Here is a 110362-nt window from a genome sequence, read left to right as displayed (position 1 = left end):
TTGCCGCCCAGCTTGATGTCGGTGCCGCGGCCCGCCATGTTCGTGGCGATGGTGATCGCGCCCAGCTTGCCCGCGTCGGCGACGATCTGTGCCTCCTGCTCGTGCTGGCGCGCGTTCAGGACGTTGTGCTTCAGCCCCGCCTGCGTCAGCATCTGGCTCAGCATCTCGGATTTCTCGATCGAGGTGGTGCCGACGAGGACCGGCTGGCCCTTTTCATGGGCTTTCTTGATCTCTTCGACGATGGCTGCGTATTTCTCGGCGCCGGTGCGATAGACGGCGTCGTCCTCGTCGATCCTTGCAATCGGCAGGTTGGTCGGCACCTCGACCACGCCCAGACCGTAGATCTGGCTGAATTCCTCGGCCTCGGTGGCCGCCGTCCCGGTCATGCCCGACAGCTTCTCGTACAGGCGGAAATAGTTCTGGAAGGTCACGCTGGCCAGCGTCACGTTCTCGGGCTGGATGTCGCAGCCTTCCTTGGCCTCGATCGCCTGGTGCAGACCGTCCGACAGGCGGCGGCCGGCCATCATCCGGCCGGTGAACTCGTCGATCAGAACGACCTCGCCGTCGCGGACGATGTAATCCTTGTCCTTGGTGAACAGCTTGTGCGCCCGGATCGCCTGGTTGACGTGATGCACAACGGTGGTGCTTTCCGGGTCATAGAGGCTCTGGCCCTCCTCAAGCAGGTCATGTGCCTGAAGCATCTGCTCTAGGTACTCGTTGCCCTCGTCGGTAAAGGTGACGTTCCGGGTCTTTTCATCGACGGTATAGTGATCCTCGGCCAGCTCCGGGATCAGCTTGTCGATGGACAGGTACAGCTCGGACCGGTCGTCGGATGGCCCCGAGATGATCAGCGGCGTGCGCGCCTCGTCGATCAGGATCGAGTCGACCTCGTCGACGACAGCAAAGTAGTGGTCGCGCTGGAACATCTGGTCCAGCTCGGACTTCATGTTGTCGCGCAGATAGTCGAAGCCCAGCTCGTTGTTTGTCGCGTAGGTGATGTCGCAGGCATAGGCCTGTTTCTTCTCCTCGTCCGGCTGGCGCGGGTAGACGACGCCGGTCGTCAGACCCAGCGCGCCGTAGACGTTGCTCATCCACTCGGCGTCCCGCTTGGCGAGATAGTCGTTGACGGTGACGATATGCACGCCCTTGCCGGTCAGGGCGTTCAGGTAGGCGGGGAAGGTTGCGACCAATGTCTTGCCCTCGCCGGTCTTCATCTCGGCGATGTTGCCCTGATGCAGAAAGATCCCGCCCATCAGCTGCACGTCGAAGGCGCGCAGGCCCAGGGCGCGCTTGGCGGCTTCGCGGCAGTTGGCAAAGGCCTCCGGCAGCAGCGAGTCCAGGCTTTCGCCCTTTTCGATGCGCTCCTTGAACTCTTCGCTCTTGGCGATCAGACCGGCATCGTCGAGTTTCTCGAACTCCGGTTCCAGCGCGTTGATCTTTTCCACCAGCGGACGTGTGGCCTTGATCTTACGGTCATTCGGCGTGCCGAACACCTTGCGCGCGATTTTTCCCAGCATGGTCTGATGTACCTGTTTCCAGCGTCAAGTGCGGCATCTGCTTGCCCGCCTCGCACATGAGCCATATGACGGAACGAAAAGACCGGCCTCGCAGAGCCTTTCGGGCATGTAAGGGGACGGCTGTAGAGTGTCAACGCCGCCCAGGGACGCGGCACCGAATCAAGAGGAAGAACCGATGTCGAAAACCCTCATGAAACTCTCGGCTGCGGCGGTCGCCCTGACCCTTGCCTTGCCGGCCCTCGCGCAGGACGCCGAGGCCGACAAGCCGGCCGAGATCACCATCGACACCGTCGTCGCCACCGTCAACGGCAAGGACATCACCTTTGGCCACATGCTGATGGCGCGCGTCGGGCTGCCCGAGCAGTTCCAGCAGGCGCCGACCGACCAGCTCTGGGAAGGGCTGCTGGAACGGCTGATCCAGTACGAGACCATGGCCCAGTCCGACAAGAGCGAGGAAACCCACCGGGTCAAGCTGGCGCTGGACAACGAAGAGCGCGAGCTGCTGGCCGCCGAGGCGATGCGGGCCGTGGCCGAAGGTTCGGTGACCGAAGAGGCCGTCGAGGCCGCCTACAAGGCCGATTACGTCGATGCCGACCTGGGGGTCGAATACAATGCCTCGCACATCCTGGTCGAGACCGAGGAAAAGGCCAAGGAACTGATCCAGGAACTGGCCGACGGCGCCGATTTCGCGGAACTGGCGCGCGCCAACTCCACCGGTCCGACTGGTCCCAACGGCGGCTCGCTGGGCTGGTTCGGCAAGGGCCGGATGCTCAAGGCCTTCGAAGACGCGGTCGCCGCGATGGAGCCGGGCGCCGTCTCCGACCCGGTGCAGACGCGCTATGGCTGGCATGTCATCACCCTGAACGAGACCCGGACGATGGATGCCCCGCCGCTGGAACAGGTTCGCCCCGCGATCGAGCAGAAGCTCAAGCAGGACGCGGTCCAGGCCTATATCGAGGAACAGACCGAGGCCGGTGAGGTGACGCGGCTCGATTTCACGGACATCGACACGTCGATCCTGAACAACTTCGACCTGCTGGGGGACTGACCCGATGCCTCCCCGGTCTCCGCTTGCTCCCGCAGACTTTCCCGCGCTCCCGGTCATCGGGGGCGCAAGGTTCGCTATCGCCGAGGCCGGGGTGCGCTACACGGGGCGCCCGGACGTGATGCTGGCACTGCTCGATCCGGGCAGCGTCGTGGCCGGGGTGTTCACCCGCTCGGCCACGCGGTCGGCCAACGTGCTGGACTGCCAGGCCAAGATCGGCGCCGACAGCGCCGAAGGCGCGGCCATCATCGTCAACTCGGGCAATTCCAACGCCTTTACCGGCAAGGCCGGTGAAGGCTCCGTCTCGGCCATCTGCGAGGCAGTGGCGGCGCAAACCGGCCTGCCGGCATCGCGTGTCTTCACCTCCTCGACCGGGGTGATCGGCGAACGCCTGCCGCATGACCGCATCACCGCCAAGCTGGACGAACTGCACGGCGCCCTCTCGCCCGCGGGGCTGGCAGATGCCGCCCGTGCCATCATGACCACCGACACCTTTCCCAAGGCGGCGACGGCGGAAATCGACGTCGATGGCAAACCGGTGCGAATCGCCGGGATCGCCAAGGGCTCGGGCATGATCGCGCCCGACATGGCGACCATGCTGGTGTACATCTTCACCGACGCGCGCATCGGCCGCGCCGATTTGCAGGGACTGGTGTCGGAACTCAACGCCAAGACCTTCAACAACATCACCGTGGACAGCGACACCTCGACCTCGGACACGCTGCTGATGGCGGCGACCGGTGCGTCCGGCGTCGACGTGACCTGGAACGCCGACTTCACCCAGGCGCTGTACAACGTGATGCTGGACCTGGCGCACCAGGTCGTGCGCGACGGCGAGGGGGCGACGAAATTCGTCACCGTGCATGTCTCCGGCGCGGCCTCGGATGCCGATGCCCGGACCCATGCGCTGGCGATCGCCAACTCGCCGCTGGTCAAGACCGCCCTTGCCGGAGAGGACCCGAACTGGGGCCGCATCGTCATGGCCGTTGGCAAGAGCGGCGCCGCGGCCGACCGGGACAAGCTGTCGATCCGCTTTGGCGACACCCTTGTCGCCAGCGAGGGCTGGGTCGCCGAAAGCTACCGCGAGGAGGATGGCGCCACCTATTTCAAGGGGCAGGAAATCGACATCAACGTCGATATCGGACTTGGCGCCGGACAGGCCACCGTCTGGACTTGCGACCTGACCCACGGCTACATCCAGATCAACGCGGACTACCGGTCCTGACCATTCCGTTGCGGCCCCTGTTTCTTCTCTCCATAAATACTCCGGGGAGCGCGAGGGGCTGGCCCCTCGCTCCCTCCCTCGCCAGCCAGAGCAGGTTTCCATGAAGATCATTCTCGTTTCCGCCGTCGCCCTGATCGACGCCGACGGCCGCGTCCTCCTTGCCCAGCGGCCCGAGGGCAAGAGCATGGCCGGCCTCTGGGAATTCCCGGGCGGCAAGGTCGAAACGGGGGAAACGCCCGAGGCCGCACTGATTCGCGAGTTGCACGAGGAACTGGGGATCGAGACCTGGTCCAGCTGTCTCGCACCCCTGACCTTTGCCTCGCATGGCTACGATGATTTCCACCTGCTGATGCCGCTGTTTGCCTGCCGCAAGTGGGGCGGGATTCCGCAGTCGAAAGAGGGGCAGGCGCTGAAATGGGTGCGCAAGCAAGAGTTGCGCGACTACCCCATGCCGCCGGCCGATATTCCCTTGATCCCGATTCTGAGGGATTGGCTTTAGGCAAGCCTCGTTGACCTTTTCCCCATCTCTTTGTGGCGGGCAATTGCCGGTTGCCTGCGATTTCCGCGCCGGTGCCTGTTTTTCGGGCTAAGTATCGCGAAACATAGACAAAGGGACTATGGCATTGTTGCCGCGACCGTTGTAATTTGCCCACAACTCAAACAACCGGAGGTGCGTCATGCTCAAGACAATCGTTATCGGAAGTTGTGTTTCGGTTCAGGGCCTCGTGGAAAAGACATTCCCCGATGGCCGCATATCGGTGCGCGTCGGCAACAACCTGTTCGTCGGCAAACCTGCCTGAAAGGTCCTCCGGGTGCCTTCACCCGGGTCGTAGTCAGTTCGCGGGGGCAGAGGGCGACTCGGCCCCTTTTTTCATGCGCATCGCTTCGATCTCACAGGCCATGTCCTCCGAGAGATCGGACAGCGCTGCCGCCTCCAGGCCGCGCTGCGCCTCGATCCGCAGGGCCGTCAGGTTGGCCTGATAGCGGCGGGCCAGCCGCGCTGTATCCGCATCCTCCGGCAGTTCTCCGGCCGCTTTCGCGGCGTCGAAGATCGCCCGGAACTCGCCTGTCATCTTGTCGAGGTAGTGACGTGACTGCACGGCCAGCGCGGCCTCGCCCTCTGTTGCGTCCAGCATCGTGCGGACCACCATGCAGGCGCGCCGCTTGGGATCGTCCGCCTCTGCCTTGGCAAACGAGCGAAGGAACTCTGCCAAAGCGGTCAGAGGCGATGCATGGGCCGTCTGCAGGTCCGCAAGGGTCTGCCTGTTGCGCTGGTAGTAGCGATCAAGCGCCAGCAGGAACAGGGCCTCCTTGCTCTTGAACGCGGCGTAGATGCTGCCGGGCTTCATCTGCAGGGCAGCCTCCAGGTCCTTCAGGGACGTGGCGTGATAGCCCTTTTTCCAGAACAGGGTCAGCGCCGCATCAAGGGCGGTATCGCGATCATATGGCCGTGCTCGTGTCATGGGCGACACATATAGGCGGTCCTGCTCCCTTTGTCCTGCGTTTGTCATGCTCGCTCACGTTTGAGTGAACACTCAAAACCAGCATTGAGTGATCGCTCAAGACAACTATGTTCCCTGCACAGACGGCACATCAAGCCAACCCAAAGGAGACAAAGATGACCGAATTCACCCTGCACGACGAAACCTCCGCACCCGAAGAGTCCAAGCCCCTGCTGGAAAACTCCAAGGCTGCCTTCGGCCGTCTGCCCGGCCTGCATCGGGTGATGGCGGAATCGCCGGCCTTGCTGGAGGGCTACCAGACCCTGCACCGGCTGTTTCAGAACAGCAGCTTTGACAAGGATGAACTGACCGTCGTCTGGCAGGCGATCAACGTCGAGAACGAATGCCACTACTGCGTCCCCGCCCACACTGGCATCGCCAAGCAGATGGGCGTCGACGACGAGATCACCAACGCCCTGCGCGACGAAACGCCCTTGCCCACGGCCAAACTGGAAGCGCTGCGGACCTTCACCCTGAAACTGGTGCGCCAGAACGGTTTCGTGGCGGACGAGGACGTGCAAGCCTTCCTTGATGCCGGCTACACCCACCAGAACATCCTGGATGTGATCCTGGGCTACAGCCAGAAGATCATGTCGAACTACACCAACCACCTCGCCCGGACGCCGGTCGACAAGGTGTTCGAAAAGTTCGCCTGGTCCAAGACCGACAAGGCGGCCTGAAACGGGCCAAGCCTCACAAGGCGACCAACGAAAAAGGCCGGCGAATTTCGCCGGCCTTTCCATGTGGTGCTATCAGCGGGATCAGTCCAGCGACCGTTCGATCTCCTGGCGTTCGAAGATCTCGATCACGTCGCCCGGACGGATGTCGTCGTAGTTCTCGAAGGCCATGCCGCATTCCTGGCCGGACTGCACCTCGGCAACCTCGTCCTTGAAACGCTTGAGCGTTTTCAGCGTACCTTCGTGGATCACCACGTCGTCGCGCAGCAGGCGCACGCCGGCGGAGCGGCGGGCAATGCCCTCGGTGACGAGACAGCCAGCCACCTTGCCGACGTTCGACACCTTGAAGACTTCCTTGATCTCGGCATACCCGATGAAGTTCTCGCGGATCTCGTTCGACAGCAGGCCCGAGGCCGCCGCCTTCACGTCGTCCACGAGGTCGTAGATCACCGAGTAATAGCGGATCTCGACGCCCTTCTGGTTGGCCGCGTTGCGGGCGGGCGCATTGGCCCGCACGTTGAAGCCGATCACCGGACAGCCGGAGGCCTCTGCAAGGCCCACGTCGGTTTCGGTGATGGCCCCCACGCCATAGTGGATGACCCGTACGCGGACCTCGTCGTTGCCGACCTTCTCCAGCGCCTGAACGATGGCCTCGGAAGAGCCCTGCACGTCCGCCTTGACGATGACCGGCAGCTCGCTGACGTTCTCGTCTTCCTTGGCCTTCTGCAGCAGCTGGTCCAGCGTGGTGGCGGCACCTGCCGCGGCACGCTTTTCCTTGGCCAGGTTGGCACGGTACTCGGCGATTTCACGCGCCTGCGCCTCGGTCTCGGTGACGTTCAGAACGTCGCCGGCCTCGGGTGTGCCGTTCAGGCCCAGCACCTCGACAGGCACCGAGGGACCGGCTTCCTTGACGCGGTCGCCCTTGTCGTTGATCAGTGCGCGGACCTTGCCGTACTGCTCGCCGACGACAAAGACATCGCCCTGGCGCAGGGTGCCGCGCTGAACCAGCACGGTCGCCACGGGGCCACGGCCCACGTCCAGCTGCGCCTCGATCACGGCACCTTCGGCGGCCCGGTTCGGGTTCGCCTTCAGTTCCAGGATCTCGGCCTGCAGCGCGATGGCTTCCAGCAGTTCATCCAGGCCCTGGCCGGTATGGGCCGAGACCTCGACGTCCTGCACGTCACCGGACAGCTCCTCGACGATCACCTCGTGCTGCAACAGATCGGTGCGCACCTTGGTGGGGTTGGCCGACGGCTTGTCGATCTTGTTGATCGCCACGATCATCGGCACCTGCGCCGCCTTGGCGTGGTTGATGGCCTCGACGGTCTGCGGCATCACCGCGTCATCCGCGGCAACCACCAGCACGACGATATCGGTCACCTGTGCCCCGCGCGAGCGCATCGAGGTAAAGGCCGCGTGGCCCGGCGTATCGAGGAAGCTCAGCACAGCACCGCTGTCGGTCGTCACCTGGTAGGCGCCGATGTGCTGCGTGATGCCGCCCGCTTCGCCGGCCGTCACCTTGGCATCCCGGATCGCGTCCAGAAGCGAGGTCTTGCCGTGGTCGACGTGACCCATGATCGTGATGACCGGGGGACGCGGGTGCAGGTCTTCGGGCTTGTCCTCGACCTCCTTGATGACGTCCTCGACGTCGGCGTCCGACACACGCTGCACGCGGTGGCCGAATTCCTCGATGATCAATTCCGCGGTATCGGCGTCGATCGACTGGTTCTGGGTCGCCATGATGCCGTTGTTCATCAGCGACTTGACCACATCGCCCACGCGTTCGGCCATGCGGTTGGCCAGTTCGGCCACCGTGATCGCCTCGGGCAGCTTGACGTCGCGCGTCACCTTTTCGCGTGCCTGCTGGCCGCCCATCGCCTTCTGGCGTGCGCGTTCCTGTTTCCGCTTCATCGCGGCCAGGGATTTCTGCCGGCCACCTTCGCCGCCCGACAGGGCCTGGTTCAGGGTCAGCTTGCCCGAACGGCGTCCGCCGTCGCCACGGCCACGTCCACCACGACCGCTCTTCTGGTCGTCGCGGTCGGGGGTCCGGCGCGGGGCCTCGTCCTTCTTGGGCTTGGCGCGGGCCTGTTCGTCGGCCTTGGGCGCAGGCTGGGCGGCGGCAGCGGCTGCGGCCTTGGCCGCGTCCTCCGCCTCGCGCTTCTTGCGCTCTTCTTCCTCGGCCTTGCGCTTCAGCGCTTCTTCGGCTTCGCGCTGTTCGCGCTCTTTCTGTTCCTTTTCGGCGCGGAGGCGCTCGCGCTCTTCGGCGCGGGCCTTTTCCTCGGCCTCGCGCTTGGCGGCTTCCTCGGCCTCGCGTGCCTTGGCGGCTTGCAGCGCCTTCAGGCGGCGCTCCATCTCTGCGTCCGAGATGCCGGCCGGGCGCTTGCCACCCGAACCGCCGACCTGGCCGCCCTTGCCGCCACCCGCGCCGCTACCGGCGCCGGGCTTCGGGACGACGACCCGCTTACGCTTGGTCTCCACCACGACGTTCTTTGTGCGTCCGTGGCTGAAGCTCTGCTTCACACTGCCCGAACGGGCCCCGCCGCCACGCACGCCCAATGTCTTTTTGCCGTCGTTATCGCTCATAAAGCTTCTTCATCCTTTCCGGTGGCCCCTGCCACCGCGATCCGCGTCTGACGTGACGCGTACACCCTTCAAGCGCTGGGCTTCCTCTACAATACGCGGCACGAGTCCGCCAGAGCCAAGCGCGGCATGTATCACAGTTTGTCGGCCAAAGGCCATGCCCAGTTCATCTGCCGTCAGCCAGCCGATGTAATCGCCGCCATACGGCGTCGACAGTTTCGACTTGCCCCGACCCGAGCCGTCCTCCGCCTGGATCAGCACCGAGGCCTCTTCCATCTGCAACCAGGACTTGACCTTCTCGTAGCCCGAGATGGCCTGTCCCGACTTCCGCGCCAGCGAGATCAGGTCGATGACCCGCTTCGCCAGCATCTGTTCGATCAGATCGGACAGCCCGTCGGGGAGTTTCACGGGCTGTTTCATTGCCCGTGAGAAAAGCCCCTTTGCGGCTGCCTTGTCGATCGCCGCCCGGTTGGCCGATATATATACGCCTCGTCCGGGCAATTTACCAGCCAGATCCGGAACCATCCGTCCGTCCGGGCCCAGAACGAACCGGATCAGCCCGTCGCGGGGCTGCACATCGCCGGTGGCGATGCACTTCCGCTCTGGTCCGTCGTCGTGCGTCTTGGCCCGTCCGCCTCTCGTCATGCCGGTATCAGGCCTCCTGCTCTTCGGTCTCGCCGGTGTCGTCGGACAGGTCTGCGTCACCTTCCTCGGCCTCGGCCTCGGCCTCCAGCTCGGTGGGATCGACCCAGCCCAGCAGGACGCGCGCGGTCATGACCATGTTCTGCGCCTCTTCGAGATCGACCTCGAATTTCTCCAGCAGGCCGTCGTCCTTGACGCGCTGGCCGTCCACGGTGGTCCAGCCGCCGGCCAGTTCCCAGTCGGCGCAGGTGGCAAAGTCTTCCAGCGTCTTGATGCCGTCCTCGGCCAGCGCCTCGACCATCTGGGGCGTCAGGCCCTCGAAGTTCACAAGGCTGTCGTCGACGCCCAGTTCGCGGGCGTGTTCCAGCGCCTTGCGCGCCTGTTCTTCCAGAACGTCGCGGGCACGGGCCTGCAACTCGTTGGCGGTGTCCTCGTCCACGCCGTCGATCACCAGCAGCTCGTCGATCTCGACATAGGCCACTTCCTCGAGGTTGGTGAAGCCTTCGGAGACCAGGAGCTGGGCAAAGAACTCGTCCAGGTCCAGCGTGTCCATGAACAGCTTGGTGCGTTCCTCGAACTCGGCCTGGCGGCGCTTCGATTCTTCCTCTTCGGTCATGATGTCGATGTCGAGCGCGGTCAGCTGCGAAGCGAGGCGCACGTTCTGACCGCGACGACCGATCGCCAGCGACAGCTGCTCGTCCGGCACGACCACCTCGATGCGCTCGGCCTCTTCGTCCAGGACCACCTTGCTGACCTCGGCGGGCTGCAGGGCGTTCACCAGGAAGGTCGGCACATCCTCGTTCCACGGAATGATGTCGATCTTTTCGCCCTGAAGCTCGTTCACCACGGCCTGCACGCGGCTGCCGCGCATACCCACGCAGGCGCCGACCGGGTCGATGCCGCTGTCATAGGAAATCACGGCGATCTTGGCGCGCGAACCGGGGTCGCGGGCGACGGCCTTGATCTCGATGATGCCGTCGTAGATTTCCGGCACTTCCATCTTGAACAGCTCGGCCATGAACTGCGGGTCGGTCCGCGACAGGAAGATCTGCGGGCCGCGGGTCTCGCGCCGCACGTCCTTGATGTAGCAGCGGATGCGGTCGCCCGGGCGATACGATTCGCGGCCGATCTTCTCGTTGCGGCGCAGGATCGCCTCGCCACGGCCCACGTCGACGATGACGTTGCCGTATTCCTCGCGCTTGACGACGCCGTTGATGATGGTGCCGGCGCGGTCCTTGAATTCGTCGTACTGGCGGTCGCGCTCGGCCTCGCGGACCTTTTGCAGGATCACCTGCTTGGCCGACTGCGCCGCGATCCGGCCCAGTTCCACCGGCGGCACCTCTTCCGAGTAGACGTCACCCACCTGCGGGTCGGCCATGTACTGCTTGGCCTGCTCGACGGTCATCTCTGCCTGGTAGTTTTCCAGTTCCTCGTCCTCGACCACGGTGCGGACGCGGGTAAAGGTCGCCTTGCCGGTGCGCCGGTCGATCGACACGCGGATGTCCATCTCGGCGCCGTAGCGGGACTTGGCCGCCCGGGCGAGGCTTTCTTCCATCGCTTCGACGACCAGACCGGGGTCGATCATCTTCTCGCGCGCCACCGCCTCGGCGGTCTGCAGGAGTTCCAGCTGGTTTGCAGAGGTGATTGCCATTGTTATTGCTCCTCGTCCCGAGACTGTTCGGTCTCGATCTCGTCAAACTTGGTCTCGTCCAGTGTCGTGCCTGCGCCCTGGGCATCCGCCTTCTTGCGGGCCTTCAGCATGAGGCGGATCAGTTCGTCGGTCATCACCAGCTTGGCGTCGGTCAGCCAGTCGAATTCCAGCCCGATGGTGCCCTCGTCGAGGTTGATCAGGACCTCGCCGTCCTCGACCCCGGCCAGCACGCCGCGAAACCGCTTGCGGCCCTCGATCATCTCCGAGGTCTCAAGCCGGGCTTCGTAGCCCTCGTAGGTCTCGAAATCCTTCAGCCGGGTCAGGGGGCGGTCGATGCCGGGGCTGGACACTTCCAGCGTATAGGCGTCGATGATCGGGTCCTCGACGTCCAGCACGGCGCTGACGGCGGTCGAGATCTCGCCGCATTCATCCACCTCGATTCCGCCCTGGGGGCGTTCGGCCATGATCTGCAGCGTCGGCACCTGTCCACCCATCAGTCGGATGCGGACCAGTTCGAAACCCATGTCCTCGATCACGGGCTGCACGATTTCCGCAAGACGCTTGTCCATGCCGGTCTTTGCGATCAGGTCGGTCATTGGTCACTTGCCTTTCGGGCACAAAAAAACGGGCCAGCGGCCCGTTTGCGAAAGAACGATGGGCGCCGGGGCTGAACCTCGGCGCGCCGCTGTTGAAGCGCATATAGGCGAGCGCCGGACCGGACGCAAGCAGATTCGCGAGGGGAGGGCGCCGGGGCGGATGTCCTCCGCCGCGAAGGCGCCCGGCGGTCAGGGTTAACAAAACCCTGCGCCTTTGTACAAAATGCAGGAATCGCCGTACGTTTTGTACAAAACGTACACAGGCGCGGGCTCAGGTCATGACGTCCGGGGCCGTTCGCCCGGTGCGTTCCGGCAGGCCGGTCAGCGCGTTCACCGCCGCCGCCAGGTCGCGCAGCGCCGCCTGAGTCTCGACGTTCAGATCACCCCCGGCGGGCTCGTAGCGTTCCAGGTAGACGCGGATCGTCGCGCCCTCGGTGCCGGTGCCCGACAGGCGGATCACCGCCCGGCTGTCGTCCTCGAAAAAGATCCGCAAGCCTTGGTTTTTGCTGACAGATCCGTCCACCGGATCGGTGTAGGAGAACTGGTCCGCGCGGGCGATCACCTTGGGCGGATTGCCCACCTCGGTGCCGGGAAGATCGTCCAGCCGGGCGTTCATGTCGCCCATCAGCCCCTCGGCGGCGGCGGCATCCACCGCCTCGTAGTCGTGCCGCGAATAGTAGTCGCGCCCATAGCTGCGCCAGTGGTCCTGGAGGATCTCCGACACGGGAATCTTGCGTGCGGCCAATATGTTAAGCCACAACAGTACCGCCCAAAGCCCGTCCTTTTCGCGGACGTGATCGCTCCCGGTGCCGGCGCTTTCCTCGCCGCAAAGCGTGGCGCGACCCGCGTCCAGCAGGTTGCCGAAGAACTTCCAGCCGGTCGGCGTCTCAAAGCTTTCGATGCCCAGTTTTTCCGCCACACGGTCGGCGGCACGGCTCGTCGGCATCGACCGCGCGACACCTGCCAGCCCGCTGGCGTATCCAGGCGCAAGATGGGCATTTGCGGCCAGCACGGCCAGGCTGTCCGAGGGCGTGACATAGACGCCCTTGCCCAGGATCATGTTGCGATCGCCGTCCCCGTCCGAAGCGGCGGCAAAGTCCGGCCCGTCGTCGCGCATCACCATGTCGACCAGCGGCTTGGCCCAGATCGGGTTCGGGTCCGGATGCCCCTTGCCGAAATCGACCGAAGGCAGGCCGTTCAGCACCGTCCCCTTGGGCGCGCCCAGCATTCCTTCAATGATCGCAGTGGCATAGGGGCCGGTCACCGCGTGCATCGCGTCGAATTTCAGGGTAAAGCCCCCGGCGATCAGCGCCCGGATGGCGTCGAAATCGAACAGCTCCTGCATCAGCGAGGCGTAATCGGCCACCGGGTCCAGGATCTCGACCGTCATCTTGCCCAGCCCGGTTTCGCCCAGGATTCCCAGGTCCACGTCCGGCGTTTCCAGAGTGGTGTATTCGGAAATGCCCTGCGTCTGCTCGTGGATCGCGGCGGTCACGCTCTCCGGCGCGGGACCACCGTTGGAGATGTTGTATTTCAGGCCGAAATCCGCCTCGATGCCGCCCGGGTTATGGCTCGCCGACAGGACAAGCCCGCCATCGGCACCGCGTTTGCGGATCAGGTTCGAGGCAGCCGGCGTCGATAGAAGGCCTTCGCGTCCGACGATGCAGCGCGCGGCACCCTGTGCGGCGGCCATGCGAAGGATGATCTGGATCGCCTCGGCGTTGTAGTAACGCCCGTCCCCGCCGACAACGAATGTCCTATCCTCAACCCCGCCGATGGCGTTGAAGATCGACTGCACGAAGGCCTCGACATAGCCGTCCTGCATGAAGACGCGCGTCTTCTTGCGCAGGCCGGACGTGCCGGGTTTCTGGCCGTCAAAGGGCGTCAGCGGGCGGGTGATGGGCGTCATGGAAATGGTCCTTTCTAATCGGTCCCTCTGCGGTCCTTGGGCATGAAAGCGCGAATGCGGCTCTCGGGCAATGCTTCCTTGAGGCCATCGACCGCCACGGGCAGGCGGCGGCGCCAGTTCGGATGCTCGGCGATGGTGCCGGGCAGGTTCTGCGCCTCGAGGCAACCCAGCAGGTCGTCCAGTTGCAATGCCACCAGCGCGGATGGCGCGGTGCAAAGCCGGGCCTGCACCGCTTCGGTGATCCTGTCGATACGGGCCGCTGGCGGCAGGCCGCACAAGTCGCGCAGGCCCGCACGCTGCCGGGCGCGTTCATCGTGTCGCGCCCGGGTCTGGCTGCTGTTCAGCCAGCCCATGCGTTGCCACCAGTCGATGTCCTGTCCGTACCAGAAGCCGCGCAGCGTCGGCGTGTCGTGGGTGCCGAAACAAGCCAGCGAAAAGGCGCGCAGGTCCTTGGGATCGCACAGTGTTCCGTCTTGCGCCGTCTCGTATTGCCAGACGGCATAACTCAGCAGCCCGGCGCGGTTCAGGGTCTCGCGGAAGCCGTCGGGCACGAGGCCAAGGTCCTCGCCAACCACAAGGCAGCGGGTTCGCGCCGCCTCGATGGCGATCACGGCAAGCAGGCTTTCGAATGGCTGCGAGACATAGCCGCCCGGGCTGCCGTCGTCGGGAATCCAGAAGCTGCGCAACAGGCCCAGCGCGTGATCCACCCGCAGGATGCCCGCCTTGGCCATCAGCTTGCGCAGCATGGCGCGCAGCGGGCGATACTGCGCGGCGCGCAGACGGGCCGGCGCATGGGCGGCCAGGTTCCAGGACTGGCCCTCGGGGTTCAGGTGGTCGGGCGGAGCACCGATGGTGACGCCTTGGGCGATGGTGTCGCGATGCATCCAGACTTCGGCGCCGCCGGGCCGCGCGCCCACGGCCAGGTCAAGGTACAGCCCGAAGTCCATCCCGGCCTCGCGCGCGGTGGCCTGCGCGGCGTCGATCTGTGTCTCGGCCCGCCATTGCAGCCACTGGTGGAATTCCACGCCCTCGGCGGCGGCACGCGCGGCCTCGGGGCCGGGGCGGCGCAGGGCGTCGGGCCAGCTGCGGAAATCCTCGCCGTAAAGGGCGCTCAGTGCTTCGAACTGGGCAAAGGTATCCAACCGGGCACCGCCCTCGGCCCGGAAGCTCTGAAAGGCGCGGCGCTCGGGTTCCGGGGCGGCCTCGAATCGCTGGTATTCGCTGTGCAGCGCGCCGCGCTGGCGTCGGCGGTAGGTGACATAGTCGATCAGCTCATCCCGTGGTGTCGGCCCCAGTCCGGCGCGCGGCGCGATGTGATCGGTGCTGAAAAATCCCCGGTGCGTCGGGGAATAGGGGCTGGTCATCTCCTCGGCGGTCCAGCCCAAGGCGTGGATCGGGTTCAGCCCGAAGAATTGCGCCCCCGCCTGCGCCAGCGCCCGCAGGGCGGCGGGCAGGTCGCCATAGCTGCCCAACCCGCCGTTGTGCGCGGAACGCAGGCCATAAAGCGCGCCGCAAACGCCCCATCCCTTGGCCCGCCCGGTGAGATCCTGAACGGTTGGCGCATGGGCGGGGGCCGCCAGCACCAGCGATTCGGAATGTCGGTCCGGCGCGGCAACATGCAGAGTGAAATACCCCATGCCCAGCGGCGCCATGTCGATGCTGTCGCCGGCCCTCCCCGCCTGCACCTCGGCGCCACTTTCGTCCAGCAGCATCCAGTCGCAGGGCGACGGGACGGGCAGGGACAGCGGCTTGCCCGCGCGGGCCAGGATCTCGGTCGGCACGGGATTCTCGTCCTGCCGGGCGCGCAGATGGTCCAGCGCTTCGGTCACCGCGGCGGGCGTATCGGCCGCGACACCCATGCCCCCGAGAAGCGCGCGCAATGTCTCCGGGGCGGCGGCGTGTTCATGACCTTGCAGATCGTGAAAGCCGAGATGAACGCCATAGGCCTTCGCCAGGTCGCGCAGGTCCTCATCGGCTCCGGTCATGTCGTCTTCTCCGGATGGCGGACAAAGCCCGCGACGCTGAATGCGGCGACGCTGACGGTCGCCTCGGTGATGTCCTGCGGGGTCTGGCGGGACGTCGAACTGTCGATCTCGCGCCGCCAGATACCGGCGGTCCGGGGCAGTTCCAGCACTTGATCGCTGCCCTCGCGGTTGAAGGCCAGCAGGACTTGCTCGGTGTCGGCGCAGCCTGATGGACTTTCGGCACAGCCGCGCAGCAGCAGGCAGAGCGAGGTCAGCCCCGGATCGCGCCAGTTGAGCGCGCTGCCGTCAAAGGCCCGCCACTCCACGTCCGGTTTTCCGTCCTTGCGCTGGACACCGTGCAGGAACCTTCCCTGCCGCAACACGCCGTGCGCCTTGCGGAAAGCGATCAGTGCGGCGGTGAAATTGACCAGGTCCTCGTCCATTGCCGCCCAGTCCAGCCAGCTGGTCTCGTTGTCCTGGCAATAGGCGTTGTTGTTGCCGCCTTGCGAGTTGCCGCCTTCATCACCTGCCAGGATCATCGGCGTGCCCTGAGACAACATCACCGTGGCCAGCATGTTGCGCACGCGCTGTCGGCGGGCCGAGAGAATCGCCTTGTCCTCCGTCTCGCCTTCTTCGCCCAGGTTGTCCGAGTGGTTGGCGTGGTGGCCGTCGCGGTTTCCCTCGCCGTTGGCCTCGTTGTGGCGCTTTGAGTAGGCGGTGACATCGGCCAGGGTGAACCCGTCGTGGGCGGCGGCGAAATTGACAGAGGCCCAGGTGCGTCGCCCACGCGTATCGAACAGGTCGGCCGTGCCAAGAAGGGTCGAACCAAGGTCCTGCGCCGCGTGTCCGTCACCGCGCCAGAAACGCCGGACGGTGTCGCGAAAACGGTCGTTCCACTCGGCGAATTCCGGTGGGAACTCGCCCAGCCGATAGCCGCCATGCCCCAGGTCCCACGGTTCGGCGATCAGCTTGACCTCTGCCAGCAGCGGGTCCTGCCTGAGCGCGTCCATGAATCCGCCATTGCGGTCGAAGCCCTGTCGTTCGCGCCCCAGCGTGGTGGCAAGGTCAAAGCGGAACCCGTCCACGCCCATGCAATCGACCCAGAAACGCAGGGAATCCAGGATCAGGCGCAGGACAAAGGGATGATCCGTGTTCAGCGTGTTCCCGGTGCCGGTGTCGTTCACGTAGAACCGCGGCTGGCCCTCGACCAGCCGGTAGTAAGAGGCATTGTCGAGCCCGCGAAACGAGAAGGTCGGCCCAAGCTGATCGCCCTCGGCCGAGTGGTTGTAGACCACGTCCAGGATCACCTCGATCCCGGCCGCGTGGAACTTGTCGACCATCCGGCGAAATCCCGCCACGCCAGCAGGGCCAAGATAGCGCGGTTCGGGGACAAAGAACCCGGCGGTATTGTAGCCCCAGTAATTGATCAACCCGCGCCCGGTCAGCGCGTTTTCCGACCGGATCGCCTGCACCGGCAACAGTTCGACCGTAGTGATGCCCAGCCGGGTCAGGTGGTCCAGCATCGGGTCCGATGCCAGCCCCTCGACCGTGCCGCGCAAGGCCTCGGGCACTTTCGGGTGGCGCATCGTACTCCCGCGGACATGGGTTTCGTAGATGACCGTGTTGCTCCATCCGCGCCGCAGTCGCTTGCTGCCGGTGGGATAGTCCGCCGGGTCCCAGACCACGGATTTCGGCGTATGGGGGGCGCTGTCGGACGAGTTAAACGACAGATCGGCATCTGCCGAACCGGTGCTGTAGCCGAAGGTGGCAGGATGCGTGCTGAACGCACCGTGCAGGGCGCGGGTATAGGGATCGACCAGCAGCTTGTTTGCATTGAATCGATGGCCGCGTTCGGGGGCAAAGGGGCCGTGGACGCGATAGCCATAGAGCGTCCCGGGCTTCAGCCCGGCCACATACCCGTGCCAGACCGGGCCGCGCCGTTCAGGCAGCGACAGCCGCTGCACCTCGGTTTTGCCATCTGGCGAGAACAGGCACAGGTCGACCCGCTGGGCATGATCCGAGAAGAGCGCGAAGTTGGTGCCTTCACCGTCAAAGACGGCGCCCAGCCGGTTTGGCCGGCCGGCGCCGATCCCGTATGTGCCGCCCTTAGTCTTGGTCATGCGCAGAGGGTCTCGTACATCCGGACATAGTCGCGGGCCGAGCTTTCCCAGCCCACGGGTTGACGCATGGCCGCCGCCTGCATTTGTTTCCAGAGGTTCCGGTCGGAATAGGCGGCGATGGCGCGGGCTATCGCATCCTCGATCCCGGCGACGGAGACATCGTCAAAGACAAAGCCCGTGGCCACGCCCGCCGCCAGCGCCGCGTGGTTGGCGTCGATCACCGTGTCGGCCAGCCCGCCGGTCCGCGCCACCACCGGCAAGGTGCCGTAGCGCAACCCGTACAGCTGGGTCAGGCCGCAGGGTTCGAACCGCGAGGGGATCAGGATCGCGTCAGAGCCGCCCTGCATCAGGTGCGACAGCGCCTCGTCATAGCCGATCTCGACCCCCACCTTTCCGGGAAACTGCGCGGCGGCGTCACGAAAGGCCCGCTCCAGCTCCGGATCGCCCGAGCCGAGCAACGCCAGCTGCCCGCCGCCCGCGACCAGCGCGGGCAGGGCGCCGGCCAGCGCGTCCAGCCCCTTTTGCAGGGTCAGGCGGCTGATGACGCAAAAAAGCGGGCCGTCATGATCAGGGTCCAGCCCAAGCCGCTCTGCCAGTGCGGCGCGGTTCTTGGCCTTGGCCCCCAGCCGTTTCAGCCCGTAGGTCGCGGGCAGGGCAGGATCGCTCTTGGGGTTCCAGGCCTCCAGGTCGATGCCGTTCAGGATGCCGGTCAGATCAGAAGCCCGACCCGCCAGAACCCCGTTCAGGCCCATGCCGAACTGCGGTGTCAGGATCTCGCGCGCATAGGTCGGGCTGACGGTCGTGATGTGATCGGCATAGACCAGCCCGGCCTTGAGAAAGCTGACATCGCCGTAGTATTCCAGCCCGCCGGGGTGGAACCAGTCGCTGCGCAACTGCAGATCGCCCATGACATGCGGGCCAAACCGGCCCTGGAAGGCGATGTTGTGGATGGTGATGACCGACTTGGGCGGCTTGCGTCCATCCTGTTTCAGATAGACCGGTGCCAGCGCGGCCTGCCAGTCATGCGCGTGCAGCACGTCCGGCACCCAGCCGTCCAGCCCGTCGAAACTGATCCGGGCCGCCGCCTGTGCCAACGCGCCGAATCGACGGTGATTGTCGGGCCAGTCCTTGCCATCGGCGCCGGTGTAGGGTGCGCCGGGCCGGTCGAAGAGCTGCGGCGCGTCCAGTAGAAGCAAGGTCAGGCCCTGGGCCTGAACCTCGACCAGCCGCCCGGTGCCTCCGGGCAGATCGCCAAAGCTGGCCACCTCCTTGCCCTTGGCCAGCAAGGGGAACAGCGCCGGGTAGGCGGGTAGGACCGTCTTGACCTCGACCCCCAGCGGCGCCAACGCGCCCGGCAGGGCACCCGCCACGTCCGCGAGCCCCCCGGTCTTGACGAAGGGCGCACATTCCGAGGTGACCATCAGCACCTTCATGGGTTTACTCCAGGTCTTCGATCATCTTGCGCGTGATCAGGCAGATACCCTGTTCCGTCCTGCGAAAGCGCTTGGCGTCCAGTTCGGGGTCCTCACCCACGACCAGCCCCGGCGGGATCTGCACCCCGCGGTCGATGATCGCGTTCTTGACATGCGCCCGTCGTCCGACCTCTGAGTAGGGCAGGGCGACGACGCCTTCGAGCTGTGAATAGGAATGCGTCTTGACCCCGGTGAACATCAGGCAGCGATACAGTGACGAGCCAGAGATGATGCAGCCGCCCGACACCATCGACGATACGGCCTGACCACGCCGGCCTTCCTCGTTGTGGATGAACTTGGCCGGGGCCGTCAGTTCGGAATAGGTCCAGATCGGCCAGTCGGTGGCGTAGAGGTCCAGCTCGGGCTCGAAATCGGTGAGGTCGATATTGGCCTGCCAGTAGGCATCCAGCGTGCCGACGTCGCGCCAGTAGGGCTTTGTCTCCAGACCGGCCATCACGCAGGACCGGCCGAAGGGATGGGCCACCGCGTCGCCCGAGGCGACCAGCCCGGGAATGATGTCCTTGCCGAAATCATGGCTGGAATTCGGGTCCTTGGCATCCGCCTCCAGCAGGTCGCAGAGGAAATCGGTCTCGAAGACGTAGATCCCCATCGAGGCCAGGGAACGGGTCGGATCGTCCGGCATGGTCGGCGGATCGGCGGGCTTTTCGACGAAGTCCAGGATCTTGTCGTTCTCGTCCACCGCCATGACGCCAAAGCCCTTGGCCTCTTCGCGCGGCACCTCGATACAGCCGACCGTCACCTTGGCGCCGGACACCACATGCTGTTCGATCATGTGGGAATAGTCCTGCTTGTAGATGTGGTCCCCGGCGAGGATCAGGATGTACTTGGGCTCGTACCCCTTGATGATCGAGATGTTCTGGGTGACCGCGTCGGCGGTGCCCTTGTACCAGTTTTCCTCGTCCAGCTGCTGTGACGCCGGGAGAATATCCAGCCCCTCGTTGCGTTCGGCCCGGAAAAAGGACCAGCCGCGTTGCAGGTGGCGGATCAGGCTGTGTGCCTTGTACTGGGTGGCAACGCCGATGCGGCGGATGCCAGAGTTGACCGCGTTCGACAGGGCAAAGTCGATGATCCGGGTCTTGCCGCCGAAATAGACCGCGGGTTTGGCACGGATGTCGGTCATTTCTTTCAGGCGCGACCCGCGTCCGCCTGCCAGGACATAGGCCATCGTTTGCTGGGCCAGTCTGAACCTGTCGTATTCCATGTGATCCTCCCCCGTTGATTGGCGCCCGGTCACTCCCCCCCGGACAGTTGAAAGAACACCGTCGCCAGCGGCGGTACGGTGATCTCGATCGAATAGGCGCAGCCGTGTGCGGATTCCGCCGTGGCGGTTACGCCGCCCGGGTTGCCCTGGCCGCTGCCGCCATATAGCGGCGCGTCGGTGTTCAGGCGTTCGTCCCAGTGGCCCGCATGCGGCACGCCGATCCGGTAATCATGCCGCGTCACCGGCGTGAAATTCGACACCATCAGCACCGGCGCCTCGCCCTCGTCGCCCATGCGTATCCATGTGAAGATGGATTCCGCCGCGTTGCCACCATCGATCCAGCGGAAGCCCTCTGCCTTGCTGTCCAGTTGGTACAGCGCGGGTGTGCCCCGGTAGAGCGTGTTGAGATCGCGGACCAGCCGCTGCATCCCCTTGTGTGGCTCCTGCTCCAGCAGGTGCCAGTCGAGGCTGCGGTTGTGGTTCCATTCCTCCCACTGCGCGATCTCGCCTCCCATGAACATCAGCTTCTTGCCGGGGTGTCCGTACATGAAGCCGAAATAGGCGCGCAGGTTCGCGAATTTCTGCCAGTCGTCGCCCGGCATCCGCGACAGCAGCGACCCCTTGCCGTGCACGACCTCGTCATGGCTGAGCGGCAGCACGAAGTTTTCGGAAAAGGCGTAGTGAAGCCCGAAGGTCATCTTGTCGTGGTGGTATTTGCGGTTGATCGGGTCCTCGCCCATGTAGCGCAGGGTGTCGTTCATCCACCCCATGTTCCACTTGAAGCCAAAGCCCAGTCCGCCGGTATCGGTGGGCGCGCTGACGCCCGGAAAGGCGGTGGATTCCTCTGCCACGGTCATGATGTCCGGGTGGGCCGCGTAGACCTGTTCGTTCATGTGCCGCAGAAAGGCGATGGCCTCGAGGTTCTCGCGCCCGCCGTGCTGATTGGGAATCCATTCCCCGTCCTTGCGGGAATAGTCGCGATACAGCATCGAGGCCACCGCATCGACGCGCAGCCCGTCGATGTGGAACTCCTCCAGCCAGAAACGCGCGTTGGCGATCAGGAAATTCGCCACCTCGGTGCGGCCATAGTTGTAGACCAGCGTGTTCCAGTCCGGGTGATAGCCTTCCTTCGGGTCGGAATGTTCATACAGGGCTGAGCCGTCGAACCGTGCGAGCCCGTGGCTGTCGGTGGGGAAATGGCCCGGCACCCAGTCGATGATCACGCCCAGGCCGGCGCCATGCGCGGCCTCGACAAGTGCCCGGAAATCCTCGGGCGTGCCAAAACGCGAGGTCGGGGCATAGAGGCCCACGGGCTGATAGCCCCAGGAGCCACCGAAGGGGTATTCGGAAATCGGTGTCAGCTCGATATGGGTAAAGCCCATCTCGGCGGCGTAGCGCACCAGTTCCTCGGCATGTTCGCGGTAGGACAGCGGGCGGTCGCCGTCTTCCGGCACGCGGCGCCAGCTTTCCAGATGGACCTCGTAGATCGCGATCGGCTGATCGATGCGGTGTTTCTGCCAGCGCGTCGCCATCCAGCCGTTGTCCATCCACCAGTGCTGGCCCAGATCGCGGACGACAGAGGCGGTGTTGGGCGGCAATTCGGCGCCGAATCCCACCGGGTCGGCCTTGAGCGGCAGGAGCATCCCGTTGGCGTCCAGCAGCTCGAACTTGTAGAGTGCGCCCTCACTCACGCCGGGCACGAAGATTTCCCAGATGCCGGTTGGCCCACGGCGGCGCATGACGTGGCGGCGGCCGTCCCATTCGTTGAAGTTGCCAACCACCGACACACGCGCAGCGTTGGGCGCCCAGACGGCGAAATGTACGCCCCATGTCCCGGCGTAAGAGGTCAGATGTGCCCCCAGCGCGCGCCAGAGCTGCCCATGTGTGCCTTCGCCCAGCAGGTACTCGTCGACCTCGCCCAGCACGGTGCCGAAGGCATAGGCGTCTTCCTCTTCCCAGCTCTCGTTGCCGCGCGACAGGCGCAGGCGATAGTCATAACGCCCGGCAATTCCCGGCAGGATGCCATCGTACAGCCCCGGCGCGCCCTCGACCGGGTCCAGCACCGCCAGCAACATGCCACTGTCACGCGCCAGAACCTCGACCCGGTCGACATTCGGGTAGAAGACCCGCACGCATTGGCTGCCGTCCGGCAGGGTGTGTTGGCCAAGCACAGAGAACGGGTCGCCGTGGCGTCCCTCGACGATGTCTCGTGCCGTGCGTTGGTCGAGAGGGGCTGTCATGCGCTTTGCTCCAGTTGGCCGTCAATGGCGCTATGCACGTTCCAGATGTCACGCGCGTAACCCCGGATCGTTCTGTCGGAGGAAAACCAGCCGACGCTGGCGGTGTTGCTCAGGGCCATTGCCGCCCAGGTCGACTGGTGCTTGAAGGCCTCGTCGGCGCGGCGCTGGGTGTCAAAGTAGCTGTCGAAATCGCAGGATACGAGGAAATGGTCGTGATCCCAAAGATTTCCGACAATTCCGTGATAGCGCCCCGGTTCCTGCGGAGAGAACCGCCCCTCGGCAATCTGGGCCAGCACCTTTTGCATCCGCGGGCTTTGTTCGATGGCGGCGCGGGCATAGCCGTGGTGATTGCGGCGTTCGATCACCTCTTCGGCGGTCAGGCCGAAGAGAAAGAAGTTTTCCGCCCCGACATGTTCACGGATTTCCACGTTGGCGCCATCCAGCGTGCCGATCGTCAGCGCGCCGTTCAGGGCGAATTTCATGTTGCCCGTGCCGCTGGCCTCCTTGCCGGCGGTCGAGATCTGTTCGCTGAGATCCGCCGCCGGGATCAGCAGTTCGGCCATCGTGACATTGTAGTTGGGCGGATAGACGATCTTCAGCAGGTCTTTCGTCACCGGATCGTTGTTCAGCACCGCCGCCACGTCGTTGATCAGGCGGATGATCTCCTTGGCGACGTGATAGCCCGGCGCGGCCTTGCCGCCGAAAATCTTGACCCGCGGTGTCCAGTCGCCGCCGGGGTTCGCGTGCATCTCGTTCCAGAGCGCGATGGTTTCCAAGATGTTCATCAACTGGCGCTTGTATTCATGGATGCGCTTGATCTGGACGTCGAACATCGCGTTCGGGTCGATGGCGATGCCGCAATGGTCCTGGACCCAGTGGGACAGACGCTCCTTGTTGATCCGCTTGGCCGCCATGAAGGCGCGCAGGAAGTCCGGGTCGCCCGTGCGGCTCCGCAGCCCGCCCAGCTGTTCCAGGTCCGCAGCCCAGCCCTCGCCGATTTCCCGGGTGATGAGGTCGCTCAGCGCCGGGTTGCAGCCGTGCAGCCAGCGGCGCGGCGTGATGCCGTTGGTCTGGTTCACGATGCGGGTGGGGTGGATGCGGTGCAGGTCGGCAAAGACAGTGGATTTCACCAGGTCGGTGTGCAACGCCGAGACGCCGTTGACCTTGTGCGCCATGATGAAGGCCAGCTCGCCCATGTTGACGTTGCCGTGGTCCAGGATGCGCGGGCTGCCCGGATATTGCGCCTGTTGGTCGGCTTCGATGGCGCGGATGATTTCCAGGTGGCGGGGCAGCACGCGACCCAACAGCCATTCGGGCCAGCGTTCCAGCGCTTCGGGCAAGAGCGTGTGGTTGGTGTAGCCCAGGCAGCGGCGGGCAATGTCGATGGCTTCTGGCATCTCCAATCCATGCTCGTCAGCCAGGATGCGCACCAGTTCCGGTCCGGCGATGGCCGGATGTGTATCGTTGAGCTGGATCGCCGCGGCCTCTGGCAGCTGGCGGATGTCGTCGTGATCGATGAAAAAGCGGCGCAGCAGGTCCTGGATCGACGCGGCGGTAAAGAAATATTCTTGCTTCAGGCGCAGTTCCTTGCCGCTTTCGGTCGTGTCGTCCGGATACAGAACCCGGCAGATCGTGCGGGCCAGCGCCTCGGACCGGCTGGCGGCAAGGTAGTCGCCCCGGTTGAAGCTGGCGAGGTCGAATTCCTTTTGCGGCCGCGCCGACCAAAGGCGCAGCGTGTTGCCCCAGCGCCCCTGCCAGCCGACAACGGGTGTGTCGAAGGCGGTGGCGATCACGGTTTCATGCGGATGCCACTGGGCCTTGCCTTCATGGTGATGGACATGGCCGCCGAAGCAGACCTTGTAGTTCACCTCGGGGCGTTCGAATTCCCAGGCGTGGCGCTGTTGCAGCCATGTCTCCGGCTTTTCGATCTGCTGACCCTCGACGAAATCCTGTTCGAACAGCCCGTGTTCGTAACGGATGCCAAAGCCCATCGCGGGGATTCCAAGCGTGGCGAGGCTGTCCATGAAGCAGGCCGCCAACCGGCCAAGGCCGCCATTCCCCAGCGCCGCGTCCGGTTCGTCCTTGACCAGCTGATCATAGTCCTGGCCCAGTTCGGTCACTGCGGCGCGGGCTTCGTCGACAAGGCCAAGATTCGCAGCCACGTCTTCGATCAGGCGGCCGATCAGGAATTCCATCGACAGGTAATAGACGCGCTTGGCGTGGCGGTCGTAACTGGCCTTGGTGCTCTGGAACCAGGACTCCATCATCCGGTCCCGCAGGGTCAGAGACAGCGCCATGCGCCAGTCGTAGATCGCGGCATGCTCGGCGTCCTTGCCTAGCGAGCAACGCAGATGTGCGAGGATGTCGTCTTTCATTGGATCGGTCCTGTCCTTCGGGCGGCGGTATGCGCGCCACTGATCCGTGTCACGCCTGTTATCGCTAACGACAGTTTCCAGGCATTGGCCAGACCTGACTTGGAGCAGCGTGAACCCGCGAGCGCCCTGTTGCAAGCAGGTCCCTAAAAAAGGCCGTCCCCTGCCTGTTTCGGGGGCGGCCATGCGGATTCTATGCCGCGGCCTTGGGCACTAGTTGCTGTTCCTCGACGGGGGGCGGTTCCATCGCGCCGGTCATGATGGCCACGGCATCCGACATCGAGATCTTGGCCGGATCGACCACGGCGTGCCGTTTGCCCAGCCGGTGAATGTGGACGCGATCGGCCACCTCGAAGACATGCGGCATGTTGTGGCTGATCAGGATGATCGGGATGCCCTTGGCGCGTACGTCCTGGATCAGCTCCAGCACCCGGCGGCTTTCCTTGACCCCCAGCGCGGCGGTTGGTTCGTCCATGATGATGAACTTGCGGGCAAAGGCCGCGGCGCGGGCCACGGCGACGCCCTGGCGCTGACCGCCGGACAGGGTCTCGACCGCCTGGTTGATCGACTGGACAGTCATCAGGCCCAGCTCGGTCAGCTTGTCGCGGGCGAATTTCTCCATCGCCCTCTTGTCGAGCTGGCGAAAGACGCTGCCCATGATGCCGGGTTTTCGCAGTTCGCGCCCGGCGAACATGTTGTCCGCGATGGACAGGGCTGGGGACAGGGCCAACTGCTGGTAGACGATCTCGATCCCCATTTCCCGCGCCTGCAGGGGCGAGGTGAAATGCACTGGCTTGCCTTCGATCCTGATCTCGCCTTCGTCGGCCTGCACGGCGCCGCAGATCGCCTTGACGATCGAGGACTTGCCGGCCCCGTTGTCGCCGATCACCGCCAGCACTTCGCCAGGGAAAAGATCGAAATCGGAGTGGTTGATCGCGGTGACGTGGCCATAGCGCTTCACGATCCCGCGGCCTTGAACGATGGGTTGCACAGTCATTATCCCGACACCTTCCGGATCCATTGGTCGACAGAGACGGCCGCGATGATGAGCACGCCGATGAGCAGGTAGGTCCACTGCGCGTCCGCGCCGAGCAGCCGCAGGCCAAGGGTGAACACCCCGACGATCAGTGCCCCGAAGAGCGAGCCCAGGACCGAGCCGCGACCGCCGAAGAGCGAAATGCCCCCGATCACCACGGCGGTGATGCTTTCGATGTTGGCCAACTGGCCGGAGGTGGGAGAGACGGAACCGATGCGCCCGATCAGGGCCCAGCCGGCAAAGGCGCAGATCAGGCCGGAAAGCGCGTAGACCGAGACGAGAACCTTGTTCGCTTCCATCCCCGACAGTTCTGCGGCTTCCTTGTCATCGCCCACCGCGTAGACATGCCGGCCCCAGGCGGTCTGCGTCAGGGCATAGGTCAGCACGGCAAAGAGGATCAGCATGAAGATCGCGCCGAATGTCAGGCGTGCGCTGCCGATCTGGATCACGTTGCCGAAGAATTGCAGGATCGGGGCGTGCTCCGAGATTTCCTGCGAGCGGATGGTTTCGTTCGCCGAATAGAGGAAGTTGGCGGCCAGAACGATCTGCCACATGCCCAACGTCACGATGAAGGGAGGCAGTTTCATCCGCGTGACCAACAGGCCGTTGATGGCGCCGATGCCGGTGCCGACCGCCAGGCCGCAGATCACCGCGAGGCCCGGAGGAATACCATAGCGAAAGGTGAACTGTCCCATGACGACGGAACTCATGACCATGATGGCGCCGACGCTGAGGTCGATGCCGGCGGTCAGGATCACCAGGGATTGCGCCGCAGCGACGATGCCGACGATCTGCACCTGTTGCAGGATCAGCGTCAGAGCGAAGGGCGAAAAGAACTTGGAGCCCAGCAGCAGCCCGAAGACGATGATAGACAGGACCAGGACGATCAGTGGAACCAGGGCCGGATTCGTATGCAAACGGTGCTGGAGGTTGTAGACGAAACCTTCCCGCTTTTCGAATTCGGCCACGCTCTGCGTGGCTTCGGACAACGACGACTCGTAGTCCTGCCCCTTCGAGGCAGACTCTGACATGGGGGTCCTCCCGTCTATGTAGGTGCGTTCTGATGCGCGTTTTGAACCAGCCTAATCGATCGGATGGCTTCGCGTCTATCGGCAAGGGGGCGGGCGCCGCCCCCTTGTTCTTGTTTCAGGCGGTGGGGATCAGCCCCAGCAGAGGTCCATGCCTTCCTTGACGGAGATCGAGTCGACGCCCTCGACGGGTTCGTCGGTCACCAGTGCGACGCCGGTGTCGAAGAAGTCCTTGCCCTCGGTCGGCTCGGGCTTCACGCCCTCGTCGGCCCAAGTCTTGATCGCCTCGATGCCCAGGCTGGCCATCATCAGCGGGTACTGCTGCGAGGTGGCGCCGATCACGCCGTCCGCGACGTTCTGCACGCCGGGGCACCCGCCGTCGACCGAAACGATCAGCACGTCATTTTCGCGCCCGATGGCCTTGAGGGCCTCGTAGGCGCCGGCGGCTGCGGGCTCGTTGATGGTGTAGACCACGTTGATGAAGGGATCCTGTGCCAGCAGGTTCTCCATTGCGCGGCGGCCGCCTTCCTCGTTGCCCTGGGTCACGTCGTTGCCGACGATGCGGGGATCGTCTTCGTCGCCCCACTTGTTCGGATCGCCGAGGTCGATGCCAAAACCCTGCAGGAAGCCCTGGTCACGCAGGACGCCCACGGTCGGCTGCGACACGGCGAGATCCAGCATGGCGATCTTGGCGTCGGCGGCGTCGTCGCCCAGCTTGGCGGCAGCCCATTTGCCGATCAGTTCACCGGCCAGAAAGTTGTCGGTGGCAAAGGTCGCGTCGGCGGCGTCGATCGGGCTCAGCGGGGTGTCCAGCGCGATCACCAGGATGCCTGCGTCGCGCGCCTGCTGTACGGCGGGGACGATGGACGAGGTGTCCGAGGCGGTCAGCAGGATGCCTTTGGCGCCATCGGCGATGCAGGTCTCGATCGCCTGAACCTGGGTTTCATGATCGCCGTCGATCTTGCCGGCAAAGGATTTCAGCTCGATGCCCAGTTCTTCGGCCTTGGCGGTCGCGCCTTCTTTCATCTTGACGAAGAAAGGGTTGGTGTCGGTCTTGGTGATCAGGCAGGCGCTGATCGAATGGCTGGCGGCGCTTGCCCCGCTGGCCAGAGTGGCGGCGGTCAGGGCAATGGCCGAGCCAGTCAGAAGCTTTTTCATGATATCCTCCCAGAGTGTCTTTCGACGTATCGCGGGGCCCTCGCGTAGTTAACTTGGCCCGAGGGCAGGTTTGCCGGCCCCATGCTTTCTAGAAAGCCGATTCGGACCGAGGCTGTCAACATTAATAAATCCGATTTATTTATTGTTGACAGGGGGCCGCTCAGCGTGGAGTCTTTCAAGCAGCCGACACTGGCCGCAAAAAGAGAACGGACCCGATGAAACTGGACCGCAGCAAGGGGGAGGAGATGGCCGCAGCGCTGCCTGCGGACGGTGTTCGCGGCTCCAATCAAAGCGGAGTGCGCGCCCACAACGAGCGCCTTGTCCTGTCGCTTGTCCGCCAGTTCGGTCCGTTGGCCAAGGCAGAGATTGCCCGGCGAACGGGGCTTTCCGCGCAGACCGTCTCGGTCATCATGCGCGCCCTGGAAAAGGAGGGCCTGCTCGAAAAGGGAGAGCCCGTGCGCGGCAAGGTCGGCCAGCCCTCGGTGCCGATGGGACTGGCGCAGGGCGGCGCCTACTTCCTTGGGCTGAAGGTAGGTCGTCGGTCGCTGGACCTCATCCTGACGGATTTTCATGGCCACGTCGAAGGCCGGGTGCACCTGTCACACCGATATCCGACGCCTGAGAGCGTCGTGACTTTTGCCAACACAGCCATTGCGCAACTGTTGGATCAGTTGCCCCCGGAGAACCGCAAGAAGGTTTCGGGACTGGGAATCGCGACGCCGTTCCGACTTTGGGACTGGGCTCGTCCTCTGGGATTGACCAGCTCCGAGATGGAGGCCTGGCGCGACCGAGACATCGCCGCCGAGATTGCCAACACTTGGGATTTCCCGGTTTATCTGCGCAATGACGGCTCAGCGGCCTGCGGTGCCGAACTGGTCTTTGGAGACCAGAACAAGCCGCGCGACTTTCTGTATTTCTTTGTCGGCTTTTTCGTCGGCGGCGGGATTGTGATCGACAACAACGTCTTTACCGGGCGCAGCGGCAACGCGGCAGCACTGGCCTCGATCCCGATCGGCATCAAGGGGGCAAAGGTGCGACAGCTGGTCGATGTCGCCTCGATCCATACGCTGGAACAGATGGTGGTCGAAGAGGGCGGCGACAGTCGACTGATCTGGGACAACCCGACCGAGTGGAACCTGCCCGGCGACGTTCTGTCTACCTGGGTGGAAAAGGCCGCCGAAGGGCTGGCCTATGCGACGCTTTCGGCGTCTTGTCTGATCGACTTCGAATGTGTGGTGATTGACGGTTGGCTGCCCGATACCGTCCGCACTGCCCTTGTCGAGCATACCTTCCAGCGGCTGAACGAGATTCGCGTTGCGGGGATAGAGATGCCCGACCTGCGAGAAGGCAGCATAGGCCGAGATGCGCGTGCGCTGGGCGCTGCCAGCCTGCCCTTGTCGGACAAGTTCCTTGTCGACCGGAACGCCTTTCTCAAGGGGTAAGCCCGAGGGATTGGTGGTTTATTCCTCGCTGCCGATCGGTCGACGTGGCGCGCTTGCACTTTGAGTGAAGCGGCGAGACCCGCGTGCCTGAATTGAGAAGCCTTGCCAACTTGCCAAGAAACGGCATGTCCGAACAAGCGATCTTTCTTCCCCGGGCAGGGGGGTACGGTAACTCGTTGTGTCTTGAGAGTTGGTGCCCAGGAGAGGACTCGAACCTCCACGACCGAAGTCACTGGTACCTGAAACCAGCGCGTCTACCAATTCCGCCACCTGGGCATCAGGAGCGTGAGGCAGGCGTTTAAAGGTGGTGCGAGGGGGTGTCAACGGCCATTTTCAAGAAATCTTCGCGCGGCAATGCGGCGCCTTGCGGGCGACGCGTCGCGCCGGTATTCCTGCCGGGCAAGCTGGCTACAGGAGGGCGTGCCCCATGTCCAAACTCGTCACCATCTATGGCGGCTCGGGATTCGTCGGACGCTATATCGCCCGTCGCATGGCCAAAGAGGGCTGGCGCGTCCGTGTCGCCTGTCGCCGCCCGAACGAGGCGATCTTTGTCCGCCCCTATGGCGTCGTCGGCCAGGTCGAGCCGGTGTTCTGCAATATCCGCGATGACGACAGTGTCCGCAGCGTGATGCAGGGCGCCGACGCCGTGGTGAATTGCGTCGGCACTTTCGACAAGGGCGGAAAGAACAACTTTGACGCCGTCCAGCACGAGGGCGCGGAGCGCATCGCACGCATCGCCGCCGAGGAAGGCGTGACGCACATGGTGCATGTCTCTGCCATCGGCGCCGATCCCAACGGCAACAGTCTTTATGCCAAGAGCAAGGGCAAGGGCGAAGAAGGTGTCCTCGGGCACATGCCGCAGTCCGTGATCCTGCGCCCTTCGGTGATCTTCGGCCCCGAAGATGCCTTCTTCAACCGCTTTGCCTCGATGACGCGCATGGGGCCGGTGTTGCCGATCGTTGGCGGCGGAACCAGGTTCCAACCGGTCTATGTGGACGACGTGGCCCAGGCCGCGGTCAAGGGCGTGCTGGGACAGGCAAAGCCGGGCATCTACGAGCTTGGCGGCCCGGATGTCATGACCTTCCGCGAGTTGATGCAGGTCATGCTGGACGTGATCCGTCGCCGTCGCTTCGTGGCGAACATTCCCTTTTTTGCCGCCGGGGTCATCGGGTCTGTTTCGGATTTCGTGCAAAGCGTCTCGCTGGGTTTGATTCCCGCGCAGATCACAGCCGATCAGGTTCGTAGCCTGCGCCACGACAACGTCACGACCGAAGGCTCCAGGGGATTCGCCGACCTGGGGATTTCGCCGATGTCGGTACAGGCGGTGCTGCCGGACTATCTCTGGCGTTTCCGCCCTTCGGGCCAGTACGAAGCAATCAAGGAATCGGCCCAGAACCTGCGGTCCCAATGACAGGGAGCCGGGGCTGAAACCCGTCAGCCCCTCGCCGTCAATGGTGAAGGTCTGGCTTTTGCGCATATGGCCCCAGCGTGAGGGCGGCATGAACCGCAGGTCGTCCTGCTCAAAGGTACTCGGACAAAGCTGCGGTTCGTTTCGGGGGTGCCAACGCGCTGCCGTCTTTCGTTTGAAGCAGCGCGCCGTGATCTAGCGGAAGCGCGCTGCGTTTTCGGCTGCGGCCGCCTCGGTATCACCTTTGCCAAAGGCTGAGGGACGCGGCTGAGGGAGTTGGAGCGCCTCCTGCACCCGCGGCATGGCGTCCAGCCTGTCAAACCAGGCTTGCAGGTGCGGCAGTCCCTCGACGCTCACCGTTGCCCAGAAATGGCTGCGGGCCCATGGATAGGTGGCGATGTCGGCGATCGACAAGGTGCTACCCACAAGCCAGTCGCGCCCTGCCAGCCGCGTGTCGAGCACTTCGAGAAGGCGCCGGCTCTCCTTGACGTAGCGGTCGATGGCATAGGGCACCTCGTCGCCGTTCGGCTTGGCGATGCGCTGAAAGAACATGGCCTGACCCATCATCGGGCCGATCCCGCCCATCTGGAACATCAGCCATTGCAACGTCTCGGAGCGTTCCTTGGGATCATGGCTTAGAAAACGGTCGTATTTCTCGGCGAGGTACCAGAGGATCGCGCCGCTCTCGAACACCGCGAAGTCGTCGGCCCCCCGGTCAACGATGGTCGGGATACGCCCGTTCGGGTTCAGCCGCAGGTAGTCGGGGGCCTTCTGTTCTTTCTTGCCAAAGTCGATCGGCACCAGTTCGTAGTCGATTTCCGCCTCGTGCAGAAAGATCAGCGGCTTCCAGCCGTTCATGGTGTTGGCGGTGTATAGAACGATGTCAGGCCGCTTCATTTGCCAGCCCTCCGAATGTCTTGGCAAGGTGGAGTTCGAAGCGCGAGAGATCGCCTTCCACGTCGGGGTTCTTCATCACGTCGAAGGCCCCAAAGCTCGGCAGTGGGGTCATGCCAAAGAACTTGGCGTTCAGATGGACGGGCCGCAGGAGGTCGTCGAGGGACATCCCTTCGAAAAAGGGTTCGTCGGGATCATCAAAGGCTTCGGCCGGCGCATTCAGCGTCGCCGAGATAATGTAGCGCGTGCCGGCCAGCTTGCCTCCCATGCCGTAGTTTGCCTTGGGCGCACTGGCAGAACGGCCATCGCCGTCGCTGAGCCGTCCGCCCATCCCGACGGTATAGACTTCGTCCATGTACTTCTTGAACGACCAGGGCACGCCCATCCAGTTCACCGGGAACTGGAGGAGGACAACATCCGCCCACAGATGATTTTCGACCTCCGCTTCGACGTCGTAGCCCTGCGCGACAGTGGTCAGCCGGACCTCGTGCCCTTGCGCTTCCAGGGTCGTCTTGGCGAGGTTGGCGAGAGTCTCGTTGAGTGCGCCCGGGGCAAAGGCGTAGGGCTGGGCGCCGTTCAGAATATGTATCTTGGTCACTTCGGATGTCCTTCTCTGGCTGCGCCCGCTTGACACGAGCAGGCTCGGCGACGAAATGCGTCTTCAAGGATGCAAAAGCAACTAGTATACTTTTTGTAACCTGATTGGGCGAACAGACTGTGGAGGCGACCTTGGACGCAAAGATCGAAGTGGATGCAAAGGGCCGCCGCAGCGCGAGCGAGGCCTGCCTGGAACCCTGCGCGATCGAACGGGGCATGCGGATCATCGGGGGCAAATGGACCGGGTCCATCCTGTGGCATGTCAAGGATGGCCCCGTAAGGTTCAACGATCTGGCGAGAATGATCGGCGGTGCGTCAAAAAAGATGATCACCGAACGCCTGCGTCAGCTCGAAGATCAAGGCCTGGTCAGGCGCGAGGTGCGGGACACGGCCCCGATCACGGTCGTCTACGAGATCACGGATTTCGGACGGACCGCGCTCGGCTTCTTGGATGAACTGCGCAAATGGGCCGAGGAGCTTCCGCCGTCTGGAATTGAGGGCAAATGACCATGGTCCGATAGACAGGGGCGCGCCCTTCAGGCCGTACGCCGCGTTCCAATGTCGCAAGAAGGACTCAACGCAGCGGATTTGCTGCTAATGACAGTCACGGGCGCCGCTGAAGCTCTGCCAGAAGCGGGCCGTTGTAGCATCCCGGGGGTGGAGTTCCGCTCAGCGAGGTCTGGCGCGACAGCCATTCCTCGCAGGCGTCCACCAAGGCACATCCCCGACAGGCGGTGACCATGGAGGCGTAGGCGCCCGGCGCCAGACTGCCGTCATTCAGAGCATCGGTGAGGTTCACGCCCATGACGCGCGCGACGCTGCGTGTCATGAAAAAGTGCCGGGCTGGATCACCAAGCGTCAGTTCCATTTTTCTTCTCCGAGGACGTGATGCCTTCCATCGCTTCTTGCAGCGCGGCAAGGCGTTTGCGGTTCAGACAATTGCCGGGAAAGCTGCGGGTGTCGTCCACCGGCTTGTTCAGCCACTGGTCGCAGCGCTGGGACCAGCCGCAGCCCCGGCAGCACGTGACGATGCCTGCCCAGTCCTCTTGGGAAAGCAGCCCGGCGTCCGTCGCGCCGACCAGATCGACGCCGGTGGCCTTGGCCATCCGCTGGACCAGCCAGTAATGTTCGGTTTCGTCCCCCAAGACCGTGGGGCGGGTCGGGGCGGGGCGTGTTCCGTCCATCTCTCAGCCCGCTTCGAGGGTTTGGAACAGGTCCGAGTTGCGGCAGAACCCGGGCGCTTCGGTCCCGTCCTGCTCGCGTTTGGCCAACCAGTGCGCGCAGGTCTCGGGCGACGCGCAGGACGTGCAGCGCAATACCGCGTCTTCCAGTTCAGAGACCGTCAGCTTGCCGCGCATGATCCGTTCTTCAAGGTCTATGCCGCGGGCCTGTGCCATGTCGTCGACCAGCGCCGCATGGCGTTTCAGTGTCGCTCGGCTCTGCATTGATCCGTCCCCTCTGTCCTCTGTTGTCGAGGGGCAGAATGGCAGAGTAGGCGCGCCGTCACCTTGACTCAGGTCAACGCTGGGTTGACCAGGGATCAGGCCTCACTGCTGGCGAAGGGCCTTCTCCGTCTCGGCCACGATCTTGAGGCGGGCGGCATTGGGCGGGTGGCTTCCCAGGAACCTGTTGCCGGGGTCGGGGATGCGCGCGAAAAACTCTGCGCCGCGCAGCGGGTCAAATCCGGAGCGATAGGTGATGATCGTGCCCAGCTGGTCCGCTTCCAGTTCGAACTCCTTGGAGTAGGTGCGTGCGCCCACAGCCGCGCCCAGCTGTTCGGCATCGCGCACGGCATCGGCCTCGGCCCCGCTGATGGCGGCGATTCCCGCAAAGACCACGGCTCCGATCGTGGCGCTTTGCCGGGTCTTGGCCAGATGGTCCAGGATATGATGCGCGGCCTCGTGCCCCATGACAAAGGCCAGTTCGTCCGCATTCCGCACCGAATTGATCATACCGATGTTAAAGGCGAGGATCGGTCGGCCATAACGGTCGACGGTCTGGAAGGCATTGGGCGGCAAATCGGCCCGGTCGTCGATCACGATCTGGAAATCGCAGTTCAGCCCCCGGGTCCGCTGGCGGCATTCGCGTTCCGCCACAGGTTCGACCGTCTGCACCACCTGCACGAATTGCCGGGCAGCACGGTTGGCGCGCTGCTGGGCTTCGGAGCCGCCAAGGGTGCTGGGCGCCGGGGCCGGCAGGGGCGCGGCGCAGGCGGACAGCAGCGCTAAGGCGATGAGCGGCAACAGTCGGGTCATGGAAGGTCCGGAAAAGATTTGTGCAGAGTTACCCTAAGCTGCCGCGACCTTCTGTTCCAGCCGGTCGCGATCAATTGGCAGTGTTGCGCCGGTGACCTACCTTTCACGGCATGACCGACAAGCCGACCGTGATCTACAACGACAGTTGCCCAATCTGCTCGCGCGAGGTGGCAGGTTATCGCCGCATGGCGGAACGTGACGGCGTCGAACTTGGGTTTGCCGGGTTATCGGAGGGCGCACATGCAGACCACGGGCTGACCCGCGACCAGGCAGCCCGCCGGTTCCACGTGGTCAAGGACGGCACCCTTTACAGCGGCCTGCCCGCCTTTGCCGTCCTCTGGGCAGAGATGCCGCGCCTGCGCTGGCTGGCCCGGCTGGTGCGCCTGCCGGGTCTGAGCCACATTCTGGGCGCCGCCTACGATCATCTCGTGGCCCCGGCGCTATATGCCCTGCACCGGCGACGCCAGCGTCGCGCCGAATCGGTTTCCGGCAAGGGGCGCGCGGGCTAACCTGACAGCATGTACAGCGTAGAACATGATTTCGACGCCACCGTCGTGACCCTGGTGGACGAAGGTGGCCCGCCCCTGCAAGAGGATGTCGTCATCTCTGGCTTTGAGGATTGCATCACGGTCGAGCAATACGACCCCCGCACCGACAGGATGCAGCGGATCACCCTGTCGATCTCGCAGATGCAGGACCTCGTGGCGGCGGTCAACACGCCCGAAGGCGTCTATCGGCGCAAGGATTGAAACCCGGCTCAGTCGGTAATCCGGAACAGCTTGTCCCGCGCGGTCTCTCCGCGAACCAGTTCCAGCCGAGATTTCGGTACACCCAGCGCCTTTGCCAGCAACTTGGTGACCGCGGCATTGGCCTTGCCGCCCTCTGGCACCGTCGTGACCGTGACACGCAGGCTGTCGCCGTCTCGGATGACGACGTTGCGGGATGCCTTGGGCGTGACGCGCACGGCCAGCGTGGCGCCGGCCACGGCAAGGTCCGAAAGATCGGGCTGTTTCATGCCCTCCGCATAAAGGCTGTGCCGTGATGTGCAACATTCCCGGTTGAAACCCGGGGCCGGTGGCCTGACATATCGGCGGACGAAGACAGGAGACGCCATGCCCACCCCGAATCCCGCCGCGATGGAATTTCTGCTGAGTCGCCGGTCGCGTCCGGCCAAGACGCTGAAGGCACCGGGCCCCGACGATGCCGCCCTGATGCCGCTGTTGACCGCCGCGGCCCGCACCCCGGATCACGGCAAACTCGAACCCTGGCGTTTCATCGTGCTGCGGGATGCCGCGATGCAGCGCATGGCCGAAGCCGTGGCCGATTGCGGCGAACGACTGGGCAAGAGCGACGAGGACATTGCCAAGGCGCGCGACGCCTGGGAGCGCAGCCCGCTCTGCGTCGCCGTGGTCGAGGTACAAAAGGAAAGCCCCAAGATCCCTGCGCTGGAACAGACCTACTCGGCGGGGGCGACCTGTCTCGCGCTGCTGAACGCGGCGCTGGCCTCTGGCTGGGGCGCGAACTGGCTGTCGGGCTGGGCCAGCCATGACCGCGGCTTTGTCGAAGGCGCGCTGGGCCTTGCCCCGAACGAAAAGATCGCGGGGTTCATCCATATCGGCACCGAAAGCGCCGCGCCGCCCGAACGTCCGCGCCCCGACATGGACCAGATCGTCAGCTGGGTGTCGGAATGATCTTTGACGCCGTCAGCCGCGCCATCGCGCAACTGCCCGATCCGCGATTTCGCGGTGTGCTGTTGCGTGGAATCGGGATCACGCTGGCGATCCTCATCGCTGTCAGCATGACCGTGATCTGGGGTTTGGGCTGGCTGATCGGCGATTCGATCACTCTGCCGTGGATCGGCACAATCGAATGGCTCGACACCGCGGCAAGCTGGGCTGCTGTCCCGGTCATGCTGGTGCTGTCGGCATTCCTGATGGTGCCCATTGCCTCGGCCATCACGTCGATGTTTCTCGAAGAGGTGGCTCAGGCCGTCGAAGACAAGCACTATACGGGCCTGGGCCCCGCCACCCCGCCCAGCTTTGTCGATAGCTTGATCGACTCGCTGGGGTTCCTTGGCACGATGATCCTGGCCAACCTGTTTGCGCTGGTACTGTACTTGCTGTTTGCGCCACTCGCGCCGGTGATCTTCTGGGGATTGAACGGATTCCTGCTGGGACGGGAATATTTCACGCTGGCCGCCATGCGCCGGGTCGGTCGCCAAGAGGCCCGCAAATTGCGCCGTCGCCACCTTGCCACGATCTGGGCCGCAGGTGTGCTGATGGCAATCCCTCTGACGATTCCGCTCGTCAACCTGCTGATCCCGGTTCTGGGTGCAGCCACCTTCACGCATATCTTTCATCGGGTCGGGCGCGGGTAGCCGAAACCCGCGCTCAAACCGGTCTCAGCGCGATCTTCCCATTCGGCTCGGCCAGCACCTGCCAGCCGGCGGCCCACATCTGGTAAAGTGCCGCGCAGGCGGCGGCGCGTTCGGCGGGGATCAATGGGCCGGTGACCCAGTCGCACAGCTCATAGTAATTGCCGGCGGTGGCATACAGCGGCTCTTTCAGGAACAGCTGCGCCGCCAGCAGGGGCACGTCATCCTCGGCCAATGGCGCCAATAGATTGCCTGCGAACAGGTCCTCGATCCCCGAACACGCCGTCAATTCGAAGGGCGCGTCGACGCCAATCACATGCGGATCTTCCCAGACCAGCGGCGCTACCAGAACAACCTGTTGAACCGCCTCTTTGACACGCCCAATCCGGCTTTTGGCCTCATCCAGAGTCATCGCCGCTGTGGGCGTGGTCAGGTATTGCTCCAGACGCCATGCCATTTCTGCGCCGTGTGGCATGAGGTGGAGGCAATCCGCCCGGGTTGGCGGAGCAGCCCGAGACAACCCGAAAACCAACCGCCGATCCTCGCTGATATGGTTCGGTGGCGAAGACGGACGCACGAACTCTTCGCGATCCGCCAGCACGGGATCCGCGTCGAACAGGTCATGCCACGCCAGTTGCCAGTCGCGGTGCATTTCCCGGATGCGCGCGTTTTGAGCGGCGCGCATCCTCTCCGCCTCCGCAGGCTGTGGCCGCTGCGATTTCCGGCCAAACAGTCCGCGCCACATCATTCGACGTGGGATGTCCCGTCCATCCGGTCAAACATCCAGCCGTCGATGTCGCGTACCGTGATGACCTCGAAGACGATGATCGAGGCGATCACCGCCCAAAGCGCGAAGGCGATGCCGGTGGTGATCCAGGCCTTGCGCTTGAGGTTGTGCACCTCCGGGCTGCCGGCATGGGTGCCGGGCACCACGTCGCCCAGATCGCCCTGGGTCTTCAGCCGGATCGGGATGACGCAGAGAAAGGTCATGAACCAGATCACGGCAAAGAGGACGAGGGCCGAAGTGATCCCCATCAGACCTGCTCCAGTTCCACGAGGCAGCCGTTGAAGTCCTTTGGGTGCAGGAAGAGCACGGGCTTGCCATGTGCGCCGATCTTCGGCTCTCCCGTGCCCAGAACGCGGGCGCCGGTTTCCTTCAGGTGGTCGCGCGCGGCAAGGATATCCTCGACCTCGTAGCAGACGTGGTGGATCCCGCCCGAGGGGTTCTTGTCCAAAAAGCCCTGGATCGGAGAGTTCTCGCCCAGCGGATACAGCAGCTCGATCTTGGTGTTCGGAAGTTCGATGAAGATCACCGTCACGCCGTGGTCGGGTTCCTCCTGCGGTTCGCCGACCTTGGCCCCCAGCGCGGTGCGGTACTGTGCGGCGGCTGCCTCTAGGTCGGGCACGGCGATGGCAACGTGATTCAGGCGTCCGATCATCTGTCTCTCCATGTCTGGCTTTGACAGAGGTTATGGCGTGACGACACAGACCGGACAAGCCGGTGCGACCCTTAACCGCTTGTTCACCTTGTCGGGGCCAATCTGACAGGCGACTCGATGAGAGGAGCCCCGACATGGACGACTATGATCAACTCTCCCCGCACCTGCGCCCGACCGCGACGCGGCCCCTGCTTGGGCTGACCATCCTCGTGGTGGAGGACAGCCGGTACTCCTGTGATGCGATGCGCCTGCTGTGCCTGCGGTCGGGGGCGCGCATCCGCAGGGCGGACTGTCTGAAATCGGCGCGCCGTCACCTGCAGGTCTACCGGCCCAGCGTGGTGGTCATTGACTTGGGGCTGCCGGACGGGTCGGGTGCCGACCTGATCGCCGAACTCAGCACGACCTGTCCGCGTGTCGATGTCCTGCTGGGCACCAGCGGCGACACCTTCGCCGAAGAAGTGGCGCTGGCCGCCGGGGCCGACGGTTTTCTGGGCAAGCCGATCTCGTCGGTCGCCGCCTTCCAGAACGCCATCCTGTCGGTCCTTCCCACCGAACGGCGGCCAACGGGTCCGCGCCTGGTCAGTGACGATCCCGTGGTGCCTGATCCCTTGTCCTACCGCGATGACATGGCCCATGCGGCGGATGTGCTCTGCGATGCGCGCAATCCGCAGACCTTGGCCTATATCACGCAGTTCCTGGCCGGGGTCGCGCGCAGCGCGGGCGATGGCGTGTTGCAGCAGGCGGCAGAGGACCTGGCCGATGCCCGCGCCGCTGGCCGTCCGGTCAAGCCCGGCCTAGACCGAGTGTCCGCCCTGGTCCAGGACCGCGTGGCCGACCGTATGGCGATCTGACCGTAGCCGCCAGCTACAGCAACAGGCCCGGGTCACTTCCCATGTCGAGCCCGGGAAAGACCGTGGTTTCCAGCGTGCTGCGCCCGATGCCGAATTGTCCGTGCAGCAACCAGGCCAGATGCGTCCGCAGGTCGCGGGTGGGTCTCAGATCACGCCCTTCGTAAAGCGCGCCGTCGTCCAGGCCGGGCCAGTCGGTGACGACGCGGCCCCCGCGCAAGGCACCGCCGGCCAGCACCATCGCGCCGCCAGTGCCGTGGTCCGTGCCCCCTGTTCCGTTCCAGCGCGCGGTACGCCCGAACTCGGTCACAGCAGCCACCGTCGTTTTGCCCCAGGCCTCTGGTCCCAAGGCCGATTGCAGGGCCAGAAGCGAATCCGAGAGTTGTTCAAGCGACCGGGGCAGATGGCGCTCCTGCGATTTGTGCGTGTCCCAGCCGGTCAGAGAGTAACAGGCGATCCGCGCTGCATCCCGCAATTGCGCACCTGCAAATTCGGCCAGCACGCGGCCCGGTCGGTTCCTGTCGCGCGGCGCCATCATGTCGTCGCGCATCGCGGCCATCATGTCACCGGGGCTGCCGGAAAAGGCCAGTTCGTCACCATCTCTGCCCGCCAGCGCAAAGGCGCTCTCGAGCGCCGCGGCCATTGCGGGATCGGACTGCATCACCCGTCGGGTCAGCAGGATGGCCTGTGGCGACAGGCGCAGGTCCGCCTCCGGGGTCCAGCGGCTCACCGGGGCAGGTCCCGACAGGATGCGAAACGGCTCACCGCCGATGGCATAGGCGGTCTCGGCGCTGGCCCCGGGCAGGTGCTGGACAAGTCGGTTCAGCCAGCCGTCATCGGGCAGGGGCGCGTCCGAGGCGGCCACGCCTGCCTCCAGCAGGTCCTGGCCGTCGAAGTGGCTGCGCTTGTCGCGGTAGGGGATCGAGACCGCATGGGCAAAACCCAGGTCTCCCGCCTGCCAGAGCGGGCGCAGGGGGGCGAGGGCGCCATGCAGCGCGAAGCGCCCGTCAAGATCGAAGGCGTCGCCGTTCATGTCCGGGCCCGGCCGGCCCAGGGCGGCGAAATCCGGGTCGCCATAGGGCGCCACCACGTCCAGCCCATCCATGCCGCCGCGCAGGATGATGACCACCAGCCGGGCATCGCCCGGCGTCGCGGCAAAGCTGACCGGCGTGACCAGCGGGCTGGCGGCCAGTGAACAGCCAAGGGCGGCGCTGCGGGCCAGGAAACTGCGTCTGTCCATCGCTCACATCCTTTGAAACGCGGGGGAGGCCAGCACCACGCCGATGCCGTCGGCGCGGGTCTCGGCTGCGCTAGCGGCGAAACGCACCTCGGCCGGGGCGCGTGATCCCAGCGCGGTTTCCACGAAGTCGCGCGGATCTGGCAGGGCCCCCAGCAGGGCCTGCGGAATGGTGAATCCCCACTGCAGGCGGGCGGCCAGCCCCTGCGGCGTCAGCCAGGCGTCGTCCGCCTCTGGTAACCCGTCCGGCCCGGGTGGCGTCTGCCAGACCTGTCCCATCAGGCGCATCGGCTGGAGCAGGGCGATGCCGAACCGCTTGCCCAGGATGTACTGCGGAATATCCAGCGCGCGACAGGCCGAGGCGATGAAATCCAGCGGCTGCTTGGCATTGCCCGGACGCGGGTCCCAGGCGGCGGGGTGACCCAGCATGGCCCGGTAGACCGCCATCAGATCCCCGTCCGTATCCAGCCAGGCGGTTTCCATCGCGCGGAGCAGGTCCGCGTTGGGCGCATCCGCCACGAAGTGCACGGCCAGTTTGCCCGCGACATGGCGTGCCGTCGCCGGATGTCGGGCAAGGTCACGCAGGGCGTCGTGGATGTCCTTCAATCGGGCGGGGTGATCGCCGCCATAGCTCTTGCCCAGCACTGTTTCGGGGCCCGGTTCGGCCAGAGGGCGGCGGAATTCCGTGCCGCCTTCCGTGGTAAAGGCCAGCCCGGTCAACAACTCTGCCAGTTCGCGCACGTCGGTCTGCGTATAGGGGCCGTCGACCCCCAGCGTGTGCAGTTCCAGCACTTCGCGGGCGAGGTTCTCGTTCAGGCCCTTCTTGCCGGGGTATTTCAGCGCCTGCGGCGAGTTCGGCCCGGCCGAGGCGTGCTGGTCGAGGTAGTGCAGCATCATCGGATGCGTCACGGCCGCGATCAACAACTCGTCGAACCGGCCGGCCAGGTGCGGTCGGATGGCCGATTCGACGTAAGGCGACCCCGCTTCGGCCAGAACATTGGTCTTGCCCCGCGTGGTGAAGTGATCGGCCCAGAAGCTCTCCAGCCGCTCACGCAGAGGCGTCTGGCTGTTCACGCGGCGGGTGACATGGGTCACCAACCACTCCGACTGCATCTTGCGGGCATTGCGTTTCAACCGCCGGATCTGGTCGATGGCCAGTTCCTCGGCCTCCGTGCCGCGTGTCAGGTGGCGGATACGGCCCAGTGTGTGGGCGCTGGCGACCATGTCCCGGGAAAAGGCATCGAATGACATGATCGGAAAGATGTGCGCCATCCGATCGGGGGCGGTCAGCCCGGCGAGCAATTCCCGGGCCGAGCCGGGCGCGGCAATCCGGGGGGATCGGCCACAGCCAAAGCGGATATCGGCAAGAACGGGATCGAACATCTTGAGGCCTCAACGCAGTCGAGGCCCCTATACCTTATGCGGGGCGCGCTTGCATCGCCCCGCACGATGTTGTGTCCGGCGCCTCGGCGAAAAGGCGCCTTGTCGCCGGGTCAGTCCTGCGGAATGACGCGCAGGGCAAGCTCCATCAGCTGATCCGACGACGGTTCCGACGGTGCGTTCATCATCAGGTCTTCGGCGCGCTGGTTCATCGGGAACATGATGACCTCGCGGATGTTCGCCGTCTCGGCCAGAAGCATCACCATCCGGTCGATGCCCGCGGCACAGCCGCCGTGCGGCGGGGCGCCGTAGTGGAAGGCGTTGTAGAGCGCGCCAAAGCGGTTCTTGACCTCGTCCTCGCCGTAGCCGGCGATTTCGAAGGCCTTGAGCATGACCTCGGGCTTGTGGTTCCGGATCGCGCCCGAGACCAGCTCGTAGCCGTTGCAGGCCAGGTCGTACTGATAGCCCAGCACCTTGAGCGGATCGCCTTGCAGCGCCTCCATCCCGCCCTGCGGCATCGAGAAGGGGTTGTGTTCGAAATCGACCTCTCCGGTTTCCTCGTCTTTCTCGTAGATCGGGAAATCCACGATCCAGGCAAAGGCAAATCGGTTGGGGTCGATAAGCTTCAGTTCCTCGCCCAGCACGTCGCGCGCCTTGCCCGCGATACGCTGGAAGCTGGCGGGCTTGCCGCCCAGGAAGAAGGCCGCGTCGCCGACGCCAAGGCCCAGTTGTTCGCGGATCGCTTCGGTGCGCTCGGGACCGATGTTCTTGGCCAGCGGGCCGGCGGCTTCCATGCCGTTCCCCTGATCACGCCAGAAGATGTAGCCCATGCCCGGCAAGCCCTCTTTCTGGGCCCAGGCGTTCATGCGGTCACAGAACTTGCGGCTGCCGCCGCCGGGCGCCGGGATGGCGCGGATTTCGGTGCCGTCCTGTTCCAGCAGCTTGGCGAAGATGGCAAAGCCCGATCCGGCGAAATGCTCGGACACGACCTGCATCTCGATCGGGTTACGCAGGTCGGGCTTGTCGGTGCCGTATTTCAGCGCCGCCTCGGCATAGGGGATCTGCGGCCAGGAAGCCGGGTCATCCACGGTCTTGCCTTCGCCGAATTCCTCGAAGACGCCCGCGATCACCGGAGAGATCGTATCGAACACGTCCTGTTGTTCGACAAAGGACATCTCCATGTCCAGCTGGTAGAAATCGGTGGGCGAGCGGTCGGCGCGCGGGTCCTCGTCGCGGAAACAGGGCGCGATCTGGAAATACTTGTCAAAGCCCGAGACCATGATCAGCTGCTTGAACTGCTGGGGGGCCTGCGGCAGCGCGTAGAACTTGCCCGGATGCAGGCGCGACGGCACGAGGAAGTCGCGCGCCCCCTCAGGCGAGGACGCGGTGATGATAGGCGTCTGGTACTCGCGGAACCCCTTGTCCCACATGCGGCGGCGGATGCTGGCCACCACGTCGGACCGCAGCGTCATGGATTTCTGCATCGCCTCGCGGCGCAGGTCGAGATAGCGGTACTTCAGGCGCGTTTCCTCGGGATACTCCTGGTCGCCGAAGACGATCAGCGGCAGTTCCTGCGCCTCGCCCAGCACCTCGATGTCGCGGATGTAGACCTCGATCTCGCCGGTGGGCAGCTTGGGGTTCACCAGGCTTTCGGCGCGGGCCTTTACGGTGCCGTCGATGCGGATGCACCATTCGCTGCGCACCTTCTCGACCTGGGCAAACACCGGGCTGTCGGGATCACACAGGACCTGCGTCATGCCGAAATGGTCGCGCAGGTCGATGAACAGCACGCCGCCGTGGTCGCGGATGCGGTGCACCCAGCCGGCCAGCCGGACGGTATCACCCACCTGGTCCTTGGTCAGATCGGCACAGGTATGGCTGCGATAGGCGTGCATGTCGGGCCCCTTTTATATGCGCAAAAGTCAGGCGCCGATACATCCCGAGGGGCGCGGGAAGTCAAGGGAGACGGCTTTATTTGGTGAGAATCACCTGAGTCTGCTAATCATCAATGCCGGGAGGACGCGCCAAAACGTCGCAAAGGGGTTTTGCCATGTGGGAGTCGCTGTTTCGAAACATGATGCGCCGGATGCTGCGGCGCGGCCAATTGACCGTGACGCTGCCGGACGGGCGGTCGGAAACCTATGGGCCGGGCGGCGGGCCCGAGTCCCATATCATCTTGACCGAACCGGACACTCTGCGCCGGTTGTTGCTGCGCCCCGGGCTGTCGCTGGGGGAATGCTACGCCGAGGGCACGCTGCAGATCGAAGGCGATGACCTGGAGGGCCTGTTGTCGCTGTTCGTTCCGAACGGGAACATTGCGCAAATGCCGCTGTGGTACGAACTGCCGCGCAAGCTGCAGGGGGCGCTGCGGGGTTTCCTGCAACGCAACACGCCTTTCACGGCCCGACGCAACGTCGCGCATCACTACGATCTCTCGGATGACCTGTACCGGATCTTCCTCGATGCGGATATGCAGTATTCCTGTGCCTACTGGCCAAGGGCCGACATGACCCTTGAAGAGGCGCAGGACGCCAAGAAGGCGCATATCGCGAACAAGCTGATGATCGAGCCGGGGATGCGGGTGCTGGACATTGGCAGCGGCTGGGGCGGCATGGCGTTGACGCTGGCGCGCGACTACGGCGCCCAGGTGACCGGGGTGACGTTGTCGGAAAACCAGTTGGCCACGGCGCAGGCGCGGGCGCAGGTCGAGGGGCTGGAGGATCGGGTGCGCTTCCTACTGCTGGACTACCGCAAGCTGGAAGAGCGATTCGACCGGATCGTAAGCGTCGGCATGCTGGAGCACGTCGGCGCCCCGCATTACCGCGAGTATTTCGGCAAGGTGCGCGACCTGATGGCTGAGGACGGCGTCGCGCTGATCCATTCCATCGTCAAGAACGGCCCGCCGCGCCCCAACAATTCCTGGATCGACAAGTACATCTTTCCCGGCAGTTACGCGCCCTCCGCCTCCGAGGTCTATCGCGCGATCGAGGACAACTGGCTGCACCAGTGCGACGACGAGGCCCTGCGCATCCATTATTCCATGACCCTGCGGGCATGGCGGGAACGGCTGGAGGAAAACCGGGACCGGGTTGTCGAGATGTTCGACGAACAGTTCCTGCGCATGTGGCGCTTTTATCTTGTCTCGATGGAGGTCTCGTTCAGGCAGGGCAACCTGCATGTCCAGCAATGGCAACTGGCCAAGTCCATGTCGGCGGTGCCGATCACCCGCGACTACCTGTATCCCGCGACACAGAGCGACTGGATGCGCGCGGCGGAGTAACGGTGGTGCGCTCTCAGAACGGACGCTCGACGTTGCCAGAGTAGAAAAATACCCCGAGCCCAAGCGCGAACAGGATCACCCCGGCAATGGAATGCAGCAGCACCGCCTCGGCGAAACTGCCGCGCCGCTCGTAGGCCCAGGCAAAGGCGAGGCCGCCGAAAAAGGTCATGCCGGCGACGATCCAGCTCCAGTACATGAGGTGGGCAAAGGAAAAGAGCGCGGCGTTCAGCACCAGCGGGGGCCACGTCCCTCCCGGCAGAAGGCCGCCGTAGCGGCGAAAGAACAATGGCCGAAAGACCAGTTCCTGCGGCAAGGCCGACAGGAATGGATACAGCGCCGCGATCATCAGCATCAGCGCGGGATTGATGCGGATCAGCGCAAAGGCTGACTCTGGCGCGGTCAGGCGCAGAACCACGTAGCCCGTGATCGCCGTCACGGCCGCGAACCCCGCCACCAGCCACCAGTCGACTTTCGCGGCGCCGATCCCCAGCGACCGCCACGCGAATCCGGGCGTGACATGCAGCAGGACAACCCCCAGCGCGGTAAAGCCGAACAGCAGCGGGAACATCATGTCGGCGGGAAAGGCCAGCGCGATGACCGCCGGAATCACCACGAAGAAACAGGCGAACTCGACCCGGAGCCAGAGGCGCCGCACCTCTGACCCGTCGTCTTCCGGCAAAATGGCCATGACCGCCGCTCCCTTGTCCCGTACCTCGATGTCAGATAGGCGCCCTGTGTCGCCGTACCACCCCGTTCGAGGCTTGCGCTTGAACCCGCGCTGCGTATAACGCCGACAATTTGCCAACAGTGTCCCCCGGAAACGCGCCTTGCCGGGGCCCAGACGGAGCTGCCCGATGCCCAAGCGTACCGACATTCAGTCCATCATGATCATCGGAGCGGGGCCCATCATCATCGGGCAAGCCTGCGAGTTCGACTATTCCGGTGCCCAGGCCTGCAAGGCTTTGCGCGAAGAGGGCTACCGGGTGATCCTGGTGAACTCGAACCCGGCCACCATCATGACCGACCCGGGTCTGGCCGATGCCACCTACATCGAGCCGATCACGCCGGAAGTCGTGGCCAAGATCATCGAGAAGGAACGCCCCGACGCTTTGCTGCCCACCATGGGCGGGCAGACCGGCCTGAACACATCTTTGGCGCTGGAAGAGATGGGCGTGCTGGAAAAATTCGGGGTCGAGATGATCGGCGCCAAGCGCGAGGCCATCGAGATGGCCGAGGACCGCAAGCTGTTCCGCGAGGCGATGGATCGGATCGGCCTGGAAAACCCCAAAGCCACGATCATCACCGCTCCCAAGAAAGAGAATGGCAAGCGGGACCTCGAGGCCGGCGTCGCCCTTGCCCTGGAAGAACTCGAAGAGATCGGCTTGCCGGCCATCATCCGCCCTGCCTTTACCCTGGGCGGGACCGGCGGCGGCGTGGCCTACAACCGCGAGGACTATATCCACTATTGCCGCTCGGGCATGGATGCCTCGCCCGTGGGGCAGATCCTCGTCGATGAAAGCCTGCTGGGCTGGAAAGAATACGAGATGGAGGTTGTCCGCGACAAGGCGGACAACGCGATCATCGTCTGTTCCATCGAAAACGTCGACCCGATGGGCGTGCACACCGGCGACTCGATCACCGTGGCCCCGGCGCTGACGCTGACCGACAAGGAATACCAGATCATGCGCAACGGCAGCATCGCCGTCCTGCGCGAGATCGGCGTCGAGACCGGCGGATCAAACGTGCAATGGGCCGTGAACCCCGACAACGGCCGCATGGTCGTGATCGAGATGAACCCGCGCGTGTCGCGGTCCTCGGCGCTGGCCTCCAAGGCGACGGGCTTCCCGATCGCCAAGATCGCCGCGAAACTGGCCGTGGGTTATACGCTGGACGAGCTGGACAACGACATCACCAAGGTCACGCCCGCGTCCTTCGAGCCGACCATCGACTACGTCGTTACCAAGATCCCGAAATTCGCCTTCGAGAAGTTCCCCGGTTCCGAACCCTACCTGACCACGGCGATGAAGTCGGTGGGTGAGGCAATGTCCATCGGCCGGACCATCCACGAATCGCTGCAAAAGGCGCTGGCGTCGATGGAATCGGGCCTGACCGGCTTCGACGAGGTCGAGATCCCCGGTGTCAGTGTCGATCCTTGGTCGACCGCCCCGGAAAAGGCCGCCGTCATCAAGGCGATCAGCGAACAGACCCCGGACCGGATGCGCACCATCGCCCAGGCCATGCGCCACGGACTGACGGACGACGAAATCCACGGCACCACCATGTTCGACCCCTGGTTCCTGGCCCGCATCCGCGAGATCGTGGACGCCGAGCAGGAGGTGCGTGCCAACGGGTTGCCGCAGGACGCCGAGGCGATGCGCGCACTCAAGATGATGGGCTTTACCGATGCCCGCCTGGCAAAGCTGACCGGCTTTGCCGAAAAGGACGTGCGTGCACGGCGGCAGGCGCTGGGCGTCACGGCTGTCTTCAAGCGGATCGACACCTGCGCCGCAGAGTTCGAGGCGCAGACCCCCTACATGTATTCCACCTACGAAGAGCCTCTCATGGGCGAGGTGGAATGCGAGGCACGACCCTCTGACCGCAAGAAAGTCGTCATCCTCGGCGGCGGCCCCAACCGGATCGGGCAGGGTATCGAGTTCGACTATTGCTGCTGCCACGCCTGTTTTGCGCTGACCGACGCGGGCTATGAGACCATCATGGTCAACTGCAACCCGGAAACGGTCTCGACCGACTACGACACCTCGGATCGCCTCTACTTCGAGCCGCTGACCTTTGAACACGTCATGGAGATCCTGACGAAGGAGCAGGAAAACGGCACGCTGCATGGCGTCATCGTGCAGTTCGGTGGCCAGACCCCGCTGAAGCTCGCCAATGCGCTGGAGGCCGAGGGCATCCCGATCCTGGGCACCACGCCCGACGCCATCGATCTGGCCGAAGACCGCGAGCGGTTCCAGGCGCTGGTCAACCAGCTGGGCCTGAAACAACCCAAGAACGGCATCGCCTCCACCGATGCACAGGCGCTGGACATCGCCGAAGAGATCGGCTTTCCGCTGGTGATCCGCCCGTCCTACGTTCTGGGCGGGCGTGCGATGGAAATCGTGCGCGACATGGATCACCTGCGCCGCTACATCAAGGAAGCGGTTGTCGTCTCCGGCGACAGCCCCGTGCTGCTGGACAGCTACCTGTCCGGCGCCACGGAACTGGACGTGGACGCGCTGTGCGATGGCGAAAACGTCCATGTGGCCGGCATCATGCAGCACATCGAAGAGGCCGGCGTGCACTCGGGCGACAGCGCCTGTTCGCTGCCCCCCTATTCGCTGGACGCCGACGTGCTGGCCGAGATCGAACGTCAGACCCACGCGCTGGCCAAGGCGCTGAACGTGGTCGGCCTGATGAACGTACAGTTCGCGATCAAGGCCAACGCGGAGGGCGAAAACGAGGTCTACCTGATCGAGGTGAACCCGCGCGCCAGCCGTACGGTGCCCTTCGTCGCCAAGGCGACCGACAGCGCGATCGCCAGCATCGCCGCCCGCATAATGGCCGGTGAGTCGCTGACGGCCTTCCCGAAGCGCGCCGGTTACGAGGCCAGCATCGACTACGATACCGACGTGCCGATGGCCGATCCGATGACGCTGGCCGATCCGAACATGCCCTGGTTCTCGGTCAAGGAGGCGGTTCTGCCCTTCGCCCGCTTCCCCGGTGTGGATACGATCCTTGGCCCGGAAATGCGCTCGACCGGCGAGGTCATGGGTTGGGACCGCAGCTTTGCCCGCGCCTTCCTCAAGGCGCAGATGGGGGCCGGTACCCACCTGCCGACAGAGGGAACGGTGTTCTTCTCGATCAAGGACGAGGACAAGACGCACCAGCTGATCGAGACGGCGCGGATTCTCGTGGATCTCGGCTTTGCCATCGTGGCGACGGCGGGCACCGCGTCCTTCCTGGCCGCGCATGACATCGCCTGTGAGCTGGTGAAAAAGGTCTACGAAGGCCGCCCGAACATCGTCGACCTGATGAAGGACGGCAAGGTTCACCTTGTCATGAACACCACCGAGGGCTCGGCCGCCGTCGAGGACAGCCGCGAGATCCGCTCTGTCGCGCTTTACGACAAGATCCCCTACTTCACGACCGCCGCCGGGGCACATGCCGCTGCCTTGGCCATGAAGGCGCGCGAAGAGGGTGAACTGGTGGTGAAGTCGCTTCAGGGGTAAGGACAAGCTAATACCAAGGCGATGGGCAATTCCTTGGGCGGGCAGGCAACACTGGTGAAGTGATCGACAAGGGAACGATCCGGCTATTGGTCGGGTTTGCCTTTGGCTTTTTCGGCACTCTTGTGCGACGTTCTCGGGTTTGATTGCAGATGCATTCCGTGGACGGGTTCACCGGGTAAAATTCGCGTCCCGGTGCAACCCCATCGCGCTTACCGCAATATCTCATCGCAACGTAGGGTGCGCTGGTAAGGCGCGCCCTACCAACATCGGGCACTAACCGTAGGGGCCACCCCGCGATCCGCGTCTTCCGGTGCGGCCAGGCGAACGATTGCCGCGGGCATACCCCCTCCACATCCCCTTCCGCCCCTGCTAAACCGCTCGCAAACGATCCTCGGAGGGCATTGCCGATGAAACCCGTCATTCTCACGATCCTCGACGGTTGGGGCCTGCGCGAGGAGGAGGCGAACAACGCCCCAAAGCTGGCCAACACCCCCACGATGGACCGGCTGATGGCCACCTGTCCCCATGCGACGCTGATCACCCACGGCCCCGACGTCGGCCTGCCGACCGGGCAGATGGGTAACTCGGAGGTGGGGCATACCAATATCGGAGCGGGCCGCGTGGTGGCCATGGACCTGGGCCAGATCGACCTGGCCATCGAGGATGGCAGTTTCTTTGACAACGAGGCCATCCTGGAGTTTGCCGACAACGTGAAGTCTGCGGGTGGCCGGGCGCATATCATGGGGCTGACCTCGGATGGCGGCGTGCATGCCCATACCGACCACCTGCTCGCAGCGGCCAAGGTGCTGACCGATCAGGGGCTGGATGTCCTCGTCCACGTCATCACCGACGGGCGCGACGTCGCGCCGACCTCGGCACATAACCAAGTGCAAGCCTTTGCCCTTGCCCTGCCGGAAGGCGCGCGCATCGCCACCGTATCAGGGCGCTACTACGCAATGGACCGCGACAATCGCTGGGAGCGGGTGGAAAAGGCCTATCGCGCCGTGGTCGATGCCAAGGCGGACGCCTTGGAAGATCCGTCCGAGGGCATCGCGGTCCGCTACGATCTCGACCAGATGGACGAGTTTATCGAGCCCTTCATTATCGAAGGCTACGAGGGCATGAAGCCCGGCGACGGGCTGTTCTTCGTCAACTTCCGCGGGGACCGCGCGCGCGAGATCCTGTCTGCGATTGGCGACCCGGATTTCGATGGGTTCGAGCGCACGAAACCCGATCTTTCCGCCATGCTGGGCATGGTCGAATATTCCGACCGGCACAACGAGTACATGACCACCGCCTTTCCCAAGCGCAAAATCGTCAACACGCTGGGCGAATGGGTGGCCAAGCAGGGCAAGACCCAGTTCCGTCTGGCGGAAACCGAGAAATACCCGCATGTGACCTTCTTCCTGAACGGTGGCAAGGAAGTGCCGGAACTGCACGAGGATCGGTTCATGCCCAAGTCGCCCAAGGTGGCGACCTACGACCTGCAGCCCGAGATGTCCGCGGGCGAGGTGACGGAGAAATTCCTCGGCGCGATCGACAGCGGTTATGACCTGATCGTGGTGAACTACGCCAACCCCGACATGGTCGGCCATACCGGGGACCTGCAGGCGGCAATGAAGGCCTGCGAGGCGGTCGACGCGGGGCTGGGGCAGGTGGTCGACAGGCTGGAACAGACCGGCGGCGCGTTGCTGGTGATCGCCGACCACGGCAATTGCGAAACGATGGTCGATCCTGAAACCGGCGGGCCGCATACGGCGCATACGACGAATCTGGTGCCGGTGGTCCTTTACGGTGCGCCCGACGTGGAAAAGCTGCGCGATGGGCGATTGGCCGACGTGGCGCCGACCCTGCTGCAGTTGATGGACCTGCCGCAGCCCGAGGAAATGACCGGGGAAAGCCTGATCGCGTGAAACCGCTGGCGCTGATCCTCTGCCTTCTGGCCGGGCCGCTGGCCGCGCAGGACGCGGGGGACAAGGCGCGTGCCGCCGCCGAGGCGCTGGAGGCGGCTTCTGTCTTGCTGGACACCGCCGACGAGGCGCAGGACCGTGTGGCGGCTCTGACCGATACGGTGCGCGCCTACGAGGACGGGCTGACCGCCATGCGCGAGGGGCTGCGCGCCGCGACCATCCGAGAGACGGAACTCAGCCGCAAGCTGGCCTCGCAGGAGGCCGAGGTGGCGCGTCTTCTTGGCGCGCTCATGGCGGTGGGGGACCGTGCCGCGCCGCGCACGCTGGTGCATCCGGGCGGTCCGCTGGACGCGGCCCGGTCGGGGATGCTGGTGGCGGCGCTGACGCCCGGCCTTGCCGAGCAGGCGGCGGAACTGCGCGCCGATCTCGAAGAGGTCACGGCGCTGCGTGCCCTGCAACAGAACGCTGCGGACACCCTGCAGGAGGGGCTGAGCGGCGTGCAGGCCGCGCGCACCGCGCTCAGCCAGGCGATCGCCGACCGCACGGACCTGCCGCGCCGCTTTACCGAGGACCCGATCCGGACCGAACTCCTGATCGCCTCGACCGAGACGTTGCAAGGGTTTGCCTCGGGTCTCGCAAAGATCACCGAGGACGAGACCGGCCCGCCTCTGCCGCCGATTGCGGACCGCAAGGGCAGCCTGCCGTTGCCCGTGCGCGGGGTTGTCCTGCACGGGGCCGGGGATCGTGACGCGGCTGGGGTTTCCCGCCCCGGTGTCGTCATTGCCACCCGTCCCGGCGCGCTGGTGACCACGCCGACCGCCGCCACGATCCGCTATGCCGGGCCGCTGCTGGACTACGGGCTGGTCGTCATCCTCGAGCCACAGGCGGACCTGATGTTCGTGCTTGCCGGAATGGACACGGTGTTCGGCGAAACGGGGCAGGTTCTTGCCGCGGGCGCGCCTGTCGGGCTGATGGGTGGGCCTGCCGGCGATAATATGTCACCTTCGGGTGAGGGGGCTGGCGGAGCCCGTTCGGAAACGCTCTATATAGAGGTCAGAGAGGGCGACGTGCCCGAGGACCCACTGCGGTGGTTCACAACCGACAAGGGATGATTGAGGTATGAGGAAATTCGTGATGGCCGCCGTCGGCGGCACCCTGGCGTCCATCGTGGCGACGACCCAATTGGTGGGTCCGCTGCTGGCGCAGGAGGGCAGCCGTCCGGAAAGCGTCTATGAGCAGCTCGACCTGTTCGGTGACATCTTTGAACGCATCCGCGCGCAATACGTCGAGGAGGTCGACGAAAAGGAACTGATCGAGGCCGCCATCAACGGCATGCTGACCTCGCTCGACCCGCACTCCAGCTACCTTGCCCCCGACGATGCCGCCGACATGCGCGTGCAGACGCGCGGTGAATTCGGCGGCCTCGGGATCGAGGTCACGCAGGAAGACGGCTTCGTCAAGGTGGTCTCTCCCATCGATGGCACCCCGGCGATGGAGGCCGGTATCGAGGCCGGCGACTTCATCACCCATGTCGACGGTGAAAGCGTGCTGGGCCTGACCCTGGACGAGGCGGTGGACATGATGCGCGGGCCGGTCGGCTCCGAGATCGTGATCACCGTGGTCCGGGAGGGCGTCGAGGAACCTTTCGACGTGTCGATCATCCGCGACACCATCAAGCTGACCGCGGTCCGTTCGCGTACCGAGGGTGAGACCGTCGTGCTGCGGATCACCACCTTCAACGATCAGACCTTCCCCAACCTCGCCGACGGCATTGCCAAGCAGGTCGAAGAGGCGGGCGGCATCGACAAGGTCAACGGGTTCGTCGTCGATCTGCGCAACAACCCCGGCGGCTTGCTGAACCAGGCGATCATGGTGGCCGATGCCTTCCTCGACAAGGGAGAGATCGTCTCGACCCGGGGGCGCGACCCGGCGGATGGCGACCGCTACAATGCCCAGCCCGGCGACCTCACCGAGGGCAAGCCGCTGGTCGTGCTGATCAACGGAGGGTCCGCTTCTGCCTCGGAAATCGTGGCGGGGGCGCTGCAGGATCACCGCCGCGCCATCGTCGTTGGCACCAAGAGCTTTGGCAAGGGGTCGGTACAGACCGTCATGCCGCTGCGGGGCAACGGTGCGATGCGCCTGACCACGTCGCGCTACTACACGCCGTCGGGCCGGTCGATCCAGGCGCTGGGTGTTTCGCCCGACATCGTGGTCGCCCAGCCGCGCCGCGATCCGAACGCCGAACCCGACGAGGAACCGGCGGCCAACCCCTTCACCCGGTCCGAGGCGGACCTGCGCGGCCGTCTCGACAACGATTCGTTGACGCCCGAGGAAATCGAGCAGATCGAACTCGACCGGGCCAAGGCCGAGGCCGCTGCCCGCCTGCGCGAAGAGGACTACCAGCTGGCCTATGCCATCGACATCCTCAAGGGGCTGTCGGCACTGGGTCCGAACGACTGAGATTGAACGCCTCGGGGTATCCGGATCCGGCGGCCTTGGGGCTGCCGGATCTTTTCTTTTCCGGCCTTTGGGGTAGGGCACTACACCCGCGTACTGTGCTGGCCACGCGCGGGCTCAAACAGTTCGCGTTCAAGGCAATGATCCGCAGCCCGGAACAGCTGGCTTGGCCGGATCGGTTGCGCGGGCCGCTATTGGATGCCGGATTCATCTTGGCGTTGCCCTTGCCGGCCTCGGACGGGGCCCGGGTCGACCTGCCGTACTTCGACTAAACCGCCTGCACGGACAAGCTGCGATCCAGCGCCGCGGCGCTTGCGTTCAAGGCGGCGGCCTGCCGGCTGAGCGAACCGGAATATGCCCGCAATTTGGCACGTGACTTGCCCCCGCTTCTCAAGCGCGGCTAAATCGCGGCAACGGAGGATCTGCCATGACCAAGCGAAAGACAATGACCCCCGAAGACATCGCCGCCCTTCCCTATCGTCGCAATGTCGGCGTGATGCTGGTCAACGCGCAGGGCCATGCCTTTGTCGGCCAGCGCATCGACAGCGAGGTGCCCGCCTGGCAGATGCCCCAGGGCGGCATCGACAAGGGCGAGGACCCGCGCGAGGCGGCGCTCCGCGAACTGGAAGAGGAAACCGGCGTCACCCGTGATCTTGTGACCGTCGAGGCCGAAACCGAGGGCTGGATCGCCTATGACCTGCCGCATGACATCGTGCCGAAGATCTGGAAGGGCCGCTACAAGGGGCAGGAGCAGAAATGGTTTTTGCTGCGGTTCCACGGCACCGACGACCAGGTGCGGCTGGATGCGGACGACCACCAGGAGTTCTCGGAATGGCGTTGGCTGCCCGCCGATGAGGTCGTGGATCAGATCGTGCCGTTCAAACGCCCGGTCTACGCGCAGGTCGTCGATGCATTCCGGGCCCATCTGTGATGCGCTGGCTCGGCTTGGTCCTGTCGCTGCTGGCGACCTCCCCTGCGATGGCGCTGTCCTGTCGTCCGGTGGACCCGGTGCGGGATTTCAAGGCGGCCGAAGAGTCCGGTGACCGCTGGGGCGTCGCCGTCGGGCGGCTCGATTTCGACGAGGGGCGCCTGCCCAAGGTCGACTGGGCGCGCCAGGACCGGGTGCCGCCAGAAACCGATCTGCGCGCCCAGTTCATCGGTCATTCCTTGGACATGGAGGGTTTTGACACCGTGTTCCAGGCGAATGTGACCCTGCGGGTGTTCTGCTTGGGCCCCTGGTGCGCGCAACCCAAGAGCGGCGCACGCTACCTGGCCTTCATCAGGCACGAAAACGGCAAGCGCGTGCTGCAGGCGGACCCTTGCGGCAGTTGGCTGTACCCGAACCCGCACCGGCGTGACCTGGACCGGGTCCACAGCTGTTTTGCCGGTGGCCCCTGCGAGGACCGCGGGTTCTGATCCCCACGCCCTTGCTTCTTCTCTGTAAAAATACTCCGGGGGGTCTGGGGGGCTGGCCCCCCAGCGGGTCGCCTGGCCCGAGGCCGGGCGAAAACAGAAACCTCACCGCAGCCGCTTCAGTACCGAGAGCGAGGCATAGCCGTCCGGCACCAGCCCCTGGGATTTCTGGTACTGCCGCACGGCCTCGACCGTCAGTGGGCCGATCTTGGCGTCGATGCCCTCGGTGTCGAATCCGGCGGCTGTCAGGCGCTGTTGCAGCTCGATGCGTTCTTCGAAGGTCAGCGCACGGTCGCCCCGGGGCCATTTGCCCTGGATCGCTTTGCCGCCGGCGATGCGATCGGCCAGGTGGCCGACGCCGATGACGTAGGCATCGGCGGTGTTGTAGGTCTCGATCACCTCGAAATTGTCGAAGACGAGAAAGGCCGCGCCGGTATGTCCGGCAGGCAGCAACACGGAGGCGGGGCCGAAATCCTCGACCGGCTTGCCATCGGTGCCCGTGACCCCCAGCTCTGCCCACTCCGAGGGCAGGCGTGTGACCTCGCGCTTGGCCTCGAGATAGTCGAATCCCTGGGGCAGCCTGACCTCGACGCCCCAGGGTACGCCGGTCTTCCAGCCATTTGATTTCAGGTAGTTGGCGGTCGAGGCCAGCGCATCAGAGGGGTCGTCGCCCCAGATATTGCGCCTGCCGTCGCCGTCGTGATCCACCGAGAGCCGCTGGAAAGAGCCGGGCATGAACTGGGTATGCCCCATCGCCCCGGCCCAGGACCCGCGCAGGTTGGCTTGTGTCGTGTGCCCGTCCTGCAGGATCTTCAGTGCGTCGATCAGCTCTCCCTCGAAGAACTCGGCGCGGCGGGCGTCATAGGCCAGGCTGGCCATCGCCTCGATCACCGGGGTGCTGCCGCGAAAGGTGCCATAGGCGGATTCGAGGCCCCAGATCGCCACCACGATCTCTTTCTGAACGCCGTAGTCGGCTTCGATCTTTTCCAGCAATGCGCGGTGCTTTTTCAGCGCCGCCTTGCCGTTGCGGATGCGCGTCGCCGAGGCGGCGCTGTCGAGGTAGTCCCAGATCGTCTTGGTAAACTCGGACTGGTTGCGGTCACGTTCCACCACCTTGCGGTCGAACTTTGCCCCCTTGAAGGCGGCGTCGAAGACCGCCGGCTCGATTCCCTGTTCCAGTGCACGGGGGCGAAACTCGCGGACCCAGGCGCGAAACCCGGCCTGCGTGCCGGTGATCCGGGCGGAATGGGCGGCCAGTGTTTCCAGAGCGGTAGGGCGCAGCATCGGGCGCAGAGACCCGGAAGGCGCCAGCAGGCTGGCGGGCAGCGTGGCGGCGCGGCTGACCACCTCAAGCTCATCCTCCGGCACGCCGTTGACGATCAGCGGGCGGTCTTCCACCTCGGGCGCCTCGCCGCGCCCAACAGGCCTGGGAGAGGCGGGAGTGGAGCGGTCTGTCGTGCGGGCCTCAAGCTCGCCGCGGGCCACGGGGCGCAACGATACATCGACCGCCTCTGCTGCCACCAGTGGGGCCGAGAGGGTCAAGGCGATCAGCCCGGTTGTTGCGCGCCACATCATGGATCGGATCCTGCTGCTCTCTGGTTTTCCATGAGATTAGCGTGCCCGGGCGCGAATGCGAAGCCATCCGCGACAGGGCATGCAAAATCCTGCCGCTCCGGCCTGATACATGTGCCTGCCGGCTGTCACCCTTTCGAGCGGCGTTTCCGGGTCACCTTGCGCTTGGTCTTGGCGTCCTTGGCCTTGGCCTTGGCCTGTTTGCGGCGGGGCGAGGTGCCGGGTTTCTTGCCACGGGGGCGGCCCTTGCCGCGCGAGAAACGTCCGCCTTGGCGGCTTTCGTATTCCTCGTCGTCCAACTCCAGAAGTTCGAAGGCGATGCCGCCGGTGACAGGCGCCGCCTCGACCAGTTTCACCCGTGCGCGCATTCCCAGCCCGATGACCCGGCCCGTGTCGCCCCCCATCAGGGTGCCGGCGTCGCGGTCGAAATGGAAATACTCGTTGCCCAGCGTGCCGATGGGCACCAGCCCGTCGGCGCCGGTCTCGTCAAGTTTCACGAAGATGCCGAACTTGGCGATGCCGGACACGCGGCCAGTGAATTCGGCGCCGAGCCGGTCGGAAAGATAGGCCGCCAGGTAGCGGTCAGTCGTGTCGCGCTCTGCCATCATCGACCGGCGCTCGGTGTCGGAGATGTGCTGCGCTGTGGCATCCAGCCGCTCGATATCCTCCTGGCTGAGTCCGTCGTCGTCCCACTTGTGGGCCGTGATCAGGGCGCGGTGCACGATCAGGTCGGAGTAGCGCCGGATCGGCGAGGTGAAATGCGCGTAGTTCTGCAGCGCAAGGCCGAAGTGCCCGAAGTTCTTGGGGCTGTAATAGGCCTGCGTCATGGACCGCAAGGTGGCGAGGTTGATCAGTTCCGCCTCGCCGGTCTTGGCTGCCTGGTGCAGAAGCTGGTTGAGGTGGCGCGTCTTCAGCACCTGCCCCTTGGCCATGGTCAGGCCGGCGGCCTGTGCCGTGTCGCGGAGAGATTCCAGCTTGTCCTGCGGCGGTTCCTCGTGCACCCGAAACAGCAGCGGCGTGTCCTTGGCGATCAGGGTGTCGGCGGCGGCGACATTGGCCAGCACCATGAATTCCTCGATCAGCTTGTGCGCGTCCAGCCGGTCGGCGAAATCGACGGATGTCACCTTGCCGTCATCGTCCAGCGCGATCTTGCGTTCCGGCAGGTCGAGGTCCAGCGGCTGGCGGCGTTCGCGTGCCGACTTCAGCGCGGCATAGGCGGCGTAGAGCGGTTTCAGGACCGGTTCGAGCAGCGGGCCGCACTTGTCGTTGGGCTCACCGTCGATGGCGGCCTGCACCTCCTGGTAGCTGAGCGAGGCGGGCGAGCGCATCAGCGCGCGGTAGAATTTTTGCCCCAGCTTGTTGCCCTCGGCGTCGATGCGGATGCGCGCCGCGATACAGGCGCGCGGCACGCCTTCGTGCAGTGAACAGAGATCGCCGGACAGCCGGTCGGGCAGCATCGGCACCACCCGGTCGGGAAAATACGAGGAGTTCCCGCGCATCTTGGCCTCGCGGTCGAGCGCAGAGCCGGGGGTGACGTAATGGGCCACGTCGGCGATGGCGACCCAGAGAACGTGCCCGCCCTCGTTCTGCGGGTCCTCGTCCGGTTCGGCAAAGACCGCGTCGTCATGGTCGCGGGCATCGGACGGGTCGATGGTGATCAATGGCAGGTCGCGCAGGTCGGTGCGGCCCTTGAGGCCGGCGGGCTTCATGCTGTCGGCTTCGGCCACGACCTTTTCCGGGAAATCGTCCGGGATGCCGTGCTGGTGGATCGCGATCAGGGATACGGCGCGGGGTGCGGTGGGATCGCCCAGCCGCAGCACGATGCGCGCCTTGGGCAGGCCCATGCGGCCCTTTGGCCCGGCCTGTTCCGCCTCGACCAGCTCGCCGTCCTGGGCGCCGCCGGTGGCATCGGGCAGGACCGACCATTCCTTGTCAGACCCCTTGTCGATGGGCAGGATGCGCCCGCCCTCGGCGCCCTTGCGGAAGATCCCCACCACCTTGCGGGGCGAGGTGCCGATGCGGCGGATCAGGCGGGCCTCGTAGTTGTGATCGGCGTGGTGCACCACCTGCAGACGGGCCAGGATGCGGTCGCCTTCGCCCAGGGCCGGGTCATTGGCGCGGGCGATGATCAGCACCGTGGGTTCGACCCCTTCACCGTGCCATTCCAGCGGGCGGGCAAAGAGATCGCCGTTTTCGTCGGGCGCCTTGACCTGCAGCACGCTGACGGGCGGCAGGCGATCGGGGTCGCGATAGGTCTTGTGGCGTTTCTCAAGGTGCCCTTCGTCCTCCAGCTCGCGCAGGATGCGCTTGAGGTCGATCCGGTCAGCCCCCTTGATGCCAAAGGCCTTGGCAATGTCGCGTTTCGAGGTGAGGGTCGGGTTGGCGGAGATCCAGTCGAGGACATCCGCCTTGGTGGGCAGCTTGCTCATGGGGTTGGCGTATCATGGGCGCGGGGCGGCGTCATGTCGAAAGCGGTGGCACAGGGCCGTCCGTTCACTTGGCCCCTTGCAGGTCCCGGGCGGTGTCGACGTCCCGCAACATGTCCACAAGCGCGACCTTGCGACCGGCGACCGAGGCCCGCGTGTCGGCTAGAGCGTGCTCCGTGGACCAGCGGACGCCTCGGAACAGTCCTTGCGGAAACTGCCCCGCGTTTTTCACCCCAACCAGCCAGTAACCGCCGTCCTCTGCCGGGCCAAAGACCACCTCTGCCCCGCCCAGGGCGCGGAAGGCGCGCCAGATCGCGGCAGGGGTGATGCCGGGAATGTCGGCGCCGATCACGCAGACCGGACCGGGGGGCGCCGTCCGCATGGCCCGTGCCATGCGCGCCCCCAGATCGCCGCGGCCCTGCGGCAGGCGGGCGAGGTCCTCGGGCCAGCAGCGCGAGGCCATGCCATCGCGGTCAGGGGATACCGCCAGAACGATCCGCCAGCGCGGATCGCGCAGGCGGCGCAACAGGCGCGCGCATTGGTGCCGGAACCACCAGGCGGCGGCCACGGTGCCGATGTCGCGCGCCAGCCGGGTCTTGACCCGTCCCGGGCGCGGTTCCTTGACCATGACGATCAGGGTGCGTTGCATCGTAGGTGTCCCGGCAAGTGGCCCCGGGTCGGGTCCGGGGCGATGTTTCGGTCAGGCGAAGTAGTCGCGCAGCATCCGGGTGTAGATCGCCTTGAGCTGATGCACATGCGCGATCTCGACCCGTTCGTCGACTGCGTGCATGGTCTTGCCCACGAGGCCGAATTCCACGACCGGGCAGTGATCCTTGACGAAACGCGCGTCCGAGGTGCCGCCGGTGGTGGACAATTCCGGCGTGATGTTGGTCTCGATCGCGACGGCACGCGAGACAAGCTCGGACAGCGGGCCCGGCGGGGTCAGGAAACTCTCGCCCGAGATCTTGATCTGCACCTCGGTGGTGGTGCCGAATTCGGCGTCCACCTTCGCCGCCTCCTGGCGCAGCCAATCGGACAGGCCGGCGCCGGTATGGGTGTCGTTGAACCGGATGTTCACCGTGCCGCGCGTCTGCGCCGGGATCACGTTGGTCGCCGGGTTGCCGGTGTCGATTGTGACGACGGCCAGGGTGGAGGGGTCGAAATGATCCGTGCCCCGGTCCAGTTCATGCGAGGCCAGCCGGTCCATCAGCCGCGCCATCGCGTGCATCGGGTTCACCGCGCGGTGCGGATAGGCGGAATGGCCCTGTTTGCCGGTGACGGTGAAATGGGCATTCATCGAGCCGCGCCGCCCGATCTTCATCATCTGGCCCATGTGGTCGGGGCAGGTGGGTTCGCCGACGATGCAGACGCTCATCTTTTCGTCGTGCTCGGACATCCAGTCGAGCAGGGCGGTGGTGCCATCGACGGACTCGCCTTCCTCATCGCCGGTGATGGCCAGGATCAGGGCGCCGTCCGGGGGCGTGTCACGCACGAAATCCACGGCGGCGGCGGCAAAGGCGGCGACGCCGGATTTCATGTCGGTGGCACCGCGGCCGTAGAGGAACCCGTCCTCGATCTCGGCGCCGAAAGGGGCGTGGCTCCAGTCGTCGGGGTTGCCGATGGGCACCACGTCGGTATGCCCGTTGAAGCCGAAGCTGCGGGCATGGCCCTTGTCGCCCCAGCGGGCAAAGAGATTGGACACGCCGCCTCGATCGACACGGGTACAGGCAAAGCCCGCCCCTTCCAGAAGGTCCTGCAAGAGGACAAGGGCACCGCCCTCTTCCGGCGTGACAGAGGGGCATTGCACGAGGCGGGCGGTAAGATCGACCGGATCGGTGGTCATCGGCGGCTCCTTGGGTGTGACGTGGCACAGGGCTACCGCGCCCTGCCGCGCTTGGCAAATGGCGTGAGGCAGGGCGGTGTGCTAGGCCTGTTTCACGCAGGCAAGAAAGGGGCGGCATGGGCTGGATTGCAGTGGCGGACGCAGGCGGGCGCTGGCTTCGGCCGGACTGGAAGGACAGCGCGCCAGAGCGCCTTCTGCCCCGCGGCACGCTGATGGTCGAGACACCGGTCACGCGTACCCCGCGGCCCGAGCGGATATTGTCGCTGGAGCGTGAGAGCCCTTGGCCGGGAAGCCTGTCGCTGACGGCACTGCCGGGCGAGGGGCTGGCGCTGGTGGTGACGCAGGGTGCTCAGCTGATTCAGGCGGTGCTGCCGCTGGATCTCGACGGGCGCGAGGACAGCTTGCGGATCACCTATGCCTGGGACAGTCCGGCGCGGCGCGGGCGGTTCGCGGCGGAACGCACCGATGGGACGGTATTGGCGCTGCGCGAGGTCGAGGCGCCCCCGCCGATGCTGGCGGCGGATGCGCAGGGGCTGAATGGCGGGGGGCTGGCGCTCTGTGCGCTCAGCGAGGCGGTCGAACCGCTGGGGCCCGTGCCAACGCTGGCCGCGACGACCCGGGTCGAGACGCCGCAGGGCGCGCGGCCAGTGGACGCATTGGACCGCGCCGACACGGTCCTGACGCGGAGCGGAGAGGCCCTGCCGGTCCTGGCCCGGCTAGAGCGCAGCGTTCCGTCGCGCGGATCGTTCCGCCCGGTGCGCCTGCGATCGCCCTTTTTCGGGCTGCGCGCGGATTTTGTCGTTGCACCGGGGCAAAGCCTGGTCGTCTCGGGGACGGATGTTGCCTATCTTTTTGGCTGCGAGGCGGTGCTGGTGCCCGCCTCGGCCCTCGTGAACGGGCGGACGGCGGTCTTCGAGGACACCGGGCCGGTGGTGACATGGCACCAGCTGCTGTTGCCGGGGCACGAGGCGCTGCTGTCCGAAGGCGCCGGGATCGAGAGCCTCTATGTCGGGCGTCTGCGCCGCCGGCGCGAGGTGCTGCGCGAAACCCTGCTGGCGGAGGTGCCGCCGGGAATGATGCCGGAACATGGCGGCCGGGCGCTGAAGGTGCTGGCGCCCTACGAGGCGATCACGCTGGCCGAGGCCCGCGCCGCCTGAAGATCAGTCGAAGAAGGGAGAGACCTGCGCCACGATGACGGCGTTTTCCGCCAGGGCGCGATCCATCAGCGCCGCTTCGTCGTCGTCGATCTCGTGGCCTTGCGCCTCGCGTTCTTCGCGGGTGCCGTAGCCGGTGACATCCAAGGGTGCCATGTCGGCCTGTTTCAGGATCGCGACGGTTTCGCGCACGGCCTCTGCCTCGTCCACGCCGGAGGCATAGCACATCAGCCCCGCGCCGGTCGCCTTGTCGGGCAGCCCGTCGCCGGACTTGCGGCCGACCTCGACCAGCAGGGTGTAGACCTGTTGCGGTTTCTTGCCCGCCATTTCCGTGCTCCTTCGTGCCGTCACGCGCCGTGGGATGTGCCTTTGCGGGCGGGCTGTCAAGACAGGGCCTGTGGCATTCCGGCCACGGGTGCGTGAGACGTCAGGAAATCCTCACTTGGTCCGAATCGCGGGGCGGCGGTATCAGGGCGCATCCGAAACACCTCGACGGAAAGGAGGGCGCCCATGATGATCGACATGCCAGACGCCCTCGCGGGCCACATCCTTTAAGACCCGAACGCCCCAGCGCGGGGCTGATTTCCCAAGAGCGGCGCGTCATGCGCCGATGGTTTCATGGACAGTTTCCTGACAGATATGCTCACCCGGGCGGTGGGCAGCGATTTCTTTGCCGGTGGCCTGGCGCTGGGCGCCTTCGGGGCCGCGATCGGCATCCTGCGCATGGTCTATGGCATGGCGCGCGCGCAGGCGCGGCGCCGCTGGGCGGTGTCGCTGACCGTCGACAACCGGTCCGAGGCCTACCGGCATCTCTATGTCTGGCTGGACCGCAAGGGCGTGCTGCGGGGCATCCGGCAGGTGCAGGCCACAGGTGTCCGGGCGGGCAGGGCCGAGATCTTTGCTCCCGTCGAAGGGCGGCACTGGTTCCTGCACGGTGGGCGGCTGTGTTCCTTTGAACGTGCGCTGCGGGAACAGACCCGTGTCGGCGGCGATGGCGGCCCGATGGAGGTGCTGACCGTGACCATGCTGTTCGGCCGGTCCGAGGTGCTGCGCGGTTGGATCGACGAAGGCGCCGCGATCTGCGCCGCCGAGGAAGAGCGCGCGCCGATCCTGCATGTCCTGCGGGGCGACTGGTGGGACCATGTCTGCGAGATGCCGCGCCGCGCGCTGGACACGATCCTGGCCGAGGACGACCGGATCGAGCGACTGCGCGACGACATGGCCTGGTTCTACGGCAACGAGCAATGGTACCGGGCGCGGGGTGTGCCCTGGCGGCGGGGCTACCTGCTGTTCGGGCCGCCGGGCACCGGCAAGTCGAGCGTGATCCGCGCCCTGGCCAGCGACCTGGGCAAGGACCTGGCCAGCGTCAGCCTGGCAAGCCCCGGTCTGACGGACGAGGATCTGCGCAGCGGCATGGCTTCGGCCCCCAAGGGCGCCTTCCTGGTGCTGGAGGACATCGACGCCAGCTTTGCCGGGCGTGGACAGGGCGAGGCTCGGTCGGGCATCAGCTTTTCCGGGCTGCTCAATGCCATCGACGGGGTGGCGGCACAGGAAGGGCGGGTGCTGGTCATGACCACCAACCACCCCGAGCGTCTGGACCCGGCGCTGATCCGGCCGGGGCGTGCGGACGTGCACCTTGAACTGGGCCCGGTTCCGGCCTCGGTCGCGGCGGATCTGTTCCGCCGGTTCTTCCCCGGGGAAGACACTCTGGCAGAGCGGTTCGCCGAGGCGCTGGGCACGCGCCGGGTGACACCGGCGGCGCTGCAGGGATGGTTGTTGCGCCATGCGCAGGACCCGGTGGCGGCCTCGACGGCAGAGGGGCTGCTGCCCGGGGCCGAGGCGGTGGCCGCGGAATGAGGTCAGGGGCGCGGTGGAGATGGGACGCGCAAGCCAGCGGCGCCAACGCCATGGGCCGCCGCCCGGAAATGACGTCTCAGCCGCCGACCACGGCCAGGGCGACCGCCCCGCCGTAGATCAGGATCAGAAGCAGGCTTTCCAGCCCGATCTGCGCCGGGCCGTGGCGTTGTCGCAGGATCAATCCGGCCAGTAGGACGGCGGTCATCATCTGACCCGTCACCAGCCAGTAAAGGTCCTGCGTGCCTACCGCGTGATAGAGCGATCCCTCGCGGTAGGCCGTATCGGCGAAGACCAGGAAAAGCGTGTCGAAGGTATTGCCGCCGATGATCCCGCCAAGCGCCAGTTGCAGCGCCCCGCGCCGGGTGGCGGCCAGCGTTGTCACCAGTTCGGGCATCGAGGTGACGACGGCGGTGACCAGCGCGCCCACAAGCGTCGAACCTAGGCCGAAACGCGAAATCAGCGTTCCGCCGACCTGGCTGATGATCCAGCCGCAGAGGCCCATGACCGCCACCAGCGCGGCAAATCCCAGTGCCGGTTTCAGCGCTGACCGTTGCGGTTCGCTGCTGTCCTCGGGCGTGTCGTTGCGGGTTTCCGGCGTCTGGACCGGCTTCCACATGGGCCGTTCGCGCAGCTTGGCCGTCAGGTGCAGCCCGCCGAGGTAGACCATGACCAGCAGGGGCGACGCCGGGTGAATGCCCCAGAACGCGATGTCCGGCCCGGCGATGGCGGCCAGCGGCAGGCAGAGCAGCAGGATCAGCAGAACAGACTGGAACAGGTTGGCGGGTTCGGCAGCGGCATGTTCGAGATTGGCCTTGCGATAGGTCAGGTCCGCCAGCGCAAGAAACAATGTCTGGGCCGCGATCCCGCCCACGGCGTTTGAAAAGGCAAAGGAGGCATCGCCCGAAGCGGCCGCATTGATCGAGACGATGGTGCCCGCCAGCGATGTCGCCGCACCCAAGAGGACCGCGCCGACCAGGGCCTCGCCCATGCGGGTGCGGTCGGCCAGAACGTCGGCCAGATCGGTGGCGCGGATCGCAGTGATCACGAGCACCGCCGCCGAACCGGCAAAGACCGCCAGAAGCGGCAGGAGCGAGAGGCTGGTGATCATGCCGGGCGGGGGAAGCGTGTTCTGGTCATGCGTCTAGAACCCGCCCGGCTGTCTTAGGTTCCGCGATCAGTCGCGGAGCAGTTCGTTGATGCCGGTCTTGGAGCGGGTCCGCTCATCAACGCGCTTCACGATCACGGCGCAGTAGAGGTTGAGGTTGTTCTTGGTGGGCATCGAGCCCGCAACCACCACGGAATAGGGCGGCACCTCACCCATGAAGACCTCGCCCGTCTCGCGGTCGACGATCTTGGTGGACTGGCCGATGAAGACGCCCATGCCGAGGACCGAGCCTTCGCGCACGATCACGCCCTCGACGACCTCGGAGCGGGCGCCGATGAAACAGTTGTCCTCGATGATTGTCGGGCCGGCCTGCATCGGTTCCAGCACGCCGCCGATGCCGACGCCGCCCGACAGGTGGACGTTCTTGCCGATCTGCGCACAGGAGCCGACGGTGGCCCATGTGTCGACCATCGTGCCCTCGTCGACATAGGCGCCGAGGTTCACAAAGGAGGGCATCAGCACCACGCCGGGCGCGATATAGGCGGATTTGCGGACGATGCAGTTGGGCACCGCGCGAAAGCCGCCGTCTTTCCACTCGGTGTCGCCCCAGCCCTTGAACTTGCTGTCGACCTTGTCCCACCAGTGGCCGCCCTGCGGACCGCCGTCCTGCTGTTCCATGTCCTTGAGACGGAAGCCCAGCAGCACGGCCTTCTTGGCCCATTGGTTGACGTGCCAGTCGCCGTTCTCCTGGCGTTCGGCCACGCGCAGCTTGCCGCTGTCGAGCGCGTTCAGCGTGTCCTCGATGGCTTCGCGGGTTTCGCCGCCGGTCGAGGGCGTGATCTCGGCGCGGTTTTCCCAGGCAGCCTCGATGGCCGTTTCAAGTTGTGCGTTGGACATGCGGTCCTCTCCCCACGGAAATATCGTTCCGAAGCCCTATAGCGGCCTTGCCCGGGTGGGACAATCCTAACCGCTGCCGCAAGGGCAGGGAGGGGCGGAGCGCCGTCAGCCCAGCGGGTCGGGGGAGATGTTGCCGCCGCAGACCAGCACCGCCACGCGCTCATCCGGTTCCGGCGCATAGGCCCCGCAGCGCAGGGCGGCAAGCGCGGTGGCGCCGGCCGGTTCCACCAGCAGGCGGTGGGCCTGCCAGAGCGCGCGCTGCGCGTCGAGGATCGCGGCATCGGGAACGGTGATGACCGGCGTGTCGAATTGCTGTGCAAGGTCGAAACAGATGTCGCCGATGCGCCGCGCCCCCAGCGCGTTGGCCGCGACACCGGATACCGCCACGTCCACCGGTTTGCCTGCCGCCCGTGCGGCCTCCAGCGCATTGCAGGGGACGGGTTCGACGGCAACGATCTTGCGGGCGCCTTGTGCCCAGGCCAGCGCGCCCGCGATCAGGCCGCCACCGCCGACGGCGATCAGAACCGTGTCGGCCTCCAGTCCCTGCGCCTCCCATTCGCGCAACAGGGTGCCTTGTCCCGCCACGGTCAGCGGCGCGTCATAGGCGTGGATCTGCATGGCCCCCTGTTCCTCTTCGTAGCGGCGGGCCATGTCCAGCGCGTCGGCGTATTCACCGGGCACCACGGTCAACTCGGCCCCGGTGCGTTCGATCAGGGCGATCTTGGCCGGGCCCGCGATTTCGGGGACGAAGATGCGCGCCCGGTGGCCCAGCCTTTGCGCGGCAAAGGCGACTGCCGCGCCGTGATTGCCCCCCGAGGCCGCGACGACGCCGCCCGGTGGCACATCCGAGGCGCGCAGGGTGTTGAAGGCGCCGCGCGCCTTGAAACTGCCGGTGTGCTGGCATTGTTCCAGTTTCAGGCCAATGTCGCGGTCCCACAGGGCGTCGCTGTGCATGACCGGGGTGCGGACCGTGTAGCCTGCGATCCTGCCGGCGGCGCTTTCGATTTCCGATGTCCAGTCCATGTGCGGTCTCCTCCGGCAGTGGGCGCTGCCGGGCCGCGAGGGCACGCGGCAACTGGCGCTTCGGACCGGCAGGCTATAGTTCTGAGAAGAGGCGAACAAGGAGCCGCGACATGAAAGAAGACCGCCGCAGCCCGCTGCGCGACGCCAACCTCGACCGCAGCACGGCCGAGCACGTTCCGCAGACCCCACAGACGCAATCGCCCAGCTATCGGCTGGCCTTTGCGGACGTGGATTTCATGGGGCAGGAGGAATTGCGCCCGGTGCGTCTGCAACTGGAACTGCTGAAGTTCGAGATGCTGATGGACCAGTACCAGATCGACTCGACCGTGGTGCTGTTCGGTGGCGCACGCATTCCCGCGCCCGCCGACAAGGACAAGGCGCGGACGCAGACACTGGCCGACCTGTCCCGCTTTTACGACGAGGCGCGCGAGTTTGCCCGGCTGATGACGCGCAAGTCCAAGGAGACCGGCAACCGCGAATATGTCGTCTGCACCGGCGGTGGCCCGGGCGTGATGGAGGCAGGCAACCTCGGCGCCCATGAAGAGGGCGGCGTGTCCGTCGGCCTGAACATCGTGCTGCCGCATGAACAGGCGCCAAATGCCTATGTGACGCCGGAACTGGCCTTCAACTTTCACTACTTCGCCATCCGCAAGATGCATTTCCTGATGCGGGCCAAGGCGATTTGCGTCTTTCCCGGCGGCTTCGGCACGCTGGACGAACTGTTCGAGACGCTGACCCTGATCCAGACGGGTCGGATGCAGCGGGTGCCGATGCTGCTGTTCGGGCGCGAGTTCTGGGAGCGGATCATCAACTGGGATGCTCTGGCCGATGCGGGCACGATCAGCCACGAAGACCTGGACCTGTTCCGCTATGTCGAGAATGCGACCGAGGCGATGGAGATCATCGAAACCTGGGGGCCGCTGGACGCGCGGACGGACATTCCGGACCGCTGACGAATGCGGACGGGGCGGGCCTGACGGTCCGCTCCGGACGGGTCAAACCGACTGTGCGGCTTCGTCCAGGTCCGCCTTTTCCACCCAGCGCAGGATGACGGCGCGTGCGGCGTTTTCGTCTTGGGATTCGATCGCCTGGCGCAGATCCTTGAGCACGGTGGCCATTTCGAACTCCGAGAGGAAGCTCTCCTGCGCGCGCAGGATCTTGGTGTGCGGCGTGGTCAGCATGTCGGGCGAGATCAGCAGCTCTTCGTGCAGTTTCTCACCCGGGCGCAGGCCGGTGATCTTGATTTCGATGTCGCCGGCCGGATTGTCGTCGTCACGGACCGAGAAGCCCGCGCCCTCGATCATCTGGCGGGCCAGTTTACGGATCGGGACCGGATCTCCCATGTCCAGAACGAAGACGTCGCCGCCACGTGCAAAGGACCCGGCCAGCAGGACGAGGCGCGCCGCCTCGGAGATCGTCATGAAAAAGCGCGTCACCTGCGGATCGGTCAGGGTCACGGGGCCGCCGCGGGCGATCTGTTCCTCGAAAAGGGGGATGACCGACCCGGATGACCCCAGAACGTTCCCAAAGCGTACCATCGAGAAACGGGTACCTGGGGTGCGCGCGGCCAGATCCTGGATGACAAGTTCGGCCAGGCGCTTGGAGGCGCCCATGACGTTTGTCGGGCGCACCGCCTTGTCGGTCGAGACCAGGATGAACCGGTCGACCCCGGCAGCACGAGAGGCCTCTGCCAGCACCTTGGTGCCCAGGACGTTGTTGCGCAGGCCCGTCATGACGTTGCGTTCGACCAGTGGCAGGTGCTTGTAGGCGGCAGCGTGCAGGACAACGTCGATGTCATGTTCGATCAGGACGTCGCGCATCAGCTGTTCGTCCAGCACAGAGGCCAGAACGGGCACGATGTGCAGCCCGTCGCCGATGTCGCGCAGTTCCTTGTCGATGTTGTAGAGCGCCAGTTCCGAGTGATCGACCAGCACGACGCAGGCCGGTTTGCAGGCGATCAGCTGGCGGCAGAGTTCGGACCCGATGGAGCCGCCGGCACCGGAAACCAGAATGCGGCGGCCGGAATAGACATGGCTGACGCCTGGCAATTCGCTTTCCAGTCGGTTGCGCCCCAGCAGGTCCTGGATCGAGACGGGGCTGACCTGCTTGCGGATCTCGCCCTCGCCGACCATCGCGGCAAACGAGGGCAGGGCGTGCACCTCGCAGCCGATATGGCGCAGTTTATGTGCGATGCGGGCCAGCGCGGGCTGGCTGATCGACGGCATGGCCAGGACGACCCGGTCGATGTCCTTGTCCAGCACCAGTTTCTTGAGGCTGGAAGGGGCATGCACGCGGAGACCCGAGACCATGAGGCTTTGCAGGGTCGGGTTGTCGTCGACGAAGGCAACCGGCAGGATCGCTTCGTCGTGGCGGAGCGCCGCGACCAGTTGCTGGCCGGTCTGCCCTGCGCCGTAGATCAGCACCCGCATCCGGTCCTTGCCGTGACGATAGACATACAGCGTGAACTGGCGCAGGGCGATCCGCCAGGTGGCCGACATGACCAGGAGCAGCAGCCCGAAGATGACAAAGGTGCCCAGGGCCAGACCGCCGTCCATGGCCGCATTCAGGACCAGGCCCAACGCCGCCAGCAGGCCGGCGTAGGTCGCGGTGTGGATCACGCCGCGCATTTCATAGGCGTTGAGGGTGATGCGCGTCAGTCCCAGCCACCAGCCCAGGCCCACCGCCGTGACATTGAGGATCAGCACCAGCGGCAAGAGGTCCGAGACGGTCGTGCTGTCGGGGGTGACGGACGCGGAAAGGATAAGCGCCGCGAACAAGGCAAGCGGGACGACGATCGCGTCCATCAGGATGAAGAGTGCCTGTTTCTGCGCCCGGGACAATGCCGTCACGATCTTGTAGAACATTCAGCTCTGTCCCTCGCTGATGGCCTGTGAAGCTTATACCCGGAGGCGATCCATTTAGACGTGTGTCAATTTGGGTGGGTTCGCCTGTTACGAGTGCTCCGTTTTCTTAACTCATAGGTTACCGAACACCAATCAGGCAAGCTGCTTATTTCTGCAGTTGCGAGTACCGGCGGATTATCTCCTGTCCCGCGTGCCGGATTTTTGGGCGCATTCCGACGGTTCAGGCGGTCCTTTGCGCGGTTCTGAAGCGTTTGTGACGGCGATGGGGGCTTTCGCCCATGCTGCACCTGCGATACATACCGCGCCAGTCCGCCGGCGGGGCATTCCGCCTGTGTCCGGTGGCGCAGATCCAGAGGAGGGCCAGATGGGCTACCGTATTGTCGTCGTAGGCGCCACGGGCAACGTGGGCCGCGAGATGCTCAACATCCTCGCCGAACGGGCGTTCCCCGTCGACGAGATTGCCGTGCTTGCGTCGCGAAAATCGATGGGCACAGAGGTGAGCTTTGGCGACACGACCCTCAAGACCCAGGACCTTGCCACCTTCGATTTCACCGGCTGGGACATGGCGCTGTTTGCCGTGGGGTCGGGCCCGACCAAGGAGTTCGCGCCCAAGGCCGCTGCGGCGGGCTGCGTCGTGATCGACAACTCGTCGCTCTACCGCTACGACCCGGACGTGCCGCTGATCGTGCCAGAGGTGAACGCCGACGCCGTGATGGGCTATACCAAGAAGAACATCATCGCGAACCCGAATTGTTCGACCGCGCAGATGGTCGTGGCGCTCAAGCCGCTGCATGACCGGGCCAAGATCAAGCGTGTCGTCGTCTCGACCTACCAGTCGGTGTCCGGTGCCGGCAAGGAAGGCATGGACGAGCTGTGGGACCAGACCAAGTCGGTCTACAACCCCACCGACGAGGTCGCGCCGAAGAAGTTCCAGAAGCAGATCGCCTTCAACGTCATTCCGCATATCGACGTCTTCATGGAAGACGGGTCGACCAAGGAAGAGTGGAAGATGGTCGCCGAGACCAAGAAGATCGTCGATCCGTCGATCAAGGTCACGGCCACCTGCGTGCGGGTCCCTGTCTTTGTCGGGCACGCGGAGTCGATCAACCTGGAATTCGAGGACTACCTTGATGAGGACGAGGCCCGTGACATCCTGCGCGAGGCGCCCGGCATCATGGTGATCGACAAGCGCGAGGACGGTGGTTACGTCACGCCGGTCGAATGCGTCGGCGACTTTGCCACCTTCATCAGCCGTATCCGCCAGGACTCGACCATCGAAAACGGTCTGAACCTGTGGTGCGTCAGCGACAACCTGCGCAAGGGTGCGGCGCTGAACGCCGTACAGATTGCCGAGGTGCTGGGCCAGAAGGCGCTGAAGAAAGGCTGAGTCTCGAGATACGGGGACATTGAAAACCCGCGCGGTCTGCGCGGGTTTTTTTATGTCAGATGAGTTGGCCCTTGTGGCGCTGCATCGCTTCGGGTGCACGCAAAGGGTTATTGCAGTATCTGCCCTATCCAACCTTGGCGTGCGCAGAGCTGATCTTGTGGCTTGCGTTGCGCGCAAATCCTTGACTCAGGTACGTTTTTGCCCAACCGTTGACATATTTCGACGCCACGATTTTATCACCGCCAAGGAGTGAAAGGATGTTTCGTACTGCCATTCCCCAGGCCAGTTGGCCGATTATTTCCCGCAGACCTGGCCTGCCCAGGCCCCTGGACAGCGAAGCGCTGTCACTCTTGCGATTGTTCCTGACACCGATCTTCGAACGGGCTTCGGGCTGGCAGGGCCTTTCGGAACAGCTTTCGCGCAAGGGCTTTCGACTGGCTTTTCGCCAGGGTCACATGGTCATCCTGAACGACGCGGGCGAGGGGTTGTGCACCGGCTCCGACTTGGGTGTGCCGCTGGCCAAGCTTGCGGCCCGGATGGGACGGCCCTGCGTGCGAGCGCATCGCACCGGAGACACCGGAGAGTTGGACCTGCCCCGCGTCGCGGCGCGGACCGCCCGCACCTGAGGTCTGCGGAAACGAAAAGACCCGGACGCGGTGTGCAGCCGGGTCATGAGCCAGAGTTTCCCGGGATGGGGTCAGACCGGAACGAATTGACCGGACTGGCCGTCCAGGTTCTTCAACTCGCCACTGCCGATATCGACCCATAGGCCGTGCAGGCCCAGCTTGCCTGCCTCGACGGCTTCGCGCACGAAAGGGAAGGTCATCAGGTTGCGCAGCGATACGGAGACGGCTTCGCGTTCGAGGGCGTGGGGCATGTCCGCATCGCCTTTGACGGCCTCGTAGCCAGGCCGCAGGATGTCCATCCAGCGGCCGACGAAGCTGCCGGTTTCTTCCAGCTCGGGGGCGCGCCCCTCGCACATGTCCAGGCAGCCCTGCACGCCGCCACAGTTGGAATGGCCCAAAACGATCAGATGCGCGACCTTCAGCGCCGTGACCGCGTATTCCACCGCCGCCGAGGTGCCGTGGTGCTGGCCGTCGGGTTCGTAAACGGGCACCAGGTTGGCGATATTGCGGTGAATGAAGAACTCACCCTGATCCGCGCCGAAGATCGACGTCACATGGACACGCGAATCGCAGCAGGAAATCACCATCGCCCGCGGCCGCTGGCCCTCATCGGCAAGTCGGCGGTACCACGCGCTGTTTTCCGCATGCGTAGTGGCCTTCCAGCCATGATAACGCTGCAGAAGAAATCCTGGCAGGGGGCGTGCGAATTCCATGAAATCCTCCGGTCGTCGCATTGGTCCAGTTCAACTACGATGAATTCAGCGGAAATTCGAGCGAAAACACATCTCTGGAATAACCTTTTGAGAACCCCGCTGCGGGCATGTTGCCGCCTGCGTGGGGCACTTGAATGGGGTGAGATGTGAAAGAGGTTACCTATCTGGCACCGGCAGAACGGCCCGCCGTTGATCCGGCACAGATCGAAACGCTGTGTACGGATCTTGGCAGACCGGCGGCCGAGGACGTGGTTTGCCGTGCGATGGAGGAATTGGCGCAGCGCATGTGCCATATCCAGACACAGGCCGTGAAAGGGCCGCGCGAGGACATGCACAAGGGGCTGCGCGCCCTGGCGGCGATCGCCGACCAGATCGGCCTGTGCTCGCTGAGCGAGGTGGCCCATGACGTCATGGCCTGTATCGAACTGGGCGACGCGGTGGCCGAGGCGGCGACATTGGCCCGGCTGGCGCGGGTGGGCGAACGTTCGTTGACCGAACTCTGGGATCTCAACGAGTTCACCGTCTGAACGGGACGATCCCGTGGCGTGAAATCCGCTTGCGGCGGACGGCGCAGGCAATAGGCTGGCGGCATCTTTCTACAGGAGCCTGCATGCCCGTGTCCTTTGCCACGCCCGATACCGCCACCCTGCCGCTTTACGTGATCGAAGCCGATGCCTTGCCGGCCTGGCTGGACGGACAGGATGCGCCGACGCGCGCCTGGGTCGAGGCCAGCGGCTTTGCCGGTGGGCTTGGCTCGGCGTTGATGCTGCCGGGGCCGGATGGCGCGCCGGTGGCGGCTCTTGCAGGCTACGGCAATGCGGATGCCCGCGCGCGCCATCGGTTTCCGCTGGCTGCTGCGATCCCGGGGCTGGCGCCAGGCAGCTACCGGATTGCCTCGGGCCTGCCGCCGGAACGCGCGCCGATCGAGGCGCTGGGCTGGCTGTTGGCCGGGTATTCCTACGATCGTTATCGCGAACAGGGCGGGCGTGCCCGAACGCTCGTCGCGCCCGAGGGCGTCGAGGCCCGCCGTATCGAGATCCTGGCGGAGGCCGAGGCGCTGACCCGGGACCTGGTGAACACCCCGGCGTCGGACATGGGCCCCGATGCGCTGGAGGCCGAGGTGCGCGACCTTGCCAGCCGGTTCGGTGCCCAGGTTGCGGTCATCGCGGGCGACGATCTGCTGTCGGAAGAGACATATTTCCCGATGATCCACGCGGTCGGTCGCGCTGCCGGTCAGGCGCCGCGGCTGATCGACATGCGCTGGGGCGCTTCGGGGCCGATGCTGACGCTGGTCGGCAAGGGGGTCTGTTTCGACACGGGCGGGCTTAATCTGAAACCCGGCGGTTCCATGGGGCTGATGAAAAAGGACATGGGCGGAGCGGCCAATACCATCGGGCTGGCGCATGCGATTATGGCGCTGGACCTGCCGGTGCGCCTGCGCCTGTTGGTCCCGGCGGTGGAAAACAGCGTGTCCGGCCACAGCTTCCGCCCCGGCGACATCCTGCCCTCTCGCAAGGGACTGACGGTCGAGATCAACAACACCGACGCCGAGGGGCGCCTGGTGCTGGCGGACGCGCTGGCCTATGGCGACGAGGAAAAGCCCGACCTGATGATTTCGATGGCGACGCTGACCGGGGCGGCGCGCGTAGCCGTGGGGCCGGATCTTGCCCCTTTCTACACCGATGCAGAGGATTTCGCCGGGGCGCTGGCCGGGGCCGCCCCCGGCGCTGCCGACCCGGTCTGGCGGATGCCCTTCCACGCGCCCTACGAGATGATGATCGAACCCGGCATCGCCGATCTTGACAATGCGCCCTCGGGCGGGTTCGCCGGGTCGATCACTGCCGCGCTCTTCTTGCGCCGCTTTACCGGGCATGCCGCACGCTATGCCCATTTCGACATCTACTCCTGGCAGCCCAAGCCCGAGCCGGGTCGCGCCAAGGGCGGGCTGATGCAGGGACCACGAGCAATCCTTGATGCGCTGCCTCAGGTGCTGGGCCTCTGATGGACCGCCGGCTGACACCCTGCAATGGCCGGGTGGCCCATGTCTCGCTGCAGGGGCAAGTCGAGGCCCCGCGTTTTGTCGAGGGTGAAGTGCAAACGGTCACCACGCCCGTCGCCGACCTCTTGGCAGGGATTGGCGGAGCGCGGGACAGGCAGCTTCTGCGCGGCGACCTGTTCCGGGTGCTGGAACTGCACGAGAGTTGGGCCTTCGGCTTTGCCGAGAAGGATGGATATGTCGGCTGGATCGACCCGATGAACCTGGCCGGCGCACCGTCCGTGGCGCCGACCCACCGGGTGATCGCCGCGCGTAGCTATGGCAAGTCCAGCCCAGGCTTGAAGACGATGGGCACGATCACGCCGCTGTCTCTGGGCGCGCGCCTTGCAGTGACCGAAGAGCAGGACGGTTGGGCGCGCGTCGCCTGGTCGCGCGGACCGCTGTCGGAGGACCTCTTTGTGCCGGTCCAGCATCTGGCGCCGGTGGAGAGGTCCGAAACCGATCCCGTCGCGGTGGCCGAACGGCTGGTGGGCTCGCCCTACCTCTGGGGGGGCAACAGCAGCGATGGCATCGACTGCTCGGGCCTCGTCCAGATCGCGCTGCACGCCTGCGGCATCGATTGTCCCGGGGACAGCGACATGCAAGAGGCGCTGGGCCGCGCCCTGCCCTCCGCCACTCCTCCTGAACGCGGCGACCTGATGTTCTGGAAAGGCCATGTGGCCTGGGTCGCGGATCGTGACAGGCTGGTCCACGCCAATGCCTTTCACATGGCCGTCGCCTACGAACCCATCACAGCGGCCATCTCTCGCATCCAGCACCAGGGCGATGGTCCTGTCACCCGTCACGCCCGCTTGACCAACTGACCGCCTCCTGTCTTCTTCTCGGTGAACAATACCCCGTGGAGGGCGAGGGGCTGGCCCGTCGCCGCCGCAACGACTGGAGCCTGCAATGTCCGACCCGTTCTTTCACCCCGTCTCCGGTTTCGACCTGCCGCGTTTTGCCGGTGTTCCCACCTTCATGCGCCTGCCCCACCTGACGCCGGACCATCCAAGGTTTAAGGACGTTCAGATCGGCCTTGTCGGCGTGCCCTGGGACAGCGGCACCACCAACCGCCCCGGTCCGCGTCACGGCCCGCGCCAGTTGCGCGATGCCTCGACCATGATCCGCGCCCAGCACGCGGCGAACGGGATGCGCCCGTTCGAGGTGGCCAATTGCGCCGATCTTGGCGATGTCGGGCCGAACCCGGCGGATATCCCCGACAGCATGGCGCGGATCACGGCTTTTTATGCGCAGCTGCGGCAGGCAGGCATCCGGCCTCTAACGGCGGGCGGCGATCACCTGACCTCGCTGCCGGTCCTGCGCGCGCTGGCCAAGGACGGGCCGCTGGGCATGGTGCATTTCGACAGCCACACGGATCTGTTCCACAGCTATTTCGGTGGCACGATGTACACGCACGGAACGCCCTTCCGCCGCGCGGTCGAAGAGGGGTTGCTGGACCCGAAACGGGTGATCCAGATCGGCATCCGGGGCACGATGTACGACACCGAGGATCGGGATTTCGCCGCCGCCAACGGCATCCGCATCGTCCCGATCGAGGAGTTCTTTGCCCGGGGCGTCGCCGAGGTCATGGAAGAGGCGCGGGCCACCGTGGGTAGCGCGCCGTGTTACGTCAGCTATGATATCGACTTTGTCGATCCGACATTTGCGCCCGGCACCGGCACACCGGAGGTGGGCGGGCCGAACAGCTACCAGGCGCTGCAGGTCTGTCGCGAACTGGAAGGGCTGGACATCGTTGGCGCCGACCTGGTCGAGGTCTCTCCGCCCTTCGATCAGGCCGGCGGAACCGCCTTCCTGGGCGTGTCGATCATGTTCGAACTGCTTTGTGTGATGGCTGCAGGACGCAACTGACCGTCAGGGCAGTTCGGGCGTCATTCCATCGGGCTGTCGTTCCAGATATCCCAGTGAAGATACCATTCGCCGTCGTCGCTCTTTTTCCAGACCACGACGTACTTGCCGCCGATGTCGATCATGCCGCCGTTTCCGTCTGGGGCCTTGGCGGTCCAGACACCGTCTTCCATCGCAATGTCGTCGGTGAGTTCTTCGACCGCGACGCTGGTCAGCCGGAGGTTGGTGACCCCGGCGTCGATGAGACCGGTCCAGAGCGCCTCGGCTCCGGCGCGGGTCTCGACCCGATCCATGTCGTTGGGCAGCAGCAGGGCGTCCTCGGTATAGAGTGCGGCGGCGGCGGTCCCGTCTCCGGCATCAATGGCCGCTTCCAGCGCGTCGGCGCGGGCATCGATTGTGGCCTGTAGCGACATGTGGGATGCTGCGAATGCCTGGAACGGCAGTCCGGCCACGATCAGGGCCAACAAGGAAATAGGTCTCATTTAAGCCTCCCAAAAAAATGTTATGAAACGGACCCGTCTGGCGGGCGGCACTGGCAATAGCCTACCATACCATGAATTTGGGGTTGTGTCCTGCGCTCGGCCCGTGGAGCCGTATCGTGATGCAGGAGAACGCGAAAACCTCGGATAATCACCGCGACGACAAACGCACCCACATTTTATGGTCCTGCGCGCGTCCGATCTCGGCTCTGGAATTGGAATTCAGCCGTATCAGTCGACCGGGCGGATCAGCTTGCGCTCCAGCACGCGCAGCACGGTCTTGAGATCGTGGCCGCGTTTCAGGACCTGGCCCTCCATCCCGTAGACCGCGTATTCACCCTGTTTGTTGCGCAGTTTCGGGCGTTTCTCGATCCGGTAGAGCGGGTGTTCGGCGGTGCGGCGAAAGACCGAGAAGACGGCCACCTCGCGCAGGCTGGAAATCCCGTAGTCGCGCCATTCACCGGCGGCGACCATGCGTCCATAGAGCGATAGGATGACGTTGAGCTCGGCCCGCTGAAAGGCGACCACCTCATGCGCGGACCCCTGGCCGGGGAAGGGCGTCAAGCTGTTCATGCCCTCAGAGTTGCGCCCTTCGTCCAATAAATCAAGGGGGTGGATGGAGGCTCAGAAATTACTTGACCGACTGGTCGGTTTTGGGCAGTGTCGCGCCACCGAGGGAGGAGCGAGATGACACCGCAGCAACGTGCCGAGCGTGCGGCCGAGGCCATGTATGCCAAGGATACCGCGGCGCAGGAAATGAAGATGCAGATCGAGGCGGTGGGTCCCGGTCGGGCCGTGCTCTCGATGGAGGTGCAGCCGGCGCATCTGAACGGCCACCGCATCTGTCACGGCGGGATCATCTTTACCCTGGCCGATACGGCCTTTGCCTATGCCTGCAACAGCTACAACACCCTGACCGTCGCGCAGGAAAACCAGATCACCTTTTTGGCCCCCGGCCAGTTGGGCGAACGGTTGACCGCCACGGCCGCGGAGCAGGCATTGGCGGGCCGATCGGGCGTCTATGACGTGACCGTGACCGGCGGCGACGGCCGCAAGGTGGCCCTGATGCGTGGCCTGTCGCGCACCGTGAAGGGCCAGCATTTCCCCGAAGACGAATTGATCCAGGAAGATCGCGCCTGACGCGCCAGCACTGCCGGAGGAGACCAGATGGAAGACCTCACCCCGTCCAAGGACAGCCTTGACCCGATCGAGATCGCCTCGCGCGATGAGATTGCCGCCCTGCAGTTGCAGCGGATGAAGTGGTCGCTGCGCCATGCCTACGACAACGTGCCGTTCTACAAGCAAAGCTTTGACGCGGCGGGCGTGCATCCGGATGACCTGACCTCGCTGGCGGACCTTGCCAAGTTTCCTTTCACCGTGAAGACCGATCTGCGCGACAACTATCCCTTCGGCATGTTCGCGGTCCCGCGTGAGCAGGTGCGGCGCATCCACGCCTCGTCCGGCACCACGGGCCAGCCGACGGTGGTGGGCTACACGGAAAGTGACCTGGATGCCTGGGGGACGGTGGTCGCGCGCAGCCTGCGGGCGGCAGGGCTGAAACCCGGCGACGTGCTGCACAACGCCTATGGCTATGGTCTGTTCACCGGTGGCCTGGGCATTCACTTGGGCGCCGACAAGCTGGGCCTGTCCACCGTGCCGATTTCCGGCGGCATGACCCAGCGCCAGGTGCGCCTGATCGAGGATTTCCAAGCCACGGGGATCACCGTCACGCCCTCATACGCGCTGTCGATCATCGACGAATACGCAGCGCAGGGCCGCGACCCGCGCAAGTCGCCGCTGAAGGTGGGGATCTTTGGCGCCGAGCCCTGGACCAACGCCATGCGACTGGAGATCGAAGAGGCTTTCGACATGCATGCCGTGGACATCTATGGCCTGTCCGAGGTCATGGGGCCGGGCGTGGCGAATGAATGCGTCGAGACCAAGGACGGACTGCACATCTGGGAGGATCATTTTTACCCAGAGATCATCGACCCGGAGACGGGCGAGGTGCTGCCGGACGGCGAGCTGGGCGAGCTGGTCTTTACCTCGTTGACCAAGGAGGCCTTTCCGGTGATCCGCTACCGGACGCGCGACCTGACGCGCCTGTTGCCCGGCACGGCGCGCTCGATGCGGCGGATGGAAAAGGTGACAGGGCGGTCGGATGACATGATCATCCTGCGCGGCGTCAACGTCTTCCCGACCCAGATCGAGGAACAGCTGATGACGGTCAAGGCGCTGGCGCCGCATTTCCAGCTGGAACTGGACCGGGTCGACCACAAGGACGTCATGAAGGTTGTCGTAGAACCCTGGCCGCATTCCGTCGAAAGCGGGGCCGAGGCGGCGCGCGAACTGGCGGCCAAGGTCAAGCAGGTGGTCGGCGTCACCGTCAAGGTCCAGGTGGCAGAGCCCGGCGGCGTGGCCCGCAGCCAGGGCAAGGCGGTGCGGATCGTCGACAACCGGCCCAAGACCTGAGGGCCGCCGGGCGACGCTTGCCGGGCCTTGCGGCCCGACGTCGCCCCGCCCACCGTCCCTCGAAAGGCGCCTGCGGGTGCCTTTTTTCGTCCTTGGCCAGGGGCGTCGAGTTTCCGATTGGCGACAAGACGGCGGTCTGCGGGTCAGAAATCCGACGCAACAGGTGCAAAAACCGACTTGCCGAGTCCCTGACCCTGCCGTAGACGCGTCCGTGGGACACCCCTCCCCAACGAGGGGCATCTATCTGGAAGGTTAGCACAGTTATGGCACCCCAAGCACCGGCATCGCGGCCGGCTAATCCGCGTTTTTCTTCTGGCCCCTGCGCCAAGATCCCCACATTCACGCTCGACAAGCTGTCCGACGCCGCCCTGGGCCGGTCGCACCGCGCCGCCGTTGGCAAGGACAAGCTGAAAGCGGCCATCGAAGGCACGCGCGAGCTTCTGGGCATCCCGGCAGACTACAAGATCGGCATCGTTCCCGCGTCGGACACCGGCGCGGTTGAAATGGCCATGTGGTCGATGCTGGGCGCGCGCAAGGCGACGATGGTGGCCTGGGAAAGCTTTGGCGCCGGCTGGGTGTCCGACGTGGTCAAGCAGCTCAAGATCGACGCCGACGTGCTGGAAGCCGGTTATGGCGAGATCGTCGACATGGCGGCGATCGACTATGACACCGACGTTGTCTTTACCTGGAACGGCACCACCTCGGGCGTGCGTGTCCCCAGTGGCGATGTGATCCCGGCAGACCGTCAGGGCCTGACCATCTGCGACGCCACCTCGGCGGCCTTTGCGCAGGACCTGCCGTGGGACAAGCTGGATGTGACCACCTTCTCCTGGCAGAAGGTGATGGGCGGCGAGGCCGCGCACGGCATGTTGATCCTGTCGCCCCGCGCCGTCGAACGACTGGAAAGCTATACGCCGGCGTGGCCGCTGCCCAAGATCTTTCGCCTGACCAAGGGTGGCAAGCTGATCGACGGCATCTTTACCGGCGCGACGATCAATACCCCGTCGATGCTGGCGGTCGAGGATTACCTGGTGGCGCTGGACTGGGCGCGTGAAATCGGCGGCCTGTCGGCGCTGATGGCCCGTGCGGATGCCAATGCCAAGGTGATCTGGGATTTCTGCGATGCGCATGACTGGATCGCCAACCTGGCAGAGGATCCCGCGACGCGCTCGAACACCAGCGTCTGCCTGAAGTTCACCGATGACCGCATCAAGGACGGTGCCAGCTTTGCCAAGGCCGTGGCCAAGCGGCTGGAGGCCGAAGGCGTGGCGCTGGACATAGGCGCCTATCGCGATGCCCCGGCGGGCCTGCGCATCTGGTGTGGCGCCACGGTGGAAACCTCGGATATCGAGGCGCTGATGCCCTGGCTGGAACACGCCTTCGAAGCAGAGATCGCGGCGCAAGCGCAAGCCGCTTGACAGGTGCGGCGGGAAACTCCCCGCCCCGCCAAATCTCCAGACCTATCAATTCGCGTAGGGCGGGGGTCACCCCGCCTCTCCCCGCACATCCAAAAGGACCAGACACATGGCTCCCAAAGTTCTCGTCTCCGACAAGCTCTCGGAAACCGCCGTCCAGATCTTTCGTGATCGCGGCATCGATGTCGATTTCCTGCCCGACGTGGGCAAGGACAAGGAAAAGCTGGCCGAGATCATCGGTGACTATGACGGCCTTGCCATCCGGTCGGCCACCAAGGTGACGCCTTCGATCCTGGAACATGCCCACAAGCTCAAAGTGGTGGGCCGCGCCGGGATCGGCACCGATAACGTCGACAAGGAAGCGGCGTCGAAAAAGGGCGTGATCGTGATGAACACGCCCTTTGGCAACATGATCACCACCGCCGAACACGCCATCGCGATGATGTTCGCCTGTGCCCGCCAGATCCCCGAGGCCAGCGCCTCGACCCATGCGGGCAAGTGGGAGAAGTCCAAGTTCATGGGGGTCGAACTGACCGGCAAGACCCTGGGCGTGATCGGCGCGGGCAACATCGGCGGCATCGTCTGCGACCGTGCGCGTGGCCTGAAGATGAAGGTCGTGGCCTACGATCCCTTCCTGTCGGAAGAGAAGGCCGACAAGATGCAGGTGGAAAAGGTCGAAGATATCGACGACCTGTTGAAGCGCGCCGATTTCATCACGCTGCACGTGCCGTTGACCGACCAGACCCGTAATATCCTGTCCAAGGAAAACCTGGCCAAGACCAAGAAGGGCGTGCGGATCATCAACTGTGCCCGTGGCGGGCTGGTCGACGAGGCGGCGCTGGCAGAACTGATCAAGTCGGGCCATGTGGCCGGCGCGGCCTTTGACGTCTTTGCCGAGGAACCGGCCAAGGAAAATCCGCTGTTCAACCTGCCCAACGTCGTCTGCACGCCGCACCTTGGCGCCTCGACCAGCGAAGCGCAGGAAAACGTCGCCCTGCAGGTGGCGGAGCAGATGTCGGACTACCTGCTGACCGGCGCGGTGCAGAACGCGCTGAACATGCCCAGCGTCACCGCCGAAGAAGCCAAGGTCATGGGCCCCTGGATCAAGCTTTCCGATCACCTGGGCAGCTTCATCGGCCAGATGACCGACGAGGCGATCAAGGCGATCAACATTCTCTACGACGGCGAAGCGGCCACCATGAACCTGGAGGCGCTGAACTGTTCGCTGATCGCGGGCATCATGAAATCGGTGAACCCCGAGGTGAACATGGTTTCGGCGCCGATGGTGGCGCGTGAGCGTGGCATCAAGATCTCGACCACCAACCAGGAACAGTCCGGCGCTTTCGAGGGCTACATCAAGGTGACGGTCGTGACCGAAAAGCGCGAACGCTCGATCGCAGGGACGGTGTTCAGCGACGGCAAGCCGCGCTTCATCCAGATCAAGGGCATCAACATCGACGCCGAGGTTGGCCGTCACATGCTCTATACCACCAACAACGATGAACCGGGCATCATCGGTGCGCTGGGTCACACGATGGGCAAGAACGGCGTGAACATCGCGAACTTTACCCTTGGCCGCAAGGATGCGGGCGGAGAGGCCATCGCGCTGCTCTATGTCGATGAGCAGGTACCGGCAGAAGCCCGCGCGCAACTGGCGGAAACCGGCCTTTTCAACCAGATCAAGCCGCTGGAATTCGACGTGGCCTGATCCCGGCCCCAGGCCTGACAGTCCTGACCCTCTCCCGCGCGCCGGGGGAGGGTTTTTCTTTCCTTGGGTCAGCCCTGTGCCCGGTACTCTGCGATCAGTTCTTCGAACTGGTCCATTGGCGGCCATGCCTCGTAGCTGTGCTGCGCCGGGGTCTCGGCCCAGGGCAGCCGGGCGCTGGTCATGGTCTCGATGAATGGGGAAAACCAGCCGGTGTCGTCGAACATCGTCGGGCGGACGTTCACGAAGGCATCGATCCCGGTGATCCGGGTGAACATCCAGCTCATGCAATGCGGACAGGCCATGTGGTCCTGATCGGGGCCGTGGGTGCCGCATTCGACCGGCGTGCCCCGTGTCACTTCCAGCCCGTCCGCTGGGACCATGACGGTCAGGGAAAACGCGCTCGAGGACATCCTCTGGCAGCCCCGGCAATGGCAGGCGGCAGTCATCAGGGGCGGCTTGGTGATCCGGATGTGGACCTGGCCACAACGGCAGGACCCGTCGAGGGGCAGGGGAGGCATCGGCATGGCGTTTCCTTGGCTGTTTCCTGGCGGCACCCTAGGCGCATCCCGCTGATCCGGCCAGAGATCCGGTGCGACTGGTCCGGCCTCGGGGAACATGCTAGGCGGCGGACATGGGTGAGACGATTTATGCCATTGGCGACATTCACGGCCAGCTGGCCATGCTGGACACCGCGCTGGACCGCATCGAGCAGGACGGCGGGCCGGATGCGCGCGTGATCTTCCTAGGCGACTATGTCGACCGCGGGCCGAATTCGCGCGGGGTGATCGAGCGCCTCAGCCGGGGGCTGGCCCAGGGGCGCAACTGGGTTTGCCTTAAGGGCAACCATGACCGGCTGTTCGAATGGTTCATCGCGCCGCCAGCACCGCGCCAGGATCCTTACCTGCTGCTGGGCTACGACTGGTTCCATGAGCGGATCGGCGGGCTGGATACGGCCGATTCCTACGGTGTCGACGTGCCCGAGCGGATCCGGCAAAAGGACCTTGCCGCCGAGTTCCGGGCTGCCGTCCCGCCGGAACATCTGGACTTCTTGCAGGGGCTGAAGCTGATGCACCGCGAGGCGGGCAAGGTCTTTGTCCATGCGGGCATCCGACCCGGCGTGCCGCTGGATCAGCAGGACGAGGAAGACCTGTTGTGGATCCGGCAGGAGTTCCACGATGATCCGCGCGACCACGGGGCGCTGATCGTGCACGGGCATACGCCGGTGGATGCGCCCGAGCTGAAGCCCAACCGGCTGAACCTGGATACCGGCGCGGGCTACGGGCGCCCGCCGGGGGTTGCCGTCCTTGAGGACAGCGGCGTGATCTTTGCGCTAGGCGCGTCAGGCCGCGTCTACCTCGGCGGCTGACGCCTTTTCAGGTTTGGGTGCGGGCTCTTGCAGGGCCAGCCAGGCATCGTATTGCGACAGAAACACCTTGCCGGTCAGTTCATCCAGGAAATGCGACCGTTTCAGCCGGTCCATCACCGGTCCCTTGACCTCGGACAGATGGAGCTGGATGCCCATTTCCGACAGGCGCCGATTCAGTTCCTCCAGCGTTTCCAGCGCGCTCATGTCGACCTCGTTGACCGCCGGGAACATCAGCACGACATGTTCGATCGGCTCGTCACATGTGACGCGGCCCAAAACGTAGTCCTCGAGGAAGCGGGCATTGGCGAAATACAGGCTTTCGTCCACGCGCAGCGTCACGAGGTGCGGCAGGGTCTCGACCTCGTGGCGCTTGATATTGCGGAAATGGTGGGTCTGGGGCACCAGCCCGACCTCTGCGACATGCGGGCGCGATGTCTTGTACAGATGCAGCCCGATCGAGATCAGCACACCGGCTGAAACGCCCAGTTCCACGCCGAACCCAAGGGTCAGGACGATGGTGGCAAAGACGGCGGCAAAATCGACCTTGGAATAGTCCCAGGCCTTCTTGAGGATCGAGAAATCGACAAGGCTGAGGACGGCAACGATGATCGTCGCGGCCAGCGTCGCCTTGGGCAGGAAGAAGAGCAGGGGCGTCAGCAGCAGGGTCGCAACGGCGATGCCCACCGCAGTATAGGCGCCTGCCGCTGGCGTGGCGGCGCCTGCGTCGAAGTTCACCACAGAGCGCGAGAAACCGCCCGTTACCGGAAACCCGCCCGAGACCGCCGAGGCGATGTTCGAGGTGCCGAGGCCGATCAGTTCCTGGTCGGGCGAGATGCGCTGGCGACGCTTGGCGGCCAGCGTCTGCGCGACGGATACGGACTCAACGAAGCCGATGATCGAGATCAGCAGCGCGGACATGAAGAGTTCATTCCAGAGGGCGGGCGAAAAGCTGGGTGCGGTCAGCGGCGGCAGGCCCGTCGGGATCTCTCCGACAATTTTGACACCGGCATGCGACAGGCCAAACACCCAGGTGGCCAGCGTGGTGACGACAACGGCAGCCACCGGCCCGGCCTTGGTCAGGACGTCGGCCAGTTTTGGCGGAACGCCCTTCTTCAGTAGCAGCGGCTTCAGCCCCTTGCGGACCCAGAACAGGAAGGCCAGCGCCGCCAGCCCCAGGGCGAAGGTATAGCCGTTTGTGTTCCCCAGTTCCGCGAACATGGTGCGCATCAACTCGGTCAGGGTGTGCCCGTGCATGTCGATGCCGAAGATGTGCTTCAGCTGCGAGGCGGCAATCAGGACACCCGATGCGGTGATGAACCCGGCGATGACCGGGTGCGACAGGAAATTGGCCAGGAAACCGAGGCGAAAGAGCCCCAGCAAGGACAGGATCACGCCAGAGATGAAGGCCAACGTGCCGGCGGCCAAGGCGATGTCCACCGGGTCGGACAGGCCAAGGTTGCCGATGGCGGCGGCGGTCATCAGCGAAACGACCGCCACGGGGCCGACGGCCAGCGCGCGGCTGGTGCCGAAGATGGCGTAGGCCACCAGCGGCAGGATCGACGCGTACAGGCCCATCTCGGCAGGCAGGCCCGCGAGCAAGGCATAGGCCAGCGATTGCGGGATCAGCATGATGGTCACGATCACCGCCGCCAGTCCATCGGCAGAGGCGGTTTCGCGATCATAGGTCCGCGCCCAGTCGAGAATGGGCAGGTAGCGGGTCAATTGACGTGGGAGCTTCATGGCGAATCCTGCTTTCGGGTCGGGTTTATCCCCCGAGTCGCGTCTGGAAATCATATATATTCACAAATCAGAATTTAAAAGGGGCTGCGCGCGTGCGCCAGCAAGCTGTGCGGCAGCGAGCCATGGGCCGTCGCGTCTCGCCCCGGCCCATGGCAGCCTTGAACTTATCCGGCCGAGATGCTTTCCGGCTTGGCCATCCACTCTTTCCCGCGCAACATGGCTTTCCAGTAGACCGGCGGCAGGATCTGTTCCTTCAGCAACCATGCGGCGCGCGTCGGCTTGGTGCCATCGATCACCCACTTGGGGAAGGAGGGCAGCAGCGCCCCGCCATAGCCGAACTCGGCCAGAACGATCTTGCCCTTCTCGACCGTCAACGGACAGGAGCCGTAGCCATTGTAGACCGCATGCGGGCTGAGGCCGCGGGTGTCCGCGACTATGTTCTCGGCCACCACGGGCGCCTGCATCCGCGCGGCTGCGGCGGTCTTGGCGTTGGGGGCATTCATGACGTCACCAAGGGACCAGATGTTGTCATAGGTCTTGTGCCGCAACGTGGCCTGGTCGACATCGACCCAGCCTGCTGCATCGGCCAAGGGCGAAACGCGGATGAAATCCGGTGCCACCTGTGGCGGACAGACATGCATCATGTCGAACGCGACCGTAACCTCGGTCGGGTCTGCGTCCGGTTTCGTCACCTTGAAAGTCGCCGTCTTGGCTGGGCCGTCCACGGCGATCAGGTTGTGAAAGAAGTTCAGCGTCGCATCGTACTTCCTGACGTAATCCATCAGCGCCGGAACATAGTCCTTGACCCCAAACAGCACTCCGCCCGCGTTCATGAACTGGATGTCGATGTCCTTCAGCCGCCCGGTCCGGAACCAGTGGTCGCCGGAAAGATACATCGCCTTTTGCGGCGCACCGGCGCATTTGATCGGCATCGGCGGTTGGGTGAAGAGCGCACGCCCTTCTCGCATCTTGCTGACAAGTTCCCAGGTGTAGGGCGCCAGGTCATAGCGGTAGTTTGAGGTCACGCCGTTCTTGCCCAGCGTGTCCACCAGCCCCTCTACCCCGTGCCAGTCCAGCTTTAGTCCCGGACAGACGATCAGCCTATCATATTTCACAACGCGGCAGCCATCGAGCACCACGGCGTTGTTTTCCGGCTCAAACGCGGCAACGGCGGACTTGATCCAGTGGACGCCCTGAGGGATCAGGCTGCCCATCGTGCGGGCCGTGGTCGCGGCCTCGAAGACGCCGCCGCCAACCATCGTCCAGCCGGGCTGGTAGTAGTGCACATCGGCCGGGTCCAGGATGGCGATGTCGAGACCCGGCTTGCGCGCCTTGAGGCTGGAGGCCACGGCGATCCCGGCCGCGCCGCCGCCCACGATGACGACATCGAACTTGGCGCCGCCCGTGTCCGTGGGGGTCTTGCCCCCGTTCACGATGCGCCGCACGACACCTGCCATGTCATAGCTGGCACCCTTGGTGGCGGCGAGGATCGTCGCGGGGGCCAGCGTATTCGCCTGGCTCAGCGACCAGAGCGTCGCTGACCGCGTGCCAGTTCGGCAGTAGGCAAAGACCGGGCCGGGCAACTCGCGCAGCAACTGGCCAAAGGCCTTGGCGTCCGCGTCCCGAACCTTGCCCGAGGTCACGGGCTGATAGCGAGCCTCCAGCCCCTTGGCCTTTGCCGCGTCGGCGATTTCGTCAAAGGTCGGTTGATCGGCACCCTCGCCATCCGGGCGGTTGCAGATGATGGCGCGATAGCCCGCATCGGCGATCTCTTGCAGGTGAACTGCGGCGATCTGGGGAGAGACGGTGATGTCGTCGGTGATCTTGCGGAATTCCAAGGCTTGCACCTCCTGCATGCGGGGAATCGGGTCATGCAAATTTATACATTCATTTATCAGAATGTTTAATGAGCGAAACGGTCGCAGGCCGAGGGCAGAAAACCGGCCCCATACCGCATAAAAACCGGGAGATGCTTCTCCCAAGGCACGAAAAATTGGTAAATTCGGTCGAACCGGCATGCGATTGGCATATTTTCGGGAAAATCCCCTGTCACACCGTTGTTACTCTCTACTCAGCCATAAGGCGAATAAACGGAACAGGGACACTCAAGATGAACGATAAGTTTGTCGTCGGATATGACGGCAGCGAGGCGGCGCGGCGTGCGCTGGACTTCGCGATGGAACGCGCCACGGCGCAGGGGGCGATGGTTGTGATCGCCCATGTGCTGGAATGGTCGCCCTATTCCTTCCTGACCCCGACCGAGTTGGAAGAGCGCCACATGCGCCGCAAGGAAGAACTGAACCGGGCCGAAAAATCGATCATCACCCCCGCCAAGACCGCGGTCGAGGGCAAGGGCGTGCCGGTCGAGACGGTTCTGCGCTATGGCCATATCGCCGACACGCTGTGCGAGATTGCCGAGAAAATGGAGGCGGCGCAGATCTTCATCGGTCGCAACGGGCATTCCCGTTTTGGCAGCCGGGTCTTTGGTTCCGTCGCCGGATCGCTGGTCCAGACCGCCCCGGTGCCCTGCACCATCGTCCCTTGAAGCGCCGTAGAACAGGACAACCGACATGAACAGATTGACACAACGTGCGGCGCTTGCCGCTGCGGCTTTTCTGCTTTTTGCGGGCGCTGCCGCCGCGCAGGAGCAGACCATCGACGAAAGAATCAACGCGATATTCAGCGGCGCTACCGGCTGGTTTGTGAGCTTTATCTTCAGCCCCTTTCCCGGCACCAGCTTTCCCTGGATCGTCGCCTGGCTGGTGATCGCGGCGACCGTTTTCACCATCTACTTCGGCTTCATCCAGTTCCGGGCCTTCCCCCATTCCATCGCGCTGGTCAAAGGCGACTATTCCGATCCCGATGACGCGGGCGAGGTCAGCCACTTCCAGGCGCTGGCCACGGCGCTGTCCGGCACGGTCGGCCTCGGCAACATCGCAGGGGTCGCGGTGGCCGTGGGCATCGGCGGCCCGGGGGCAACCTTCTGGATGATCCTCGCCGGCCTGATGGGCATGGCGTCGAAATTCACCGAATGTACGCTGGGCGTGAAATACCGAAACGAGTTCGCGGACGGCCATGTTTCGGGCGGCCCGATGTATTACCTGACCAAGGGCTTTGCCGAGCGCGGCCTGCCGGGCGGCGGTATCCTTGCGGTGCTCTTCTCGATCTTCTGCATCCTGGGGTCGCTGGGCGGCGGCAACATGTTCCAGGCCAACCAGGCGCACCAGGCCATCACGGGCGTCGTCGGAGAATATCCCGGCTTCATCACCGGTCTGGTGTTTGCGGCTATCGTCTTTGTCGTGATTATCGGCGGGCTGAAGTCCATCGCCTCGGTGACGGAAAAGGTCGTGCCCTTCATGGCGGTGATCTACGTCGGCACGGCGCTGATCATCCTGATCATGAACGCCGACATGATCGGCTGGGCCTTTGGCCAGATCTTTGCCGGTGCCTTTACCGGGCTGGGCGTCGCGGGCGGTATGGTCGGCGCGCTGATCCAGGGGTTCAAGCGGGCGGCCTTCTCGAACGAGGCGGGCGTCGGCTCGGCGGCCATCGCGCACTCTGCCGTGCGCACCAAGGAACCGATCACCGAGGGTTTCGTGTCCTTGCTGGAACCTTTCATCGACACGGTTGTGATCTGCACCATGACGGCGCTGGTGATCATCATCACCCAGCAGTTGATGATCGACGAGGCGACGGGCAATTACATGCTGAACGAGGCCGGGACCGCGATCAAGACGGTCGGCGATACCTCGGGCGTGGGTCTGACGGCGGCGGCCTTTGGCAGCACCTTCAGCTGGTTCCCGACGATCCTGGCGATTGCCGTGATCCTCTTTGCCTTCTCGACCATGATCAGCTGGTCCTATTACGGCCTGAAGGCCTGGACCTTCCTGTTCGGCGAGGGAAAGACCAAGGAACTGGTGTTCAAGGTGATCTTCTGCATCTTCGTGATTATCGGCGCCTCGGCCAGCCTTGGCCCGGTGATCGACTTCTCGGATGCGGCGATCTTTGCGATGGCGGTGGTCAACATCATTGGCCTCTACTTCCTGATGCCGATCGTCAAGCGCGAGGTGAACAGCTATCTCGACCGCCTGAAAACGGGTGAGATCAAGAAGTTCAAGCACTGACGTTAGTCGGACGAACGGAAAGGGGCCGCCCGATGGACGGCCCCTTTTCATTGGAGGTGACGGGGCGCTTCACGCCGTGGCGAACCCCTTGTCCAGGGCTGTCAGGATGGTGTCGATTTCACCTTCGGTGACGGTCAGCGGCGGCGACATCAGGATGTTGTGCATGCCAAGGCGAACCATTGCACCGGCCTCGTAGGCGGTCTGGTGGATGCGCTTCATCGTTTCCCCGTCCATCGGCGTTTGGGCCGCGCGGTCGCTGACGATCTCGATCCCGGTCATCAGCCCGTGGCCGCCGCGCACATCGCCGATGATGTCATGGCGTTCTGCCAGTTTGCACACACCGTCATACAGTTGCTTGCCACGTGCTGCCGCGTTGGTCTTGGTGTCCAGACGCAGGGTCTCTTCGAGGCAGGCTGTGACCGCCGCGGCGCCCACCGGGTGTGCGGAATAGGTGTAGCCGTGGTAGATCCCGCCATCGGCGCCCGCTTTTTCAAAGACCTCTGCCACCTTTCCCGACATCAGCGCCGCACCCACCGGGAAATAGCCAGAGGTGATGCCCTTGGCGGTGCTCATCATGTCGGGCTGCACTCCCCAGTGCCGCGCGCCTGACCAGTCGCCGGTGCGGCCAAAGCCGGTGATGACCTCGTCCGAGATCAGCAGGATGCCGTGGCGGTCGCAGACCTCGCGCATCAGCGGCATGAAACTGGCGTCCGGCACGATCACGCCGCCGGCGCCCTGGATCGGTTCCATGATGAAGGCGGCGATGGTGTCCGCGCCCTGGAACTGGATTTCGTCCTCCATCGCCTGCGCGATCAGCTGGGCCAGTTTCGCAGGGTCTGTTTCGTTGAACGGGTTGCGATAGGGATAGGGTGACGGCAGGTGGAAACAGCCGGGCAGGAGCGGCTCGTAGTTGATGCGGAAGCGGTTGTTGCCGTTGACGCTCGCGCCGCCGAAATGGGTGCCGTGATACCCTTTCTTCAGGCTGAGGAACTTGGTCCGCGTCGGTTCCCCGCGCAGGCGGTGATACTGCCGGGCCAGCCGCAGGCAGGTTTCCACGGAATCCGATCCGCCCGAGGTAAAGAACACCCGCTCCATCCCGTCGGGGGCAAAGAACTCCTGCACTGCGTAGGCGGCCTCGATCGCAGGCGGGTTCGAGGTGCCCGCAAAGGCCGAGTAATAGGGCAGGTCATAAAGCTGGTCCGCGATGGCCTGTTTAACCCGGTCGTTGGAATAGCCAAGGTTGACACACCACAGGCCCCCCACCGCGTCCACCGCGGTATGACCGTCGATGTCGGTAATGCTGCTGCCCTCGGCTCCCTTGATGATCTTGGGCGGGTTGGCCTGTGCGTCACCCGGGGCGCCCATCGGGTGCCAGAGCTGGCGGGCGTTGTTTTCCTTGAGAAAGTTCTCGTCCTTCATGGCGGCGACTCCGGCTGCGGGTTTTGATCAAATTGGCAGGGGCAGGGATAGCTGTCCAGTGGGTGGCTCGTCTTGGTGTCGTTGGGCGCGACACCCGCACGGTCCCCGATGCGCAAGAACCTGCCGTGTCCGGGTGGGGGAAATCAGACTGCCGCGCCGGGGCAAGCCCGCATAGCTTTGAACCGCGGGGCAACCCTGTCCCGGATTTTGATTGAGGAGATTACAATGCGTATCGCTTTGCTTTCGATGACAGCCCTTGTTGTCCTGGCCAATACTGTCGCGGCGGACACCCCGCCCTGCATACCCAAGGTCAGCCCTGGGCAACCGAAATGGACAACCTGTGTGCCGGACGAACTGCACGCTCCCAGCGGCCCCAAGACCGTGTCCGGCATGGGGCTGAGCGTCAAGAAATGATCGCTCGAACGGCCGTTCGCGGTCTGCCAAACGAAAAACGCCGCCCCGAGGGGCGGCGTCCTGTTCCGAAAGGCGAAAGGCTCAGAAGCCGAGGCCTTCGTATTTCTTCTTGAACTTCGACACGCGGCCGCCCTGGTCGAGCATGCGGCCCGTGCCGCCGGTCCAGGCCGGGTGCACGGTGGGGTCAATGTCGAGCACGAGCGTGTCGCCCTCTTTGCCCCAGGTCGAACGGGTCTGATACTCGGTCCCGTCGGTCATCTTGACGGTGATCAGGTGATAATCGGGGTGCAGGTTCTTTTTCATATCGCGGGCTCCTTAGGCGTCAGCGCCGGCGCTCTTGTTCTTGAGCGGCTTGTAGGTGGTGTCCTCTGCGATACGGGCCGACTTGCCGCGACGCGAACGCAGATAGTACATCTTGGCGCGGCGGACGCGGCCACGACGGACGACTTCGATCGACTCGATGTTGGTCGAGTACAGCGGGAACACACGTTCCACGCCTTCACCGAAAGAGATCTTGCGAACGGTGAACGAACCCGCGATGCCCTTGCCGTTCTTGCGGCTGATGCAGACGCCTTCGTAGTTCTGCACACGGGTGCGGGTGCCTTCGGTCACCTTGTAGCCGACGCGCACGGTGTCGCCGGGCTTGAAATCGGGAATGCTCTTCCCGAGCGAGGCAATCTGTTCCGCCTCGAGCTGTGCGATCAGATCCATCTGACCTTCTCCTATGTTCGTCGCGGTTTTCCCGCGGAGATGTCTGGGCAGTGCTTTCTCCCCGACGGGATAAAGATGACCAGCTGTTCTTTGTTCGGGGCTGCCCGTCGCCGGACAACAAGGTCAATCGGTGCCGAGTCGCCCCGGCACCGAAAGATGCGTGTCCTTACATGCGTGCGGGAGCTAAATCAAGGACCAAGACCCGCAGCCCGAGAACGCGATGCATTCAGGCGCTTTGCGCAAATTCCGCGTCGTGGGCTGCCGCGCCGTCCAGTCGGGCGCGGATGCTGTCGGGCAGGAAGCGGCGGCTGGAAATCCGGGGCAGGGCCATCTCGTGGATGAGGCGGTCTGCGCCGTTCAATTCCAGGTATTCCTGGTAGTTGGCAAAGGCGCTACGCCCGGCGTAATCGACATAGGTTTCTGCCGGGGCGCCTTCGGCCAGCAGCGCCTCGTGGGTCTCTGTCTCGACATGGTAGACGGTGACGGTATGGGGCATTTCCGCCGGATTGGCCCAGGTGATGCCGCGCCCGTTCACCAGGGCAGAGGCGTTGACCACATGCCCGTCCAGAACCATGCCGTGGTCGCCGGTGACCACGAGGTCGCGCAGGGGCAGTCCGCCGCCCAGAGCCCCGGCGTGGATCACGACCAGATGACCATCGGCCGGGCGCACCGGCTGGTGGCCGACCCAGCGCACCCGCGTGGTGCCGCCATCGGCCCGCAGGATCTCCTGACCGGCCGTCAGTGTTTCGACGGCGAAATCGCCGGTCGCGGTCGCGATCCGGGTGCCTGCTGCAAAGCAGTTGATCGTGCTGGCGGACGCCGTGGGCGAGGAAATGGGCTGCGTGACGGAGGTGCCGTGCAGCGACGAGAGGTCATCGATGCTGGAATCGAAGGGAATGTAGAAATCCCGGTCGTCCTGGAAAATGGCATATTCGTTGCCGTTGATCGTGATGGTGAAGGTGCTGAAGGAGAGCGTGTTGCTGCCCCACTGAAGGTAGTCGAAGCCTATGTTGACCTGGCCGTCATTGTTGCCGTCCACCACGGTCGTGTCCGAGGTGTAAAGCAAGTAACTCCCGGTTGGGGTGAGGGTCGAACCGGTGTCCGAGCCTCGGAAATACAGCATGTCGGTCGCTTGGAAGTTGGGCATTCGAGGTCACTCCTTTTGGGTACAATCTCTTTGGCACGAAGGCCTGTCTGATACGTGCGACAGGGCGCCCGCGGCAGGCGCTGCAAGTCGTTGACTAACGTGCGAGGCGGGACTCACACGGGGATGGTTTGATGTGCCGACGTTCTGTCAGGGGGTGGGACGGATGGGCACGCGAGCGTGTGCGGGGAGCCGTCCGGGGTCTTCAGGGTCGACGCGTGGGGCGCGTCAATGGCGCCGTTGCAGCACCTTCAGGGACATTGGTCCCCTGTGTGGCGAATGCGTCATGCGCTGGCCTGGTCTGGCAGTGCGGCCCGGCAATACCGGGCGGGACGGGGTGGGGCAGAAATCCCCTCCACGATGGTAAAACATGGACATGGCTAACCCGAAACAATCAAGTTTTCAGCAAGATAGCCAAAAGCCTCCGAAAGTGAATGCCGAATTAACCTGCCGTAGCGTCAAGGGTTTGGGCGTTCAACGTGTCGAACATTGCACCAGCGTGGTGCCGTTCATGGTCTGCGCGTTCAGGTTCGCGGTCAGGACAACCGCCACGAAGGGATTGCCCTGCGCATAGGACAGAGTATCGGCACAGTCGCCCAGTCCATTGTCGGCCTCGATGGTTATGACGGTGTCGCCATAGTGCTGGTGGGACAGCGACACTTCCAGCAACTCCGGATCCTCTTCGAAGTCCGGGGTGGTGATCCGAAAGCCCGCAATCTCGGGCCCCTGGAACCGCCATTCCACGGAGTGCTCCCAGGCAAGGGCCGGCACAGCGAGTAGGCAAAGGGCAAGGGTGGGGGCAAAGCGCATGACGGCTCTCCGAGACTGGACCGGGGTAGGCTGGCACGGGTCGTCCAACCTGTAAAGCGGTTCAGAGCGCCAGCTTGAAGCCGGTGTGGCTGCCCGAGAAGCCAAGGCTTTCATAGAACCGATGCGCCTCGGGACGGGCCGTGTCAGAGGTCAACTGGACAAGGGCGCACCCGCGGGTGCGACAGGTCTCGATTGCCCAGTCGAACATCTGCCGGCCAAGCCCCTCGCCCCGCGCCGCGCGGGCGATGCGCACGGATTCGATTTGCCCCCGCCAGGCGCCCTTGCGGGACAGCCCGGGCAGGAACGTGATCTGAAGGCAGCCCAGTATTTCCGTGTCTCGGACAGCTACGGCAAGCAGCTGGTTCGGGTCCGCGTCGATCCCGGCAAAGGCCGAGACATAGGCCTGGTTCAACGGCAGAGAAGCGTCCTCGCGCCCCGCGCCAAGGTCATCGTCGGCGAGCAGGGCGACGATGGCGGGCAGGTCCCCGGCGGTGGCGCGGCGAAAGCGGATCACTGGGTCAGTCGTCTTTTCCAAGATGGGCCTGCCAGAGATCCGGGCGGCGTTCCTGTGTCAACTTCTCGGATTCCGCCCGGCGCCAGGTCTCGACCGCGCCGTGATTGCCGGACAGCAGAACCGGCGGGATCGCCCGGCCCTGCCATTCGGCGGGGCGGGTGTATTGCGGATGCTCCAGCAACCCGTCGGAAAAGCTTTCCTCCTCGGCGGACTCGGCATTGCCCAGGACGCCGGGCAACAGCCGGACGATGGCATCCAGCATGACCTGCGCGGCAATCTCGCCGCCGGTCAGGACATAGTCGCCGATGGAGACCTCGGCGATGTTGAAATGGTCGATCACGCGCTGGTCCAACCCCTCGAACCGGCCGCAGATCATGGTGATACCGGGACGAGTGGCCAGGTCGCGCGCCATGCCCTGCGTGAACGGCCGGCCACGCGGCGACAGGTAGACCAGCGGCGCCCCCGCGTGCTGGGTGGCGCGCGCGGTCTCGATCGCGGCGCCCATGACATCGGGGCGCAGCACCATGCCAGCCCCACCGCCGGCGGGCGTATCATCGACGTTGCGGTGCTTGCCCTCGCCGAAGGCCCGCAGCGGAACGGTGTTCAATTGCCAGAGCCCGTCCTTTAGCGCCTTGCCGGTCAGGGACAGGCCAAGCGTTCCGGGAAAGGCCTCGGGAAACAGGGTGATGACCTGAGCGCGCCATGCGCGGGCCAGCTCTGCCTCCGGGTCCATCAGCTCGCGGGGCTTAAGCGTGGGGCGGATCGTCTTGCGTCCGTGGGATCGGGCCGGGGGGGACTTGTCTGTCATGGGTAAGGCTGTCCTGCTTTGACGCGCCCTTTAGCCCGAGCCGGGGGCATGGAGCAAGGATGTGGCTTGCTCTTAGAGATAGTCAGCCCGGTGCGGCGCGGCGACAAGGCCGCCCTGGGCGATGTCCCAGGCCGGACGCGGTCGAGGGGTGCGGCCTTCGAGCGGGACAAGGATGCATTGCGGGTCCGGCCAGCGGGCTTCGCGATTCAGCACGGCAAGCCCGTCCAGTTCCTCCGCAAGGGCGGGGGCACTGTCTCTGTCTGGAACATGGGCCAGTTCCTGTGTGCGGTAGATTCCGGCGTTGCAGTTGTCGATGATGCAGCGCACCTGTGCCAGAAAGTCCAGATCTCCGTCGATTTCGGCGTTCTGCAACTGTGCCTCCTCCGGCAGGCGGGCAAGGTAGGCCGCGACCGTTGCTCGATCACATTCGGGCTGGGTCACGCACCATAGGGCCGCGCTCCGCTGCGCCGGGTCGGTCGGATCATGGTCCAGCACGATTCGATGCCACAGATCCCTGTCCACCGTTCCGAGGCTGTGCAGCGCTTCTGTCAGTGTGCGGGGCCGAGGGCTGGCGGCGAACATCAGAGCGGTGGCCTGAAAGGCGGCATAGGCGCGGTCGTAGGCGACGCGGGCCTCGGCGATCCTTTCGATCTCTTCGCGCAGTTTCAGCACCACGTCGGGACGCTGGAACATCTGTGCAATGCGACCGGCCTCGCCGGGGTCTGCCTTCAGCAGGCGTTCCAGCTGGGTCAGTGCAATTGTCATGTCGCGCGAAAGCTCGGCAAGGTCCGTGACGTTCCAACTGTCCAGAATGCGCCCCAGAATACGTGCGATGGCGGTTTCGCGGGTCGGCGGGGCCTCGGGTTCGGCGCGCAGGTCCACGGCGGCGGCGAGCATATCGGCCAGTGCACGGCGTTGCTCCTCTGTCGAGGGCAGTTTGGCGGAACACCTGCGCAACGAGGCGCGACGCAGGAGCACAGGGCCGGACGGACGCGGGCGCGCCTTGCGTCCGCGCAACGAGGTCGTGAGCGCATAGAGGCTGCCTACGCCGCCGATAGCCAGGCCGATCGGTACGCCGATGGCAGAGGCCGGGAGCAGCGTGGCCAGAAAGGCCGGTCCGATGGCCACGCCTGCCAGTCCGAGTCGATACACGAATGCGTCCACGGTAATCCCTCAAATCCATTTCGAATGTGGCCAAAATTGGCCGAAAATTGCGGCTTGAAGGTGGCGCGCGACGGCCCAATTCGCCCACTTTCCGTAGGCGGACGGCGACATTACCGGGTATTCTGGCGGGCTGTCTTCAAGTCGTGGGCAATCCTGCCGGGCGTGGCGCGGATGCGGTCAAAATCCGATTGTAAACAGGGCCAAAGCGAGTCACGGATGCAGGTTGCCGTGGCGCGTTCGGCATCAACTATGGCACGATACGCGCAGCCGATGCAGGCCGGGTGGTCAGTCGAACAGGCCTTCGGGCGGATCGGCCACGATCCGGCCCGCGGTCAGGTCGACCGTCGGAACCGCCGCCAAGGTGAAGGGCAGAAGCACCGTACTGGACTTGCCCGGAACCTGAAGTTCCAGCAGATCGGTGGCACCGTGGTTCTGGACCGCGCGGACCTTGCCCAGTTCGACGCCGCCGGTGTCGAAAACCGGCAGGCCGATCAGGTCGGCGTGATAATATTCGTCGTCGGGAAGGTTGGGAAGCCGGTCGCGCGGCGCATAGAGGCGCGTGCCCTTGAGGGCATCGGCCTCTTCCTTGGTCCGGACACCGGACAGGTGAGCGGCAAAGCCGTTCTTGATTTCGCGGGTGATCTCGATGTCGAAGAGGCGCGCGCCATCTTCGGTGCTGAGCGGCGAATAATCGGCCACCGCCAGCGGGTCCGAGGTGAAACTCTTGAGGCGCACCTCGCCTTGGACGCCAAAGGCGCCCGCAATCGCGCCGACGCAGATCGTGTCAGTCATTGGGATATTCCGAAACAGACGCCATCACGGGCCTCGCCTCCCTTGTCCTCACAGCGATCATGCCATGTCAATTCGGAATAGAGAAACCCGGCGGTGAAGGCGATCACCAACAGGATGAAACTGCGCAACAGGCGAAACATGGGAAAAGGGGCAGGACGGCGGGGGTGGCCCGCCGTCCCGCTGAACGGAACTTATTCCGAGTCGGCGCCAGCCGCTGCAGCGGCTTTCTCTGCCTTCTCTTCAGCGCGTTCCTGGGCCTTCTTGCCCGGGGTGCCCTTCTTGGGGTTGTTGCGCTCTTTCTTCTCGATCACGCCGGCGGCTTCGAGGAAGCGCGACACGCGGTCGGTGGCCTGTGCGCCTTCGCCCAGCCAGTACTGGATGCGCTCGACGTCCATCTTGACGCGCTCTTCGCTGTCCTTGGGCAGGAGCGGGTTGTAGGTGCCCAGCTTCTCGATGAAGCGGCCGTCGCGCGGCATGCGGCTGTCGGCGGCCACGATGCGGTAGAAGGGACGCTTTTTCGAGCCGCCGCGGGCGAGACGAATCTTGACTGCCATTTGTTTTCTCCTTTGTCGAATGGCTGAAGACGGGCAGGGCCGTCTTACGTCTGGTGTTGCTTGTGGTGCTGGATGACTTCCTGAATGACGAAATTCAGGAATTTCTTGGCGAACTCCGGGTCGAGGTCGGCCTGGGTCGCAAGATCCTGAAGCCGCGCGATCTGTTTTTCCTCGCGCGCGGGGTCGGATGGGGGAAGCTCGTGCTGCGCCTTGAGGACGCCCACGGCCTGAGTGTGCTTGAACCGTTCGGCCAGCGTGAACACAAGGATCGCGTCGAGCCGGTCGATGCTGTCGCGATGTTCCTTCAGCAATTCCGCTGCGCGGGTGACTGGATCGGTCATTGTGCGGTCCTTTCGGGCAAAACGGGGCAGGTCAGGTCAGTCAACGGCCCAGCCTTTCGGTTTGAACAGCGGATCCTGGTAATGCGCGATTTCCATCGCGACGCCATGACCGATCTGGCCGCGCAGATCCTCCTGCGAAGGGTGGCGATAGACCGCGTCGTTGCCGTCGATCGAAGGGGCGTCGGCATCCTTCTTGCAACCCAGGCGCTCGGCAAGTCGGATCGAGTCCAGGTTCTTGGGGTCGATGTAGCTGACGGCGCTTTCCCACCCCAGGTCATGATAGAAATACCGCCGCACCCTGTCGGTTGCCTCCAGCGCATAGCCCTTGCCGGCCTTGTCGGGCCAGATGATCCAGGCGATCTCGCGCTCTGGCCATTTCGCCGGGAACCAGCCACCGGCCATGCCCACGGTTTCTGATGTCTCGCGCAGGTGGATCATCCACATGCCGAACCCGCGGATTTCCCAATGGCCGATCTCGGCGGCATAGAGCATCCAGGTCTCGTAGGCATTCAGTGGCCCGCCCATGAACCGCGACCGGTAGGAGGCGAAGGTGGCCTTGAAGTCGGGATAATCCTGGGGCGCCGGCCCGCGCAGGATCAGCCTTTCGGTTTCCAGGACAGGGATGTCGCGATGACCCATCAGGCGGCCTCCTTGTCATGGCGGAAGACAAGGGTACCGTCGGACAGCGCGGCCTCTGCCTCGGCGTCGCGGCGGGCGGCAAGCCGGGTCATCAAGCTGATGCAGCGGTCGTTTTCGGGGGCGACATAGGACACGATGCTGTCCCAATTCAGTGCCTCGAAGGCATGGGCGCGCACTGCTGCGACCGCCTCGGTGGCATAGCCGTGGCCCTCGGCCTCGGCGGTCAGGAAGATGCCCAGCTCGGGCTCGGGGTCTTCGTATTCATAGCCGATCAGCGCAAATCCCGCCGAGGGCGTGGTGTTTGCGTCGATGGTCCAGAGCCCGAATCCGTGCAGCAGCCAGCAGGCGCAATAGTTGGTAAAATCCGCCCAGGCGCTGGCGCGGGTCATCGGGCCGCCCATATGGATCGCACGGTCGGAACAGAGGATCGTGGCGTAGGCGTCGAAGTCATAGATCCGCGGACCGCGCAATTGCAGGCGCCGTGTGTCGAGCACCGGCAGCCGACCACCCAGTCGGGCCGCGACGCGGGCCCCGGGCCCCGGGATGTGGCGTTCGCAAGGGGCGATCATGGCTGCCCCCCGGTGTGGCGCCAGACTTCGGCCGGATGTCCCAGCAGTGCGGTGAACCGTTCCTTATGCGCACCAAGCCGTTCGGCAACCCGGCGCGAGCGCATGTTGTCGGGGTGGATGTAGGAAATCAGCGGACCGAGGCCGCGCTCTGCCGCAGCCCAATCCCGCACGCATGCCGCGGCTTCCGTGGCATAGCCTCTGCCCTCGAAACCGTCGAAGACATGCCAGCCCAGTTCGGGTTCGTCCCACATGACGTGATTGACGAGGCCGACGCGACCGACCATTTCACCCTGGTGCTCGACCATGAAGAAACCGTAGCCGCGCAGTGCCCAGTGACCGAAGCCCGAGAGAAACCCGCGCCACTGATCGAATTCGTCCGCAACCGGCCCGCCCACGAAACGGGCGCGCGCGGAGGCCATGAAACGGGCCACGACCGGAAAATCCTCTTCGCGCGGCGTGCGCAGGATCAGGCGGTCCGTTGTCAGTGAAATGGCCGGGATCATGCCAGCGCCTCCGGTCCGGGGTGGCGCCAGAGGTCGTCCTCGCCCATGTTCTCATTGTGGTAGGTGCGTTCGTAAACGGCCCCCAACCGTGTGGCCAACGCGGCGGACCGGGTGTTGCCGGGAACGATGTTTGACGTCAACGTGGTAAAGCCCAGGTCCTCGTAGGCCCAGCGGCGGGCGCGTTCGGCGGCCTCGCGCGCGATGCCCTTGCCTTCGAATCCGTCGAAAACCACCCAGCCCAATTCCGGTTCGGGCCAGGTTTCAGGGTTCCAGATGCCGCAGATCCCGGCGGGTTCGCCGGTCTCTTTCACCTCGACCACGAAATAGCCGTAGCCGTGCCAGTGCCAGTGGCCGACGTTCAAGGTGAACCAACGCCAGGCATCGCCGCGCTGGGGGATGTGGCCAAAGCCGTCGGCGCGCACAGGGTCCTGCAGGAAGGCGATGACCGCCTCGGCGTCGCGTTTTTCCGGTCCGCGCAGGATCAGGCGGTCTGTCTCGAGGCGGGGGGCATTGGTCAGGCTCATGCGTAGGCCTCCGGGCTGCCGTCCGTATCCGGCGCATGGCGGTACACGATGGTGTCTTCTGCGGTTTCGCCCGCGGGCAGCGGCGCATCCGGGTCGTGGGTCGCACCAAGACGCCGCGCCAGCGCGATCGAGCGGCTGTTGTCCGGCGCAATATAGGACACCAGCGTCCGCATTCCCTGCGCCCAAGCCCAGATCAGCACGGCCATCGCGGCCTCTTGGGCATAGCCCTTGCCCTCACCGGTCTCCAGCAAGGTCCAGCCGAGTTCACACTCGGGGAAATGCGGCGGCTTGTTCAGCCCGATCTGACCGACAAATTGGCCGTCCCGGGTTTCGATCCCCCACGCACCGTGCCCCATGAGGTCCCACATCGCCACCTCGGACGCCAGCCAGCGCCAAGCCTGCACGCGCGGCATCGGGCCACCCATGAACCGCGCGCGCTCGGTCCCGAACAGATCACAAAGCTGTTCGAGATCGCCCATCGTATGGGCGCGCAGCGTCAGGCGCGGGGTATGCAGGGTCGGGGCGGGCACGGCTTATTTCTTCTTGCCCAATCCGGAAAGGCCGGGGGGCAGCGCCCCACCTCCAAAACCGGGCAGACCGCCCTTGGCGCCCATCTGCTTGGCCGCGGCCTCCAGCGCCTTGGGGTCCATGCCCTGGGCCATTTCGGGCGGCAGGCCGCCCTTGCCGCCGAACATGCCGCGCATGGCCTGTTTCAGCATGCCGCCTTTGCCCATCTTGCCCATCTTCTTCATCATGTCGGACATCTGGCGCTGCATTTTCAGCAGCTTGTTGAGGTCGGCAACCTCCATGCCCGCGCCCTTGGCGATGCGTTTCTTGCGGCTGGCCTGCAGGATCTGCGGGTTGGCGCGTTCTTTCTTCGTCATCGACTGGATCAGCGCGATCTGCTGGCGCAGCATCTTGTCGTCGATGCCCGCGCCGTCCATCTGCTTGGCCATCTTGCCCATGCCGGGCATCATGGACATCATGCCCTCCATGCCGCCCATCTTGATCATCTGTTCCAGCTGCATTTTGAGGTCGTTCATGTTGAACTGACCCTTCTGGAAGCGCTTCATCATGCGCTCGGCCTGTTCGGCCTCGAGCGTCTGTTGCGCTTTTTCGACCAGCGCGACGATGTCGCCCATGCCCAGGATCCGGCCCGCGACCCGGTCCGGCTCGAAGGTTTCGAGCGCGTCCATCTTTTCGCCAAGGCCGACGAACTTGATCGGCTTGCCGGTCACGGCGCGCATCGACAGGGCGGCGCCGCCGCGGCCGTCGCCGTCCATCCGGGTCAGGACGACACCGGTGATGCCGATGCGGTTGTCGAAGTTTTCCGCCGTGTGCACCGCGTCCTGACCGGTCAGGCCGTCGACCACGAGGATCGTTTCACGCGGGTTGGCAACGTCACGGACCGCCTCGACCTGGGCCATCAGCTCTTCGTCGATGGACAGGCGCCCGGCGGTGTCCAGCATGTAGACGTCATAGCCACCAAGGCCCGCCTGCGTCTTGGCGCGTTTGGCGATGGCGACCGGATTCTCACCCTTGACGATGGGCAGCGTGTCGACGCCGATCTGCTGGCCAAGAATGGCCAGCTGTTCCATCGCCGCCGGGCGGTTGACGTCGAGAGAGGCCATCAGGACCTTCTTGCCGTCCCGCTCTTTCAGGCGCTTGGCGAGCTTGGCGGTGGTGGTCGTCTTGCCGCCGCCCTGCAGGCCGACCATCAGGATCGGCGCGGGCGGGCTGTCGATGCGCAGCTTGCCCGGCTCACCATCCTCGCCGGCCAGGACGGCGATCAGCTCGTCATGGACGATCTTGACGACCTGCTGGCCGGGTGTGACGGACTTGGTGACGGCGGCGCCGGTGGCCTTCTTCTCGACCGCCTTGATGAACTGGCGCGCCACGGGCAGCGAAACGTCGGCCTCCAACAGGGCCACGCGAACCTCGCGCAGCGCGGTGCGGACGTCATCCTCGGAGAGGGCGCCCTGCTTGGTCAGACGATCGAAGACGCCGCCGAGGCGTTCGGAGAGATTTTCGAACATGGGGCGCAGGGCCTCCTTTTCCTTCGTATTGCGCCTTTCAAGTTAAGGGCGCGCGGCGTGCATCACAATCGGATGGGTCAAAGCGCGAGAGCCCCCGTGGGCGCAACGCGCTGACGGAGGGCGATCCCGGGCAAACCCCAAGGGACCGGAAGGCCATAGGACTCCCGGAGATGGAGCGCTGTTAGGGGAGACGGAGGCGTGAGTCAATATCCCGCAGATCAAGGGCCAAATGGTCACGTTGCCGAAAGGGAGGGGAATATGGCAACGAGCGCGGAACATCGCCCACAGCACAAAAAAGCCGCTTCGACATGCCCGCCACTTATCAGGTCTATCCGCGTCTGAACATCGTCCTGGTCCTGTTCCGGGGAGAGATTACCGTGAATCAGAACATGGAAACCTTGCTGCGATACCGGTCGGATCCGTTGTTCGACGGCGGACAACATACGTTGCTGGATGTCATGGACTGCCAGTTCCCGGATGACTTTTTCGCCGAGACCGCGCGGCTGGCGCATCGGCTGAGCGCCTATCACGAGGCGCGCGACCCGCGGGCGCGCACCTCCATCTTTGCGCCGGGCAAGGTGAATTATGGCATCTGTCGTCTGTACCGGGATGCGGTCAAGGCCCAGAGGCCCTATCCGCTGGAGGTGTTCCGCGACCCCACGGACGCGCTGCTATACGCAGAGCTGGATCCGGGGGATCGCGAGGTTCAGGGACTGCTCGGACGGAGCACGCTGACGGCCGCGTCGTCCTGATCAGGCCGCGAGACGCGACAGGTCTTCCTCGGCGCGGGCTTTCGATGCCTCTGGGTCGATCATCTGGCGGTCCGATCGGACAACCTGGACGTCGGTGATGCCGATGAAGCCCAGGACATGACGCAACCACGGGGTTGCAAAGTCGATCGGCCCATCGACCTCGGTGCCGCCCGAGGCAACCGCGATGATGGCGCGCTTGCCGGTCATCAGGCCCTCGGGGCCTTCTTCGGTATAGCGGAAGGTGATGCCGGCCCGGGCGATCTGGTCAAACCAGGCCTTGAAGCCCGACGGAACGCCGAAATTGTAGATCGGCAGCGCGATCACCAGCGTGTCTGCGGCGCGCAGTTCCTCGATCAGCGCGTCGGACAGCGCAAGGCGGGCGCGCTGGTCCGGGGTGCGGTCGCCCTCAGGGGTTCCGTTGGCCTCCAGCCAGCCAGTGTCGATCTGGGGTACGTTTTCCACCAGATCGCGCGAGACGACGGTGGCGGGATTCAGGCGCGAGATCACTTGGTCGGCCAACTGGCGGCTGACGGAATCCGTGACGCGGGCAGAGGCGTCGATGCGGAGAACGGTATCGGTCATGTGTCGGGTCCTTTCCAGGAGCGTTGAATTGGATGACCGATAACTTGACCATTGCATTTGTGAACGCAATGTCGCATCAAGCGCAAGTAATGTGCGCAAATGCGCAGTCTGCCAAGCGAGGTGCATATGGACAACTGGGATGAGATCCGCACGGCCTACCAGGTCGCGCGCCTGGGCACGGTCAGCGGCGCCGCAGAGGTGCTGGGCGTGCACCATGCCACGGTGATCCGCCATATCGACGCGCTGGAGGGGCGGCTGGGTGTCAAGCTGTTCCAGCGACATGCGCGCGGCTATACGGCGACCGAGGCAGGCCATGACCTGATGCGGGTGGCGCAGACCACCGACGACCAGTTGCAGCAGCTGGAGGGTCGCATCAAGGGGCGCGGCAACGAGGTGGCGGGCGATCTGCTGGTCACGTCGCTGGTGGCCTTCGCTCCCCTGTTGGTCCCGGCGCTGACCAGTTTCCGCGCGCAATACCCGGATGTGATCGTGCGTTTTCTGACCGACGACCGGGTGTTCCGGCTGGAATACGGCGAGGCGCATGTGGCGCTGCGCGCCGGTCCCGCGCCGCAGGAGCCCGACAACGTGGTGCAGAGCTTTGCCCGCCAGGACATCGCGCTGTACGCGCATCGCGACTACATCGACCGGCACGGGATGCCCGAGGGCGAAGACGATCTCAAGGATCATTTCTTCGTCTCCCATGACGATCCCGAAAGCCGCGCGCCCTTTGCGCGCTGGCTGCGCGGGCATGTGCCGGCGGACAACGTTGTCTTCCGCAGTACGGATACCCGTGTGCTCGAGGCCGCGGTGGCCGAGGGCGCGGGGATCGGCTTCATGGGTACGCGCGAGGCCGCGCTGCGTCCGGAACTGGTGCAGGTCATGCCCCCGCGCGAGGAATGGGCCTCGCCCCTATGGCTGGTGACGCATGTCGATCTCCACCGGACCGCCAAGGTCCAGGCCTTCCTGTCGCATCTCAAGGCCTTCGCCGGAGAGGGATCGGCCCGATGAGCGAGGCGGGGCGCGGGCACCTCGCCATGCTGGGCTTTGCCATGCTGGTTTCGGGGTCGTTTTCGCTGGGGGCAATGGCGGCCCCCTTCATCGAGCCCGAGGTTCTGAACGCGGTGCGGTTCCTGTTGGCCGGCGCGGTGCTCTGGGGATGGGCGCTGGCGACGGGCAAGGTGACGCGAGCGGTCTTTGACGCGCCCTGGCGGTATTTTGTCTTGGCGGGGCTCTTCGTCGTCTATTTCGTGACCATGTTCGAGGGTCTCAAGACGGCGGCCCCGGTCAGCATGGCGGCGGTCTTTACACTGAACCCGGCCCTGACGGCGATCTTTGGCTACCTGGTCGTGCAGCAGATCACCACGGCCCGCATGGCGCTGGCCATCGTCATCGGCGGGATCGGCGCGCTCTGGGTGATCTTCGATGCCGACGTGGCGGCCCTGATGCGGTTCGAGGTCGGGCGGGGCGAGGCGATCTACTTCTGGGGCTGCGTCGCGCATGCCCTCTACGCGCCGATGCTGCGCAAGCTGAGCCGCGGGGAATCCGGTATCGCCTTCAACGCGGGCATCCTGACCGCCGGGTCGGTGATCCTGTGCATCTGGGCCGGGCCGGACCTGCTGGCGATGGACTGGGGCGCGTTGCCGATGATCGTGTGGTGGACGATCCTCTACGTCGCACTGGCGGCGACCGGCGTGACCTTCCTGATCCTGCGGTACGCGGCCCTGCGGCTGCCGGCGGCCAAGGTCATGGCCTACACTTATATCGTGCCGTCCTGCGTGATCCTGTGGGAACTGGTGCTGGGGCGGGGCGTGCCGACGGCGATGGTCCTGCCGGGCGTGGCGCTGACCGCCTTCTCGCTGTTGCTGCTGCTCAAGGACGAGGAAAAGCCCGAGGAGGCGACCGCGGCCTGAGGCGCCCCTGTTGTGATGGCCTCAGGGTTTGCCATCGGGCGCCGGGGCCAACTCCTGTTCCAGGAACCGTTCGAAACCGTCCAGATCGAACTGGTCGAACTGGCCGAAGGCCTGCATCCAGATGCTGGCCTCACGCAGGGCGTCCGGTTCCAGCTTGCACCATTTGACCCGTCCCCGCTTTTCCTGGCTGATGAGGCCGGCGCGGGTCAGGATGACGAGGTGTTTTGAAATCGCGGCCAGTGACATCTCGAACGGGTGGGCGACATCGGTCACTGCCATGTCGTCCTCCAGCAGCATCGACAGGATACGGCGGCGCGTCGGATCGGCAAGCGCGGCAAAGACGGTATCAAGCCGGTCGCTCATCTTGTCCCGGCACGGAAAAAAGCCGCCACGGTCGGCTGTCTGTTGCAAGGGACGGGATTGGCGTACATGGGGCGGTCCTGAGCGGTTTGCGTCGGTTTGGGCGGGTCCTGACGAAAACTCAACCGAAAAGTTGAATTTGCATTTGCAGCATGTTTGCCGCCGGAACGGGCTGCGGCGGAATGACCGTCGTGCAAGGGTGTCGAATTTTAATGTTTTAAAGCAGCTGCTTATGTCGCGTCGGCCCACTCTGCCATGCATGTTGACTCAACGCGCGTCCCGGCATAGCACCATGCCAACCCTGACCGGAGCCATCTGCACCGTGAGCGACCCCGACCCCAAGCGTAAGCTGGATGACCTGGACGCCAAGCTGAGCGCCTACAAGGCGGGACGCAAAGTGGAGAAGGCCCATCAGGAGGAACACTACTCGCAGGCCAATATCGCCTGGCGGATGGTGACGGAAATGGTGGCCGGTCTGGGGATCGGGTTCGGGATCGGATACGGCCTCGACGCTCTCCTGGGCACCACGCCGTTGCTGATGGTGGTGTTCTCATTGCTGGGCATCGCTGCGGGCATCAACGTGATGCTGCGGACGGCGAAAGAGGTCCAGGCGAAACAGGGTTCCGGACCGCAGTCCGGAACAGGCCCCGAGCGGGCCAAGGCGGACCGCCCCGACGGGGGCACGAACGACAGCGCCCGGTTGACCGGAGCGGATGAGGGGAAAAGAGATGGCGACTGAAAGCGCAGAAACGGCAGACGGCGGCCTGGTGTTCCACCCGATGGACCAGTTCATCGTCAAGCCGCTGTTCGGCCACGGCGAAGTGGGCATGTTCACCATCACCAACGTGACGCTCTGGCTGTTCCTGGCCATCGTCGCCGTTGTCCTGATGATGGTTGTCGGCACCTCCAAGCGCGCGATCGTGCCGTCGCGATCGCAGTCGGTGGCCGAACTGGCCTACGGCTTCGTCTACAAGATGGTCGAGGACGTGACCGGCAAGGACGGGCTGAAGTACTTCCCCTACATCATGACCCTGTTCATGTTCATCGTTTTCGCCAACTTCCTTGGCCTGATCCCGATGAGCTTCACCACCACCTCGCATTTCGCCGTTACCGTCGTTCTGGCGCTCTCGGTCTTCCTGACCGTGACCGTGCTGGGCTTCGTCAAGAACGGCGCCGGTTTCCTGAGCCTCTTCTGGGTGTCCAGCGCGCCGCTGGCGCTGCGCCCGGTCCTGGCCCTGATCGAATTGATCTCGTACTTCGTGCGTCCGGTCAGCCACTCCATTCGTCTTGCGGGCAACGTCATGGCAGGCCACGCCGTGATCAAGGTCTTCGCGGGCTTTGCCGCCATCGCTGCAATCAGCCCGCTGTCGGTGGTCGCGATCACCGCGATGTACGGGCTGGAGATCCTGGTGTCCTTCATCCAGGCCTATGTCTTCACGATCCTGACCTGCGTCTACCTCAAGGACGCATTGCACCCGCATCACTGACGCAGCGGCGGGGTGAGCCCCGCCCTACGCAAAGAACACCTCGATACAGAAACTTCCAATCGTAAGGAGATACACAATGGAAGGTCTCAACTTCATCGGCGCCGGTCTCGCAGCAATCGGTTCGGGCGCAGCCGCCATCGGTGTGGGCAACGTTGCCGGCAACTTCCTGGCAGGCGCCCTGCGCAACCCTTCGGCAGCTGCTTCGCAGACCGCCACCCTCTTCATCGGCATCGCATTCGCAGAAGCACTGGGCATCTTCTCGTTCCTGGTCTCGCTGCTGCTGATGTTCGCCGTCTGATCCACGGAACTTAACGATCCTTACGCGCGGGCGGTCAGGCACGCCTGACCGCCCGATGTAGAGACAAGTTCCGACGGAGGACAACATGGCGACCGAAACTCACGGGGCCGAAGCCGCAAGCACCTGCGTTGACGCCGGCGGCAGCGCCGTCGGGATGCCGCAGCTCTGCGGTGACTGGATCGGCAACCAGGTCTTCTGGCTGGTGATCACGCTGGTCGTGATCTACTTTGTGCTGGCCCGCATCGCCCTGCCGCGGATCGCGGCCGTTCTGGCGGAACGCCAGGGGACGATCACCAACGACATCGCCGCTGCCGAAGATCTCAAGCGCAAGGCAGAAGAAGCCGAAGCCGCTTATGACAAGGCGCTTGCCGATGCACGGGCCGAGGCCCAGACCATCGCGCAAAAGGCGCGTGACGACATCAAGGCCGACCTCGACGTCGCAATGGAAAAGGCCGACGCGGAAATTGCGGCCAAGGCTGCCGAGTCGGAGAAGGCCATCGCCGAGATCCGCGACAGCGCCCTTGCCAATGTCGAAGTCGTGGCCAAGGACACCGCAGGCGCCATCGTGGCGGCCCTGGGGGCATCCGCCGACGACGCCAAGATCGCCGCTGCGGTCGACGCGCAGTTGAAAGGGTAAGGTCATGAAGAAACTCATCCTTCCCGCCATCGCCGCACTGGCCGCGACACCGGCTGCCGCTGCTTCGGGTCCGTTCTTTTCGCTGGGCAACACCGATTTCGTGGTGCTGCTGGGCTTCCTTCTGTTCATCGCTGTCCTGGTCTATTTCAAGGTGCCGGGTCTGCTGATGGGTCTGCTGGACAAGCGGGCCGAGGGCATCCAGGACGAACTGGACGAAGCGCGCAAGCTGCGCGAAGAAGCGCAGTCGCTGCTGGCCAGCTACGAGCGCAAGCAGCGCGAAGTGCAGGGTCAGGCCGACCGTATCGTCGCCCATGCCAAGCAGGAGGCCGAACTGGCCGCCGAGCAGGCCAAGGCCGACATCCAGGCTTCGATCGCCCGCCGTCTGCAGGCTGCCGAAGGCCAGATCGCCTCGGCCGAGGCGGCTGCCGTCAAGGAAGTGCGCGACCGTGCCGCTGCCGTGGCCGTTGCCGCCGCGCGCAACGTGGTGGCCGAGCAGATGACCGCCGACAGCGCGGGCAAGCTGATCGACGACGCGATCGCAGACGTGAGCGCCAAGCTCCACTGATCGCGTCCCGAGGGACAGTGACGAGGCCCGGCCAGAGTGCCGGGCCTTGCGCGTTGAAGGCCCCGTCGGGGCCCAATCGCCGGAACAGGCGGCAAGACCGGTCCGCGAGAGAAATCGCGGCCGAACCAGGACAGAGGTTGAGGCGTGGCACATATCATCGTTGTGGGTAACGAAAAGGGAGGCGCGGGCAAGTCGACGATCTCGATGCATGTCGCGACGGCGCTGGCGCGCATGGAACATCGGGTCTGGACGCTGGACCTGGACCTGCGGCAGCAAAGCCTGGGGCGCTACCTGGCCAACCGCCGTGCCTGGCTCAAGAAGGAAGAGCGTGACCTGCCGGTGCCGGGATACATGGCCTTGCCAGAGGCCGATCCCACGGCGCTTGCCGCCGGTGAACAGGCCGCCGACAACCGTCTCAGCCGTGCCGTGGCCGAGCTGGAGCCCAAGTCGGATTTCATCATCATCGACTGTCCCGGCGCTTACACACGGCTGGCGCAGGTGGCGCATTCGCTGGCCGATACGCTGGTGACGCCCCTGAACGACAGTTTCGTGGATTTCGACCTGCTCGCACGGATCGAGGGCGATGGCGAAACCATTGCCGGGCCGTCGGTCTATGCCGAGATGGTCTGGTCGGCGCGGCAACTGCGGGCGCAGGCCGGGTTGAAGCCGATGGACTGGATCGTGTTGCGCAACCGGATCGGTGCCCAGCAGATGATCAACAAGGCCAAGATGGAAAAGGCGGTCGCGACCCTGTCGAAACGCATTGGCTTTCGCGTGGCGCCCGGGTTTTCGGAACGGGTGGTGTTCCGTGAATTGTTCCCGCGCGGCCTGACCTTGCTCGACCTGCGGGACATTGGCGTGCGCAGCCTGAGCCTGTCGAACATCGCCGCCCGGCAAGAGGTGCGCGACCTCATAAAGTCGCTGAAACTTCCGGACGTCACGGTCAATTTCTAGGCCACTGCGTTGGGAGCCGCATAGACTTTTGTTTCTTTGGGCCTGAAATACCTCCGGGGGTCCGGGGGCAGAGCCCCCGGCGCCGCC

The 110362-nt window shown here is 64.8% G+C and carries 111 protein-coding genes and 1 tRNA gene (1 of these 112 cut by a window edge); 46 read left to right on the top strand and 66 right to left on the bottom strand.

The genetic code is table 11. The features are described 5' to 3' along the window. On the bottom strand, nucleotides 1-1517 hold the 5' portion of the coding sequence (gene secA, locus RBB42_RS01705; protein WP_305967916.1) for a preprotein translocase subunit SecA. Its footprint begins 1216 nt before the window's first position; the window shows 1517 of its 2733 coding nt (coding positions 1-1517); its start codon is at nucleotides 1515-1517; its stop codon lies beyond the left edge, outside the window. 175 nt (nucleotides 1518-1692) lie between these two features. Here secA and RBB42_RS01700 point away from each other — a divergent pair, with 175 nt between their 5' ends. From RBB42_RS01700 to RBB42_RS01685, 4 genes are all read left to right on the top strand, one after another. Further along, nucleotides 1693-2565, top strand: a complete 873-nt coding sequence (locus RBB42_RS01700; RefSeq protein WP_305967917.1) for a peptidylprolyl isomerase — start codon at nucleotides 1693-1695, stop codon at nucleotides 2563-2565. A gap of 4 nt (nucleotides 2566-2569) precedes the next feature. After that, nucleotides 2570-3787 carry a bifunctional glutamate N-acetyltransferase/amino-acid acetyltransferase ArgJ gene (argJ, locus tag RBB42_RS01695; protein WP_305967918.1) on the top strand — a complete coding sequence of 406 codons (1218 nt, stop codon included), beginning with the start codon at nucleotides 2570-2572 and terminating at the stop codon, nucleotides 3785-3787. 100 nt (nucleotides 3788-3887) lie between these two features. Next, complete coding sequence (mutT, locus tag RBB42_RS01690) at nucleotides 3888-4286, top strand: 8-oxo-dGTP diphosphatase MutT (protein WP_305967919.1); 399 nt, start codon at nucleotides 3888-3890, stop codon at nucleotides 4284-4286. A gap of 178 nt (nucleotides 4287-4464) precedes the next feature. After that, nucleotides 4465-4587, top strand: coding sequence for a hypothetical protein (locus RBB42_RS01685; RefSeq protein ID WP_305967920.1), 123 nt, complete (start codon nucleotides 4465-4467; stop codon nucleotides 4585-4587). A gap of 33 nt (nucleotides 4588-4620) precedes the next feature. Here the strand turns inward: RBB42_RS01685 and RBB42_RS01680 are convergent, their stop codons facing one another. Then, nucleotides 4621-5250: a TetR/AcrR family transcriptional regulator gene (locus tag RBB42_RS01680; protein ID WP_305967921.1), complete on the bottom strand. Its 630-nt coding sequence runs from the start codon at nucleotides 5248-5250 to the stop codon at nucleotides 4621-4623. A gap of 155 nt (nucleotides 5251-5405) precedes the next feature. Here RBB42_RS01680 and RBB42_RS01675 point away from each other — a divergent pair, with 155 nt between their 5' ends. Further along, nucleotides 5406-5969 carry a carboxymuconolactone decarboxylase family protein gene (locus tag RBB42_RS01675; RefSeq protein WP_305967922.1) on the top strand — a complete coding sequence of 188 codons (564 nt, stop codon included), beginning with the start codon at nucleotides 5406-5408 and terminating at the stop codon, nucleotides 5967-5969. A gap of 81 nt (nucleotides 5970-6050) precedes the next feature. On the opposite strand, the gene infB is transcribed toward RBB42_RS01675, so the two are convergent. From infB to RBB42_RS01605, 14 genes are all read right to left on the bottom strand, one after another. Next, nucleotides 6051-8549: a translation initiation factor IF-2 gene (gene infB / locus RBB42_RS01670; RefSeq protein ID WP_305967923.1), complete on the bottom strand. Its 2499-nt coding sequence runs from the start codon at nucleotides 8547-8549 to the stop codon at nucleotides 6051-6053. A gap of 9 nt (nucleotides 8550-8558) precedes the next feature. Beyond that, entirely contained in the window at nucleotides 8559-9191 is a 633-nt protein-coding gene (locus tag RBB42_RS01665; RefSeq protein WP_305967924.1) for an RNA-binding protein, read from the bottom strand. Nucleotides 9192-9198: 7 nt separating this feature from the next. Beyond that, nucleotides 9199-10839 carry a transcription termination factor NusA gene (nusA, locus tag RBB42_RS01660; RefSeq protein ID WP_305967925.1) on the bottom strand — a complete coding sequence of 547 codons (1641 nt, stop codon included), beginning with the start codon at nucleotides 10837-10839 and terminating at the stop codon, nucleotides 9199-9201. A 2-nt stretch (nucleotides 10840-10841) separates the two neighbouring features. Continuing rightward, on the bottom strand, nucleotides 10842-11435 hold the full coding sequence (gene rimP, locus RBB42_RS01655) for a ribosome maturation factor RimP (RefSeq protein ID WP_305967926.1): 594 nt from the start codon (nucleotides 11433-11435) through the stop codon (nucleotides 10842-10844). A gap of 271 nt (nucleotides 11436-11706) precedes the next feature. Further along, complete coding sequence (locus tag RBB42_RS01650; protein WP_305967927.1) at nucleotides 11707-13344, bottom strand: alpha-D-glucose phosphate-specific phosphoglucomutase; 1638 nt, start codon at nucleotides 13342-13344, stop codon at nucleotides 11707-11709. A gap of 14 nt (nucleotides 13345-13358) precedes the next feature. Next, the gene (gene malQ / locus RBB42_RS01645; RefSeq protein ID WP_305967928.1) at nucleotides 13359-15329 is read right to left on the bottom strand and encodes a 4-alpha-glucanotransferase; all 1971 of its coding nucleotides are present in this window, start codon (nucleotides 15327-15329) and stop codon (nucleotides 13359-13361) included. After that, nucleotides 15326-17428, bottom strand: a complete 2103-nt coding sequence (gene glgX / locus RBB42_RS01640) for a glycogen debranching protein GlgX (RefSeq protein ID WP_305967929.1) — start codon at nucleotides 17426-17428, stop codon at nucleotides 15326-15328. The genes malQ and glgX overlap by 4 nt, the downstream gene beginning before the upstream one ends. Then, nucleotides 17425-18861 (bottom strand): glycogen synthase GlgA, encoded by a 1437-nt coding sequence (glgA, locus tag RBB42_RS01635; protein ID WP_305967930.1) that lies wholly within the window; start codon nucleotides 18859-18861, stop codon nucleotides 17425-17427. The genes glgX and glgA overlap by 4 nt, the downstream gene beginning before the upstream one ends. A 4-nt stretch (nucleotides 18862-18865) precedes the next feature. Continuing rightward, nucleotides 18866-20122: a glucose-1-phosphate adenylyltransferase gene (gene glgC, locus RBB42_RS01630; protein ID WP_305967931.1), complete on the bottom strand. Its 1257-nt coding sequence runs from the start codon at nucleotides 20120-20122 to the stop codon at nucleotides 18866-18868. A gap of 29 nt (nucleotides 20123-20151) precedes the next feature. Further along, entirely contained in the window at nucleotides 20152-22362 is a 2211-nt protein-coding gene (gene glgB, locus RBB42_RS01625; protein ID WP_305967932.1) for a 1,4-alpha-glucan branching protein GlgB, read from the bottom strand. Next, nucleotides 22359-24737, bottom strand: coding sequence for a glycogen/starch/alpha-glucan phosphorylase (locus RBB42_RS01620; RefSeq protein ID WP_305967933.1), 2379 nt, complete (start codon nucleotides 24735-24737; stop codon nucleotides 22359-22361). The genes glgB and RBB42_RS01620 overlap by 4 nt, the downstream gene beginning before the upstream one ends. A 190-nt stretch (nucleotides 24738-24927) precedes the next feature. Next, nucleotides 24928-25731 carry an ATP-binding cassette domain-containing protein gene (locus RBB42_RS01615; RefSeq protein WP_305967934.1) on the bottom strand — a complete coding sequence of 268 codons (804 nt, stop codon included), beginning with the start codon at nucleotides 25729-25731 and terminating at the stop codon, nucleotides 24928-24930. Then, nucleotides 25731-26801, bottom strand: a complete 1071-nt coding sequence (locus RBB42_RS01610; RefSeq protein ID WP_305967935.1) for an ABC transporter permease — start codon at nucleotides 26799-26801, stop codon at nucleotides 25731-25733. The genes RBB42_RS01615 and RBB42_RS01610 overlap by 1 nt, the downstream gene beginning before the upstream one ends. A gap of 129 nt (nucleotides 26802-26930) precedes the next feature. Then, the gene (locus RBB42_RS01605; RefSeq protein ID WP_305967936.1) at nucleotides 26931-27956 is read right to left on the bottom strand and encodes a sugar ABC transporter substrate-binding protein; all 1026 of its coding nucleotides are present in this window, start codon (nucleotides 27954-27956) and stop codon (nucleotides 26931-26933) included. Nucleotides 27957-28171: 215 nt separating this feature from the next. Between RBB42_RS01605 and RBB42_RS01600 the strand changes: the two genes are divergently transcribed. Next, nucleotides 28172-29398 carry an ROK family transcriptional regulator gene (locus tag RBB42_RS01600; RefSeq protein ID WP_305967937.1) on the top strand — a complete coding sequence of 409 codons (1227 nt, stop codon included), beginning with the start codon at nucleotides 28172-28174 and terminating at the stop codon, nucleotides 29396-29398. A 191-nt stretch (nucleotides 29399-29589) separates the two neighbouring features. On the opposite strand, the gene RBB42_RS01595 is transcribed toward RBB42_RS01600, so the two are convergent. Continuing rightward, a tRNA-Leu gene (locus RBB42_RS01595) sits at nucleotides 29590-29674 on the bottom strand. Between the two features lie 151 nt (nucleotides 29675-29825). Between RBB42_RS01595 and RBB42_RS01590 the strand changes: the two genes are divergently transcribed. After that, a complete protein-coding gene (locus RBB42_RS01590; RefSeq protein ID WP_305967938.1) occupies nucleotides 29826-30809 on the top strand; it encodes a complex I NDUFA9 subunit family protein in 984 nt (327 codons plus the stop codon). A gap of 192 nt (nucleotides 30810-31001) precedes the next feature. Here RBB42_RS01590 and RBB42_RS01585 read toward each other — a convergent pair whose 3' ends face one another. Both RBB42_RS01585 and RBB42_RS01580 read right to left on the bottom strand, forming a co-directional pair. After that, nucleotides 31002-31703, bottom strand: coding sequence for a glutathione S-transferase family protein (locus RBB42_RS01585; RefSeq protein ID WP_305967939.1), 702 nt, complete (start codon nucleotides 31701-31703; stop codon nucleotides 31002-31004). Continuing rightward, entirely contained in the window at nucleotides 31690-32298 is a 609-nt protein-coding gene (locus tag RBB42_RS01580; protein WP_306043590.1) for an NAD(P)H-dependent oxidoreductase, read from the bottom strand. The genes RBB42_RS01585 and RBB42_RS01580 overlap by 14 nt, the downstream gene beginning before the upstream one ends. Nucleotides 32299-32429: 131 nt before the next feature. Between RBB42_RS01580 and RBB42_RS01575 the strand changes: the two genes are divergently transcribed. Then, a complete protein-coding gene (locus RBB42_RS01575; RefSeq protein WP_305967941.1) occupies nucleotides 32430-32804 on the top strand; it encodes a winged helix-turn-helix transcriptional regulator in 375 nt (124 codons plus the stop codon). 97 nt (nucleotides 32805-32901) lie between these two features. Here the strand turns inward: RBB42_RS01575 and RBB42_RS01570 are convergent, their stop codons facing one another. From RBB42_RS01570 to RBB42_RS01555, 4 genes are all read right to left on the bottom strand, one after another. Next, entirely contained in the window at nucleotides 32902-33165 is a 264-nt protein-coding gene (locus RBB42_RS01570; RefSeq protein WP_305967942.1) for a DUF6455 family protein, read from the bottom strand. Continuing rightward, nucleotides 33146-33481 (bottom strand): DUF6455 family protein, encoded by a 336-nt coding sequence (locus RBB42_RS01565; RefSeq protein ID WP_305967943.1) that lies wholly within the window; start codon nucleotides 33479-33481, stop codon nucleotides 33146-33148. Before RBB42_RS01565 ends, RBB42_RS01570 begins: the two co-directional genes overlap by 20 nt. A gap of 3 nt (nucleotides 33482-33484) precedes the next feature. Next, nucleotides 33485-33742, bottom strand: coding sequence for a DUF6455 family protein (locus RBB42_RS01560; RefSeq protein WP_305967944.1), 258 nt, complete (start codon nucleotides 33740-33742; stop codon nucleotides 33485-33487). A gap of 102 nt (nucleotides 33743-33844) precedes the next feature. Next, nucleotides 33845-34552: a M48 family metallopeptidase gene (locus RBB42_RS01555; protein WP_305967945.1), complete on the bottom strand. Its 708-nt coding sequence runs from the start codon at nucleotides 34550-34552 to the stop codon at nucleotides 33845-33847. 110 nt (nucleotides 34553-34662) lie between these two features. Between RBB42_RS01555 and RBB42_RS01550 the strand changes: the two genes are divergently transcribed. After that, a complete protein-coding gene (locus RBB42_RS01550) occupies nucleotides 34663-35061 on the top strand; it encodes a thiol-disulfide oxidoreductase DCC family protein (protein WP_305967946.1) in 399 nt (132 codons plus the stop codon). Nucleotides 35062-35070: 9 nt separating this feature from the next. Then, nucleotides 35071-35301: a DUF8831 family protein gene (locus RBB42_RS01545; RefSeq protein WP_043140582.1), complete on the top strand. Its 231-nt coding sequence runs from the start codon at nucleotides 35071-35073 to the stop codon at nucleotides 35299-35301. 8 nt (nucleotides 35302-35309) lie between these two features. On the opposite strand, the gene RBB42_RS01540 is transcribed toward RBB42_RS01545, so the two are convergent. Further along, nucleotides 35310-35567, bottom strand: coding sequence for a DUF167 domain-containing protein (locus RBB42_RS01540; protein WP_305967947.1), 258 nt, complete (start codon nucleotides 35565-35567; stop codon nucleotides 35310-35312). A gap of 97 nt (nucleotides 35568-35664) precedes the next feature. Here RBB42_RS01540 and RBB42_RS01535 point away from each other — a divergent pair, with 97 nt between their 5' ends. Next, complete coding sequence (locus tag RBB42_RS01535; RefSeq protein ID WP_305967948.1) at nucleotides 35665-36243, top strand: nitroreductase family protein; 579 nt, start codon at nucleotides 35665-35667, stop codon at nucleotides 36241-36243. Continuing rightward, nucleotides 36240-36929, top strand: a complete 690-nt coding sequence (locus tag RBB42_RS01530; RefSeq protein ID WP_305967949.1) for an EI24 domain-containing protein — start codon at nucleotides 36240-36242, stop codon at nucleotides 36927-36929. The genes RBB42_RS01535 and RBB42_RS01530 overlap by 4 nt, the downstream gene beginning before the upstream one ends. Before the next feature lie 13 nt (nucleotides 36930-36942). Here the strand turns inward: RBB42_RS01530 and RBB42_RS01525 are convergent, their stop codons facing one another. Genes RBB42_RS01525 through mce form a run of 3 tightly spaced genes read right to left on the bottom strand, consistent with a single transcriptional unit; the run spans nucleotide 36943 to nucleotide 38365 of the window. Further along, complete coding sequence (locus RBB42_RS01525) at nucleotides 36943-37611, bottom strand: hypothetical protein (RefSeq protein WP_305967950.1); 669 nt, start codon at nucleotides 37609-37611, stop codon at nucleotides 36943-36945. Nucleotides 37612-37670: 59 nt separating this feature from the next. Further along, the gene (locus RBB42_RS01520; protein WP_305967951.1) at nucleotides 37671-37961 is read right to left on the bottom strand and encodes a DUF1467 family protein; all 291 of its coding nucleotides are present in this window, start codon (nucleotides 37959-37961) and stop codon (nucleotides 37671-37673) included. Next, nucleotides 37961-38365, bottom strand: coding sequence for a methylmalonyl-CoA epimerase (mce, locus tag RBB42_RS01515; protein WP_305967952.1), 405 nt, complete (start codon nucleotides 38363-38365; stop codon nucleotides 37961-37963). Before mce ends, RBB42_RS01520 begins: the two co-directional genes overlap by 1 nt. 134 nt (nucleotides 38366-38499) lie before the next feature. Here mce and RBB42_RS01510 point away from each other — a divergent pair, with 134 nt between their 5' ends. Next, entirely contained in the window at nucleotides 38500-39216 is a 717-nt protein-coding gene (locus RBB42_RS01510; protein ID WP_305967953.1) for a response regulator, read from the top strand. A gap of 13 nt (nucleotides 39217-39229) precedes the next feature. Here the strand turns inward: RBB42_RS01510 and RBB42_RS01505 are convergent, their stop codons facing one another. The 3 genes from RBB42_RS01505 to aspS form a co-directional block, all read right to left on the bottom strand. Next, a complete protein-coding gene (locus RBB42_RS01505; RefSeq protein ID WP_305967954.1) occupies nucleotides 39230-40453 on the bottom strand; it encodes a DUF1501 domain-containing protein in 1224 nt (407 codons plus the stop codon). Between the two features lie 3 nt (nucleotides 40454-40456). Further along, nucleotides 40457-41833, bottom strand: coding sequence for a DUF1800 domain-containing protein (locus tag RBB42_RS01500; RefSeq protein ID WP_305967955.1), 1377 nt, complete (start codon nucleotides 41831-41833; stop codon nucleotides 40457-40459). Between the two features lie 110 nt (nucleotides 41834-41943). Continuing rightward, nucleotides 41944-43725, bottom strand: a complete 1782-nt coding sequence (aspS, locus tag RBB42_RS01495) for an aspartate--tRNA ligase (RefSeq protein ID WP_305967956.1) — start codon at nucleotides 43723-43725, stop codon at nucleotides 41944-41946. Nucleotides 43726-43880: 155 nt separating this feature from the next. Here aspS and RBB42_RS01490 point away from each other — a divergent pair, with 155 nt between their 5' ends. Then, a complete protein-coding gene (locus RBB42_RS01490) occupies nucleotides 43881-45110 on the top strand; it encodes an SAM-dependent methyltransferase (protein WP_306043490.1) in 1230 nt (409 codons plus the stop codon). Between the two features lie 13 nt (nucleotides 45111-45123). Here the strand turns inward: RBB42_RS01490 and RBB42_RS01485 are convergent, their stop codons facing one another. Next, on the bottom strand, nucleotides 45124-45798 hold the full coding sequence (locus tag RBB42_RS01485) for a CPBP family intramembrane glutamic endopeptidase (RefSeq protein ID WP_305967958.1): 675 nt from the start codon (nucleotides 45796-45798) through the stop codon (nucleotides 45124-45126). 166 nt (nucleotides 45799-45964) lie between these two features. On the opposite strand from RBB42_RS01485, the gene carB reads away from it, so the two are divergent. The 6 genes from carB (at nucleotide 45965) to RBB42_RS01455 (ending at nucleotide 55119) form a co-directional block, all read left to right on the top strand. Then, nucleotides 45965-49336: a carbamoyl-phosphate synthase large subunit gene (gene carB, locus RBB42_RS01480; protein ID WP_306043589.1), complete on the top strand. Its 3372-nt coding sequence runs from the start codon at nucleotides 45965-45967 to the stop codon at nucleotides 49334-49336. Nucleotides 49337-49743: 407 nt separating this feature from the next. Beyond that, the gene (gene gpmI, locus RBB42_RS01475) at nucleotides 49744-51249 is read left to right on the top strand and encodes a 2,3-bisphosphoglycerate-independent phosphoglycerate mutase (RefSeq protein ID WP_305967960.1); all 1506 of its coding nucleotides are present in this window, start codon (nucleotides 49744-49746) and stop codon (nucleotides 51247-51249) included. Further along, nucleotides 51246-52358, top strand: coding sequence for a murein hydrolase activator EnvC family protein (locus RBB42_RS01470; RefSeq protein ID WP_305967961.1), 1113 nt, complete (start codon nucleotides 51246-51248; stop codon nucleotides 52356-52358). The genes gpmI and RBB42_RS01470 overlap by 4 nt, the downstream gene beginning before the upstream one ends. Before the next feature lie 7 nt (nucleotides 52359-52365). Further along, a complete protein-coding gene (locus RBB42_RS01465; protein WP_305967962.1) occupies nucleotides 52366-53706 on the top strand; it encodes a S41 family peptidase in 1341 nt (446 codons plus the stop codon). Between the two features lie 442 nt (nucleotides 53707-54148). Continuing rightward, nucleotides 54149-54634 (top strand): RNA pyrophosphohydrolase, encoded by a 486-nt coding sequence (locus tag RBB42_RS01460; protein WP_305968087.1) that lies wholly within the window; start codon nucleotides 54149-54151, stop codon nucleotides 54632-54634. Further along, a complete protein-coding gene (locus RBB42_RS01455; RefSeq protein WP_305967963.1) occupies nucleotides 54634-55119 on the top strand; it encodes a hypothetical protein in 486 nt (161 codons plus the stop codon). Before RBB42_RS01460 ends, RBB42_RS01455 begins: the two co-directional genes overlap by 1 nt. 102 nt (nucleotides 55120-55221) lie before the next feature. Here RBB42_RS01455 and RBB42_RS01450 read toward each other — a convergent pair whose 3' ends face one another. From RBB42_RS01450 to dapE, 4 genes are all read right to left on the bottom strand, one after another. Further along, a complete protein-coding gene (locus RBB42_RS01450; protein WP_305967964.1) occupies nucleotides 55222-56691 on the bottom strand; it encodes a lytic murein transglycosylase in 1470 nt (489 codons plus the stop codon). Between the two features lie 125 nt (nucleotides 56692-56816). After that, a complete protein-coding gene (gene rnr, locus RBB42_RS01445) occupies nucleotides 56817-59117 on the bottom strand; it encodes a ribonuclease R (protein ID WP_305967965.1) in 2301 nt (766 codons plus the stop codon). A gap of 64 nt (nucleotides 59118-59181) precedes the next feature. Beyond that, on the bottom strand, nucleotides 59182-59763 hold the full coding sequence (locus RBB42_RS01440) for a TIGR04282 family arsenosugar biosynthesis glycosyltransferase (protein WP_306043588.1): 582 nt from the start codon (nucleotides 59761-59763) through the stop codon (nucleotides 59182-59184). Between the two features lie 51 nt (nucleotides 59764-59814). Beyond that, nucleotides 59815-60957 (bottom strand): succinyl-diaminopimelate desuccinylase, encoded by a 1143-nt coding sequence (dapE, locus tag RBB42_RS01435; RefSeq protein ID WP_305967967.1) that lies wholly within the window; start codon nucleotides 60955-60957, stop codon nucleotides 59815-59817. A gap of 116 nt (nucleotides 60958-61073) precedes the next feature. On the opposite strand from dapE, the gene RBB42_RS01430 reads away from it, so the two are divergent. Then, a complete protein-coding gene (locus RBB42_RS01430) occupies nucleotides 61074-62114 on the top strand; it encodes a Hint domain-containing protein (protein ID WP_305967968.1) in 1041 nt (346 codons plus the stop codon). Nucleotides 62115-62117: 3 nt separating this feature from the next. Here the strand turns inward: RBB42_RS01430 and RBB42_RS01425 are convergent, their stop codons facing one another. Further along, complete coding sequence (locus RBB42_RS01425) at nucleotides 62118-62438, bottom strand: DUF8846 family protein (protein WP_172431155.1); 321 nt, start codon at nucleotides 62436-62438, stop codon at nucleotides 62118-62120. Nucleotides 62439-62729: 291 nt separating this feature from the next. On the opposite strand from RBB42_RS01425, the gene RBB42_RS01420 reads away from it, so the two are divergent. Further along, nucleotides 62730-63968, top strand: a complete 1239-nt coding sequence (locus tag RBB42_RS01420) for an AAA family ATPase (protein ID WP_305967969.1) — start codon at nucleotides 62730-62732, stop codon at nucleotides 63966-63968. A 76-nt stretch (nucleotides 63969-64044) separates the two neighbouring features. On the opposite strand, the gene RBB42_RS01415 is transcribed toward RBB42_RS01420, so the two are convergent. The 3 genes from RBB42_RS01415 to RBB42_RS01405 form a co-directional block, all read right to left on the bottom strand. Continuing rightward, nucleotides 64045-65076, bottom strand: coding sequence for a sodium:calcium antiporter (locus tag RBB42_RS01415; protein ID WP_305967970.1), 1032 nt, complete (start codon nucleotides 65074-65076; stop codon nucleotides 64045-64047). A 66-nt stretch (nucleotides 65077-65142) separates the two neighbouring features. Beyond that, nucleotides 65143-65970: a 2,3,4,5-tetrahydropyridine-2,6-dicarboxylate N-succinyltransferase gene (gene dapD, locus RBB42_RS01410; protein WP_305967971.1), complete on the bottom strand. Its 828-nt coding sequence runs from the start codon at nucleotides 65968-65970 to the stop codon at nucleotides 65143-65145. A gap of 105 nt (nucleotides 65971-66075) precedes the next feature. After that, nucleotides 66076-66993, bottom strand: coding sequence for a threonine/serine dehydratase (locus RBB42_RS01405; RefSeq protein ID WP_305967972.1), 918 nt, complete (start codon nucleotides 66991-66993; stop codon nucleotides 66076-66078). Between the two features lie 110 nt (nucleotides 66994-67103). Here RBB42_RS01405 and RBB42_RS01400 point away from each other — a divergent pair, with 110 nt between their 5' ends. Beyond that, nucleotides 67104-67946 (top strand): LOG family protein, encoded by an 843-nt coding sequence (locus RBB42_RS01400; RefSeq protein WP_305967973.1) that lies wholly within the window; start codon nucleotides 67104-67106, stop codon nucleotides 67944-67946. A 42-nt stretch (nucleotides 67947-67988) separates the two neighbouring features. Here RBB42_RS01400 and RBB42_RS01395 read toward each other — a convergent pair whose 3' ends face one another. Beyond that, nucleotides 67989-69857, bottom strand: coding sequence for a nucleoside-diphosphate sugar epimerase/dehydratase (locus tag RBB42_RS01395; RefSeq protein WP_305967974.1), 1869 nt, complete (start codon nucleotides 69855-69857; stop codon nucleotides 67989-67991). Nucleotides 69858-70221: 364 nt separating this feature from the next. Here RBB42_RS01395 and RBB42_RS01390 point away from each other — a divergent pair, with 364 nt between their 5' ends. Both RBB42_RS01390 and RBB42_RS01385 read left to right on the top strand, forming a co-directional pair. Next, nucleotides 70222-71244: an aspartate-semialdehyde dehydrogenase gene (locus RBB42_RS01390; RefSeq protein ID WP_305967975.1), complete on the top strand. Its 1023-nt coding sequence runs from the start codon at nucleotides 70222-70224 to the stop codon at nucleotides 71242-71244. A gap of 257 nt (nucleotides 71245-71501) precedes the next feature. Beyond that, the gene (locus tag RBB42_RS01385) at nucleotides 71502-71870 is read left to right on the top strand and encodes a hypothetical protein (protein ID WP_305967976.1); all 369 of its coding nucleotides are present in this window, start codon (nucleotides 71502-71504) and stop codon (nucleotides 71868-71870) included. 71 nt (nucleotides 71871-71941) lie between these two features. Here the strand turns inward: RBB42_RS01385 and RBB42_RS01380 are convergent, their stop codons facing one another. Then, nucleotides 71942-72583, bottom strand: a complete 642-nt coding sequence (locus tag RBB42_RS01380) for a carbonic anhydrase (protein ID WP_305967977.1) — start codon at nucleotides 72581-72583, stop codon at nucleotides 71942-71944. Nucleotides 72584-72729: 146 nt separating this feature from the next. Here RBB42_RS01380 and RBB42_RS01375 point away from each other — a divergent pair, with 146 nt between their 5' ends. The 4 genes from RBB42_RS01375 (at nucleotide 72730) to speB (ending at nucleotide 76487) form a co-directional block, all read left to right on the top strand. After that, entirely contained in the window at nucleotides 72730-73110 is a 381-nt protein-coding gene (locus RBB42_RS01375) for a hypothetical protein (RefSeq protein WP_305967978.1), read from the top strand. 83 nt (nucleotides 73111-73193) lie between these two features. Continuing rightward, nucleotides 73194-74585 (top strand): leucyl aminopeptidase family protein, encoded by a 1392-nt coding sequence (locus tag RBB42_RS01370; RefSeq protein WP_305967979.1) that lies wholly within the window; start codon nucleotides 73194-73196, stop codon nucleotides 74583-74585. After that, nucleotides 74585-75442: a C40 family peptidase gene (locus RBB42_RS01365; protein ID WP_305967980.1), complete on the top strand. Its 858-nt coding sequence runs from the start codon at nucleotides 74585-74587 to the stop codon at nucleotides 75440-75442. The genes RBB42_RS01370 and RBB42_RS01365 overlap by 1 nt, the downstream gene beginning before the upstream one ends. Before the next feature lie 85 nt (nucleotides 75443-75527). Next, nucleotides 75528-76487 (top strand): agmatinase, encoded by a 960-nt coding sequence (gene speB / locus RBB42_RS01360; protein ID WP_305967981.1) that lies wholly within the window; start codon nucleotides 75528-75530, stop codon nucleotides 76485-76487. Nucleotides 76488-76507: 20 nt separating this feature from the next. Here the strand turns inward: speB and RBB42_RS01355 are convergent, their stop codons facing one another. Further along, entirely contained in the window at nucleotides 76508-76966 is a 459-nt protein-coding gene (locus RBB42_RS01355) for a YybH family protein (protein ID WP_305967982.1), read from the bottom strand. 228 nt (nucleotides 76967-77194) lie between these two features. Beyond that, a complete protein-coding gene (locus RBB42_RS01350) occupies nucleotides 77195-77536 on the bottom strand; it encodes a DUF2794 domain-containing protein (RefSeq protein ID WP_219510148.1) in 342 nt (113 codons plus the stop codon). A gap of 114 nt (nucleotides 77537-77650) precedes the next feature. On the opposite strand from RBB42_RS01350, the gene paaI reads away from it, so the two are divergent. The 4 genes from paaI to serA all read left to right on the top strand — a co-directional run bounded on the left by paaI (nucleotide 77651) and on the right by serA (nucleotide 82558). Next, nucleotides 77651-78103, top strand: coding sequence for a hydroxyphenylacetyl-CoA thioesterase PaaI (paaI, locus tag RBB42_RS01345; RefSeq protein WP_305967983.1), 453 nt, complete (start codon nucleotides 77651-77653; stop codon nucleotides 78101-78103). Between the two features lie 27 nt (nucleotides 78104-78130). Beyond that, nucleotides 78131-79435 (top strand): phenylacetate--CoA ligase PaaK, encoded by a 1305-nt coding sequence (paaK, locus tag RBB42_RS01340; protein WP_305967984.1) that lies wholly within the window; start codon nucleotides 78131-78133, stop codon nucleotides 79433-79435. Nucleotides 79436-79698: 263 nt separating this feature from the next. Next, nucleotides 79699-80853, top strand: coding sequence for a phosphoserine transaminase (locus tag RBB42_RS01335; RefSeq protein ID WP_305967985.1), 1155 nt, complete (start codon nucleotides 79699-79701; stop codon nucleotides 80851-80853). A gap of 106 nt (nucleotides 80854-80959) precedes the next feature. Beyond that, nucleotides 80960-82558 carry a phosphoglycerate dehydrogenase gene (gene serA, locus RBB42_RS01330; RefSeq protein ID WP_305967986.1) on the top strand — a complete coding sequence of 533 codons (1599 nt, stop codon included), beginning with the start codon at nucleotides 80960-80962 and terminating at the stop codon, nucleotides 82556-82558. Nucleotides 82559-82626: 68 nt separating this feature from the next. Here serA and RBB42_RS01325 read toward each other — a convergent pair whose 3' ends face one another. Next, nucleotides 82627-83082 carry a GFA family protein gene (locus RBB42_RS01325; RefSeq protein WP_305967987.1) on the bottom strand — a complete coding sequence of 152 codons (456 nt, stop codon included), beginning with the start codon at nucleotides 83080-83082 and terminating at the stop codon, nucleotides 82627-82629. 107 nt (nucleotides 83083-83189) lie between these two features. Here RBB42_RS01325 and RBB42_RS01320 point away from each other — a divergent pair, with 107 nt between their 5' ends. Further along, entirely contained in the window at nucleotides 83190-83924 is a 735-nt protein-coding gene (locus RBB42_RS01320) for a metallophosphoesterase family protein (protein ID WP_305967988.1), read from the top strand. Here the strand turns inward: RBB42_RS01320 and RBB42_RS01315 are convergent. Next, on the bottom strand, nucleotides 83898-85664 hold the full coding sequence (locus RBB42_RS01315) for a SulP family inorganic anion transporter (RefSeq protein WP_305967989.1): 1767 nt from the start codon (nucleotides 85662-85664) through the stop codon (nucleotides 83898-83900). The two genes, RBB42_RS01320 and RBB42_RS01315, sit on opposite strands and share 27 nt — an antisense overlap. Before the next feature lie 164 nt (nucleotides 85665-85828). Further along, complete coding sequence (locus RBB42_RS01310) at nucleotides 85829-87520, bottom strand: bifunctional protein tyrosine phosphatase family protein/NAD(P)/FAD-dependent oxidoreductase (protein WP_371931721.1); 1692 nt, start codon at nucleotides 87518-87520, stop codon at nucleotides 85829-85831. 254 nt (nucleotides 87521-87774) lie between these two features. On the opposite strand from RBB42_RS01310, the gene RBB42_RS01305 reads away from it, so the two are divergent. Together RBB42_RS01305 and RBB42_RS01300 are read left to right on the top strand one after the other, a co-directional pair. Then, nucleotides 87775-88209: a universal stress protein gene (locus RBB42_RS01305; RefSeq protein WP_305967990.1), complete on the top strand. Its 435-nt coding sequence runs from the start codon at nucleotides 87775-87777 to the stop codon at nucleotides 88207-88209. Nucleotides 88210-88234: 25 nt separating this feature from the next. Continuing rightward, on the top strand, nucleotides 88235-89788 hold the full coding sequence (locus tag RBB42_RS01300) for an alanine/glycine:cation symporter family protein (protein WP_305967991.1): 1554 nt from the start codon (nucleotides 88235-88237) through the stop codon (nucleotides 89786-89788). 69 nt (nucleotides 89789-89857) lie between these two features. Here RBB42_RS01300 and RBB42_RS01295 read toward each other — a convergent pair whose 3' ends face one another. Beyond that, on the bottom strand, nucleotides 89858-91207 hold the full coding sequence (locus RBB42_RS01295) for an aminotransferase class III-fold pyridoxal phosphate-dependent enzyme (RefSeq protein ID WP_305967992.1): 1350 nt from the start codon (nucleotides 91205-91207) through the stop codon (nucleotides 89858-89860). A gap of 225 nt (nucleotides 91208-91432) precedes the next feature. Between RBB42_RS01295 and RBB42_RS01290 the strand changes: the two genes are divergently transcribed. Then, nucleotides 91433-91621 carry a hypothetical protein gene (locus RBB42_RS01290; RefSeq protein ID WP_305967993.1) on the top strand — a complete coding sequence of 63 codons (189 nt, stop codon included), beginning with the start codon at nucleotides 91433-91435 and terminating at the stop codon, nucleotides 91619-91621. Between the two features lie 81 nt (nucleotides 91622-91702). On the opposite strand, the gene rpmE is transcribed toward RBB42_RS01290, so the two are convergent. The 17 genes from rpmE to ffh form a co-directional block, all read right to left on the bottom strand. Next, nucleotides 91703-91924: a 50S ribosomal protein L31 gene (rpmE, locus tag RBB42_RS01285; protein WP_043140792.1), complete on the bottom strand. Its 222-nt coding sequence runs from the start codon at nucleotides 91922-91924 to the stop codon at nucleotides 91703-91705. Between the two features lie 12 nt (nucleotides 91925-91936). Then, nucleotides 91937-92332, bottom strand: a complete 396-nt coding sequence (gene rplS / locus RBB42_RS01280; protein WP_305967994.1) for a 50S ribosomal protein L19 — start codon at nucleotides 92330-92332, stop codon at nucleotides 91937-91939. 226 nt (nucleotides 92333-92558) lie between these two features. Further along, nucleotides 92559-93479 carry a Hint domain-containing protein gene (locus tag RBB42_RS01275; RefSeq protein ID WP_305967995.1) on the bottom strand — a complete coding sequence of 307 codons (921 nt, stop codon included), beginning with the start codon at nucleotides 93477-93479 and terminating at the stop codon, nucleotides 92559-92561. A gap of 471 nt (nucleotides 93480-93950) precedes the next feature. Next, complete coding sequence (locus RBB42_RS01270; protein ID WP_305967996.1) at nucleotides 93951-94286, bottom strand: hypothetical protein; 336 nt, start codon at nucleotides 94284-94286, stop codon at nucleotides 93951-93953. Between the two features lie 61 nt (nucleotides 94287-94347). Continuing rightward, nucleotides 94348-94800 carry a GNAT family N-acetyltransferase gene (locus tag RBB42_RS01265; protein ID WP_306043491.1) on the bottom strand — a complete coding sequence of 151 codons (453 nt, stop codon included), beginning with the start codon at nucleotides 94798-94800 and terminating at the stop codon, nucleotides 94348-94350. A gap of 4 nt (nucleotides 94801-94804) precedes the next feature. Beyond that, entirely contained in the window at nucleotides 94805-95608 is an 804-nt protein-coding gene (gene trmD, locus RBB42_RS01260) for a tRNA (guanosine(37)-N1)-methyltransferase TrmD (RefSeq protein WP_305967998.1), read from the bottom strand. A gap of 72 nt (nucleotides 95609-95680) precedes the next feature. Then, nucleotides 95681-96760 carry a hypothetical protein gene (locus tag RBB42_RS01255; protein ID WP_305967999.1) on the bottom strand — a complete coding sequence of 360 codons (1080 nt, stop codon included), beginning with the start codon at nucleotides 96758-96760 and terminating at the stop codon, nucleotides 95681-95683. A gap of 297 nt (nucleotides 96761-97057) precedes the next feature. Further along, nucleotides 97058-97564, bottom strand: a complete 507-nt coding sequence (rimM, locus tag RBB42_RS01250) for a ribosome maturation factor RimM (protein ID WP_305968000.1) — start codon at nucleotides 97562-97564, stop codon at nucleotides 97058-97060. Next, nucleotides 97561-97704 (bottom strand): hypothetical protein, encoded by a 144-nt coding sequence (locus RBB42_RS01245; protein WP_305968001.1) that lies wholly within the window; start codon nucleotides 97702-97704, stop codon nucleotides 97561-97563. Before RBB42_RS01245 ends, rimM begins: the two co-directional genes overlap by 4 nt. Nucleotides 97705-97755: 51 nt before the next feature. Beyond that, nucleotides 97756-98118: a 30S ribosomal protein S16 gene (rpsP, locus tag RBB42_RS01240; RefSeq protein ID WP_305968002.1), complete on the bottom strand. Its 363-nt coding sequence runs from the start codon at nucleotides 98116-98118 to the stop codon at nucleotides 97756-97758. 44 nt (nucleotides 98119-98162) lie between these two features. Further along, the gene (locus RBB42_RS01235; protein ID WP_305968003.1) at nucleotides 98163-98459 is read right to left on the bottom strand and encodes a chorismate mutase; all 297 of its coding nucleotides are present in this window, start codon (nucleotides 98457-98459) and stop codon (nucleotides 98163-98165) included. Nucleotides 98460-98495: 36 nt separating this feature from the next. Next, nucleotides 98496-99098, bottom strand: coding sequence for a GNAT family N-acetyltransferase (locus RBB42_RS01230; RefSeq protein WP_305968004.1), 603 nt, complete (start codon nucleotides 99096-99098; stop codon nucleotides 98496-98498). After that, on the bottom strand, nucleotides 99098-99667 hold the full coding sequence (locus RBB42_RS01225) for a GNAT family N-acetyltransferase (RefSeq protein ID WP_305968005.1): 570 nt from the start codon (nucleotides 99665-99667) through the stop codon (nucleotides 99098-99100). The genes RBB42_RS01230 and RBB42_RS01225 overlap by 1 nt, the downstream gene beginning before the upstream one ends. After that, nucleotides 99664-100170, bottom strand: a complete 507-nt coding sequence (locus RBB42_RS01220; RefSeq protein ID WP_305968006.1) for a GNAT family N-acetyltransferase — start codon at nucleotides 100168-100170, stop codon at nucleotides 99664-99666. The genes RBB42_RS01225 and RBB42_RS01220 overlap by 4 nt, the downstream gene beginning before the upstream one ends. After that, a complete protein-coding gene (locus RBB42_RS01215; RefSeq protein WP_305968007.1) occupies nucleotides 100167-100694 on the bottom strand; it encodes a GNAT family N-acetyltransferase in 528 nt (175 codons plus the stop codon). Before RBB42_RS01215 ends, RBB42_RS01220 begins: the two co-directional genes overlap by 4 nt. After that, complete coding sequence (locus tag RBB42_RS01210; protein ID WP_305968008.1) at nucleotides 100691-101224, bottom strand: GNAT family N-acetyltransferase; 534 nt, start codon at nucleotides 101222-101224, stop codon at nucleotides 100691-100693. Before RBB42_RS01210 ends, RBB42_RS01215 begins: the two co-directional genes overlap by 4 nt. A 3-nt stretch (nucleotides 101225-101227) precedes the next feature. After that, entirely contained in the window at nucleotides 101228-102730 is a 1503-nt protein-coding gene (gene ffh, locus RBB42_RS01205) for a signal recognition particle protein (RefSeq protein ID WP_305968009.1), read from the bottom strand. A 308-nt stretch (nucleotides 102731-103038) separates the two neighbouring features. On the opposite strand from ffh, the gene RBB42_RS01200 reads away from it, so the two are divergent. Continuing rightward, entirely contained in the window at nucleotides 103039-103482 is a 444-nt protein-coding gene (locus RBB42_RS01200; RefSeq protein ID WP_305968010.1) for a hypothetical protein, read from the top strand. Here the strand turns inward: RBB42_RS01200 and RBB42_RS01195 are convergent, their stop codons facing one another. Beyond that, nucleotides 103483-104064: an FMN-dependent NADH-azoreductase gene (locus tag RBB42_RS01195; protein ID WP_305968011.1), complete on the bottom strand. Its 582-nt coding sequence runs from the start codon at nucleotides 104062-104064 to the stop codon at nucleotides 103483-103485. Between the two features lie 126 nt (nucleotides 104065-104190). Here RBB42_RS01195 and RBB42_RS01190 point away from each other — a divergent pair, with 126 nt between their 5' ends. Both RBB42_RS01190 and RBB42_RS01185 read left to right on the top strand, forming a co-directional pair. After that, the gene (locus RBB42_RS01190; protein ID WP_305968012.1) at nucleotides 104191-105072 is read left to right on the top strand and encodes a LysR family transcriptional regulator; all 882 of its coding nucleotides are present in this window, start codon (nucleotides 104191-104193) and stop codon (nucleotides 105070-105072) included. Next, on the top strand, nucleotides 105069-105974 hold the full coding sequence (locus tag RBB42_RS01185) for a DMT family transporter (RefSeq protein WP_305968013.1): 906 nt from the start codon (nucleotides 105069-105071) through the stop codon (nucleotides 105972-105974). The genes RBB42_RS01190 and RBB42_RS01185 overlap by 4 nt, the downstream gene beginning before the upstream one ends. A gap of 21 nt (nucleotides 105975-105995) precedes the next feature. Here the strand turns inward: RBB42_RS01185 and RBB42_RS01180 are convergent, their stop codons facing one another. Then, the gene (locus tag RBB42_RS01180; RefSeq protein ID WP_305968014.1) at nucleotides 105996-106337 is read right to left on the bottom strand and encodes an ArsR/SmtB family transcription factor; all 342 of its coding nucleotides are present in this window, start codon (nucleotides 106335-106337) and stop codon (nucleotides 105996-105998) included. A gap of 289 nt (nucleotides 106338-106626) precedes the next feature. Between RBB42_RS01180 and RBB42_RS01175 the strand changes: the two genes are divergently transcribed. The 6 genes from RBB42_RS01175 (at nucleotide 106627) to RBB42_RS01150 (ending at nucleotide 110275) form a co-directional block, all read left to right on the top strand. Next, nucleotides 106627-107073 (top strand): AtpZ/AtpI family protein, encoded by a 447-nt coding sequence (locus RBB42_RS01175; protein WP_371932216.1) that lies wholly within the window; start codon nucleotides 106627-106629, stop codon nucleotides 107071-107073. Next, nucleotides 107063-107821, top strand: a complete 759-nt coding sequence (locus RBB42_RS01170) for a F0F1 ATP synthase subunit A (RefSeq protein ID WP_305968016.1) — start codon at nucleotides 107063-107065, stop codon at nucleotides 107819-107821. The genes RBB42_RS01175 and RBB42_RS01170 overlap by 11 nt, the downstream gene beginning before the upstream one ends. A gap of 76 nt (nucleotides 107822-107897) precedes the next feature. Beyond that, on the top strand, nucleotides 107898-108119 hold the full coding sequence (locus tag RBB42_RS01165; protein ID WP_043140840.1) for a F0F1 ATP synthase subunit C: 222 nt from the start codon (nucleotides 107898-107900) through the stop codon (nucleotides 108117-108119). Nucleotides 108120-108204: 85 nt separating this feature from the next. Continuing rightward, complete coding sequence (locus RBB42_RS01160; RefSeq protein WP_305968017.1) at nucleotides 108205-108756, top strand: F0F1 ATP synthase subunit B'; 552 nt, start codon at nucleotides 108205-108207, stop codon at nucleotides 108754-108756. A gap of 4 nt (nucleotides 108757-108760) precedes the next feature. Next, complete coding sequence (locus tag RBB42_RS01155) at nucleotides 108761-109321, top strand: F0F1 ATP synthase subunit B (RefSeq protein WP_305968018.1); 561 nt, start codon at nucleotides 108761-108763, stop codon at nucleotides 109319-109321. A 144-nt stretch (nucleotides 109322-109465) separates the two neighbouring features. Further along, nucleotides 109466-110275 carry a division plane positioning ATPase MipZ gene (locus RBB42_RS01150; RefSeq protein WP_305968019.1) on the top strand — a complete coding sequence of 270 codons (810 nt, stop codon included), beginning with the start codon at nucleotides 109466-109468 and terminating at the stop codon, nucleotides 110273-110275. Nucleotides 110276-110362 lie beyond the last annotated feature (87 nt).

Origin of the sequence: Mameliella sp. MMSF_3455 (genome assembly GCF_030733205.1) — a bacterium.
GTDB lineage: Bacteria > Pseudomonadota > Alphaproteobacteria > Rhodobacterales > Rhodobacteraceae > Antarctobacter.
The sequence above is the reverse complement of the archived record's forward strand: the minus strand, read 5'-3'. Positions and strand labels throughout refer to the sequence as shown.

Excerpts from the sequence above, each read along its gene's own strand:
- RBB42_RS01700 (WP_305967917.1), top strand. The coding sequence starts at position 1,693 with ATGTCGAAAACCCTCATGAAACTCTCGGCTGCGGCGGTCGCCCTGACC.
- argJ (WP_305967918.1), top strand. The coding sequence starts at position 2,570 with ATGCCTCCCCGGTCTCCGCTTGCTCCCGCAGACTTTCCCGCGCTCCCG.
- mutT (WP_305967919.1), top strand. The coding sequence starts at position 3,888 with ATGAAGATCATTCTCGTTTCCGCCGTCGCCCTGATCGACGCCGACGGC.
- RBB42_RS01685 (WP_305967920.1), top strand. The coding sequence starts at position 4,465 with ATGCTCAAGACAATCGTTATCGGAAGTTGTGTTTCGGTTCAGGGCCTC.
- RBB42_RS01680 (WP_305967921.1), bottom strand. The coding sequence starts at position 5,250 with ATGACACGAGCACGGCCATATGATCGCGATACCGCCCTTGATGCGGCG.
- RBB42_RS01675 (WP_305967922.1), top strand. The coding sequence starts at position 5,406 with ATGACCGAATTCACCCTGCACGACGAAACCTCCGCACCCGAAGAGTCC.
- infB (WP_305967923.1), bottom strand. The coding sequence starts at position 8,549 with ATGAGCGATAACGACGGCAAAAAGACATTGGGCGTGCGTGGCGGCGGG.
- RBB42_RS01665 (WP_305967924.1), bottom strand. The coding sequence starts at position 9,191 with ATGACGAGAGGCGGACGGGCCAAGACGCACGACGACGGACCAGAGCGG.
- nusA (WP_305967925.1), bottom strand. The coding sequence starts at position 10,839 with ATGGCAATCACCTCTGCAAACCAGCTGGAACTCCTGCAGACCGCCGAG.
- rimP (WP_305967926.1), bottom strand. The coding sequence starts at position 11,435 with ATGACCGACCTGATCGCAAAGACCGGCATGGACAAGCGTCTTGCGGAA.
- RBB42_RS01650 (WP_305967927.1), bottom strand. The coding sequence starts at position 13,344 with ATGACGCCCATCACCCGCCCGCTGACGCCCTTTGACGGCCAGAAACCC.
- malQ (WP_305967928.1), bottom strand. The coding sequence starts at position 15,329 with ATGACCGGAGCCGATGAGGACCTGCGCGACCTGGCGAAGGCCTATGGC.
- glgX (WP_305967929.1), bottom strand. The coding sequence starts at position 17,428 with ATGACCAAGACTAAGGGCGGCACATACGGGATCGGCGCCGGCCGGCCA.
- glgA (WP_305967930.1), bottom strand. The coding sequence starts at position 18,861 with ATGAAGGTGCTGATGGTCACCTCGGAATGTGCGCCCTTCGTCAAGACC.
- glgC (WP_305967931.1), bottom strand. The coding sequence starts at position 20,122 with ATGGAATACGACAGGTTCAGACTGGCCCAGCAAACGATGGCCTATGTC.
- glgB (WP_305967932.1), bottom strand. The coding sequence starts at position 22,362 with ATGACAGCCCCTCTCGACCAACGCACGGCACGAGACATCGTCGAGGGA.
- RBB42_RS01620 (WP_305967933.1), bottom strand. The coding sequence starts at position 24,737 with ATGAAAGACGACATCCTCGCACATCTGCGTTGCTCGCTAGGCAAGGAC.
- RBB42_RS01615 (WP_305967934.1), bottom strand. The coding sequence starts at position 25,731 with ATGACTGTGCAACCCATCGTTCAAGGCCGCGGGATCGTGAAGCGCTAT.
- RBB42_RS01610 (WP_305967935.1), bottom strand. The coding sequence starts at position 26,801 with ATGTCAGAGTCTGCCTCGAAGGGGCAGGACTACGAGTCGTCGTTGTCC.
- RBB42_RS01605 (WP_305967936.1), bottom strand. The coding sequence starts at position 27,956 with ATGAAAAAGCTTCTGACTGGCTCGGCCATTGCCCTGACCGCCGCCACT.
- RBB42_RS01600 (WP_305967937.1), top strand. The coding sequence starts at position 28,172 with ATGAAACTGGACCGCAGCAAGGGGGAGGAGATGGCCGCAGCGCTGCCT.
- RBB42_RS01590 (WP_305967938.1), top strand. The coding sequence starts at position 29,826 with ATGTCCAAACTCGTCACCATCTATGGCGGCTCGGGATTCGTCGGACGC.
- RBB42_RS01585 (WP_305967939.1), bottom strand. The coding sequence starts at position 31,703 with ATGAAGCGGCCTGACATCGTTCTATACACCGCCAACACCATGAACGGC.
- RBB42_RS01570 (WP_305967942.1), bottom strand. The coding sequence starts at position 33,165 with ATGGAACTGACGCTTGGTGATCCAGCCCGGCACTTTTTCATGACACGC.
- RBB42_RS01565 (WP_305967943.1), bottom strand. The coding sequence starts at position 33,481 with ATGGACGGAACACGCCCCGCCCCGACCCGCCCCACGGTCTTGGGGGAC.
- RBB42_RS01560 (WP_305967944.1), bottom strand. The coding sequence starts at position 33,742 with ATGCAGAGCCGAGCGACACTGAAACGCCATGCGGCGCTGGTCGACGAC.
- RBB42_RS01555 (WP_305967945.1), bottom strand. The coding sequence starts at position 34,552 with ATGACCCGACTGTTGCCGCTCATCGCCTTAGCGCTGCTGTCCGCCTGC.
- RBB42_RS01550 (WP_305967946.1), top strand. The coding sequence starts at position 34,663 with ATGACCGACAAGCCGACCGTGATCTACAACGACAGTTGCCCAATCTGC.
- RBB42_RS01545 (WP_043140582.1), top strand. The coding sequence starts at position 35,071 with ATGTACAGCGTAGAACATGATTTCGACGCCACCGTCGTGACCCTGGTG.
- RBB42_RS01540 (WP_305967947.1), bottom strand. The coding sequence starts at position 35,567 with ATGAAACAGCCCGATCTTTCGGACCTTGCCGTGGCCGGCGCCACGCTG.
- RBB42_RS01535 (WP_305967948.1), top strand. The coding sequence starts at position 35,665 with ATGCCCACCCCGAATCCCGCCGCGATGGAATTTCTGCTGAGTCGCCGG.
- RBB42_RS01530 (WP_305967949.1), top strand. The coding sequence starts at position 36,240 with ATGATCTTTGACGCCGTCAGCCGCGCCATCGCGCAACTGCCCGATCCG.
- RBB42_RS01525 (WP_305967950.1), bottom strand. The coding sequence starts at position 37,611 with ATGCGCGCCGCTCAAAACGCGCGCATCCGGGAAATGCACCGCGACTGG.
- RBB42_RS01520 (WP_305967951.1), bottom strand. The coding sequence starts at position 37,961 with ATGGGGATCACTTCGGCCCTCGTCCTCTTTGCCGTGATCTGGTTCATG.
- mce (WP_305967952.1), bottom strand. The coding sequence starts at position 38,365 with ATGATCGGACGCCTGAATCACGTTGCCATCGCCGTGCCCGACCTAGAG.
- RBB42_RS01510 (WP_305967953.1), top strand. The coding sequence starts at position 38,500 with ATGGACGACTATGATCAACTCTCCCCGCACCTGCGCCCGACCGCGACG.
- RBB42_RS01505 (WP_305967954.1), bottom strand. The coding sequence starts at position 40,453 with ATGGACAGACGCAGTTTCCTGGCCCGCAGCGCCGCCCTTGGCTGTTCA.
- RBB42_RS01500 (WP_305967955.1), bottom strand. The coding sequence starts at position 41,833 with ATGTTCGATCCCGTTCTTGCCGATATCCGCTTTGGCTGTGGCCGATCC.
- aspS (WP_305967956.1), bottom strand. The coding sequence starts at position 43,725 with ATGCACGCCTATCGCAGCCATACCTGTGCCGATCTGACCAAGGACCAG.
- RBB42_RS01490 (WP_306043490.1), top strand. The coding sequence starts at position 43,881 with ATGTGGGAGTCGCTGTTTCGAAACATGATGCGCCGGATGCTGCGGCGC.
- RBB42_RS01485 (WP_305967958.1), bottom strand. The coding sequence starts at position 45,798 with ATGGCCATTTTGCCGGAAGACGACGGGTCAGAGGTGCGGCGCCTCTGG.
- carB (WP_306043589.1), top strand. The coding sequence starts at position 45,965 with ATGCCCAAGCGTACCGACATTCAGTCCATCATGATCATCGGAGCGGGG.
- gpmI (WP_305967960.1), top strand. The coding sequence starts at position 49,744 with ATGAAACCCGTCATTCTCACGATCCTCGACGGTTGGGGCCTGCGCGAG.
- RBB42_RS01465 (WP_305967962.1), top strand. The coding sequence starts at position 52,366 with ATGAGGAAATTCGTGATGGCCGCCGTCGGCGGCACCCTGGCGTCCATC.
- RBB42_RS01460 (WP_305968087.1), top strand. The coding sequence starts at position 54,149 with ATGACCCCCGAAGACATCGCCGCCCTTCCCTATCGTCGCAATGTCGGC.
- RBB42_RS01455 (WP_305967963.1), top strand. The coding sequence starts at position 54,634 with ATGCGCTGGCTCGGCTTGGTCCTGTCGCTGCTGGCGACCTCCCCTGCG.
- RBB42_RS01450 (WP_305967964.1), bottom strand. The coding sequence starts at position 56,691 with ATGATGTGGCGCGCAACAACCGGGCTGATCGCCTTGACCCTCTCGGCC.
- rnr (WP_305967965.1), bottom strand. The coding sequence starts at position 59,117 with ATGAGCAAGCTGCCCACCAAGGCGGATGTCCTCGACTGGATCTCCGCC.
- RBB42_RS01440 (WP_306043588.1), bottom strand. The coding sequence starts at position 59,763 with ATGCAACGCACCCTGATCGTCATGGTCAAGGAACCGCGCCCGGGACGG.
- dapE (WP_305967967.1), bottom strand. The coding sequence starts at position 60,957 with ATGACCACCGATCCGGTCGATCTTACCGCCCGCCTCGTGCAATGCCCC.
- RBB42_RS01430 (WP_305967968.1), top strand. The coding sequence starts at position 61,074 with ATGGGCTGGATTGCAGTGGCGGACGCAGGCGGGCGCTGGCTTCGGCCG.
- RBB42_RS01425 (WP_172431155.1), bottom strand. The coding sequence starts at position 62,438 with ATGGCGGGCAAGAAACCGCAACAGGTCTACACCCTGCTGGTCGAGGTC.
- RBB42_RS01420 (WP_305967969.1), top strand. The coding sequence starts at position 62,730 with ATGGACAGTTTCCTGACAGATATGCTCACCCGGGCGGTGGGCAGCGAT.
- RBB42_RS01415 (WP_305967970.1), bottom strand. The coding sequence starts at position 65,076 with ATGATCACCAGCCTCTCGCTCCTGCCGCTTCTGGCGGTCTTTGCCGGT.
- dapD (WP_305967971.1), bottom strand. The coding sequence starts at position 65,970 with ATGTCCAACGCACAACTTGAAACGGCCATCGAGGCTGCCTGGGAAAAC.
- RBB42_RS01405 (WP_305967972.1), bottom strand. The coding sequence starts at position 66,993 with ATGGACTGGACATCGGAAATCGAAAGCGCCGCCGGCAGGATCGCAGGC.
- RBB42_RS01400 (WP_305967973.1), top strand. The coding sequence starts at position 67,104 with ATGAAAGAAGACCGCCGCAGCCCGCTGCGCGACGCCAACCTCGACCGC.
- RBB42_RS01395 (WP_305967974.1), bottom strand. The coding sequence starts at position 69,857 with ATGTTCTACAAGATCGTGACGGCATTGTCCCGGGCGCAGAAACAGGCA.
- RBB42_RS01390 (WP_305967975.1), top strand. The coding sequence starts at position 70,222 with ATGGGCTACCGTATTGTCGTCGTAGGCGCCACGGGCAACGTGGGCCGC.
- RBB42_RS01385 (WP_305967976.1), top strand. The coding sequence starts at position 71,502 with ATGTTTCGTACTGCCATTCCCCAGGCCAGTTGGCCGATTATTTCCCGC.
- RBB42_RS01380 (WP_305967977.1), bottom strand. The coding sequence starts at position 72,583 with ATGGAATTCGCACGCCCCCTGCCAGGATTTCTTCTGCAGCGTTATCAT.
- RBB42_RS01370 (WP_305967979.1), top strand. The coding sequence starts at position 73,194 with ATGCCCGTGTCCTTTGCCACGCCCGATACCGCCACCCTGCCGCTTTAC.
- RBB42_RS01365 (WP_305967980.1), top strand. The coding sequence starts at position 74,585 with ATGGACCGCCGGCTGACACCCTGCAATGGCCGGGTGGCCCATGTCTCG.
- speB (WP_305967981.1), top strand. The coding sequence starts at position 75,528 with ATGTCCGACCCGTTCTTTCACCCCGTCTCCGGTTTCGACCTGCCGCGT.
- RBB42_RS01355 (WP_305967982.1), bottom strand. The coding sequence starts at position 76,966 with ATGAGACCTATTTCCTTGTTGGCCCTGATCGTGGCCGGACTGCCGTTC.
- RBB42_RS01350 (WP_219510148.1), bottom strand. The coding sequence starts at position 77,536 with ATGAACAGCTTGACGCCCTTCCCCGGCCAGGGGTCCGCGCATGAGGTG.
- paaI (WP_305967983.1), top strand. The coding sequence starts at position 77,651 with ATGACACCGCAGCAACGTGCCGAGCGTGCGGCCGAGGCCATGTATGCC.
- paaK (WP_305967984.1), top strand. The coding sequence starts at position 78,131 with ATGGAAGACCTCACCCCGTCCAAGGACAGCCTTGACCCGATCGAGATC.
- RBB42_RS01335 (WP_305967985.1), top strand. The coding sequence starts at position 79,699 with ATGGCACCCCAAGCACCGGCATCGCGGCCGGCTAATCCGCGTTTTTCT.
- serA (WP_305967986.1), top strand. The coding sequence starts at position 80,960 with ATGGCTCCCAAAGTTCTCGTCTCCGACAAGCTCTCGGAAACCGCCGTC.
- RBB42_RS01325 (WP_305967987.1), bottom strand. The coding sequence starts at position 83,082 with ATGCCGATGCCTCCCCTGCCCCTCGACGGGTCCTGCCGTTGTGGCCAG.
- RBB42_RS01320 (WP_305967988.1), top strand. The coding sequence starts at position 83,190 with ATGGGTGAGACGATTTATGCCATTGGCGACATTCACGGCCAGCTGGCC.
- RBB42_RS01315 (WP_305967989.1), bottom strand. The coding sequence starts at position 85,664 with ATGAAGCTCCCACGTCAATTGACCCGCTACCTGCCCATTCTCGACTGG.
- RBB42_RS01310 (WP_371931721.1), bottom strand. The coding sequence starts at position 87,520 with ATGCAGGAGGTGCAAGCCTTGGAATTCCGCAAGATCACCGACGACATC.
- RBB42_RS01305 (WP_305967990.1), top strand. The coding sequence starts at position 87,775 with ATGAACGATAAGTTTGTCGTCGGATATGACGGCAGCGAGGCGGCGCGG.
- RBB42_RS01300 (WP_305967991.1), top strand. The coding sequence starts at position 88,235 with ATGAACAGATTGACACAACGTGCGGCGCTTGCCGCTGCGGCTTTTCTG.
- RBB42_RS01295 (WP_305967992.1), bottom strand. The coding sequence starts at position 91,207 with ATGAAGGACGAGAACTTTCTCAAGGAAAACAACGCCCGCCAGCTCTGG.
- RBB42_RS01290 (WP_305967993.1), top strand. The coding sequence starts at position 91,433 with ATGCGTATCGCTTTGCTTTCGATGACAGCCCTTGTTGTCCTGGCCAAT.
- rpmE (WP_043140792.1), bottom strand. The coding sequence starts at position 91,924 with ATGAAAAAGAACCTGCACCCCGATTATCACCTGATCACCGTCAAGATG.
- rplS (WP_305967994.1), bottom strand. The coding sequence starts at position 92,332 with ATGGATCTGATCGCACAGCTCGAGGCGGAACAGATTGCCTCGCTCGGG.
- RBB42_RS01275 (WP_305967995.1), bottom strand. The coding sequence starts at position 93,479 with ATGCCCAACTTCCAAGCGACCGACATGCTGTATTTCCGAGGCTCGGAC.
- RBB42_RS01270 (WP_305967996.1), bottom strand. The coding sequence starts at position 94,286 with ATGCGCTTTGCCCCCACCCTTGCCCTTTGCCTACTCGCTGTGCCGGCC.
- trmD (WP_305967998.1), bottom strand. The coding sequence starts at position 95,608 with ATGACAGACAAGTCCCCCCCGGCCCGATCCCACGGACGCAAGACGATC.
- rimM (WP_305968000.1), bottom strand. The coding sequence starts at position 97,564 with ATGACTGACACGATCTGCGTCGGCGCGATTGCGGGCGCCTTTGGCGTC.
- RBB42_RS01245 (WP_305968001.1), bottom strand. The coding sequence starts at position 97,704 with ATGTTTCGCCTGTTGCGCAGTTTCATCCTGTTGGTGATCGCCTTCACC.
- rpsP (WP_305968002.1), bottom strand. The coding sequence starts at position 98,118 with ATGGCAGTCAAGATTCGTCTCGCCCGCGGCGGCTCGAAAAAGCGTCCC.
- RBB42_RS01235 (WP_305968003.1), bottom strand. The coding sequence starts at position 98,459 with ATGACCGATCCAGTCACCCGCGCAGCGGAATTGCTGAAGGAACATCGC.
- RBB42_RS01230 (WP_305968004.1), bottom strand. The coding sequence starts at position 99,098 with ATGGGTCATCGCGACATCCCTGTCCTGGAAACCGAAAGGCTGATCCTG.
- RBB42_RS01225 (WP_305968005.1), bottom strand. The coding sequence starts at position 99,667 with ATGATCGCCCCTTGCGAACGCCACATCCCGGGGCCCGGGGCCCGCGTC.
- RBB42_RS01220 (WP_305968006.1), bottom strand. The coding sequence starts at position 100,170 with ATGATCCCGGCCATTTCACTGACAACGGACCGCCTGATCCTGCGCACG.
- RBB42_RS01215 (WP_305968007.1), bottom strand. The coding sequence starts at position 100,694 with ATGAGCCTGACCAATGCCCCCCGCCTCGAGACAGACCGCCTGATCCTG.
- ffh (WP_305968009.1), bottom strand. The coding sequence starts at position 102,730 with ATGTTCGAAAATCTCTCCGAACGCCTCGGCGGCGTCTTCGATCGTCTG.
- RBB42_RS01200 (WP_305968010.1), top strand. The coding sequence starts at position 103,039 with ATGCCCGCCACTTATCAGGTCTATCCGCGTCTGAACATCGTCCTGGTC.
- RBB42_RS01195 (WP_305968011.1), bottom strand. The coding sequence starts at position 104,064 with ATGACCGATACCGTTCTCCGCATCGACGCCTCTGCCCGCGTCACGGAT.
- RBB42_RS01190 (WP_305968012.1), top strand. The coding sequence starts at position 104,191 with ATGGACAACTGGGATGAGATCCGCACGGCCTACCAGGTCGCGCGCCTG.
- RBB42_RS01185 (WP_305968013.1), top strand. The coding sequence starts at position 105,069 with ATGAGCGAGGCGGGGCGCGGGCACCTCGCCATGCTGGGCTTTGCCATG.
- RBB42_RS01180 (WP_305968014.1), bottom strand. The coding sequence starts at position 106,337 with ATGAGCGACCGGCTTGATACCGTCTTTGCCGCGCTTGCCGATCCGACG.
- RBB42_RS01175 (WP_371932216.1), top strand. The coding sequence starts at position 106,627 with ATGCCAACCCTGACCGGAGCCATCTGCACCGTGAGCGACCCCGACCCC.
- RBB42_RS01170 (WP_305968016.1), top strand. The coding sequence starts at position 107,063 with ATGGCGACTGAAAGCGCAGAAACGGCAGACGGCGGCCTGGTGTTCCAC.
- RBB42_RS01165 (WP_043140840.1), top strand. The coding sequence starts at position 107,898 with ATGGAAGGTCTCAACTTCATCGGCGCCGGTCTCGCAGCAATCGGTTCG.
- RBB42_RS01160 (WP_305968017.1), top strand. The coding sequence starts at position 108,205 with ATGGCGACCGAAACTCACGGGGCCGAAGCCGCAAGCACCTGCGTTGAC.
- RBB42_RS01155 (WP_305968018.1), top strand. The coding sequence starts at position 108,761 with ATGAAGAAACTCATCCTTCCCGCCATCGCCGCACTGGCCGCGACACCG.